The sequence below is a fragment of the Brevibacillus panacihumi W25 genome (genome assembly GCF_000503775.1).
Classification (GTDB): domain Bacteria; phylum Bacillota; class Bacilli; order Brevibacillales; family Brevibacillaceae; genus Brevibacillus; species Brevibacillus panacihumi_A.
Genome location: NZ_KI629782.1, coordinates 460775 through 574218, shown reverse-complemented (window position 1 = coordinate 574218; position 113444 = coordinate 460775). Strand labels below are relative to the sequence as shown.

Here is a 113444-nt window from a genome sequence, read left to right as displayed (position 1 = left end):
TGCGCAATGGCGAAGCTTCTCCATTGGATTTATACGGTCCCCCGGGTCTGGATCGCTACTATCGCGCCGTCATGGAGACGAGCCCTGTCCATCTGCACTATCCCTTGCAGATCCATATCGTCAGCGAGGGCGTCGTGTACGAGGATGAAGAGGTCGTTGTCATCTGCCGTCCCGCCAGACACCGGGTTCTGTCGTTTGCTTACAGCGTGGAAGAAAAGGAGAAGCCGGGTGCCTTTCAGGTAGAAAAAGCGCGGGAGCTGGGGGTGCCTTCTGGTCCGATCTATGGGGCGTTGAAGCGGGGAGAACAGGTCGTTTTGCCAGATGGGCGGGTCTTGGATGGACGGGATTTCGTCGGGGAGGCCCAACCAGGCCGTAAAATCGTATTCAGCGGCGACACCGAGCCGTGTCAGGCGGTTCGCCAGCTTGCACACGGTGCGGATTTGCTGGTGCATGAGGCCACCTATGCGCAGCAGGATAAGGATTTGGCGGTTCGCAGCGGCCATTCCACTGCCCAGGAAGCGGCGCAGCTGGCACGGGATGCAGGGGTAAAAAGCCTTTGTCTGACTCACTTCAGCCCGCGTTATGAGGATGAGGAGGGGGAGTTCACGATGGAGGACCTGCTGGCGGAGGCGCAGGCGATTTTCCCGAACACTACTTTGGCAGAGGATTTTTACAGTTTGCCAGTCAAACGTGTGCGAAAAACCGTGGGAGGAAATGAAGAAGCCTGCTATAATGAATGATCATTACATACAGGAAGGGTAAGGAGCATGAAACGGATTGTTTTTGCGACCCCGGAAGAGCTGGTGGAGCACTGTCTGCGCGAAGAGGTAAGCCTGGTTGTGGAATACAAGGATGAAGCCAACAAGCAACGGCAGGTAGTCCTGGCGAAGGAGCAGCTCTCCCAGGCACCGGTCTATTTGCGGTATGACAAAGCCGAGGCGTATTACCGCAAAGATGGCATTTTTTTTGAAGTGGCTGTACAAGGGCAACAGGTACAGGATAGATAGAGCGGAGTATGGGAGAGGAAAGGTGAAAGGCAGTGTCCGGTATACGGATTGGCAGGCCGATCGTGATTCGATACGCCATGTTTGTGCTGGGGCTGTTTGTCTGTGCGTTCGGTTGCGTGCTGACGATTCAGGCGAATATGGGGGTAGCTCCCTGGGATACGTTTCATATCGGTTTGCAAAAAACATTTGGATTGACGATCGGGATTTGGTCTCAGATTGCGGGTGTCGCAGTCATCATGGCCTCTTACCTGCTCGCCAAGATCAAGCCCACTTTTGCCATGTTCCTGAACATGGTCTGTTTTGGGGTTTTTTTGGATTTTTTTATATGGTGGGGGATTGTGCCTAAGCCGGAGATGATGGTGGAGCGTACCGCCATGTTTTTGGTCGGGGTTCTGATCATGGCAGTGGGGATTGGCATGTACCTCTCTCCGAAACTGGGGGCGGGACCGCGAGACAGCTTTATGCTGGCGATGAATGAGCGCCTCGGCTGGAGCATCCAGAGGGTTCGCTTGATCATTGAGATTACGGTCTTGATCGCGGGAGCGTCCCTGGGAGGTCCAGTATCGGTTGGGACCGTCTTGATCGCTTTGTTGACAGGTCCGTTGATTCAGCGGACGATTCCCTTTTGGCAAATGGTGATGAAAAAGCAATATGCGTTGCCGGAGCCAGTTGAGCGCCGGGCCAGTTGATTTTCCTCTACGGCAGCAGTCAGGTGTCCAAAAAAAGGGCACACAGATAGGCGATCGTCCAATCAGGTTAGACATTTCGCTCATACAGTATGACTAGTTGCCGATAAAAGGAGGGAAAGCAAATGAGTAGCATATTCAACGGTTCCGGATTTGACGACTTTGCTTTGATCTTGGTGCTGTTCGTCCTGCTGACGATTGTAGGGTGTGCCTGCGATTAATCAGTGAATAGGATCCGGTCCATAAAAAACAAGAAAAGGGAGGGCTTCGCGCCTCTCCCTTTTCTTATTTTATCCGAGTCGATCGTGCACTTGTTTTTTGACAGTAGAGATCTGCTTGTCGCTTAATTTGACCCCGACCGCCTTGCTTACTTTTTTAATCAGCTCGCTCAGCTTTTTGTCGTTTTTCAGATCCTTTTTGGAATACCCTTTGGCAAGCGATTTAATATCGCTCATTTTTACTTTTTTCTTGCTCTTCTTGTTGATTTTTTTCAGCAGATCACTGGCTTTTTCTTTTCCCATGCTGCTCGCTCCCCTCATTTCGAATAGCTGGTCTCCTATGCAGTTATATGGAAGTAACCCCCTCCTTGTCTGGACAATTGCCAGGGTCATGGGTGCCTATTTTGCCAGGCGTGTGTATCTGCCCAAGCCGACTGATGCGGCAGGTACATAGGATGAGGCAGAAAGAAGCATGACAGGAGGCCACAGAGTTGAAGATAATCAGCTTTCGTCGAGAGACGCCTTTTCATGAGATACTCCGGGATCTGCAAGGCAAAATTCGCGCCCACAAGGAGCGAAAGCCGTGGCGTTGTTACGAGGATATGTCCTGCATGTGTGTCAGCCAACAGGTGTACCGGCTGTTGCACAAGCATTTTGAACGCTACCAGCCGACTGTGGAAGAGAACTTGACGGTCAGTGTTCATGCGGAAGAAGAGATTCCCTGGGGCGTACGATACGTCGGCGCGCAAAAGCGCTGGAAGAAGGGGATGGGCGCAGGGGTCAAGATTGGAGTGATCGATACCGGGATTTCGGGCGAGCATTACGAATTGAAGAATCGCTTAAAAGGCGGTGTAGATTTTGTCGGGGGCAAACGCAACGGGCACGGGACTCATGTAGCCGGGATTATCGTAGCGGAGATGAATCAGCGGGGGATCGTCGGCGTTTCCCCTGAATCATACATCTATGACATCCGCGCCTTCGACGAGGAGGGGAGATCCTCGCTTGCGACGATACTGCAGGCCATTCACTGGTCGATTGACAATCAGATGGACATTATCAATATGAGCTTTGGCATGCCGCAGTACAGCGAGGCTTTGGCCCGCGTCATCAAAAAGGCAAATGACCGGGGGATCGTGATGGTAGCCTCCGCCGGAAACAACGGTGGGGAAGTAGAGTATCCCGCACGATACGATCAAGTAATAGGCGTAAGCGCGATTGATCAGAACGGCAAGCTCGCTTCCTTCAGTTCTCGCGGGAGAGGAGCAAATCGTAAGGCACCGGGAGTCGATATTTTGTCCACGTGGCCGGGGAATCAGTTCCGCAAGCTAAACGGCACCTCGATGGCGGCGCCGCATGTAACGGGACTGATGGCTCTGCAGATGGCCCGTCGACTCCCAGCCTCCAAGGCCGAAGCAACCGTATAGAAAAAAGGAAAGACCCCAGGAATTGGCTGCCCTGGGGTCTGGTTTTTTGGCACATCGTCATTGATGGACCTTGGTATCGTGATCTTGCTGAACGCGGAACCATATATTAAGATCATTAATGAGACTAGCGAGTTCATGAATTTCGCTGTTCAATTCGCAAGAGCGGACGAAGTTTTCCTCTTCTGACAATTGCCGGGTCTTCTCGATAATGATTGCTTCCAGCTGGAGGATGCGGTCAGGGATGGTGGCACGAATCTCCTCCCAGGCAAGCAATATGTCCGCGCGCTCTTCGCTTGTGTACTCCTCCCATTCCAATGGGACCCACGGCAGCGAAATGCCAAGTCTTTCATCGTGTTTAAATGCGTAACGCAAAAGTACGTTCACTCCTCTCCATAACCATCTTATCAAAAAAAGTGCCTGATTGGGGAGAGAAAAGAGCAGGAAAGGGTGGATGCCCATGCTTGAACGCCGCATCCTGATCGACGCAGACGCCTGTCCTCGCCAGGCCTTGGCGATCGCACAATTACTCAGTGAAGAAAAGAATTGGCGATGCCTGACCTTCGCCAGTCTGAATCACCAGCTGCAAGGGGATAACCACATCGTCGTGGACGCTGGTCCGCAAGCTGTTGATATGAAGCTGGCGAACGAAACGCGGGCGGGAGACATCGTCGTCACGCAGGATATCGGTTTAGCGGCGCTGGTGATGGGAAAAAAAGCCTTGCCGCTCACTCCGCACGGCTTGATTTTTGATCCTGAGCGGATTGCCTTTCACCTGGAAGAGCGTAACGAAAAAGCTCGTTTTCGGCGTGGCGGAGGCAGGACGCGTGGTCCCGCTGCCCGGACCCGTGAAGACGATCAGCGATTCGCCGCTTCATTGCGCGAGCTGATGGAAAAGGAGATCTACTTATGACGCGGCATGCGCAAAAAGGTGCCCTCCTTGGTGCATCTGGTTTTGCGATTTTGTCCGTGTTGTTGGTTGGCTTACATATCAGCGGTCTGCTCGCTTCATTTGATCAAGCTGCATTCGAATGGGTGTCTGCAATCCGAACAGATTGGTTGACAGCCTTTCTTGGAATGCTTACATTTTGGGGCGGAGGCATTGCTTTGGCTTTCGTAGGGCTGTTTGTCATGCTGATCTGCTACTATAAGGGACAACGTGCCGAAGCGCTGGTGATCTTTCTCACTTTGCTATCGGCTTTTCTGTTGAATGAAGGAATGAAGGCGTATTTTGCCCGGCCGCGCCCGACGTTGTTTCACCTGGTAGAGTTGCCGACCTCCTTTTCCTTCCCCAGCGGTCATGCGATGGTCGGAACCGCCTTTTACCTGTTGCTGGCCATCATTCTGCACAATGGGCTCAGGGACAAGAGCTGGTCTTGGCTGATTCAGCCAGCAGCGATCCTGCTGGTCATCTTGATCGCATCGAGCCGGGTGTACCTGGGGGTTCATTATTTCAGCGATGTGATTTGCGGCATTAGCCTGTCTATGATTTTTTACTTTTTGTCGCGGTACGCCCTCGCGCAGTGGAGCGACAGGCATCGTGAAGCACCTGCCGTCCTCGAATCTGCGCGATAGGAGAAACCTTAAGGTGTAAAAGAAGTCTACGTCCGATAACCAAACTCTCTCATCAAGCCCAGCCATTTTTCTACGCTGGGCTTGTTCTTCTTGTCGCGGGGCAGCACGATATAGGCGGAGCGCTTGGGAGGCTTGTTTCCGGTGATGGCCAATTCCTTCAGCGTGCCTGCCGCCAGCTCGGCTTGAACGGTGGAGCGGGTCAACAGACTGACTCCGAGTCCTTCTTTTACGAGATCGATTGCCAACTCTGCTTTGTCTACATTGAGCCGCGGCACGTAGTTTCGCGGCAAGGTTTGCCGGATCCATTCATTAAAGGGAGGACCCCAGCTCATATAGAGGAGAGGTAGATGGCGAAGCTCGCTCGCATCTACTTGATTGGTGGCCGCGTATGTACTGTCGGAGGCGCATACCAGCACCACTTCGTCCTCCCAAGTCGGGATCACGTCGAAATTCGGCAGGGAAGGCGGGACGTAGACGATGCCAATCTGGATGACATTGTCCAGCAGGTACTGAATGACGTCGGAGGAGCGTCCGGTTTTGGTGCTTAGGGCAATCGACGGGTAGCGGTAGTGATACGCTTTCAATATAGGTTCAAGCGTCGAAGTCCAGATGGCATTCAGACTCCCGACAGATAAATAGTCTTCATACGGCTGCAGCGAAGCGACCTCGTTCACGGCTTCGTGGGAGAGCTGCAGGATTCGTTCGGCATAAGGCAAAAGAGTCAAGCCGGCCTGGGTGATTTCGACGCTGCGCTTGTCACGGATAAAGAGCGGCTTCCCCACCTTTTCCTCCAATTGCTTGATCCGCATGGTGACGGTTGATTGGACCAGGTGAAGCATCTCGGCTGCCTTGGTGAAGTTTTTGGTCTGGGCTAATGTATAAAATGCGCGTAATTGTTCAAAGTCCATCCTGGATGATCCCTCTTATCTAAATAATTGATTACCATATACAAAATTGTTCGTTTCCCAAAGTATACCTTGTTCTTTAAGCTGGGAGTATCCCTAAAACTTTTTTCGGGTGAAGTGAGAGAGAGGCGTATTGGACATGAAACGGGAAGTATGGAGGGAGACTCCGCTGGCAGTCAAGCTGCTGCTATCGACCTCCTTTATGATGAACTTGGGTTTTTACGCGTTGATCCCTTATCTCACCCTGCATTTGACAGGAAGCATTGGCTGGACGCTGGCCATGGCCGCTCTCGTACTGAGCGTTAGGCAATTTTCCCAGCAGGGCTTTGCCTTCCTCGGTGGAGCCATGGCAGATTTATTCGGCTATAAAGGAACGATGGTAATCGGAATGCTTGTCCGTGCCGTCGGCTTTGCCATGTTTGCGTACTGCACGGAAACCTGGCATTTCTTTTTGGCGGCGATTTTGTCCGGTCTTGGCGGTTCACTGTTTGACCCGGCCGTATCAGCAGCATTCGCTGTGCATACGCCTGATTCGGTGCGCAAGGAAGTATTTGCATTTCGCAACGTATTGGGAAATATCGGTGTCGTAGGCTCGCAGCTCGTCGGTACAGCCTTGTCGGTCGTAGATTTTACCTACTTGTCGCTATTTGCAGGAGGTATTTTTGCGCTGTGCGGGCTCGTGTTGTTCCTGCTTCTTCCTCCGATTGCAGCCAAGAATACCCGGTACAGTGTCTGGGAGAGCATGTCCCATGTGTTGAAAGACAGACGATTCGTCAGGTTTACGATCATTCTAATGGGCTATTATTACTTAAATATGCAAATTTTCCTGACGATTCCCCGATTTGTAGAAGATGTGACAGGCGATACTTTTTATGTTGGGGTCGTGTTATCGACCGTTTCCATTTCCGTCATCCTTTTGCAAATGCAGGTGACACGCTGGCTGGAAGGCTTTCAGCAGCGTTTGACTCTGATCGGGATTGGCGCGCTGGTGATGGGAGTCGGGTTGTTCATGCTGGCTTTCGCCGATTCGCTTTGGCTGATGCTGATCAACGTATTTCTGTACGCATTGGGTACGATGATCTCCGTCCCCAATATGGTGGAGATGGTGCCGCGTTTTGCCCCCAAAGAAATGGTTGGCGCATACTACGGCTTCAATGGCTACTCGGTGGCGATTGGCGGTTCTGTAGGGCAAATCGTGGGAGGCTGGGTCTATGATATGGGCCATCAACTGGCGATGCCGTGGATGCCATGGATGATTTGTCTCGTTGTCGGACTCATCGTAGCCTGGAAGCTGTATCAGATGGAGCGGGATGAGGGACGATTTGAAAAGGGAGCAAAAATGGCAAATTTATGAAAAACGCAGGCGCTGTGAAACATTTTCCTTGGGCCAATCGTATATAACGGTATAGGTATGGGCTAAAAGGAAAGTGAGGGACGATTTCATGGAAGATATGAAAAAACTAAAGCGGATGCTGCTAGTTACGAGTTCCCTGGGATTTGCTGTTTTTGCGATGGTTGTCATAACAGAAATTGTGAGCATCTCCTCTGTATAGGAGTTTATAGGTTTCATCAAAAAAGCTTGTGCATGTTCCCTGACCGATGCGGCAGGGGAGGCACAAGCTTTTTTCTTTGCATCGAGGTTAAAATTGCATCGTCACGAGCGGCGCAGTCCTAATTTTTTCACGCGGTATTGCAAGCTCTGGCGGCTGATCTGGAGTTCATGGGCCGCATGGGAGAGGTTGCCGTCATGCTTGGCGACGATGTGGCGGATGTAGGAGGCTTCGTACTCCTCCATGACTTCCTTGAGCGATTTCTCCTTCTCCGGCATGGGATAGACCGGTTCGGCAGGAGGGACAATGCTGGCAGGAGTCCGCCGCAGCAAGGGGAGAGGCAAGTGCTCCAGTGTGATAAGCGATTCTTCTCCCATCAGGTTCATGGCTCCTTCGATCAAATGCTGCAGCTCGCGGATGTTCCCCGGCCAGTCGTGCTGGTAGAAAAACTGCATCACCTCTGGACTTACCCCCGTGACTTCCATTTGAAAGAGTGAGTTGTACTTCCTCGTAAAAGAATCCACTAAGGCAGGAAGATCTTCTTTTCGCTCCCGAAGTGGAGGAACCAAAAGGGTCACGACGCCAAGCCGATAGAAGAGGTCCTTGCGCAGACGCTGATGGGCAATCGCCTCTACCGGGTCTTCATTCATGGCAGCCACGATCCGCACGTCGATTGCTCGGTCATTGGTATCTCCGATGCGGCGGATCGTCTTCTCCTGCAACGCACGCAACAATTTAGCCTGCAGAGGCATACTAAGCGCATTGATTTCGTCGAGAAAAAGCGTCCCGCCCTCCGCTTGCTCAAAGAGTCCGGGGCGTTCTATGGCCCCGGTAAAGGCTCCACGGGCGGTACCAAACAGCAGCCCCTCGATTAGCGTATCGGGGAGGGCTGCACAGTTTTGCGAAATGAACGGGCGTGCGGCACGTTGACTGGCATTGTGAATACTCTGCACGAACAGTTCTTTTCCGACTCCAGTCTCTCCGACTACCAGAATAGAGGAGGAAGTGCGGGCTGCACGTCTGGCATTTGCCACGGCGTCTTGCAGTGCAGCGCTGTTTCCGATAATGTCGGCAAAGGAATACACTGCTCCGGTTTTCTCTTGAATGTTTTCGCGGATCAACCGTTCCATTTTCGTCACATCATTGGCGATTTCTACAGCGCCGATCAACTCCCCATTTTCCACGAGCGGGAGAGTATGGTTGATGGTTGTGATTTCCTTTCGTTTTCCGTTGTAGTAGGTCTGTCTGGTATTGCGGATGCCTTTTCCGGTCTGCAAGCAGGTCAAGAGGGTACTTTCCTGTCCATCGGGGAATCGAAAAACCTCTGTGAGCGGCTTGTACAAGACGTCCTGCCGCTTCATCGCTTCCAGCTCGGTCATTTTCCGGTTGTAGAGAATCGTCATTCCGCTGGCATCAATGACATGGACGCCTTCGTTGATCTCATTCAAGATTTGTTCGTAGATCCGCAACAGCGTGTCGGCAGCGGGTTGATTGGTAGGAGACGACACAGCCATTTCACCGCCTTTCCTTGTAACTTGATCATAGCATAAGAAAAATGAATGCAAACAGATTTTGCTGCAAAAATATTTTGCGTGTTGAACTGCCAAAAATTTTTGCTCCAACACCTTCAAAGGATTGGTATTGGCTGTTGGGTGAATTGGCATCATTCTTGCTATTCTTTAACAATCAAGAGAGGTTTCCATTATAGAAGGAGGCAGCATGACATGAACAAGACAAAAACCGTCATCGAGCAAACGGAGAAATACGGAGCCCATAACTACCATCCTCTGCCGATCGTGATCAATCGCGCGGAGGGGGTCTGGGTCTACGATCCGGAGGGAAATAAATATCTGGACATGTTGAGTGCCTATTCTGCACTGAACCAGGGGCATCGCCACCCGCGCATCATTCAGGCTTTGAAGGATCAAGCTGACAAAGTGACCCTTACTTCCCGAGCCTTTTACAACGACCAGCTGGGTGAATTCTACGCGAAGCTGTCGGCCCTGACCGGCAAGGAGATGATCCTGCCGATGAACACGGGTGCCGAAGCGGTGGAGACGGCGATCAAAGCGGTACGTCGCTGGGCGTATGATGTGAAGAAGGTAGAGGCGGACAGAGCTGAGATCATTGTTTGTGAAGGAAATTTCCACGGCCGGACCGTGACGGTGACATCCTTCTCCTCAGCGGAGGAGTATCGCCGCGGATTTGGACCGTTTACACCGGGATTCAAGATTATCCCGTATGGAGATATAGAGGCGCTGAAAAAAGCGATCACCCCCAACACGGCTGCCTTCATGCTGGAGCCAATCCAGGGAGAAGCAGGTATTATCATCCCGCCTGATGGTTTTCTAAAAGAGGCGTATGAGGTGTGCAAATCGCATAACGTCCTATTGGTCAGTGACGAGATCCAGACCGGATTTGGTCGTACCGGCAAGCTCTTCGCAAGCGACTGGGAGGATGTAAAGCCGGATATGTACATTATGGGCAAAGCTTTGGGTGGTGGGGTGTTCCCGATCTCGGCCGTGGCTGCAGACCAAGAGATCCTTGGCGTTTTCGAACCAGGCTCCCACGGTTCGACATTCGGCGGCAATCCGTTGGGATGTGCCGTGGCGATCGCGGCTATGGACGTCCTGGAGGATGAGGGACTGGTACAGCGATCACTCGAAATGGGGGAATACTTCCTGAAAAAGCTGCAGGAAATCGAAAACCCCATGATCCAGGAAATCCGCGGTCGAGGATTGTTCATTGGGCTTGAACTCAAAACAGCAGCTCGCCCGTATTGCGAGCGATTGAAAGAGCTGGGACTGCTGTGCAAAGAGACACATGAAACGACGATTCGATTCGCTCCGCCTTTGGTCATTTCCAAGGAAGACCTGGATTGGTCCATCGAACGGATCAAGCAAGTGCTGCACGCCCCACAGGCGGCAAAGGCGTAAAAAAATATATGGATAAGACTGCATGGAGTGGAAAATTCTGCCTCCGCGCAGTCTTTTTCATTTTTTCTTTCGACAAATATCGACTAATTGTGGATATCTTTGTCAACGATATGCACAGTGACGTTACCAGCTTTTCTGGCATTTGCTCACAGCTTGCCCACAAGATACCCACATGATGCCCACAAGGCCTGTGGATAGAGGAACGATTGTTCGATGTACAAGCATCTGATAAAATGGGCTCAACACAAGGATGGGGGTGAGCAAGGGTGAAATACATGAGCGATCAAATGTTGATAGAAGTATATCATCGTGCTATCGACCTTCAATTGGACGCAGCTTTTATTGAACTGCTGAGCCTTGAACTAAAACATCGCAACATATCCATTACAAAAGCTAGTGCCTGATCACTGATCGTTCATAGAGAGCCGTTACATAGACGGCAAAAAGCCATTCACTTTCAATGCAAGTGAATGGCTTTTTTCTCGTTCGATTCCGATCTTTAGTTTGCTGCAAAAAATTCAATGGCATAGATCCCTTGAATAGGCTCTTCCTTGGCGAGCAGTACCTCGGGCAGATAAAAATGGACAGGTCCGTGCTCGCGAATCGGTTTGCCGCCGCTTGCAAATTGCAGGATTGCCCTTCTGGCCGTCTCTATGGACAGGATGATCGGCTCATCGTCATGACGATGCAGGCGGACATGAGTGGCCTCTGGAAGCGGCTGGGCGTTCGTGATAAACGGATCGAGCCGCATCCCGTAATCTCCTTCCAGAGCTTTTCGGGCTTCTACCAGACTGGTTGGTTTCTCAGCTGGAGGTGTCGCACCTTCGCGCAATTCTTTATCCCACTGGGAGCCTGTCCCTTTCAGATACGTAGCCTTGCCGTCGTCCGATCCGTCTGCATCGCCGACGTACGTACTCAGATCGATTTTGCGGTCATCAAAAATCCAGACAGTAGGGTCTAGCGTAATGGGGTAGGAGACCGCCCCTTTAAACACAATCACTTCTGACATGAGGCATTCCTCCGACTCTTTGGTACTTGTTCGTACCCATTGTAACGCAGGGACAGAAGTACTGGCAAATGGGGAAGCTACTTGTAGAAGCAGCACAAAAAGGAGTATGCTTACTAGACAGAAAAATCAGAATGGAGTGGCGCAGATGAAGTTTGATTTTGATGCGGTAACCGATCGCACGGGAACCTGCAGCCTGAAATGGGAATCGAACATGCGGGGCTATAATGAGGAGGGAATGATCCCGCTTTGGGTCGCGGATATGGATTTTGCCTGCCCTCCGCAAATTACGGAAGCGCTGGCGAGACGCGTGGCCCATCCGATCTACGGCTATTCCATCGAGCCGCAGGAATTTTACACTTCGCTAAAGGATTGGATTCGCCGCCGCTTCCAAGTCGCTGTAGAGGAGAGCTGGATGACCAGCATCGCAGGCATTATTCCCGCGATGCACGTAGCGCTTGAAGCCTACACCTCCCCGGGAGACAAGGTAATCGTACAAACACCGGTCTATCACCCTTTTTTCTTGTCGGTAAAAAACCGGGGGCGTGAAGTCGTGGAGAATAGGCTATTGGAGGATGACGGGAATTACTTCATCGATTTTGCTGATTTGGAGCAAAAGGTACGAGATCCACAGGTGAAGCTGCTGTTTCTCTGCAGTCCGCACAATCCAGTAGGACGCATCTGGAGCCGTGATGAACTGCTGCGATTGGGAAGGTTGTGCGTAGATCACGACGTACTGGTGGTCGCGGACGAGATTCACGCAGATCTGGTCTATGAAAAAGGAAGCCATCTTCCTTACTACGCCTTGCCGGACGAGCTTTCCAAACAAAGCCTCTCGCTTGTATCTGCTAGCAAGACGTTTAATATAGCCGGATTGTTTACTTCCTTTGCGCTGTCGTCCAACCCTGAGATTCTGCGAGCATTCCAGTCGGCCGCCACACGCATGGGCCATGAGTTTGTCAATCTGTTCGGCGTGCAAGCCACCATCGCAGCCTATCAGCACGGCGAGGAATGGTTGGATCAATTGCTGGTATACTTGCGTGGAAATGCACAGTTTATCCATCAGTTTTTGGCGGAACGCGTGCCTCAAGTCTCCATGCGGGTGCCGGAAGCCAGCTATCTGGGCTGGATAGATTTCCGCAAACTGGGCCTTCCGCAAGAAACGCTGATGTGGCTGCTGCAAAAAGCAAAGCTCGGCCTGCACAACGGTGAGGTCTTCGGAAGCGGCGGCACAGGATTTATTCGCATCAATTTTGCTTGCCCGCGCTCCCTCCTGGTACAAGCGATGGAGCGGCTCGATAGGGCGATACAGTCTATGGGTTCAACCACTTTTAAACCAGCAAACAAAGAGTGAAAACTTGGTATCTTTTAGCTGGTTACATTTCGACTCTCTTCTCCCCTTTTCAAATGGCCCAGAATCGCGTACTATGTATGATAAGGATGGAGGCAAACGGAGGGATAGGTTTTGACAGAATTAAAGGTAATCGATCTGGAACAAAAAGCGCTAGCTTTGCTTCAAGCAGACGCAGACAAAATCTTTAAACTGATCGACGTACAGATGGAAAACCTGACCATGCCGCAGTGCCCGCTTTATGAGGAAGTACTGGATACGCAAATGTTCGGGCTCTCAAGAGAAGTAGAGTACGCGGTACGACTCGGTTTGATAGACGAAGAGATTGGCCGGGAGATCATGGGTTCTTTGGAGCGTAAACTGGCTGATCTTCATGAAATGTATAGGAACAAGTAAAAACGAGGGGAGCGTTATGCATCCTCGTTTTTCATGTTTGCACCGCGAGACCCGACCCGTTCCCTTGTGGAGCGGGTTTTTCTTTTCCTTCCACATCCGAGAATCGACAAGAGGAGTGTAGGTATTGATGAAACAAACAGAGCAGTGGACAGGCAGACTAGGCTTTATCTTGGCTGCGGCAGGGTCGGCGATTGGTCTCGGGGCAATCTGGAAGTTCCCTTATGTAGCAGGGACGAGCGGTGGGGGTGCTTTTTTTCTCCTGTTTCTGCTGTTTACGATTGTGATCGGACTTCCGCTTCTATTGGCGGAGTTCACGATTGGCCGCAGTACACAGAAGGAAGCGATCTCTGCGTACAAAACGATTGCACCCGGATCGCTTTGGCATTGGATTGGACGGTTGGGGGTGGGGACCTCTTTTATCCTGCTCTCGTTCTATAGCGTGGTTGGAGGGTGGATTCTGATCTACCTGTATCGGGCAGTAAGCGGGCAGTTAATGGGGCAACCCTATGATGCATTGTTCGGAGCAGTGATCAGCGACCCTGCCAGTGCGGTAAGCGCGCAATTTTTGTTTATGCTGATCACGGCATGGGTTGTCGCCCGAGGCGTCCAAAACGGTATTGAATCTGCCAACAAGTACATGATGCCGGCATTGTTCATTCTGTTTCTCGTCCTGATGGTGCGTTCCCTGACGCTGGATGGTGCGATGGAGGGAGTAAAGTTCTTCCTTTGGCCCGACTTTTCCAAACTCAATGCAGAAGCCATTCTCTATGCGATGGGACAATCCTTCTTTTCCTTGAGCGTCGGGGTGTCGGTGATGGTGACCTACAGCTCCTATCTGGCGAAAAATGAAAATCTGGTCCGTTCTGCTGGCTCCATCGTTGGCCTGAACCTGTTGGTCTCCTTGTTTGCCGGGCTGGCGATCTTTCCGGCCGTATTTTCACTTGGCGTGGAACCAAAAGCGGGACCGGGCTTGCTGTTTATCGTACTTCCTTCTGTCTTTGAGCAAATCCCCTTTGGCGGGGTATTTTTACTCGTGTTCCTGGCATTATTCTTGTTCGCTACCTTAACCTCAGCGTTTTCTCTCTTGGAGATCATTGTCGCCTCCCTGTCTAAAGGGAATGAGGAAAAGCGAAAACGTTTGTCTTGGGTGATCGGTTTGCTCATTTTCGCTGCAGGGATACCGTCGGCACTCTCTTATGGTCCCTTGGCAGATGTGCACATTTTTGGAAAGTCCATTTTCGATGCGGCAGATTATCTGGTGAGCAATATTCTCCTGCCCCTGGGCGCACTGCTGATCGCCGTTTTCGTTCCGATGAAGATGAAGCGGGAGGTGCTGCAAAGCGAATTGCAGGTCAGCTCTACCTGGGGCCGCAGTCTGTTTCTGCTTTGGCTTTTCCTGCTTCGCTTCGCAGCGCCAATCGCTATCGTGGTCGTGTTTGTGCATATGCTGGGGGTATTTTAGTCGGCTCTGGGCCCCGGACGTCAGACGAAGAAAAAGGCTGTGCCCAGGATGATATAGACGGTCAAGAGCAGAACTCCTTCAAACCAGTTTGTCGCTCCGTCACGTGTGATGGAGATTGTGATCAGAATGCTTGCTGCAATTGCGGCCAGCTCAAAAGGGGTAAAGACGAAGTCCATCGGTTTTCCGATCAACAAACTGACCAGCACCAGCGTAGGGGCCACAAACAGGGCGATCTGCAGGCTGGAGCCGATGGCAATTTCTACAGCGCCGCCAATCCTTCCCTTCACAGCCAGGAGGACCGCGGCGCTGTGTTCTGCGGCATTCCCGATAATCGCGATCACGAAGGCGCCGACGAAGAGATCAGACCAGCCAAAGGTGTGAGAGATATACTCCACGCCGTGCACTAGCCATTCGGAGACGATGGCCACGAAAAGCGTAGACAAGGCGAGCATCAGAATGGAAATGCCTTTGGACCAGAGCGGTTCGCTTTCTTGCGGATCGATATCGCTTAAAAAATCGCTGTGCGTGACCATGGAAAAAATCAGCCACAGCACATAGGCGATAATGAGCAGAATGGCGATAACGATGCTCAATGACTCGATCTTTACTACGGGCAGCTCGCGCAGGAAGACGGCGGGAATAAACAGGGCGGCGATTGCCAAAATCATCAACGAGGCGTTGTGCCCGGCAAGCTTCGCATTGAATTTCTGTTCCTTGTACTTGAGGCCGCCGAGCAAAACACTCAGACCAAGCACCAATAGCATATTACCGATTATGGCACCGGTGATGGAGGCCTTTACCATTTCGAACAAGCCATCACGCACGAGGAAAAACGAGATGATCAGCTCTGCGGCATTGCCGAATGTAGCGTTGAGAAAACCGCCAATGCGATCACCGGCATAATGGGCCACGCTCTCTGTCGATTTGCCCAGCCAAGCGGCGAGGACAACAACGGCCAGTGCTGCAGTCACGAATTGAAAGATAGCATGATCCGTAAAATAGTGGGCGAACGCGGCAAGCACCAGACTCGCTGCGATCAACGAGAAAAAGAGACGTTGATTCATGCAGGTTCCTCCAGCAATCTCCGAATTGTCTCCCCAAGATGGTAGGGGATGTGGGTATAGCTTTCCTCTTCTGGTAGGAAACTAATCGGTGAACATTATTGGGAGGTGGCAATCATGACCAGACCATTGCTCTGTCCTACCTGCAAGTCCAATCGCATGAGGTTCACCGTAATCGAACAAACCCCGCGCTATATGCGTCTCGATCCACAGACAGGAGAGGTAGTAGCGGAGTTGAGGACGGAAGAGCTGGACATGTTTCATCAGCCGTACAAGGGTGAAGCATTCATGGTGCAATGCGGCGTGTGCGGAACCACGGAACCGGAGGAACGCTTTGCGAAGATGGCGGAGCACATGCAAGGACAGCGCGGGTAAGCCGGCTGCGGGACTCACGTTAAGCATCCCTTAACTTCGGGATGCTTATCTTCGTTTCGATATAAAATGGCTGTCGAGATCGACTCGACAGCCTGACAGGCATCACGAATGCCACCTTTTTATCGGCAGAAGATATGCTTGCCGATTTTTTTAATTTGCGGACGCGACCAGATCCAGCCAGAGGTAGCCGTATCGGGGTTGAAATAGTACAGGGCTCCTCCCGTAGGATCCCAGCCTTTCAAGGCATCCTGGACAGCTCTGGATGCCGTCTCGTTGGGTGTCAGCCAGATTTGGCCGTCTGCTACAGCTGTGAAAGCACGAGGCTCGAAAATGACAGCTGCAGGCGTGTTGGGAAAGGAAGGACTTTTGGTCCGATTCAAGATGACTGCAGCGACTGCCACTTGACCGATATAGGGTTCCCCGCGCGATTCCCCGTACACGGCGTTTGCCATCAGCTTCAGGTCATTGCTGGAGATACCTTTTGCCGCATACTGGGTTTGGGTTTGTTGAGGGGCAGCGGGCTGGGCTGTTTGCGGAACCCCCAGCTCCTCGGCTGTCGGTTTATAGTGCTTGGTGGCATTGTAGAGCTTCAGCTTGGTCTTCGGACCGAGTACACCGTCTACGTTCATTCCGAATTCGTATTGGAAGTTGCGCAACGCCCAATACGAACGCCAGCCAAAGACACCGTCTACTTTTCCGGTGTAGAAACCGAGAAGCTTCAGTCGTCCCTGCATCTCCCGAACGTCCTGACCTTGCGCGCCTACTTTTACAATTTGCTTGCTAAAGGCATCCGAACGCGCGGGAGAGAGAACGGCTGCCGTCGTCAGCAAACCGGCGACGAGCAGGAAGGCGACGAGCCATTTTACAGGCCGATTCATGAACAATCCACTCCTTATCATGACTGACTATACTTGGGATAAGCCGTTTGCACATTGTTACAGGCATGTTTCTCAAGATCTTCAAGCTATAGGATTCCCAGTTTTCGCAGAGCTTGCATAGTAAAATATTGGAGGCAATCCTTCGACAAAATAGCAGAGAAATTTCTTTCAAGCCCAAGCTGTGATTGTTTATAATGAAAGAAAAATCTGAAAGCAGGCAGGATTCGGGCGAAAAGGAGGGCGTCCAGATGGCGGACAATATCGGGGAAATCAGAATCGCTGACAATGTTGTCGCAGTCGTGGCTGGAGTTGCAGTTGAAGAAGTGTCGGATGTTTCGGTACGTTCTGGAGGCTTGTATCAAGATTTGGCGAAAAAAATCCAGGGTGGAATGAAAGGAATCAATGTCTCCATTCTGGACGGCAGGGTTACGATCGATTTGCGTATTTCCGTTCGTTATGGCGTGCCTATACATCATGCGTGCAACACCTTGCAGAAAAAGGTGAAGGAGACGGTGGAGCATATAACCGGTCTGTTTGTGGAAGCGATCAATGTTCGTGTAGACACAATCGAACTGTAAGAGAATAGCATCGAAAAAAGAGAGCTATCCTGTTGTCATGCGTCTTCACATGACAAGCAGGGATAGCTCTTTTTACATCGAGAAGGAGTGTTGCTGTTGAAGCTGTTCTTCTATTTTCTGTCGGCTTACTTCACGCGACACGGACAGCAGGATTCCTGTGGCGATCAGACACACGAGGAGAGAGGATCCGCCATAGCTGATAAAGGGCAGCGGGACGCCAGTCAGGGGAATCAATCCGGTTCCCCCCCCGATGTTGATCATCGCCTGCAAGCCGATCATGGTAATGACACCGATTCCGACCAGGCTGGCGAACGTATCCTTGACGCGCAGACAGATATGTATTCCGCGAAGCAAATAAAGCAGATACACCAACAAAAAGAGTGAGGCACCAATAAAACCGAGCTCCTCCGAAATGATGGAGAAGATAAAATCGGTATGCGCTTCCGGGAGGTACAGATACTTCTGAATGCTCCTGCCAAAACCAGTTCCGGAGATACCGCCGTGTGCGATGGCAATCCAGGACTGAATGATGTTGTAGCCCGTATGCAGAGGATCGCTCCAAGGGTCCATATAGGAATTGATCCGATTGATCGCATATTCTTTTGTACTGATATAAGCAAAAAGCGCGACACTGACAGTAGGCAAGCCGATTCCGATCAGCTGTACCAGTCTGGCACCTCCGCAGATCAGAACGACCAAAGCCACCCCAAGCAGAATCGCCGCAGAGCCTAGGTCAGGCTGAAAGGCGATCAGCAGGAAAAACAAACCGGTAATGACCAGCGGGGGCATGAGGCCAGACTTTAGCTTGCGTATGCCGTCCCCTTTTTTGCTGATGATTGCGGCCAGGTACAAGATCAAGCCCAATTTGGCAAATTCGGCAGGCTGCAGGTTGGCGACGCCCAGGTTGAACCAGGAGCGTGCCCCGTTGATTTTTACCCCGATTCCCGGTATGAGTACCAGAAATAATGCAAGTAGGCTGATGAGGGCAATCCCCAAAAAATGACGTTTATAAAAGGAAAAGGGGATGTTCATGGCAACCAGCATACCGAAAATGCCTAGCAGCAAAAAGAGGATTTGTCTTTTTACAAAATACAACTCGTCGCCGTTGCAGTAACTGCAGCCATGCGCTGTAAAGCTGGTCAGGGCAAAAATCGAACTGGCGCTGAGAACCATCAGCAAACCAAATCCGACGAGCAGGGCAGTCAAAAACAGGAGCAAAAAATCGGGAACGCCCCGTGTCTTCATCATTGAAAACCCCCTTCTACGTGAAACAGAGAGGGGATACCTCTCTGCACCTGCTAACAGTCTGTGGAATTAATGGCGATTCTTAATGGGAAGACAGCTTTTCATTGAGCATTTGCAGTTTGCGCTTCGCCGTTTGCACGACCGAGTCCGGCATGTTGCAGTCGTAGTCGAAACCATGCGGGAACAGATGCTTGCCCAGGTATGGTTCCTCCAGCTTCAGTTCAGCGTGGGTATCTTCCAGCTTCCCTTTGGTAACGGTAGCTTCGATACGCAGATAGTAGGTGTTGCCTTTATCTTCGATTTTATAATCGTATGTAGCGTGTTTGTAATCCCATGCACCGCGGTCAAATCCCAGATCACTCATGTAATGCTCAAGATCGGCGAAGAAAACTTCCTTGGTGCCAATCCCGCTATCCTTGATAACCATTATTTTTCCTCCTACAAATGGTGAGATTTTCACTTATTAATATAGTATCTTTTGGCAAGAAGCGCAATGCATACTTCGCTCTTGTCAAGAGATGTCCATCCTTTCGCTCTCTGAATGATGAATCTGGGAGTTGGACACACTACAATCGTCTCATAGAAAAAGGAGGAGAAGGAATGGCAAAAGTAGAAAATCGTACCCTGCGTGAAATCATGACCAAAGATGTAGCGACAGTGACGCTTAAGGATAATGTATACGAAGTAGCCTGCAAAATGCGTGACTGGAATGTAGGTGTCATCCCGGTGGTAGATGAGAAGGAAGACGTCATCGGCGTGATAACGGACCGTGACATCGTCATCCGCGGACTGGCAGAAAAACGTCAGGGATCCGCTGCTATTGAGCAAGTCATGTCACGCGACATCATTCTCGGTCAGCCGGGCATGACGGTAGATGAAGCTGCCAAAATTATGGCCCAGCATCAAATTCGCCGTCTGCCAGTCGTCGAGAATGGCAAGCTTGTAGGAATTGTAGCGATTGCCGACATGGCTGTACGTGAGGTCCATCAGGATGAAACAAACGAAGCAATACGCGAAATCTCTCAGCCTACCCAATCGTAACCAAACGTTTTTCTATCAAACAAGCTGTCGGCATCGGTCGGCAGCTTTTTTTCTGTACCTTCACGCGACGGCAGGGTTTATGATACAGGTACAAGCATGAAGTTCTGGAGTAGAAGGGGACAGGGAGGAACCGGATGCTGATCAAGGATATGGCTGCTCGCCTGCAAATCACGCCGCGAGCCATACGCTATTATGAGGAAAAAGGGCTGATTAAGCCGCAGAAGGCGGATGAATCGGGGTATCGCCATTTTACCGAAGAGGACGTCTGGAAGCTGCAGACCGTCGTCACTTTGCGGGAAGTCGGGATGCAGATCGAGGATATACGCTTGGTAATGGAAAAAATGGAGGATCAGCAGGGGAGCCTCCTACATCACTTGGAATTGCAGCGATCCGTGCTCTACAGCCGATGGGTTGAGATGAGCAAATTGATTCAAACCACGGAGACCATGATCGAACGCGTCAAGCACGATGGTGTGATGGATGCCGCTGCCTTGTACGAGTTGGCAGAGGGAAACAAGCGATTGCGGCAAACACGGGATAATTGGGTAGATCGATGGAATTTCGATCAGATCGCGGATCATTACGATGAGCTTGTGCTGGGGGAGCGGGAGGGTTTCAATCCGCATGAAAATTATGAATATGTGCTCGATACGGTCGTAGCAGCCGCGAACCCGCAGGAGGGAGAACAAGGGCTGGACGCCGGGATCGGTACTGGGAATCTGGCGAGCCGTTTTGCCCTGCGGGGAATCCACATGAGCGGCTTTGACCAATCCCTGCAAATGCTGCAAAGATGTAGGCAAAAGCATCCGTTCATCCCCACGAAGCTAGGCACTTTTTTTGCGATTCCGTTTCTGGAGAATGGCTTTGACTTTGTCGTGACGAGCTATGCCATGAACCATCTTACGGATGAACAGAAGCTGCTCGCGCTGGCGGAATTCAATCGCGTACTCAAACCTGGCGGGAGATTGGTGATTGCCGATCTGATGTTCATAGATCAGGCGGAACGGGAAAGGCATCTGCGAGCTTTGCGCGATGCCGGGGAAGAAGAAGCCATTCGCATCATCGAAGACAAATGGTATGCCGACCGTTCCCGCCTGATCGAAGGCCTGCAGGATTTGGGCTTTGAGGTCCAAGCGAAGAGACTGACCCGCTACGTTCACCTTTTATTGGCGAATCCGCGGTGAGTCAACGTCTTTTTTTCTTTTGGGCTCTTCCATGCAATGACGCGCATCTAGGTTTTTGCATAGGCTGTAGCGAGAAGGGAAAGGAGGACTCGGCAATGGGTCTGTTCGACGGTTTTTTTGATCGTGATAATGATGAGCTGCTGTGGATCATCATCGTCGTCGCGGTGCTGTTCTTCTTGTTCAACGCCGACCGAGATTAATATCTGGAAGTATAGACAAAACGACCTTACTTTCGGGGTCGTTTTTACGTTTTCCTGTCTCTTGACCACTGTGTCTTCTTCTACTACCCTTGTACACAGTGCACACACCGTAAGAGAGGAGCAGGAATCATGAAACAATGGATGCTGGCAGGGATGATGGTGGTGGCGATGCTCGTAGGAACCGCATGCGCCGCTGATCAACAGCCCAAGCCAAATGGAGAAATGGAAGCGACAATTAAAAGGGTAGTCGACGGGGATACGTTTGAACTGTCTGGCGGAGAAAAAGTCCGCATGATCGGAGTAGATACGCCGGAAACCGTAAAACCAAACACGCCTGTGCAGCCATATGGAAAGGAAGCAAGTGATTATTCCAAAGAGCTATTGACCGGCAAGCAAGTGACCTTGAAGTTTGATGTCGAGATAAAAGACCGGTATGGCAGATTGCTCGCCTACGTCTATTTGCCTGATGGAAGTTTTGTCAACGAAAAGCTAGTTCGGGAAGGCTACGCCCGGATTATGACAATTCCGCCGAACGTTGCGCATGCGGACCTGTTTCTGGAGGCGGAGCGGGAGGCGCGTGAGCAAAACCGCGGGTTGTGGGCGTTGGAGGAGAGCCAACCGAAGGAATCGTCAGAGAAGAAGACCAGTACTTCCGGGGAATCGAAAAAATCAGCTCAGTCCTCAGAAGCACCGGAAGGCAAGCTGATCAAAGGCAATATCAATTCCAAGGGTGAGAAAATTTATCACGTTCCCGGCTCTGCCAACTATGATCGGACAAACCCTGAAGAGTGGTTCGCGACAGAAGAGGAAGCGCAGGCAGCTGGTTACCGTGCTCCCAAACGATAGGGAGCAGCAAGATCCGGCTTGCGATTAGGCAGATGCCCATCACCAACCCAGGGCAGGTTACATAAGGTAATGTGACTAGTCAGATACCTAGTTCCTGGGAGGGGGAGTAAGTATTGTATTCACAGATTCGCGTCTACTATCCGTACATTAGTCCGTTTGATCCTTGTCCGCCGATCCGCGTCAAGACCTACCAAGTTAACCCTCAGTTGTTCATAGGTTTTCAACCGGAGAATTTACCCCAGTTTTCCCCGATGGAAGCGTTGAGGCTTGGCACGCTATGGCCTGCCTTGTACAGTCCTTATTCCGGTCGCGGGGATCAAGAAGGATTGGAGGGGTAACATGAATTCCGCAAATCAACCTGGCGACAAACGCTACTATGAACTGCTGGAACAGCTGCAAGCGATCGATTTTGTATTGGTCGAACTGAATCTGTATCTGGATACGCATCCGACAGACCGCAACGCCATCGAACAGTTCAACCAGCAAACCGAACAGCGCTGGGCCATTGCACAGGAGTTTGAATCCCTGTATGGTCCGCTGCTCAATTTCGGCCACAGCTATTCCGGGTACCCTTGGCAGTGGAACAACGTTCCCTGGCCTTGGCAAGTATAGAAAGAGGGGATCAAAGAGGTTATGTGGATCTATGAAAAAAAACTGCAGTACCCTGTTCGCGTCAGCAAGTGCGATCCTCAGATGGCGAAGTTTTTAATTGAACAATACGGCGGTGCGGACGGCGAGTTGGCCGCTGCGCTGCGATATTTGAATCAACGCTACACGATACCTGACAAGGTGATCGGGCTCTTGACAGATATTGGGACAGAGGAATTTGCCCATTTGGAAATGATCGCGACGATGGTCTACAAGCTGACCAAGGATGCGACTCCGGACCAATTAAGGGAGGCAGGCCTTGGGGCACATTATGCGAATCATGACAAGGCGCTGTTCTACGAAAATGCATCAGGCGTACCGTGGACGGCGAGCTACATCCAAGCCAAGGGCGATCCGATCGCAGACCTTTATGAAGATATTGCTGCGGAGGAAAAAGCGCGTGCAACGTACCAATGGCTGATTGACATGACTGACGACGTCGATCTGCAGGATAGTCTGCGATTTTTGCGCGAGCGGGAAATCGTCCACTCGTTGCGCTTTAGGGAAGCGGTCGAAATTTTGAAGGAAGATCAGCAGCGCAAGAAGGTTTTTTAAGCGGTGATTTGGGCACACTGGGGATAACGGATTTTGGAAAGGAGTATCCCCATGAAAGCCAAACGTTTTCTCTTTCGCTTGTTGCTTTTGATCGCTTTCGCCGCTTGCGTCGAAACGCTGCTCTATGTAAATAAGGACTCCTCCGAGACGGCATCTCCCGTAGAAGCGGTCGAAGAAATAGGCACTCATCAGCAGCCTCCTACCCTCGACGTGAAGTATTCGCTGAAGGAAGATGACCTGCATTTGCAGCTTGCAGTCAATCATTTTTCTTTCTCGCTGGAGAATATGGGCAAGGAAAACCGCGCAGGTGAAGGACATGTCCATCTTTATCTCGACGGAAAGAAGGTAGCCAAGGTATTTGAACCGACATATGTGTTAAAAGACATCGCGGCAGGCAAGCACGAGGTCATGGTGGAATTGGCTCACAATAATCACGAATCATATGGGGTTACACAGCGGTTCCATATTGAGGTCAAACCGTAGCGGGGAATGTTTTTGAGGACTCCACTGAAGAAAAGCCGACATCCGAAGGGCCAGATGGCGCTGCGAGTGTCGGCTTTTTTGGTAAGCGTATAGGAATTTAACGCACCTGGACGTCTACGTTTGCTTGTTGATCAGGTACGGCAACTACCAGTGTCGGGTAGGAAATGACTTGTGTTTTCATCGTACCAGCAGCAGGAGCTTGCAAGCGAACGTGCAGCTTGTACTGATGCGGAGCTGTTTTCTTGACTGGCTCAGCGACCAGGCGATAGCCTCCTGTTGGTTTTGGCCCCGCGCCGATCACGACATACGTTTTTCCGTTTGCTCGAACCAAGGTGTAGCCGCCGCTTTTCCGAACCTTTTGCAAGGCTTGCTTGACAGCAGGCGGATAAGGAGCGACTGCACTCTCATGAATGCCGTCTTGCGCGAGCTCTTTATTCATCGTTGCACTTGGGGTAGGATGAGTAGAAGGCAACGCTGGTGTTCCTACAGTAGCGCCAAGAGTGGCGGCAAGCAACAAACCGGGCAGCATGGACAACATGAAAATCCCTCCATTTGTTGTGTAATCTATCGAAGACCGAACGAGAAAAAGTCGAGGTGGCAGAAGTGAGTTTACAGGATTCACTAGAATATTTGTCCGAGACGACGCAGCAGGCCATTGTGCAAGAGCATGCCCGCCGTTTTGGCATGGATACGCAGGAGCCTTTATTCGACCGCTTGGCGGACCCGGCTTTTGCGCAGCATGTATGGGAGCATTCCAGTGAATGGGAGCGCAGCGTCATCAGACAGTTTGTCCAATTTGCCCCGAGAGGCTTTTTTACGAGACGAGATTGGGAAAAGGCGTCAATCAAAGAGCATCGTCTCATGTCCGTCGGGCTCACAAGGCTTCGGAGATTGGGCCTTGTCATTACCGTGAGAAAAATGTGGAGTGAGATTGGTTATCTGATGCCGCAAGAAATCCGGGAGCATTTGACACGATGTCTGCTACCGGAACCAGATACGGCTTATGTGATGCTGTCGAAAACGCTCCCTTATTATATACCAGCAGGCAGAGGGATTCATCTGGATCTTATTGGATTGCTCCTGTTCATCCGCGATCATGAGATCCCCCTCACGCAAAAAGGGACGGTCCATCGCCGTTACCAGCAGAAAATGACTGACCTTCTGACGATCAAGGACGTGCATCTTCAAGGTTTGCAAGTTTCTGCTTGGGAAATGGAGCCGCCGGCAGGACGAGATTTGCTCATCGTACTGGATTTGGCCTGGAAGCTGGGGCTTGTCTTCGAATGCGACCGTCGCCTCGCGATCGACGATGAACGGGTGAAGCGCTGGTTGAGCCAATCCCCGGCAAGCCGTTTCGCAGACATGTATCACATCGTTTGTGAGCAGTACTTGCCGCAGGAGCCTTGGTGGGATGCGATGGCCTGTGTGATGGGTCAGGTGCCTGCCGATCAGTGGTGTTCGTTGGCAGCGCATTTGAGCATGCTAAAAGAGGCAGGGTTTGACGTACCTGTTGAGGCAGGCAAGCAAGTCGCCGAACAATGGTTGCATCTATTGGCGGGACTCGGCTGGGTACAGCTCGGGGTTGATGAGGAGGAGCAGATCTTTTGGCGTTGGAATGCGATGGCGTGTGCCGAAGAGCAGGAAGGCTGGTATGTTGATCCGGCGGGAGAGGTTACGATTCCCCCGCTCGTACCTTTACAGGCCATTTGGAAGCTCAGTGATTTTTGTACCATCCAGTCGGACGGCACTCTTCTGCGAGCCCAACTCCAGGACAAGTCTGTACAAGCCTATCTGACGGCGGGGGGAGATGAGACACAAATCATCGGCTTGCTTCAGGCTCATTGCATCCATCCGCTGCCGGACGCGGTCGGGGAATTGGTCAGCCACTGGGCGAAGACAGCCCGACAGATCCAGATCGAACCGGTGTATCGCGTACGGACAGCACACCCGGGCTTTTTGGCAGAGTGGAAGGAAATGGCTGATTTTCAACCATTTTTGAAACAGCTTCTCTCACCAACCGAATTCTTGATTACGGCAGAGGAACATGGGAAATGGGTCGATCTACTGCGCCGCTACGGCTATGACCCCCATCTGCTTGACATGGCCGATGGGGAGCAGAGGAACCGAGGTGACAGGCAGGAGGAGCAGACTCGCGTCGGTCTGATACAGGTATCGCAGCCTTGGGAGGGGTATGCAGTCGAGAACACGTTTCCGGATTTGGGAGAAGAAGTGGCTCGGATCACTGCTTTGCCCAAGGTTTGGACGCAGCATCTGCAATCCTACCATCCCCAATCCCTTCGTGACTTGCTCAAGCGCGCCCATGAATTGCAACTGGATGTAGAATTGCAGTCGGACGGGCAAACGACCTGGAGCGGAAAGCCAAGCGACCTGCGCGTCGAGATGGGGTATTGGATGGTCACGATCTCTGGACGAAATGGCAAAAAACGCATGCGGCTGGATGACATTGGCCGAGTGCGCATCCTGGTGCCTGATTATCTGTACGAAGAGAAATGATCGTGGTACAATAAAAAAGCATGACCTTGATGATAGAAAGGAGGCTTCGCCATAATGGAGTCATTGCAAACAGCGGACGTAACCGCGTTGATCATGGAGTCCTACGAACTGTCCACGATGATTAACCAGTCGCGCGAGGTCTCGGAGTACCTGCAGGCCAAGCAAGCGATGGAAGAAGACGCGGAAGTGCAGCGGCTGCTTTCCTTGTTTGAAAAGAAGAAAGAACAGTACGAGGATGTACAACGATTCGGGAAGTACCATCCCGATTTCAACCATATATCCAAGGAAGTGCGCGAGTTGAAGCGCACGATCGAGCTGATGGATTCGGTACAGGCTTTCAAACGGGCCGAGGAGCGGCTGGATGAATTATTGTACCAGGTCAGCCGCACAATTGCCGACGCTGTGTCAGAGACGATTAAGGTTCCGAGCAACAACCCGTTTCTGGAAGCGAAGAGCAGCGGTTGCGGTACAGGCGGCAGTTGCGGGTGCAGTGTGAAAAAACACTGATGCACCCGCCTCAGGCTTGCCATTATCATACCATCGTTTGGGAAGGAGACCGACGACCAAACATGAGAGATCGACGGCTGGGGGTCGCCGTGTGGGTGAAGAACACACGTGCTGCCAAAAATTTACGCAAATTTGGCACCATTCATTACATCTCCAAACGGCTGCACTACGTCTCGATGTACGTGGACGCCAATCAGATTGACGAGACGATCCGCATCATGGAAAAGCTTCATTTCGTGACCAAAGTGGAACGTTCCCATCGGCATGAGATCCCGGTGGAGTACAATAATGCAAGGCCGGATAAAGCGAAGGAATACGATTACAAACAAGAAAAGAGCCAAGTGATGGCTTTAGCGGAGACGTTGTTGAACGAGGAGAGCATTCACACGAAGGTTGCCTCGCCATAAGATGTTGGGAAGCTGCCATGTTTCGGCAGCTTTTCTGCTTTTGCCCAGGTCTCGTACATGGTATGCTAAAGAGAGACGGAAAGCGATCGTAACGCTCATGTATGCGTTTTCATCGAGGGGAATATAGATCATACCAGGAAGGGAGTGTACATAGATGATACAACTTGATATTAACTGCGATATGGCCGAGTGCTTCGGCAGAGGACGGCAAGCAGAAGATCTGGGCATTTTGAAGTGGGTGACCTCGGTCAATATTGCCTGCGGGTTGCACGCGGGTGATCCTCACATCATTCGCCGGACAATTGACGCTGCGCTGAGGCAACAGGTAAAAATAGGGGCGCATCCTGGATATGCAGACATCCACGGGTTCGGTCGCCGCCCCATGAACTTGTCGTCAACGGAAGTGTATGAACTGGTGTTGTATCAGGTGGCGGCTCTTTCGGGAATGACCAAAGCGCTCGGAGGGGAGCTGCATCACGTCAAACTGCACGGTGCGCTGTACAACGAAGCCGCTGAGCGTCCAGAACTGGCTGAGGCGGTTGTCCGCGCCGTAGCGGATATTGACGAGGAATTGATACTCTACGCCTTGTCTGGGAGCAAGCTGGTCGAAGCAGGCCTGGAGCATGGCTTGCAGGTTGCAGAAGAGGTGTTTGCAGACCGGGCGTACCTGCCGAACGGAAGACTTGCTCCACGAGAGCTGGAAGGCAGTGTGCTGATCAGCAAGGACGAGCGGATGGAGCAGACGAGACAATTGGTTCTGCAGCAACGGGTGATGACTGTAAACGGACAGCACATCGACCTGGCTGCGGACACGTTATGCGTCCATCACGAGAGTCACGACGTCATTCCCTTTCTGGCAGACCTGCATCGTTGGGCAAAACAGAACGATGTCACCATTGAACCGATTACAGCAAGATAGAGATGATCAACCAAAAAACCGTGAAGCGAGGATTCGCAACCGATGCGAACCCTGCTTCACGGCTTTTTCATTTTTGTGCTACCTCGTTGCGAGATCGGGGACAAGCCGCTTTTCTCCAGCCAGTTTCCCGTTTTCTATCGTTAAAATGACATCTGCCAAGCGCTCGGCCTCTTCCCGGTCATGCGTTACCATTAAAAAGGGGATTTTCCACGCTGCTTGCAAACGAAGCAACTCGTCTTGACATTCCTTGCGCGTATCCGCGTCGAGAGCGGACAGGGGTTCATCGAGAAGCAGCAAATCAGGCTTGGTCGCCAAAGCGCGGACAAGTGCCACGCGCTGTTTTTGCCCGCCGGAGATTTGATGCGGATACTTGTCGAGCAAATGGCCAATGCCTACCGTAGCGACCAACTCATCCAGCCCTACTTCTTTTCCTTCTTTGATCCCGTAACGAATGTTTTGGGCGACGGTCATATGGGGAAAAAGCGCGTAGTCCTGAAAGACGTAGCCGATATTTCGCTTTTGTACAGGGAGCGGTTTTTTTCCTTGCTCGTAAAACATGTTGTCTCCCAGCCGTATTGTACCTGCATCAGGTGTGACAAGCCCGGCGATGCTGTTGAGAATCGTCGTTTTCCCGGAGCCGGAGGGACCGAATAAGACGATGATCTCTTCCTGTATGGTAAAGCAGACGTCCAGAAGAAAATCAGGAAGCTCTTTTTGTATCGAGACCGTCAACATGTCGACCACCTGCCTTATTTTTGATTCGCATAGCGGCGCAGATTCCGCCTGCTCCACCAATTGAGCCACAGCGTTGTACTCATCCCGAGAGCGACGATGATGATGACCCAAAACATCGCTTTTTCCATCTGCCCTGATTCCACAGCAAAATAGATGGCGACAGGGATTGTATCCGTCCTGCCGGGCAAATAGCCGGCGAGCATCAGGGTCGCCCCAAACTCTCCCAAGCCACGTGCGAAGGAGAGGACGAAGCCAGCCAGTAGTCCGGGCCAGGCCAACGGAAAGACGACTGTCCAGAACAAGCGCCATTCAGAAGCCCCCATGGTCCGCGCTGCATCCTCGAGACGCCGATCTACACTGGTAAAGGCGGCGACCGCGCTTTGGTACATTAGGGGAAAGGAGACGACGATGGAGGCGGTCACGGCTCCGGTCAGGGTAAACACGACCGTGATTCCAAACCACTGATCCAACAGTTTTCCGAGAAAGCCGTTTTTCCCAAACAGGAGCAGAAGACCAAAGCCGACGACAGTTGGCGGGAGGACTAAAGGCAACAGAAAAAAAGACTCCAGGACATGCTTGCCGAAAAAGTGACGTCTTGTCATAAAACGGGCGAGCGTGATGCCGATCACAAATACGATGGAGGTGGAAAGCGCGGCAACCTGTAAGGACAAGAGCAATGGCGTCAAATTGGTTTCCATACGATGCGTTCCACCTTTCCGAATACATTTTCCTTTTTAGCGAAAACCATACTCCTGCAGGGCTTTCTTTCCCTCCTCGCTCGTCAGGTACGAGAGGAATTGCTTTGCAGCATCGGCGTGAGCAGAGTCGCGCACGACCGCACCTGGATAGACAATCGGTTTGTGCAAATCTTCTTTCGCTTCAGCTAGCACTTTTACCTTCTCGGAAGTCGCCGCATCACTGGAGTAGACGACACCGACCTCGGCATTGCCCGCTTCGACGTACGTCAGAACCTGTCGTACATCACTGCCAAACACGAGGCGATCAGACAGGCTGTCCCAAAGCTTGAGGTTGTCCAGAACCTCCTTGGTATAGCGTCCGGCCGGGACGGATTCAGGCGCTCCGACAGCAATATGCTGAAGGGATGAGTCGGTCAGCTCTTCAAAGGAAGTGATTGCTGCTCCGTTCTCTTTTGCGGTGACCAGGACCAGTGAATTGCCGGAAAAATCGACGCGCGTTTCCGGCAGAATCAACTGTTTTTCGTCAAGCTTGTTCATGTCAGCTTGGCTGGCCGAGAGAAACAGATCGGCCGGAGCGCCCTGCTCAATCTGCTGGGCCAGCTTGCCGGAACTGCCAAAGCTGTATGTAAGCTTTACCCCGGGGTGGCTCTCCTCATAGGAGCTTTTCAGCGAGTTGAGGGCATCTGTCAAGCTTGCGGCCGCCAGCACCATCAGCTCGACGGATTCGTTCGCAACTTGGGGCTTGTCTGCCGTCCCCTCTGGTGATGCTTGTGGACCTGAGCAGGCAGCCAAGATGAATAGGCAGGCCGCTGTCAGGATCAGACTGATTTTCTTCACGTCATTTTCCTCCGGATGTGATGTTTAATTATATTTAGATATAATTGGTTATAGTTAGTTTAAGGATTCCATATCCAAAAATCAATTGCGAATTTTTCCTCCTTGGACGAGAATAGAAGAAAGCAAGAACGGAGGCCGGATATGACGCAAGACAAATCATACACAACGGAAGAAATCGCAAATCTGCTGCGCATCTCGAAACTGACCGTCTACGACTTGATCAAAAAAGGCGAGCTGCCTGCCTATCGGGTAGGCAGACAGATGCGTGTCGATGCGGCCGATCTGGAAGCTTATAAGGCTCGGGCGAAGGGAGCGTACAGCAGGCAGCCATCGTACATGGTGCCGCCCGTCCCGCAGGAGCAGCCGCCCGCCATGACGAGAAATATCATCATCAGCGGTCAAGACGTGAGCTTGGACCTGCTGGCGAATGAGTTGGAAAAACAGGAGGATTCATTTCGTGCCCTGCGTTCCTATGTCGGCAGCATCAACAGCTTGATTGCGATGTACCGGGGAGAGGCGGATGTCGTCAGCACGCATCTGTACGACGGCGATACCGAAGAATACAATGTTCCGTACGTTCGCCGATTGCTTTCTGGTCATTCCTATTTGATGGTCAACCTGGTTTCTCGCTGGGCGGGGTTCTATGTACAAAAAGGAAACCCGCGCAAGCTTGGCAGCTGGGAGGATTTGAAAAAGCCCGGGATCATCATGGTCAACCGCGAAAAAGGATCAGGAGCCAGAACGTTGATCGAAGAGAAGCTTCGCCAGCATCGCATCACAGGCCGAGAAATTTTAGGCTATGATCGGGAAGAGAAGAATCATCTTGCCGTAGCCGGGGCCGTAGCGCGTCTGGAGGCGGATGTAGGGGTCGGAATCGAAAAGGCTTCCTTGATGGTCGGCGTCGATTTTATCCCGCTAATTCGAGAGCGGTACGACCTGGTTATCATGAAAAAAAAGGAAAATGAATTGCTGATCCATTCCATCAGGGAGATCCTGTCATCGACTTCCTTTCGCCAGGCACTGGAAGCCATCGGCGGCTATGATCTCACGCATACGGGAGAGGTCATGTACGAGACGCCATAAGAGAAGAATCTGTCAAATTTCTACTCAATTTGACAAAGATTTGCTACAATGAACAAAATGGTCGTGACCGTTTTGAAAGAATAATGAACGCTTGCAGCCGAGCGTCTGGAGGCTGTTATGAAATCGATACATAAAACCAGCTTGCTGGTGTGCTTGACTATTTTTACCATGTTTAGTTCGATAGGAGTCGTTCTCTACTGGCCGAGCCTGGTCGCTTTTTTTACAAGTGAGCAAACGGCAACACCGCAGGATGCGGGGGTCGATCCCTTTTCGTATGATCCGCCACTTCCCTCCTATGTAAAGAACCTGCATCCGCACTATACGATTGAGGCGGAATTGCACCCGAGCGATGCGAAAATCACCGGGAAGATGAGCATCGAATTCGACAACCCGCGCAGTGATAGCCTGATATTGTACGTGTACGATTACCTTTGGAACAAGATGAGTGTGAAGGCAGTCCGCTATCAGGACAAGTCCCTTCCCTTCGAACGCGGGCTCTCCCAGATCAAGCTGAGCAATCCGTTCGGGGAAGTGGAGCGGGGCAAAATCGAGGTGGAATTCGAGCATCCAGTACCGCGCAGAGGAACCCGATACGGCGTCAAGGACGATATTTGGACATTGACGACCTGGTATCCGATGCTTGGGGCGCAGAACCAGCAGGGGGAATGGTATGATCCTCCGCTGCGGATCAATTACGGGGACCCTTTCATCTACCATTACGCGGATTACGATGTCTCTTTCATCTCGCCGAAGGGGTATCAATGGGTCAGCTCATGGGGACGGGGAACAGCAGAAGATTTGGGAAATAACCGGCAGAAAGTCCGTTATCAAGGACAAAAATTGCTCAATTTTGCGCTGGTGGGAAGTCCTTTATACCAAATCGAAACGATTACGCTTGAATCGGGATTGCAGGTTGACATTGCTTCGGTGGACAAGGGCAATATTGAACGCATCAAAAGCATTGCTGAGTCCGTGTTTCCGACGTATACAGAATGGTTTGGCCCTTTGCCCTATCCACATGCCGCGATCGCCGAGACGAGTACGGGTACGACCTATGCGATGGAGTACGCCAATATGGCGATTTTCAAACGGGACATGCATCAACGCAATCTGATCGATCACTGGCTGCCGCACGAAGTGGCCCATATGTGGTGGTATAACAGTGTAGCGACACTGGAGTCCGTGCACGGATGGGTGGATGAGGGACTGGTGGAGATCAGCGTCTCTTATTACCTGCAGGGCCGATACGGCTCTCAGTCGTCCTCTTCCTTGCTGGAGGAGTACGAGCGAGACCTGCAGAAACTGCGGGTGAAGTACCCGCACGGAAGGTTGAGCAAGTCACTGCAGCAATTTGCGACGGAGGAAGAGTTTCATTGGACCTGGTATTCCAAAGGCGCGCTGCTGTTTGAGAATCTCCGCCGCCAGATTGGAGACGAAGCGTACAAGAATTTCTTGAAACGCGTGCAACAAAATTATCACGGCAGCGTCATCGGGGCCGAACATCTGGATCAGGCGCTGGGACAGGCATTGCAAGGCGAAGCCAGCTATTTTGTCCCTAACATCCAGCAAACCAATGACAAGCCGTTTCTTCCAGCTCGCCTGGAGCCTTACATCACGACTGTTCTCAATGGCATGAGCTACTATCCGCCGATTCCGGCAAGGCTCAAGGGTGACACAGTCTACATCCCGCTGCGCGACGTAGGGGAGCAGCTTGGAATGAAAATCGAGTGGAACGAAAAAGACAAGAGAATCCACCTACAGGCAAATGGACGGGTCGTACAGATTCCTGAGAAGCAACAGATTGCAGACGTCGACGGCAATCCCGTTGATCTTGGAGTGCCGCTTTTGGAAATCAAAAAGCGGGCGATGGTGCCGCTCTCCTTGTTTGAAGACGCACTGGGATTTGACGTCTATTATGATGCGGAGCAAAAATCGGTTAAAATCGCCAAACCTTCACCGATCGGCAAAGCCAAAACCTTGTAAAGACGATTCGCGCAGGATAGGAATTCTGTAAGGAGATTGAAAGCAGCCACATCGGGACAAAATAGGGGAGAGGGCCTTGCCTGTTGTGAATCGGGGCGAGACCCGAAAGGTAAAGGAGGGACGTGTCATGTCCTTTCAGGAGTACTTGAAGTACCTGACCCGATTGTTTGTCCAATACGTGGAGACGCCCAAGGAAGAGCGGAAGCAAAATAGGCGTCCGCGGGAATCCTGGTCGTCGCGCTGGTTTGGGGCAATCCCCATGTCCATCAAGCTTTTGCTGCGTAAATAACACTACAAGAACGGGCGGAGGGATCGTATGGCGAGAGTAGCTGTGGAGCAATCGCTGACCCCAATCAGTCAAATGCTGCGTGACAATGGGTATGAGGTAGTGCAGCTCGGGAATTGGCAGCAGGAAGTGGATGCTGTTGTGATCACCGGACAGGATGACAACATGATGGGGATGGCAAACATCGCCACTGGGGCTCCTGTCATCAACGCAGAAGGAATGACAGCCCAAGAGGTTTTTCATGCGGTCAACCAAAGACTGTCCCAAACCGAGCATCACTAAGTGCAAACAAGCTCTCCAAACCGATTATTCGGCTGGAGAGCTTGTTTCATTCAGATAAAATTGTCCGATTTGTTCCGCGTAGGAGAAGGGGACAAACCGCAATCCTTCATCCCAGACACCGACATAGGGGCTTTCGTCATTCCAGAGATGGAGGGATGCGACGACATAGGGAGCAAGTACTTGCTCGTGATACAGCGGGACGGTATAGGTGATTCGGGACTGGTCAGCGTTTTGTTGCCACAGCTGTCCCCAGGATATGCGTTTGTTGGCATAGAGCTGGTGCATCCAGCCAATCTGATCGAACGGGTTTTGCGAACCAGACTTCAAGATGCGGGTCTGGGTCAATCTCCCTCCCTCGTGAACGACGGAATCAGGTGACAGCTTGCTCATCACCGGCTCGTTGGCATGAAAGGCGGAAGGGTACACTTCCCCCGTTTTGGCATTGATCATTTGGGGGGGCGAAGAGGGATTCTGGGCAATCAGCCAGTGCGATGCAAACCCGTCGTATACCGGCTCAGCGGCAACCTCCCGGGGAGCGAACGCATCGTCAAACAGAATATAATCTCCGACTCCGTATTCCAACAGCACGAATTGGGGCTGCTGTGCCGGATCGGGGGTTTCGCCGACAACCATATAGCCGACCTGCTGCTCTGCCTGCTTGATGCTGACGAGCCATTGATGCTGATTGGCGCCTAACGTTTGCACCTCTGTACGCGCATTCCGCCACTGTGTAAACTGGGGGTCGCGTTCTGCTATCGCATTCATCCACTCTTGGATCCGCGCTTGGAACTGCGCATCCCAATTGGCTTCACCGTAAGCAGCGGGAGGATAGATCATCTGCAGAATAACCAACCAGGTAAGGAAAACCGCAGCGATTTGTCTGGCCATCAAGATTACACCACCTTTTGTAAAAGGCTTTTCTTTTCCTATTGTAACCAGATAGGGACAAAAGATTTGTTGCAACTTGTCTTTTGTCCCACACATTTTCTCGTTGATCTTTTACAGGATTCGCCTCGTTTGCGGCGTGGAGTGGAGGTAAAATAACCCGGCGTTGATCAGCTTGATCTCAATGCGCGGCTCGTATTGCCAGGACAGCTCGTCCATTCGTCGTTGGCGTTCCTCAGACGGTGTGCTCTTGCGCCACTCGGTCTGGTCGATTTGTTCGCGCGGGGTGACCGGTATGCCATTGGCACGTAAAAAGTCGAGGATTCGTCCCCCCGTGCTGCGGTATTCGTCAAGAGATGCCGTTTGCTTGGGTGCTTCGACAGTATGATCGATGTTCTCAGGTTCCACTGGAAGCGACTCTTGGGGTTCAGGCTGGTCAGGAGATGATTCTTCCGCTTGATTCTCTGGCTCTTTTTCACGCAACGCCAATTCTTCGTAATACGCTTGGAGAATCGCCCTTTCTTCCTCCAGTCGTGTCCGAGCCTCCTGTGCCCAACTCTGATCTTCCTTTTCCAGCATTTTCGCCACTTCCTGCTGAACGAGCGAAGTGGCTTGCGGGATCGTGATCCGCCGTTCCAGCGTAAAACAGTAGTCCGGGATAGCTGGCGATAGCGGAAGGCGATACAGGACAGAGGGGAAGTCATGTACGATCCGCGGCTCGTGCAGATTGACTCCCATGTAAAGAAGAATGTCCCTTTTTTTGTCACAGAGGAGCGAGACCTTCAAGTTGAGACCGAGCCAGGGGACGAGCGGCGTCGATCGTCTCTTGCCCGAAGAAGACAAAAGTCCCTCCCGTGGGACTTGCTCATACATGCAGACAAATTGGCCATGCTTTTTGGTGGAGTCGAAGATTTGTTGCATCCGCCCAGCTCCCAGATGCAGGTACTCCGCCCTTTGGCCCTCAGGACTCGCTTCCGGATGAAAGGCAAAGGTCAGGATGAGAGGCTGGTATGCCAGATTCATCTTCTCTACCCAGCTCCAGTAAAAAGGACGGTTGCCGATGTCTTTGTCGACCTCCACAGGCAGCTTGACTGTGAGGTAGTCGGGATGCGCTTCCACGATATGGCTGGAAAAGGAAGCGAGATAACGCTCCACATACTGCCTGACCTGATCTTGCTGCATAGCGCATCCTTCCTCCTTGTACAATTTCGTTCCTTATTGTTCTGCCGCCTCGGCCAGTGCGCGAGATGGCTTCGCAGAACGGATGGCGCGAATGGCTTCTCCCATATTATCCAGCTTCACGGCCATTTCACCAGCGCTGCGCGAATCCATAATGATTTGCACCAGATTCTCTTCCAGGGTTTGGGTGAGGCTGAGACGTTCCACGATGTCATCCAGCTCGCCGATCACCATCTCGAACAGATCGATTTTTTCATACAGCAAATTCAAGATATGCTCTTCGATTGTGCCTACAGTAGACAGATTGTAAATATGGACATCCCGCTTCTGCCCCAACCGATGGACGCGGCCGATCCGCTGTTCGACACGCATGGGATTCCAGGGCATATCATAATTGATCACCTGATTGCAAAACTGCAGGTTGATCCCTTCACCGCCAGCTTCCGTCGCAATCAGCACCTGGGCGCGATTCTGAAAGAGATCGGTCATCCAGTCTTTTTTGCTGCGTTTAAAGCCGCCGCGAAAAGGCACAGAGGTTATTCCGTGGTCATGCAGATATTTCTGCAGATAATTTTGGGTAGCTCGATATTCGGTAAAAATAATGACCTTGTCATTGATGTGTTGAATCAGCTCTACCGTCTTGGCCGCCTTGGAATGAGTCTCGATTCGCTTGATCAGCTCGACAAGCTCCATGATTTGTTCGCGCAGCTCCGAGCCTTCCGGCAGGCGCTGATGCATGTTGTACAGTGTCATAAACGCAGCTTCCTTGCTCGAGCATACCTCGCGCTGCAGGGTGATCAGGGCGAGCGAGTTAAATCCGCCTGAACCGGTGTGATACTGGTCGCGGACGAAGCGGGTGACGCCATGGTAGAGGTCCAGTTCTTCCCTGGAGAGCTCGATGGGGACGGATTGGACGCGTCGGCTGGTAAAATGAACGCCGCCGTCGCTGCGCTTGTTTCGAATCATCACTTTTTCAATTTCCCCGCGAAGCTGCTCATTGTTTTTCGCCTGACGTTTTCCCTCGACATAATTGGAGGAAAAGGAAGTGGCGTGGCCGAGATGACCCGGCTTTAGCAGGTTGATCAGGTTGTACAGCTCGTCCATTTCGTTTTGGATTGGCGTGGCTGTCAACAGCAGGCAGTATTTTTTGTGAATTTCTTTGACGAATTGATAGTTGCGCGTGCGTTTGTTCTTCAGCTTGTGGGCTTCATCGATAATCAGCATATCGTACTCAATATCCAGTACGTGGCGTCTGTGCGGGTCACGCTTGGCCGTATCGATGGAAGCGACGACGACGTCATGCTGGCGCCACATGTACTCTTTTTTTTGCGCGACAGCGGGAATCCCGAACTTTTGATTCAATTCTTTTGTCCATTGGATCACCAGAGAGGCGGGCACCAGGATCAGAATCTTTTTGGCCAAACCGCGCACCATGTACTCCTTCATGATCAAGCCGGCTTCAATCGTTTTGCCCAAACCGACTTCGTCAGCGAGAATGGCGCGTCCCCGCATCTCATTGAGGACGCGTTCAGCTGTTTCCAACTGATGGGGATAGGGTGTCAGACCAGGCAGGTACTTGAGGCACTGCAACTGGTCGAAATCCCGGACGGCCATTGCTTCCTCGGCTTCCAAAGCCAGCTTGAACAGCTCCCATTTGTCCCAGGGACCGTCGTCCTGCATGCGAGTAGTCAGCGGTTCGATCCAGGATGTATCGAATGAAACGGGAACATTCGGCATATCGGTTGCTCCTTACTATCGCTCTGCCATATCATTCTTTTCATCTGTATAAAAAGTGAACATTTATAGCGGAATGAAAAATTTTGTTCAGTTTTTTAGAGGCAGACGCTTATTTGATATTTTCAAGTGACGACTCTCATGGTAGGATAAAGATGAAGTTCATCCCTTAGTATGGAATGATATGAAAATCTTATGTATGACCAAGTATCCAACGCGAATGATAGTAGCAGGGAGAGACTGCTTCACAGCAGCGCCGAAGGAGCAAGCCGGTCACGGTGAATCTCTCAGGCAAAAGAACCTCTACTGGACGCATCTCTGGAGAGTGCCCGATCAAGGGCCACCAAAGGGGAAACTTGCTGGAAAGTAGCAAGGTAACTCTCAGGTACCAAGGACAGAGGAGGAGAAATGGGCCCAGACATTGTTTTGGCGATCCCATTTCTACTTTTCTGTCTTTTTTCATTCTGTCAAAGAAGTGAAAGAACGTATAACTTGCGGAGGTGCCATTGATGTCCGAATTGAAACGAACGCCGCTTTATGCCAGCTACGCCAAATACGGGGCCAAGACCATTGACTTCGGCGGCTGGGATTTGCCCGTGCAGTTCTCAAGCATTACCCAGGAGCACGAAGCCGTGCGGACAAAGGCAGGTTTGTTTGACGTATCCCATATGGGAGAAGTGGATGTAAAAGGAGAAAATGCACTTGCCTATCTCCAGTATGTGACGACCAATGATGTGTCCAAGCTTGCAGTCGGGCAAGCGCAGTACAGCGTGCTGTGCTACCCGGATGGGGGAGTGGTCGATGATCTGCTTGTGTATAAGCATGCAGATGACCACTACCTGCTGGTGATCAATGCCGGCAACATCGACAAGGACGTCGCCTGGCTTACCGAGCATCTGATCGACGGAGTAGTCATTGAAAACATCTCCGCTCAGACAGCGCAGATCGCCATTCAAGGGCCATTGGCTGAATCCATTTTGCAAAAGCTGACCGACACAGACCTGTCCCAGATCGGGTTCTTCCGCTTCCAGGACAATGTGCTCGTGGATGGCATCCCAACATTAGTCTCGCGTACAGGTTACACCGGGGAGGACGGCTTTGAAGTCTATCTGCCTGCCGAATCTGCAGAGCAGTTGTGGGACCGTCTGCTCGAAGCAGGAAAAGAGGACGGACTTGTTCCATGCGGCTTGGGCGCTCGCGACACCTTGCGCTTTGAAGCGAAGCTGCCGCTGTACGGCCAAGAGCTGAGCCAGACGATCTCGCCGCTCGAAGCAGGCATCGGCTTTGCGGTCAAGGTAGACAAGGAAACGCCGTTCATCGGCCAGGAAGCACTGAAGAAACAAAAAGAAAACGGGCCAGCCCGTAAACTGATCGGCATCGAGATGATCGACCGCGGCATCCCGCGCACGCACTATCCGGTCTATGTCGGAGAAGAGCTGATCGGGGAAGTGACCACTGGCACGCAGTCGCCGACGTTGAAAAAGAACGTGGGTCTAGCGCTGGTAAAAAGCGAGTACACAGCTTTGGGCACAGAGGTGGAAGTAGAGATTCGCGGAAAACGCCTCAAGGCACAAGTCGTGGCAACCCCATTTTACAAACGTCCAAAAAATTGATGGATACCCGAAAAGCACTTATATAAAGGAGGACATCACTCGTGAAATACCGCTACTTGCCCCAAACCGATCAGGATAAGCGCGACATGCTGGAGACGTTGGGCATCTCCAGTATCGAGGAGCTTTTTGCCGATATCCCGGAAGAAGTCCGTTCGAAAGGTCCGATCCAGATTCCAGCCGCACTCTCCGAGCCGGAGCTGGTGAAATACTTCACAGGTCTTTCCAACAAAAACGTCAATTTTAGCACTCATATCAATTTTCTCGGTGCAGGGGTCTACCAGCATTACATTCCGAGCACTGTGAATCATATGCTTTTGCGCGGTGAATTTTTTACCGCTTACACACCTTATCAGCCAGAAATCAGCCAAGGCGAGCTGCAGGCGATTTTTGAATACCAGACCATGGTGTGCGAGCTGACCGGGATGGAGGTAGCCAACTCCTCTATGTACGACGGCGCTACTTCACTGGCAGAGGCTGCGATGATGGCATCCGGCCATACCGGCAAGAAAAAAGTAATCGTCTCCCGTGCCGTCCATCCGGAATCGCGCGCGGTGCTGAAATCGTACGCGCATGGCCAGGGTGTAGAACTGGTGGAAGTAGGAGTCGACAGTCAGGGAGTGACCGATGTATCCGCATTGGAAGCCTTGATCGACGACAAAACGGCTGCTGTCATCGTTCAATACCCGAATTTCTTCGGCAACGTGGAGGATCTGGCTGCGTGTGAACCGATTGTGCATGGCAATGGTTCCCTCCTGATCGTTTCCTCCAATCCGCTGTCGTTGGGCGTTCTCGAGGCTCCCGGAAAACTGGGGGCGGACATCGTCGCGGGCGACATGCAGCCATTCGGGATTCCGGCATCCTTCGGGGGACCACATTGCGGTTATTTTGCAACGACTACCAAGCTGATGCGCAAAATGCCAGGCCGCATCGTCGGACAAACCAAGGATGAGAACGGAAAACGCGGTTTCGTACTGACCCTGCAGGCGCGTGAACAGCATATTCGCCGCGAAAAAGCGACGTCCAATATCTGTTCCAACCAGGCTCTCTTGGCATTGGCAGCTTCTATCACCTTGACCGCACTCGGCAAGCAAGGCGTACAGGAGATGGCGATGATCAACCTGCAAAAAGCGCATTATGCGAAGCAGGCATTGCAGGCAAAAGGATTTGACGTTGCCTATAACGGACCTTCGTTCAACGAATTTGTTGTCAAATTGTCCAAACCGGTAGCCGAAGTGAACCGGGAACTGCTGAAGGCGGGCATCATCGGCGGATACGATCTGGTACTGGACTATCCGGAACTGGCGAATCACATGTTGTTGGCCGTAACCGAGTTGAGAACGAAAGAAGAGATTGATACATTGGTGCAGGAATTGGAGGCGATCACTCGTGCGTAACGACCAGGAGAAAGCACTGATTTTTGAAATGAGCAAGCCAGGCCGCGTGGGATACAATCTGCCGGAGCTGGATGTGCCCGAGGTAGACGTAGCCAGCCTGCTGCCCAAGCACCTGATTCGCGAGACTCCGGCTGAGCTGCCAGAGGTTTCGGAACTGCAACTGGTGCGTCACTATACCGAACTGTCCCGACGCAATCACGGCGTAGACAATGGCTTCTATCCACTCGGCTCCTGCACGATGAAATACAATCCGAAGATCAACGAAGATGTGGCGCGTTATCCGGGCTTTGCCCAGACGCATCCGTACCAGCCGGAAGAGTCGGTGCAGGGCGCCTTGGAGCTTTTGTACAATCTCCAGGAAGAATTGGCTGAGATCACAGGGATGGACGCGGTCACTCTGCAGCCAGCGGCGGGCGCTGCAGGTGAATGGACAGGGCTGATGATGATCCGCGCCTACCATGAAAGCCGCGGCGAAGGTCACCGCACGAAGGTCATCGTGCCCAACTCCGCACACGGCACTAATCCGGCATCTGCAGCGGTAGCAGGTCTGGAGACTGTCACGATTGCTTCCGACGAGCGTGGTCTGGTTGATATTCAGGCGTTGCGTGATGCGGTTGGATCGGATACGGCTGCATTGATGCTGACCAACCCGAACACCCTGGGCTTGTTCGAAGAGGACATCGTGGAAATGGCCCAGATCGTCCATGATGCCGGCGGCCTGCTCTACTACGACGGAGCCAACGCCAATGCGATCCTCGGCATCGCACGCCCCGGAGATATGGGCTTTGATGTCGTTCACCTCAATCTGCACAAAACCTTTACCGGACCTCATGGGGGCGGTGGACCTGGTGCAGGCCCTGTCGGTGTGAAGAAAATTCTGGAGCCATTCCTGCCGAAGCCGATCGTCGCAAAAAATGAAGCAGGTATGTTTTACTGGGATAACGACCGCCCGCAATCCATCGGTCGGGTAAAAGGCTACAACGGCAATTTCGGCATCCTCGTTCGCGCGTACAGCTACATCCGTACGATGGGGCCGGAAGGATTGCTTCAAGTCTCGCAAAATGCGGTGCTCAATGCCAACTACATGATGCGCAGACTGGCTGCGACGTATCAATTGCCGTATGACCGCGTCTGCAAGCACGAATTCGTCTTGTCTGGCGTGATCCAGAAGAAGCTGGGTGTCAGAACACTCGACATCGCCAAGCGCCTGCTGGACTTTGGCTACCATCCGCCAACCATCTACTTCCCGTTGATTGTGGATGAGTGCATGATGATCGAGCCGACAGAGACGGAGACCAAAGAAACGCTGGATGAATTCATCGACGTGATGCTGCAAATTGCACGCGAATGTGAAGAAAATCCGGAAATCGTTCAGGAAGCTCCACATACGACAGTCGTAAAGCGGCTGGACGAGGCTACGGCAGCAAGAAAGCCGATCCTGCGCTATCAGGCTCAATAAGCCAGGCCGACAAAAGACCGCCTTCTCAACAGGCGGTTTTTTTGACCTCTTCATGGTAGGATGGAGGGTAGGAAAAAAGCAGGAAGGGAGAGGCGAAGGCCCAATGAAAAGACGCATTGCTTTTACGGGAGGCGGCTCGGCAGGACATGTCACAGTCAATCTCGCTTGCATCCCCTATTTTCTGGAGGCCGGGTGGGAAGTCGCCTACATCGGCTCGGAGAATGGCATCGAACGAGAATTGGCGCAAGACCTGCGAGGCGTGAGGTACGAAGCCATTTCGACAGGCAAACTGCGTCGCTACTTTGATTGGAAAAATGCAACGGACCCGTTTCGGGTGGCAAAAGGAGTCTGGCAGGCGACCCGTTTTCTTTCCCAGTGGAAGCCGGATGTCATTTTCTCCAAGGGAGGCTTCGTCTCTGTTCCCGTCGTCATGGGCGGATGGCTGAACCGGATTCCTGTCGTCATCCACGAATCAGATCTGACACCCGGGCTGGCGAATCGCCTGACGGTTCCCTTTGCCCGGAAGGTGTGTGTAACTTTTCCGGAAACGCTTGAGCACCTGCCTGCGAAAAAAGGGGAATGGGTCGGAGCGATCGTCCGAGACGAATTGATGCGAGGCAATAGAGAACGTGGGCTTTCTCTCTGCGGATTCACTGCGGAAAAGCCTGTTATACTGATCATGGGCGGGAGCTTGGGTGCGAAAAGGATAAATGAGGCCTTACGCGATCGATTGAGCGAGAGACTGCAGCGATTCCAGATCGCTCATATTTGCGGCAAGGGACAGGTGGATGATTCGCTGCAGTTGAAAGGCTACAAGCAGTTCGCTTACGTCAAAGAGGAATTGCCAGATCTTTTGGCAATGGCTGACTTGGTGGTTTCCCGAGCCGGCTCTAATGCGATCTTCGAGTTTTTGGCCTTAGCCAAGCCGATGCTGCTCATCCCTTTGTCCCAAAAGGCAAGCCGCGGAGACCAAATCCTGAACGCCAAGTCGTTTGAACGGCAGGGATTCTGCCAGGTACTGCTGGAAGAGGATATGACCCAAGAGCGCTTTGATCAGGAGTTGGAAAAGCTGTGGGAGCTGCGAACGGTCTATCGCGAGCGGTTGCGCCAGTCGCAAGAGGTGGATTCCTTGAAGCGACTGCTCGATGTCATCAGGCAAGCGGCAGGGGAAGCAGAGACGTAAAGGGTTGCCGCCATTTTGTGATCAGGCGTACAATGAACGGTAGAGGGAGGCTGGCAAGATGGAAAAATGGCGCTATCTGGTGACGGAAGCCATGTCACCGGAGATGAATATGGCAGTAGATGAGGCAATTTTGCAGCTGCACGCGGAAGGAAAGGTTCCGCCTACCGTGCGCTTCTATACATGGAGCCCGGCTACGCTTTCGATTGGTTATTTTCAAAAAGCTCTCAAGGAGATCAATCTGGAAGAAGTACATAAGCATGGACTCGGATTTGTTCGCCGTCCCACTGGAGGAAGGGCGGTACTGCACGACAAGGAGCTTACCTACAGTGTGATCGTGTCAGAGCAGCATCCCAAGATGCCTTCCAGTGTAACGGAAGCCTATAAAATCATCAGCATGGGCTTGTTGCACGGCTTTCAGAACCTAGGTTTGAGGGCGGAGATGGTATCGTTGGCAAGCGAGGAGGAAAAGGAGAAGTACTCTTCTCCCGGATCATCTGCATGCTTCGATTCCCCCTCCTGGTACGAGCTTGTCGTCGAAGGAAAAAAAGTAGCAGGGAGCGCCCAAACCAGACAAAAAGGGGTCATCCTGCAGCATGGTTCCATCTTGCTCGATATGGATGTGGAGCTGCTGTTTTCTTTGCTGAACTTCTCCTCGGATCGCCTCAAGCAACGCATGATGGAGAGCTTTAGGCAAAAAGCGGTGACGATCAACGAGGTGAGCTCCCGGCCGATAAGTTTGCAGGAAGCCATGGATGCGTTTGGACGCGGCTTTGCATCCGGTCTGGATGTGGAACTGGTCCCGGGGGAGTTGACGGAAGAAGAGCAAGCTTTGGCGAAGGAACTGGCACAAACAAGATACGGGACGGAGGAGTGGAACCTCCGCCGGTAAGGATCGGAAGTGCAAAAAAGCTCTCCTGGCGATCAGATGCGCCTGGAGAGCTTCTTCTATTTCATCAAAACCTAGACGAGGACAGCTTCCTCGATGTGCTGCTCAAACAATGTCTGGAGCTTTTGTGTCACAGAACCGACCTGTCCGTCGGCAATCGCCTGACCGTCAACAGAGATGACTGGCATTACTTCGGCAGTAGTGCTGGTCAGGAAAAGCTCATCAGCTTGCAGCAAGAATTTCGTGTCAAACGGTTTTTCATGAACGGTAAGGCCGTTTTTCGCCGCCAGCTCGATCACGACATCACGAGTGATTCCCTTCAGAATCAGATTGTTGGCTGGATGGGTATACAGCTCGCCATTTTTGATGGCGAACAGATTGGCGGCACTGCACTCCGTAACGATTCCGTCGCGGTGCAGGATCGCATCCTGTGCGCCAGTGTCCTTGGCATATTGCTTCACCATTACCGCGCCGAGAAGGCTGATCGATTTGATGTCACAGCGCAGCCAGCGGATGTCCTCGATCAGCGCTGCCTTCAGACCTTTTTTCTGATCGGCCAAAGGACGATCCTTTTTTCTGGCAAAGCCCATCAGAACAGGCTTGACGTCTCCTGGGATATCATGCACGCGAGGGGAGTTGCCGCGAGAGACCTGCATGTAGAGAGTAGCATCGTCTTGAGCAGTGATGCCATTTTTATCCATAAGCTGCTTGGCAATATCAAGAAGCTCTTGAGCGCTCCACGGCATCTTCATTTGAATTTCTTTTGCACTGCGCTCCATACGTTCGATATGAGCGTCCCACTGGAAAAGCTTCCCTTTATAAATGCGGATAACCTCGTAAACCCCGTCTCCGAAGTTATAGCCACGATCTTCTGGATCGACAGCCGCTACTCCTGCCTCCACCCATTTTCCATCTACATATAGCATGGTTGAATCCTCCTCTAATCGTTCCTGCATTTGATTGATTCAACCTTAACAAATCGCTATCGCAGAATCAATTTTAAAATTAAGAAACAAGTATCAATCATTTTTCAACTCATACCAGGTAGCTATAAAGATTTTTCATACCCGAAAAATTGGTCAGATCTGGATTCGACAGACACCCAGAATCGATTGAAGCCAAAATGGGAGAAAAGCTGTCGTTCACTGACGCTGAATGAAAGTATTTGACTAACTATTCTGACTAGACGCGATTTGACTCTTGCACCCATAATGAAACGTACAATCAAGATGAAGGGGAGATCGGGATGCAGAATGTACGCGGGTACGTGTGGAGAAACGCCATTGTCAGCGGATTGCTGTGTTTGCCTCTGCTGTTCGTAACCCAGACCGATGCCAATGCTATTCAGACAGCGGCAGGCGACGGGGAGCTTCTCGCGGGACATGTGGAAAAGCTCTCAGCCCTATCAGGACCACCTGCTACCGAGACGGAATTCGCAGCCGGGGTGTACATAGAAAACACACTGCGCTCTTACGGCTATGAGACGGAGTTGCTGCCGTTTACGTACTATACGTATCGCAAGCCTGAAGTGCAGTCCCTGAATATCGAGGGGTGGCCGGATCAGCAGTGGAGCTTGCAGGGCTTCACCTACGCGCCGAACGGGAAAGCAGAAGGCGCGATCGTAGCCTGCGGGCTGGGGACAGCCCAGGACTACCAGCGAGTGGATGTCAGGGGCAAGATAGCCTTGGTTGAGCGGGGCGGAATCACGTACGGGGAGAAGGTCAGGCAGGCAGCAGCTGCCGGAGCGGCCGCACTCCTCATCCAAAACGATCGGGATGTGTTCGTTCCGGCAACGCTGGGGGCGCCGCTCGATATGGCGATCCCGGTCGTGGGCATTTCAAAAAGCCAAGGCGAGCAGTTGCGAAAGCGCATGCGCAGCAACGGTGAACAAAAGGCCTCCCTACGCGTAGAAGGGGCTCTGACGCTCCGGCAGACCTCATACTCGTTCCTCGGCAAAAAGCCAGCTACCACCTCGAATCGGAATCAGGCTGTTCTGCTGGGCGCGCGACATGACATGGTAAAGGGAACGCCCGAAGCCTATGATGCAGGGTATGGAGCGGCTGTCATGCTGGAGGCTGCCAGATTGCTCGCAGAACATCCCCATGATACGGATATCTATGTCGTCAGCTTTGGCGCTTCGACCGCGCAGGATCAGGGAGCCCGAGCCTTCGTCGATTATTTGGAGCCAAAAGACAGGCAGAGAATTATCGCGGCCTTTGTCCTCGATGGACTCGGAAGCCGGAAGGGCAACGATCTGCTGGTCACGCCGGGAGAAGGCAGTGGCAGCAAACTGCTTCCCATCCGGGTAGCGCAGGAAAATGGAGCGCAGTACACTCCGTCTCTCGAGCAGAGAACCGGATTGTCTCAAACGGATAAAATCCTCGCACATTCAGGAATTCCGACGGCTCTATTGACGCGAACAGCCGCAAGCGGAGCCACGCCGCCCGCAGCACCTCGAACGATTGACACCGAACCGCTAGTCAAAGCCGCCAATCTCCTGGTGCAGGCGGTAGGGGAAATGATAGACCCGAAAACCCCCGCGTATCCCGTAGAAACGAGCGCCGCCCAACCGGCAGGGAAATCCACTGACGATGGAGAAGAGAGTCAATAAACCGGAAAGAAGCGTCCGAGATTGCAGGACGCTTTTTGGAATTCTCGATCCGATTCTAGGGGCGTTGTCGAACCCACAGCATGCGCAGGAGAAGTAGCAGACCGCAATAGGTAGCCCCCGACGCAAGAATCGATAGGCTCCAGGGGAATGCCTGCGCCAGTCCGCCAAATACCAGCATGCTTCCCATCATCACGAGAATGATCGGTTGCATCCGCAGATCATTCCGATGTGCGACTGGAGCAGCGAGGGAGTAGAAAAGGGCTGCGATCCAGATGCCGAGATGAAGGAAGGACAGCGTGATATGTCCCCACCCCGCGGAAGGAAGCAGTTGGCTGATGATCAGCATGGTGGGAGCGGCCGAGCTGTGCACATCATGCCAATAAGCCAGCAGGATCGCATGCCCGAGCAGGGCGACTGCGAAAAACAAGAGGCAGCCGGTTCTGACGCCAAGAAGAATGCTGCGTTCATTGGCTGCTCTGCTGGTAAATGGCAGGCATAGCACCAGACACAATAAAAAATGAAGTCCCAGAAAAGAAAGAGCATGCACCATCCAATAGAAGTTAAGCTGATAACCAAGCGAGGGGATCGGGACATGGAGATGATCCATGAAAATCAGGGCGTACAGCAGAAAGCCGGCGGATAAAGAGATAGCCATCCCGGAGGTAATCCGTTGCCATCCTCCCAAAACGAGAGCGGCGGCAATCAAAATAGGCAAAAGGATGAGAAACCAGGCAGTAAAACCGTTTGAAAGCGTGCTTGCATATTGACTTGTGATCGCTCCAGCGTAGGTGAGAAGAAAAAAATGAGTCAATGCCGAAAGACTGGGTGCGATGGCTTCTCCAAAAAAGTGGGAAAACAGATCATGCAGGGAACGCAAGCCATGGCGGTAACAGGTGAGGAGCACTTGATAGCCGAACCACCCCAGCCCGATACTGCTTCCTATCAGCCCGAATGTCCCCCAAGAACCAAAATAGGCAAAGAAACGAAGCCATTCGTAGCCGCCTAGGTACATCCCTCCGAGTGCCGCTCCTGCAAAAAATACAGCGATCTGCCAAGCGTTTTTGTCCATAGGCATCATCCTTATTTCCAACTTGGTACAAGTGTATGTAAGTGCAGGGCTTGTTCAGAACACGGATATGAAAGATAATAAGTAGACATATTTGTTTGGAAAATATACCAATTTAAGTAGCTGATAAAAATGCTGAGGTGATTGCAATGAAAATTGTCGGGATTTCGGGCAGCATGCGTCCAGAATCTACTACGAAAAAAGCCGTATCCATCGTCCTGGAAGCAGCCAGAGCGGCAGGAGCCGAAACACAATTGATCCACTTGGCGGATTGGAAGCTCCCGATCTACGATGACCGCAGCGATCTTTCTACCTATCCCGGCCCTGTTCTTCGTTTTATCGAGACCGTGACCTCTGCAGATGGACTTGTCATCGGCTCCCCAGAATACCATGGATCACTCACAGGCGCTCTGAAAAACAGTCTTGATTTTCTGGAGGGGCGCCACCTCAAAGATAAGCAGGTGGCTCTTTTGGGTGTTGCGGGAGGGAGCATGGGTGCGACGAATACGGTGAATACCTTGCAGCAGATCATGCGGAATTTGCACGCTTGGCCCTTGCCCGCAAGTCCGTCTATCCCGTCGGCATACAATGCCTTTACTCCAGAGGGGAAGTTGAAGGATGAGGGCATGCAGGCTCGATTGGAAATTCTCGGAAAACAGTTGGTAGAATACGTCCAAATCATGAACGGAAAGAAAGAAAAACAGCTTCTTTAAGGCAGGTTCTTCTTGCAAATCATTCTCATTCCAAGGTATGATATTTTTACGTGCCTTTTTTGAAATACGGTATGGAAATGAGGGGGTCACATGCCGACGCCGAGCATGGAAGACTATTTAGAACGCATTTACAGCTTAATCGAAGAAAAGGGCTATGCTCGAGTCTCAGATATTGCTGAAGCGTTGGAGGTACATCCCTCTTCGGTTACGAAGATGGTTCAAAAACTGGACAAAGACAAGTATCTCATTTATGAAAAATATCGTGGTCTTGTCCTCACGCCAAAAGGAAAAAAGATTGGCAAGAGGCTGGTAGACCGTCATAGCTTGCTTGAGGAATTTATGCGCATCATTGGTGTGGATGAAAGTCATATCTACCAGGATGTTGAAGGAATTGAGCATCATTTGAGCTGGGAATCGATCACGTGTATCGAATATTTGGTTCAATATTTCCAAGCGGATCCAGTACGAATGGCAGAATTGCAACGAATCAGACAAGAAGACGAACAAAAAGAAGAGTAAGCCGGAAATGAGGGCTGGTCCACGTGCAGATAATCCTGTGTGAGGGCCAGCCCTTTTCCCTCCATAAGCCGTATGAGATGAGCCTTCCCCCTATATGGATATAGAGAGTGGCGACAGGAGGTGGCCAAAATGAAGGCGGATGCAGTATTTGAAGGCGGCGGGGTTAAAGGAATCGCTTTTGTAGGGGCGCTGCAGGTCATGGAGCAGAACGGTTATACGTGGGAAAAATTGGCAGGTACCTCTGCCGGCTCCATCGTTGCGGCGCTGGTTAGTGCGGGTTATACCAGCCGAGAGTTGAAACCTATTTTTGAAGAACTCGACTATATGTATTTCTTAAAAAAATCAGGGATTGGCCGTTTGCCCTACGTCGGACCCATGATCGATCTGGTCCTGAATGAGGGAATGTACAGAGGAGACCGAATCGAGCTTTTTATCGAGGAACTGCTGCGCCGCAAAGGGGTTCGCACCTTCGGAGATCTGCCGGGTGGCAAGCTGCGGATCATCGCGTCTGATATCAGTCGGGGAAAGATGCTTGTGCTGCCAGATGATCTGGTGGAATACGACCTGATGCCCGAAAATTTTTCCGTGGCCCGAGCGGTTCGGATGTCCTCCTCGATCCCCTTCTTTTTTCAACCGGTTCGGCTAAAACGGGAGGGGAAGGTCCATTACATTGTGGATGGCGGCTTGCTTAGCAATTATCCGGTTTGGCTGTTCGATGTACCAGGCGTTCCTGAGTGGCCGACGATTGGCTTTCGCCTGCACGACAGGCAGACGAGGAGCGAGGAGACGAAGGTGACAGGCTTGTTCAGCTTTACGCGCAATCTGCTTACGACGATGCTGGATGCCCATGATCGTCTGTTTGTAGAAAAAGCGCATGCTGTACGCACCATTTTTATCAATACCTTGGGAGTGCGCGCAACGCAGTTTCAGCTTTCAGCGGAGATGCGCAAAGAATTGCTTCTGTCGGGCGAGGCGTCCGCGCGAAAATTCCTGAATCATTGGAATTTCCAGAATTATATCCAGGTCTTTCGCAACAGCACCCCTGCACAGGTGATCTAAAAAAACAGGCTGCCAATGTACTTGGCAACCTGTTTTTTATTGAAAGAAATTGTCTTTGGAATCTTGTTCCGATTGTTTTTCGCCAGACTTTCCCTTTTTCCCGTCAATGACGCGAAACGGATGGTTTTTCCGTTGTGGGGGAGCCGGCTTTTTTCCTGCTTGCCGCATCGTGTTGATCTTTGGCTTGTGAGGAGGCGCTTTCCTGGAAGCGTTCGGCCGGGATAAGAACTTTCCGGAAAAAAAGCGTCCAGTCTGAAGAAAATTGCGTACGAGCATAAACAGCAAGACAGATAAACCCAGCACGATCACTGTGTTAATCGGATCGGTAATCAAGGTCAGCAAGAAGCCGTAAACCGCAAGTATGACGATAACCAGAATCACGGGTGGAATTCGGCGTAACATAGGCCTCACCTCAAAGGATTATCAAAATTGCCCCACGTGAAGTCAATTTGTTAACCAATCGTTGCCAAACGTTCCTGCCCTTGCTTTTGATCCAGCTCACGCATTTTTTGGAAAGATGCGATGGCTACCTCCACCTGATGATCGTCGGGTTCGCGGGTTGTGATCTTTTGCAGCCACAGACCGGGATATCCCAAAAAGCGCAGAACAGGAGTGTCGCGCAGCTTGTTTGTCCACTGCAGAACCTCGTAGGAGACACCGATCACCAATGGAAGCAGAACAATCCGTTGGATGACCCGCTCCGTCAGACTGTCATAACTGAACAGCGAGTAGATGACGACGCCGACGAAAACGCTGAAAATCAAAAAGCTGCTGCCGCAACGATAGTGCAAGGTGGAAAATTTCTGCACATTCTCTACCGTTAATTCTACCCCAGACTCGAACGCGTTAATCACCTTGTGTTCCGCTCCATGGTACTGGAATAGGCGTTTGATAATGGGAGCCTGGGCGATAGCAGTAATATAGCCGAGCAGCAGGAGAATCTTGAATCCTCCTTCTGCGAGGGTTTGCGGGACGCCGTCCGGGACCCATTTTCCCAGCAGGAAATCCGCGAGAAACACGGGTACTAGCGTGAAGACGAATTTTCCGAAAAGAAAGGTTAACACGCCAACTACCGCAACACCCAGGATCATTGTCAACTTGGAAGGAGATTCGGTTACCTCTTCTCCAGAGTCGATGCTATAGCGTTCGGATGCGAAATTCAGATGTCTCGCTCCGTTTGCACTCGCTTCAATCAAGCCAACCAATCCGCGAAGGAAGGGTATCTTCTTTAAGGGCTTAATCCATGTATATTCGGTGCGGGGTGCTTCAAAATACTCGATCTCTTGATTTTTTGTACGCACGGCTGTTACGGTTACTGTTTTCCCGCCGAACATGACGCCTTCGATTACAGCCTGACCACCATAGTTAGGTACTTGTTGCTGCGCCAACTCCTATCACCATCCTTCCTTTTCATTCTACCGGAAAAAAGGCCTTGAATCCACAAGCAGTTGATGGCCGTGTCAGGAGATGGAAATCCGTAGTGAAAAAAGAGGGAACCGCGCATACTAACCCAGAGGTGATGACAGGTGGAACGTGTAAAAATAGGCATCAGACAGAAGGAGAACTTGCATGAGCAGGGACGTGAGCGTGCCAGAAATCGCATCACATTGCAAAAATTCCTGGAGATAGCCTTTTGGGGGACCGTTTTCTGGGGGATCATCCGTCTTGTGATCCATTTTCTTAACTTTACTCCCTACGGTCTGGCTTCTTATGGTCGCCCCTTCTTGGGTATAGCAGGAGAAAAGACGTTTGCAGGAACTGCTCTTGGCATTCTTGTACTGTTTACCGGTACACTGGTCGCTTCTTTCATCTATAGGCTGGTATTCTTCAAGACCCGGAACTGGTGGAGCGGTTTGGTGCTGGGAGCAGTTGTGGGAGCTGCCATCGGTTTTTTCTTTCGCTTCGAAAAATGGGAGCTGTCCACGTTAAGTACGGAAGCAGCATGGTTTCTGTCCTACGGGCTTTTTATTGGAATGACGTTGACCCTGGAGAGCTCCGATCAGTAATAACCTCAGATGGACGAAGGAAGTCCATCTCGAGTGCGCCTTTGTCAAAATCTTTGCAAAGAGAAAACAGGAGAAGTCATTCCTTTGTTGAAGTTTGTAATGCTTATGATAGAATGTTTCATTAATAAAAACTTTTTGATTGATCAGCGAATAGAGAGGGGAGGATTCTAGATTGGTATCCGTTCTGTTATTGAATGGCCCCAACCTGAATATGCTGGGAAAACGGGAGCCGGAGATATACGGCAGCGAGACACTCGAGGACATCGTTGGTCGATTGAAAAAAACGATGGAAGAGGAGCTGGGCGGCAGACTTGAGCATGTGCAGTCCAACCATGAAGGCGTTCTGATCGATGCGATTCACCAGGCCAAGGGCATTCATGACGGCCTCATCATCAATCCCGGAGCGTTTACTCACTACAGCTACGCGATTCGGGATGCACTGGCAAGCGTTGCGCTGCCGACCATTGAAATACATATGTCCAACGTGCATGCGCGCGAAGAATTTCGCCATCATTCTGTCATTGCCCCGATTGTTTCCGGTCAGATCGTGGGTCTTGGCTCCGATGGCTATGATTGGGCGCTGCAAGCGCTGGTGCGTAAAATCAAAAACAGTCGAGTTGGTTGAGAAGAGAAAGGGGAAGGATAAGCATGAGCAAGCGATTGGACAAACTGCGCGAGGAACTGGCGCGCCTTCAAGCAGACGCATTCATTACGGAAAAGGCTGAAAACCGCTTTTACCTCAGCGGCTTTACAGGATCGACAGCGTGGGTCATCGTTACGGCCAAGGATGCTTTTTTGGTTACCGATTTCCGTTATGTCGAGCAGGCTCAGGAGCAAGCCCAAGGATTTACTGTCATTGACAATGAGCGCAAGGCCATCGACGCGATCGCCCGCGTGTTGAAAGAAAATGGGGTCAAACGTCTGGCCTTTGAGGGAAGCAGCGTATCGTTCCAGACTTATTCGGATTGGAACAAGGCATTCGAGCCAGTCGAGCTCGTTGCGACCAGCGGCCTAATAGAAAAGATCCGCATGTATAAAGATGAATCCGAAATGGTGATCATCCGGGAAGCCGTGCGGATCGCTGAAGCGGCATTCGAACACATTCAAGGATACATCAGACCGGGTGTGCGTGAGTCTGATGTCGCTCTCGAGCTGGAGTATTTTATGCGCAAACAGGGTGCGACTGGCTCTGCCTTCGACATGATCGTAGCGTCCGGTCCACGCGGTGCCTTGCCGCACGGACGGGCTTCCGAAAAAGTGATTCAGGCAGGGGAAATGGTGACACTGGACTTCGGTGCCGCCTATCAAGGATACAATTCGGACATCACACGCACACTAGCGGTAGGGGAGCCAGATCCCAAAATGAAAGAAATTTACGAGATCGTCCTGCAAGCCCAATTAGCCGGACTGGCAGCGCTGCGACCAGGCGTGAGCGGCAAAGAGGCGGACGCTGCCACACGCGACATCATCACTGCTGCAGGCTACGGTGCTGCCTACGGACACAGTGCCGGACACGGTTTGGGACTGGAAGTGCATGAACTCCCCACTCTGTCCACAGTGAGTGCCTTTGTGCTTGAGCCAGGCATGCTGGTCACGATGGAACCTGGTATCTACATCAGCGGGCTGGGCGGCGTGCGGATCGAGGACGATGTCTGGATCACAGAGAATGGACATGAAAACCTAAACAAATCCACGAAAGAGTTGCTCATTTTGCCTGTCTAATTTATACTATTTTTGTTACTCTAGCGGACACCTCTACTCTGCAGTCGTTCCTTGATATAGGGGCACTGCTCCAGAGGTTTTCCCACTGATTGATTTGGGAGGACTACCATGATCTCTGTTAACGATTTTCGTACTGGTTTGACGATCGAAGTGGACGGCAATATCTTTCAAGTGCTGGAATTCCAACACGTGAAGCCAGGTAAAGGCGCGGCTTTTGTTCGCTCCAAACTGCGCAACATGCGCAACGGCAATACGACGGAAATGACTTTCCGCGGCGGTGAAAAAGTAAACCCTGCCCGCATCGAGTCCATGACTATGCAATATCTGTATGCAAGCGGGGACGATTACACTTTCATGAATACCGAAACATACGAGCAACTGACGTTCACTCGCAACCAAATCGAGCGTGAACTTCGTTTCCTCAAGGAAAACATGAACGTGCAAATCATGCAGTACAACGGCGAAACCATCGGAATCCAACTGCCGAACACCGTTGAACTGAAGGTAATCGAGTGTGAGCCAGGAGTGAAAGGCGATACCGCTTCCAACGTAACCAAAAAGGCAACGCTGGAAACAGGTTTTGTCGTAAACGTTCCTCTCTTTGTAGAGGAAGGCGAAACCCTGATCATCGATACACGTACGGAATCATACGTTTCCCGCGCATAAGCTTCAGATTGTGAAAGAAAAGCTGTACCCATTGAGTCATTCATGGGTGCAGCTTTTTTTGCGTTTTTTAGAAAAAGTTATAAAAATTTGGAAAGAAATTTCGACTTCATCCGTTAACCTATATGAGCCTGCCGATAGAACGCTGCGCAGCGAAGTACGTTTGGGATAGGAGGACTAATTGGTGCAGGACGATTGGTTGTTGATTCAACAGGTGCACGATGGAAATCAGGAAGCCTACGCGCATCTTGTAGAAAAATACAAGGACAAATTGTACAGCTTCCTCTATCGAATGACAGGCCAGTCACAGGATGCCCAGGACCTTACGCAGGAGGTTTTTCTCAAAGCGTACTGTAGTCTGGACAAATACAAGCCCACAGATGCTTTTTTGGCCTGGCTCTACCGGATTGCATCCAATCTGTGTGTAGATGCTTGGCGCAAAAACAAGCGTTATTCTAGTGCCCCGCTGGAAGAAACGCTGTTAATCGAGCCGCAGACACCGGAGCAGGTTTATCTGAAAAAGGAAAACCAGGATGTCTTGCAAGCGCACATCATGGCTTTGGGGGAGGACTACCGCGCCGCTTTTTTGCTGAAATATATGGAACAGCTCAGTTACAAGGAGATTGGCGACATTTTGCAATTGCCGATCACCACGGTTCAGATGCGGATCCACCATGCCAAGCGAAAGCTGCGAACTGGTCTTGCGCAAGAAATGTCAGGAGGTGCTGCGATCTATGAAATGCTCCAGAGCTGATGCATTGCGCGCCTATATGAATGGAGAGCTTTCGGAACAAGAGAGCAGACTCCTGGAACGGCATGTAGAAGGCTGCCTTTCTTGCCAACGCCAGATGGAGTCAGAAGAAGAGTGGGAACTGGGGGATTTGCAGGTTCCGAGTGAATTGCCGCTCGATTTTAGCCAAAAAGTGATGCATGCCTTGGAGCATCTGCCTGTACCGGTTCCGAGACCCGATTGGAAAAAAAGGAGTGTGACCATTTTGAAGAGAACGACAGTAGCTGTAGCGAGTGTTGCCGCATTGATCACATTTACCTCGATGGTATCCCCTACGTTTGCAAGCTATGTGAACAACGTCATTCAAACCATTCAAGGTGTTGACAAGGGGATGAAACAAGCAGCGGAGAATGGCTATGCCCAAGAGATCAACAAGCAAATGACAGATCAGGGGATTACTCTGGTGGTAAAAGAGGTCGTAGCGGATCCGATGAGGATTGCCATCTTTTGTGACGTCCTGGACCAGGATGGCAATCGCATCTCCACTTCGATTCAAGGGGACGACATCCGTCTTGTCTTCAAAAACAAGGATGGCGTAGAACTGCATGGGGGAGGCAGTTCTACGATCGGCCAGAGAGGCGAATATCTGGTGCTCAATCAAGAAATCTTCAGCTTTCTGCCTGATCCAACAGACATCCCTGACGAGCTTTTCGTAGGCGTACATGCTACGAGCTTGAAAGGAAAAGAAGGAAACTGGCTCATCGAGTTTCCTGTAGATATGAAAAAGGCGAAGGCAGTCGTAAGCTATACGGACATCAATCAGCAGTACACGACGCCGCAAGGCATTTCTCTCAAGCTGAACCGCATGATGACGGTCCCAAGCGCCAGTTTGCTGGAGCTTGAAACGGACTGGACGAAAGAGCGAACCGAACAGGTCGAGAAAATTATGAAGGAAAATGGCTGGGAAGTGGGAGAGCCGGAAAGAGGAAAAATTTCAAAAGCTGAGCTGATGCAGAGCTACTTTAAAAGAATCGGTTTGGCGTATCAGATCATGGATGAAAACGGGAAAGTCATCGCCGGATGGGATGATGCCATGTATGATGAAGTGAATCAGATCAAGGCAAACACCGTGGACCTGACGAGAAGAGGTGCAGAGGCTCCAAACGAAAACCGGATTACGGCTTGGAATGGTTTTGCTCCATTTGCCGACAGCCAGAAGTTGAAAGTAAAGCTCCACTCCTTATACTTGTTTGAACCCGCAGCATTCAAGGCACAAGTGCCTGTTGATACGCTGATCAACGAAAAGGTGACCATTGACAGCCATGACAATATCCTTGCGTTGACAGGCTTCTCCCTGAAAACAACCGAGCAGGAAGAAAAGATTGGCGACTTTACCTATCGGGGTATGGGGGCTATCATTCCTTTCATGGCGAAGCTTCCTGATGGCATCGTCTACACAAGCGAATGGAAGGCAAAGGATGAAAAGGGGAAAGAGTACCCTGTATCGCGCAATGAGGCATACGGAAGAGGAGAAGACGGTCGTGTGGAAGTGACGGGAACCTTGTATATTCGGGGACTGAATCACCAACCGAAGACTTTGACCTTGTCCTATGAGGTCCAGCAGAGACAGTACCGCGATCTAGACTGGGAAGTACCGATCAATACAGGCAGCTGACAAGCGCAATAAAGGAACATCCCCCTCTTCCTCAAAGAGGGGGATGTTTTATCTGCCTCCTAACCACTCCCACAGCTTCAGCACGAAAGCCGTAATGCCAGCCGCCATCAGCGGTCCCACAGGAATTCCGCGCAAGAATACGATTCCGATAATCGATCCGATGACCAAGCCCACGATCATGTGAGGCTCGGTCCGCAGCAGATCAAGCCCTTTTCCATTCATCCAGGTAGCCAAAGCGCCGCCTGCAAGTGCCGTCAGACCGATGACAGTCGTGAAGAGAGGCGTTACGTCCTTCCAGGATATTTTCTCACTCGCGAATGGTACGAGGACTGATATGGTTAAAAAGAGCAGGCCCAACTCAAGCCCGCGGCGTTCTACAGTCGGAAAAAAACGTTCCAATGCCGTCAGCTTGAGCACCAACAGAATACTGGCGGCAGTTGCAATGATGGGTGAACGGCCAATTAACCCGATCACGATCAGGATGACGAGCATCACTTCTCCAGACATCATCGGCATCAAAACCCCTGTCCCTTTTCTCGTTTCACTCTATGAGACAAGGTGGGGAAGTATGCGCCTCTCCTTTACGTAGGGAACCAGCCGGCAGCGGTCGACCTGCGAGCAATAAGTCAGATCGTCTACAAAACGATGCTGGACAAGCCGCTTTCCTGTAGTGGTTTGCGGCAGTACCTCAGCCAGTCTGTCCGCTACATGCAGATAGCTCGCTTTCAAAGCTTGCCCCAGATCACAAAGTTCGATCTGGGACAGCTTCTTTTCTGCCACCGTAATCATCATGCCGGCAGCCAATCCGTCCTCCAGGGCGAACTCCGAACGAGTGCCAGCACAGTATAGCGTGATGTCGTGATGCTGCTCCAGGGCATGGCTGATGCAGGCCGTCGCATTCAGAAAGCAGCCGATCAAAACAGAGACGGCTTTTTCCGCCTTTTGGATGGCTCGCGTGCCATTTGTCGTTGTCAGAATCAGGGGGTGTCCGGATGATGGATGAGCCGCAATTTGTGTCGGGGAATTATTGTAATCAAACTCCGCGATTTTGCGGCAGTGCCGCTCCCCTGCGAGCAGACATCCGGGTGTGTGCAGCGCTTGTGCCTGACCGATCGTCTCGACCGGAAGAACCGTGGAGAAGCCGCGTTCAAGAGCCGTCACGATGGTGCTGGCTGCACGCAGGACATCGATGACGATCACGACACGTTTGCGGATCTGGTCCGAACGGATTTCCTCCACTGTCGGCACGACTTCTATTCGCACGGAGCAGCACTCCCCGGGGCAAAGCGGGCTGCCGTATCCCCTCGCAGGCCGCGACGCAGCGTTTCCACGGATAAGACATCGGAATAAGCGATATTGCCCAGATGGACATTGCTGCCAAGTGCCTGGATCAGGTGGACCTGCTGCTCTTTTTTGGGAGCCTCCCAAATGAGCTTGCTACCCATTTCTTGAGCTGCTTCGGTGACATCCAGTACGAACTGTTGATCGATGTTGCCATTTCGATCGAAAACTCCGACTGTACCGCTTTCTCTCGCCTCCACGATGACGTGGCTGGCGCCTGCATCGAGATCAGCCGCAAGCGTCTGCAGCAGCTCCTCTTTTTCCGCGCGGTAGTGGGCATCCTTTTTCCCGAATTCGGTATAGACGGTCAAGCCGCATGCCAACCCGCTCACAATGGCTTCCCTGCGCTCCCTTTGCGAGAGGGGGAAAGTACCGTCGGAGATTTCGACAGCGGTGAAACCAAGCTGGCTGATGGTTTCCATGTACTGGGATGCAGGGGTGCTGCGTAGAGCAATTTCAAAAAACGTCCCGCCTGGCATAATCTGCAAGCCGTATTCCCTGGCCAGCTCTAGCTTTTGTTGCAACTGTGAAGTCGGATACAGAGCGGCTGTCCCAAATCCAAGCTTGCATATATCCATATAAGGAGATGCGAGATCAAGCAGGTCACGGAATGCGCTGATTCCCGTCCCTTTGTCGATGACCATCGTGAGTCCCTCGGTGCGCGGCTTGGCACTTCTGCTTCTGGATGGGTCGCTCCAGGATGGGGGGAACATGCTTCCGGGATTGTCAAAACGTTCTGGCATAGGTGGTTTCCTCATTTCTCAAGACGTTTCGTACAGTCTATGCCCACCCAAAAGAAGGAGTGAAGCGCGATCCCGTAGGCGGTTGCCCAAGAAAAGTGCTGAAATGAGCGCGAACAAGCATAGAGTGAGAACAAGGGGGGACGAGATTCGATGTGGGAAAAGGCGATCATGGGAATGGCAGCCTTGCGGGTATTCTCAGGGAGCTTGGAGATCCTTGCTGCCTTATTGATTCTAAAAGTAAATCAGGTAGAAAAGGCATTATTGATCAACTCTGGTTTGGCCATTGTGGGACCATTGGTGCTTCTTACCAGTACGGCGGTTGGTTTGCTGGGTATGACAGATCGGATCAGCTTCGCGAAAATAGGCTGGATATTGCTTGGCATTTCCTGCATTTTGATCGGTGTGCGCAAATAAACCACCCTTGCAAAGTTGTTGGTAATCTCCTTCTTGTTTGGGAAAGATACGTGGTGAGTTGCACACGACAAGGAGGGGAATGCAAGTGATGGATGCATTGGAGAATCGCATAGCCTATTTGCGGGGATTGGCAGATGGATTGGATGTCGGCACCCAGACTTCGGAAGGAAAAATGCTGGCGGAGATGATCGAAATCCTCGATGAGATGCACGCCGAGATCCATGTGCTGCATAGGCGAATCGAGGAGACAGAGGACTACGTCGAGGCAATCGATGAAGACCTGGAAGACATCGAGCTTTTGCTGTATGAAGATGAAGATGAGCTGTATGAGACAGTGGGCGATTGCGCGGAGGATGATATCGATCTGGATTTGGATGCATCTGATGCGTTGTACACCTATGATCCACAAGATGAAGACGAATTCGAGACCTCTTATGAGTTTACCTGCCCGAGCTGTCAAGAAGGTATCATGCTTCACGAGGGCAAGGATGCGGAAGGGTATCTTCACTATGTGATCGAGCCCTACCCGCAAGCAAAAGGATACGAGCCGATCAACCCAACGTAAACATCCATTCGCTCGATTATTTCGGAGCGATTCTGATTTAAAAGTCTGTCTGCATGCGTGACCAAGCGCTGTGGCAGGCTTTTTTCCTTTTCAGGCTGGTCCAATAGAGTCGCTTTTTTTAGCATAAACCTCGTCCACGCACGCATAGGATGGAGGTAAGTCAATGATGGACAAAGGCGATAAGGAGGGTTCATCCATGCAAGAGATCATGGCTATTCTGCCGGCATCCGTGCGAAACATCATGACTGTGCTCCCCTCCACGGTCCTCGAGGTATTGGAAGAAATCCGACTTCGGCAAAATCAGCCATTGGAAATTCGATACGGTCAGCAAACCAGCTATGTGACCCCGGCAGGTCAAATCACGTCCATCGCCAGACAAGGATGGGTTTTCACACAAGAACACGTGGTCAAGCTGTTGAACCAGGTGAGCCAGCACTCGTTGTACGCATTGGAAGAGGAATTGAAGCGGGGGTACATCACCGTGGTAGGGGGCCATCGCATCGGAATTGCTGGCAAAGTCGTGCTGGAGCGCGGCGAGGTAAAAGGCATACGCGATGTGACGAGCTTCAACATACGGATTGCTCGCGAGAAAAAAGGAGTCGCGCAAAAAGTAATGCCCTATCTGTTTGAAAAAGGAACTCTGCGAAACACGCTCGTCATTTCTCCCCCGATGTGCGGCAAAACGACATTGCTGCGTGACATTGCCCGACAGATCAGCTACGGCAACGAGTGGTCCTCCAGTCGCAAGGTAGGGATTGTGGACGAACGCTCCGAACTGGCTGGCTGCCTGCAAGGGGTGCCCCAGCGCGATGTCGGACCGCGTACGGATGTGCTCGACGCTTGTCCCAAAGCAATCGGGATGATGATGCTGATCCGTTCCATGTCGCCGGATGTCCTGATCGTGGACGAGATCGGCAGACCCGAGGATGGAGATGCTGTCTGGGAAGCGATCCATGCCGGTGTCGCAGTCGTCTGTTCTGCACATGGGTCCGATGTAGAGGAGGTAGCAAGAAGACCGATGCTGGGCAAGCTGATCCGTCACGGGGCCTTTTCCCGTTACATTGTTTTGAGTCGAAGCCGAGGAGTCGGGACCATCCAGGCGATTTACGACAGCAGCCTGAATCCGGTGAAAAAGGAACAACCCGCATGATCAAGCTGATTGGAGCATTGATGGTTCTCGTCTCCGCTTCGATGGTCGGCTGGCAAATCAGCCGTACCTACGCCAAGCGTCCCGTACAGCTTCGTGCCCTGCTCGTAGCCCTGCAGATGCTGGAGACAGAAATCGTCTACGGTCTCACCCCGTTGCAGCGTGCCTTTGTAAAGGTGGGACAGCGAGTCAACAAGGAAGTCGGGAATCTCTTTTTGTTGGCCGCAGAACTGCTGGAGCAGGAGAGGGCACTGTCGGCGGAGGAATCCCTGCAAAAGGCGATGAAGCGTCACTGGCCCCAGACGGCTTTGCGAAAACAGGAGCAGGAAGTGCTGGCAAGCCTTTCGCAGGTGCTCGGATCATCCGATCGGGAAGACCAGCAAAAGCATTTGCGCCTAGCCGTCACACATCTGCGGGGACTGGAAGAAGAAGCGCGTGCTGAACAAGATAAATACGAAAAAATGTATAAAAGTCTCGGATTCTTGGGTGGGCTGCTGGTAGTCATCCTGATGTTTTAAAGGCGAGGTGTTCACAAGTGGATTTTGATTTGACACCTGTTTTCCAAATCGGCGCGGTAGGCTTCATCACAGCCATCCTGCATACCGTCTTAAAGCAGGCGGGCAAGGAAGATATCGCACACTGGGCGACGCTGGTCGGGTTCATTATCGTGCTCTACATGGTTGCCCATTATGTCGGCGACCTGTTTACCGAGGTAAAACGCGTCTTCCTGTTCAAATAGGAGGGAGACAGATGGAGATCGTACAAATTGTCGGCCTTGGGCTGGTCGCTACCATTCTCGCGTTGGTCATCAAGGATCAAAAGCCCATGTTTGCATTCCTGATCGCCATCGCGAGCGGCGTCATTATCTTTTTCTTTCTCATCGGCAAGATCGCTGAGGTCATTCAAATCCTGGAAAAGCTAGCCGTCCAGGCAGACCTGAACCTCGTATTTCTAGAGACGATCCTAAAAATTATCGGAATTGCGTATATCGCTGAATTCGGCGCACAAATCACAAGGGATGCGGGACAAGGCGCCATCGCATCAAAAATCGAGATGGCTGGCAAAGTCCTCATTCTCGTCATGGCGGTCCCGATCATCCAAATCATTATCGAGACTGTGATCGACCTGTTGCCAGCGTGAGGGGAGGGGAATGTCGATGACGCGATACGGTTGGATCAGCGCATGCATGCTCTTCCTGTTTCTTTTGCACACGCCTGTACAAGCTGTCTTCGCTACCCCTGCCGCTCCTGCCAATCCCATCAATGAACTGGTCCAGCAGCAGGTCAGCCATCTCAATACCGAAAGCGTCGAGCAGTATTGGAAAAAGCTCCAGAAAGAATACCAGGGCTACCTTCCTGACCTCAAGGCGAAGGGCTTTATCCAGATGCTCATGCAGGAGGGAGAATTCAGCCTTTCAGGCTTCTTGAAGGGACTCATGAAATTCGCCTTTCACGAAATTCTGATGAACGGCAAATTGCTCAGCTCCATTATCATCATCACCGTTTTTGCCATGATCCTGGAGACGATGCAAAACGCATTTGAACGCAACACGGTCTCCACAGTTGCCTACTCCATCGCCTACCTGGTCTTGATGGTGCTGGCGATCAACAGCTTTCACCTGGCCATTACCTACGCCAAGGACGCGATCGGCAACATGTCCGACTTCATGCTGGCGATGATCCCGCTGGTGATAGCGCTGCTGGCATCGGTGGGAAATCTGGCTACGGCGACGATGTTCCATCCGCTGATCATCTTCATGATCAACATCAGCGGCATGATGATTACGTATGTAGTGTTTCCTCTGCTGTTTCTTTCGGCCATGCTCTCCATCGTCAGCATGTTTTCCGAGCGCTACAAGGTGACGCAACTGGCGACCCTTCTGCGCAATATCGCGATGGGGGTGCTGGGATCGTTTTTAACCATTTTCCTGGCGGTGATCTCGATTCAGGGTGCCACCTCGGCTGTCACAGACGGCGTCACGCTGCGGACGGCCAAGTATATCACCGGGAACTTTGTGCCGATCGTCGGCCGCATGTTCTCGGATGCAGCCGATACCGTCCTGAATGCATCGCTGCTGGTGAAAAATGCGATCGGCCTGGCTGGCGTCATCATTCTAGTAATCCTCTGCGCCTTTCCGGCAATGAAGATACTCGTTCTTGCCCTGATCTACAACCTTTCGTCAGCAGTGCTGCAACCTCTCGGAAACAGTCCGATCATCAGTGCTTTGGGCACGATCGGCAAAAGCCTGCTGTTCGTTTTCGCCGCGCTGGCGACAGTTGGCCTGATGTTTTTTCTGGCGATTACCATCATCATCGCAGCGGGCAACATCTCTATGATGGTTCGGTAGGTGAGGTAGATGACCTGGTTAACGTTATGGCTGAAAAAAATCATCCTGCTCGTCCTGCTTGCCGCCTTTCTTGATTTGATTTTGCCCAACACGACTTTGCAGCGCTACGTAAAAATGGTGATGGGGCTGATCCTGCTGCTCACGATCATCTCCCCCTTGTTCGCTTTGTTCAATCTGACGCAGGATGACCTGGCCTTGCGACTGGACCGCTATCAGGAGGAGTTGAACAAGCCGGCAGACAGCGACTGGAAGCGGGTCACCAGCAAATTGCTGAGCCACCAAAGCGAGCAAACCACCGCTTATGTACAAGCCCAGATCAGCGCAGCAGTGAAAACAAGAGTAAAAGAAGTATACGGAATGGATGTCCAGCATATAGAAATTCAGATGGACAAATCCAATCCCGACCAGCCCATCCTGAAGCGAATCGCGCTCATCGTCCAAGACAGCGAAAATCAGGAAAAGACTTCCGACCAGACACCCGTGCAGCCGATTCAGCCCATTCAACCCGTAGACATCCAGATCAGTACACCGGCAGTCAAAACAGACCGCGCACCGCCCGATCGGGAAGTGAGCGCGCGCCAGGACAATCCGGTTCATACGCGCATCGCTTCCGATATCGCCCTTCAGTGGGGACTTGCCGCAGACCAGGTGTCTGTGACGGACGAGTCTCCAACAAATGGTAAGCAGTAGACGGACATGTCCAAAAAAGTGAGGTGAGAAGGATGCTGGAGAAGTTGAAAAAATGGTGGGAAGGCGACGGGGGCGGGGCGAAAAAGCTGAAGCCGATCCACTACTTCATCGTCGTTTTGGGCATCGGGTTGGCGATCATGATTCTGACTGACTTCTTGCGAGTAGAAAAAGATCAGCCTCTCGGGTTTGGGTCTCTTGACAATGATTCGACCGGTCCGCCTGCTAGCGAGTTGGCGAGCCCGGCGATGGGTCAGGCTCCCGTACCGGATGTGATTGCAGAGTACGAGAACATTTACGAAACGCAGTTGCGTGAAATACTTTCGACCGTCGTCGGGGTCGGTGCTGTGGAGGTCATGGTCAATCTGGATTCAACGCCGGAGTTGATTGTGGAAAAAAACACCAACAGCCGGTCCTCGACCAATCAGGAGACGGATAAGGATAAAGCGACCCGCAATCAGAACGATCAGTCCCGGGATGAGGAGGTGGTCATTGTCCAGGGTGGCAAGCAAGACCAGCCTGTCATTGTCAAAACGATGAAGCCTCGCGTCCGCGGCGTACTGGTTGTCGCGAAAGGTGCCGACAACATCCAGGTGAAAGCGTGGATTACCGAAGCCGTGCAAAAGGTTTTGGACGTTCCCGTTTACAAGATATCCATTTTGCCAAAAAAAGGGTAGGAGGTATGGTCTATGATTTTAAGAAAGCAAACAGTGTGGTTGTTGACAATGCTGGCTGTCATGGTGGTCCTGTCCGGTTATTATCTGGCCAAAGGTCCGCAGGAGCAGGTCCCGACATCCGGACAACAGCAGGCAGTAGAAAAGCAGGAACAAATCTCAGGAGTTGTCGTGGAATCCCGCGAAGCCGATCCTGCGCCTGATGCGAAACCCGTAGACGGCAAGAGCGGCCAGCCAGTGGCCCAAGCCGGCAAAGAAGAGGCGACGCCAAAGGAGCAGAATTCGCCCGCCGCGGTCGTTCCGGTCTCGGAGACGGCAAGCGAGATCTTCCAGGGCTACAAAATGAAACGCGAAGCACAGTTCCAGCAGCAAAAGGATGAGCAGCTCGCGATCATGAGCAGCCCGGATTCTTCCCCGCAAGCCGTAGCCGAAGCGAAGGCCAAGTTTGAAGAGCTGTCCACGCAGGATTCTGCGACGACGAATGTAGAAGAGATGCTGAAGGCTAGCGGCTACCAGGATGCGGTCGTCTTCATGCAAAATGACAAGGTAACGGTCATTGTGCAAAAAAATGAGCTGAGCCAAAGTGAAGCGGTCGAAATCATCGCCCACGTCAAGGAGCATTTGAATGTTCCAGCCACGAACGTAAAGGTTCAATTCAACGCTTCCTAATCACGCCGCCGACTTATAGGAAGGGGCCATAACGGGCATGATGGTAAGGATTTCCTCGCCTTTCTTACGGGAAAAGCAGGGAAATCCTTTCTTGACGTGTATCTGGCGACAAGCTACCATGGGTTTATGGTCTGGCCATCTGCTACATATGGAACTCCCTGAGACATTTATTGAAGTGAAGGAGTGCTTTTCGTTGAATATCCATGAAATTCGAGAACTTATTAAGTTAATTGATCAATCATCCATTCAAGAATTCAAGCTGGAATTAGAAGGCGCCAAAGTAAAACTGACCAAATCCTCCGGCAAGGAGACAGTGGTAGTGACTCAGCCGGCGGTATCAGCACCTGTCTTGCAGGCAGCTCCGGCAGCCGCAGCAGCACCGGTCGCAGCGCCAGTGGCAGCACCAGTTGCTTCGGAAGCGCCGAAGGCTGCACCTGCAGCACCTGCAGCTGATGATGCCAACCTGCACAAAATCGTCTCTCCGATGGTAGGGACCTTCTACAGTGCGCCAGAACCTGGCAAGCCAGCCTACGTGAAAGCCGGTGACAAGGTGAGCGCAAACAAGGTTGTCTGCATCGTGGAAGCGATGAAGCTGTTCAATGAGATTGAAGCTGAAGTAAACGGCGAGATCGTCAAGGTCCTGGTTGAGGACGGCCAATTGGTCGAATACGGCCAGCCATTGTTTCTAGTGAAGCCAGAATAAGGTGGGGGAGAGCGAAATGTTCCAAAAAGTATTGATTGCCAATCGCGGAGAGATCGCTGTGCGGGTCATTCGCGCATGCCGCGAGCTAGGCATTCGTACGGTCGCTGTCTACTCCGAAGCGGATAGTGAAGCGCTTCATGTCAAATTGGCCGACGAAGCTTACTGTATTGGTCCAAAAACATCCAAGGAAAGCTATCTGAATGTAACAAGCATCATGAGCGTCGCGACGAAGGTAGGAGCAGATGCCATCCATCCCGGTTACGGCTTTTTGGCTGAAAACGCGGATTTTGCAGAGATTTGCGCTGCCTGCAACATCACTTTTATCGGTCCTGATCCGGAAGCGATCGTGAAAATGGGCGACAAGTCCACAGCGAAGGATACGATGAAAGCGGCTGGCGTCCCAACGGTTCCCGGTACAGAAGGTCTGATCGAGGATATTGCCGACGCCATTCAAACAGCCAATGAGATTGGCTATCCTGTCATGGTTAAAGCGACAGCGGGCGGCGGCGGACGCGGGATGCGGGTTGCCGTCGACGACGAAGATCTGGAAAAAGCCATTCGCCAGGCGCAGAATGAAGCCAAGACAGCGTTTGGCAATCCAGGCGTCTATCTGGAGAAATTCGTGGAAGGGCCGCGCCATGTCGAGATTCAGATCATGGCTGACAAACACGGCAACGCTGTCTATCTGGGAGAGCGCGACTGCTCGATTCAGCGGCGCCATCAGAAGCTGATCGAAGAAGCTCCATCACCTGCACTCAGCGAGGAATTGCGTCAGCAGATGGGGGAAGCAGCGGTAGCTGCCGCCAAGGCCGTCTCCTATCACGGTGCAGGTACGGTTGAGTTCCTACTGGATAAACACGGCAAATTCTACTTTATGGAAATGAATACGCGGATTCAGGTAGAGCATCCGGTCACGGAACTGGTCACGGGCTATGACCTGATCAAGGAACAGTTGACGGTAGCGGCAGGGGAGCCCCTCTCGTTCCGCCAAGAAGACATCCGGTTGAATGGTTGGGCTATCGAATGCCGGATCAATGCGGAGAATCCAGCGAAAAACTTCATGCCATCGCCTGGCCGGATTACAGAGTACCTGCCACCTGGAGGCTTTGGCGTGCGCGTCGACAGCGCGGCTTATGCCGGCTATGCCATTCCGCCTTACTACGATTCGATGATTGCCAAGCTGATCGTCTGGGGCAAGGACCGCCAGGAAGCGATTGAGAGAATGAAGCGTGCCTTGGATGAGTTCGTCGTGGAAGGCATTACGACAACCATTCCGTTTCATTTGAAAGTCTTGGATCATGAGGTGTTTGCCAGCGGAAATTTTGATACCAAATTCCTCGAAACCTATGATCTCAAGTTGGATGAAGAGTAAAGAGCAAGTTTGTAAAACAACAGCCTACTTGCTATAATGGAATACAAATCCAAAGGGAGGTGCGAAGCGTGGAAGAATTTACACCGGATCTAGATAGAACAGAATTAGGAAAGGTCCAGATCGCCCCTGAAGTCTTGGAAGTGATTGCTGGCATGGCTGCCGCAGAAGTGGAAGGCGTGGCCTCGATGAGCGGCGGCTTCGTTGGGGATATAGCGGAACGTTTGGGCCGTAAAAATATAGCTCGCGGAGTGCGTGTCGAGGTCGGTTCCCGTGAAGCGGCAGTTGATGTTTCCATTATTGTGAAATACGGACACCGAATTCCAGAGGTCGCTCGTAATATTCAAGATAGTGTGCGCAACGGCATCGAGAGCATGACCGGACTGTCAGTTGTCGAAGTCAATGTACATATCGTGGACGTAGAGTTGAAGGCTGAAGAAAAAGCGCCGGTAACAACTGTAGTGGAAGACTATCAGCGGGTTCGCTGACAAGCTGCGGATGGATGCCCCCTACTTACAGGGGGCATTTTCCACTAGCTGCCCCTGCACGTCGGCACTAACGATAGCACCCGAACCGCGCCCTGGATAGAATAGAAAAGCGGGGCTGAAGGAGAGATGCAAGTGAACTTGTTTGATCGGTTTATCTTAACGATTTACAGTTTTGCGCTAATCGTATTATCCTGCGTGATGATCGCAGTTACCAGCGGCTGGTTTTCTCAAGACTTGTTTCGTCCCTACATGGAACAGATTTTGTCAGGCACCAATATCGCCTACCTGATCGTCGCGATCATCTTCCTCATCGTCAGTCTCCGATTCTTTTTCAGTTCCTTCCGTTTCAAAAAGTCCAAAGAAGATCGCAGTATCCGTCAGCGCAGCGATCTGGGGGAAATCAACATCACCATTCAGACGATCCAGACCATCGCGGAACGCGCAGCCAGACGCGTCAAAGGTGTGCGTGATCTGCGCAGCGGAATCAAACTGCTGGAGAGCGGAACGATGATCACGATGCATGTTTCGGTAGATGGAGAAACCCCGTTTCCCGAACTCACCCACAATCTGCAGCATGACGTCAAAGATCAGGTGGAGACCATCACCGGTCTGCTGATTTCCGAAGTGAAAATCGTGGTGACTGAGGTGGCTCAACAAGAAAACTACGCGGCACGCAAGCGTGTGGAATAGAAGGTGAACACCATGATCTGGGAGTTGTTGTGGGAGCATAAGGGGAAGCTATTGGGGATCTTGGCCGGTATTTTTTTCGGTATCATCTACCTAATCGTCGGTTTTTGGGATACACTGGTGTTTGTCGTGTTTATCGGAACCGGATATTACATAGGCCGCAAACTGGATCACAAGGAAGATCTGCGGGAAATCCTCGATCGGATTCTTCCTGGAAAATTTCGGTGACATCGGCGCGGGAGTCATGATCAGGGCTGGTCTGCTCCCACACTCACTTTAATGAGCAGGTGAAAGAAATGAAGCGTAGAACAGCACGAGAAAAAGCAGTCCAATGCCTGTTTCAGATCGATATGGCAGAAGTCCCGCTGAATGAAGCAGTTGCACTGGTCATGGAGGACTCACAGGAGGATACCACGTTTTTGCGGTATTTGCTGGACGGCGTGATCCGGAACCAGAATGAAATTGACGACGAAATTAAAAAGTATCTGCGCGGCTGGAAGCTGGAGCGGATTGCCAACGTAGACCGCGCGATTCTGCGTCTTGCTTTTTTTGAGATCATGTTTGAAGAGCAAACGCCGGACAAGGTCGTCATGAATGAAGCGATTGAGATTGCTAAGCTCTTCAGTGACGAGCAATCCCATCGTTATATCAACGGCGTTTTGTCCAGCTTCCTGCATGCTCGTGAAACAGCGCAGGCATAAAGGCAGGGGATACTAGGATGACGAAGGTATTGTTGGGCATAGATACAAGCAATTACCGGACATCACTCTGCCTGGCTCGGGAAGACGGCCGGATTGTCGCAGAAGCAAAACGCCTCCTGAAGGTAAAGGAGGGAAAACGCGGTCTGCAACAATCCGAAGCCGTCTTTCAGCATGTGATGAACCTGCCAGAGCTAAGCGAGCAGTTGAGATGGGAAGAGCATGAGATCGTCGCGGTTTGCGTAAGTGAAAAGCCCCGTCCAGTGGACCAGTCATACATGCCTGTCTTCAAGGTTGGAGAAGGGTTGGCCAAATCGCTTTCCATCTACTTAAAGGTGCCGCTTTACTTGACGACTCACCAGGAAGGACATATTGCGGCAGGAGAGTACACGGCTCAAGAGCGTCCCGCCCAGGATCGTTTTTTGGCCGTGCACCTCTCAGGGGGGACGAGCGAAATCCTGTTATGTGAACGGCAAGCATCCGGTTATGCGATCGAGAAGGTGGGAGGAACCATTGACCTGCATGCAGGCCAACTGGTGGACCGGATCGGCGTAGCGATGGGCATGTCCTTTCCAGCTGGTCCGCAGATCGAGGAGTTAGCGAAGCAGGCAGAAGGAGAATTCCGCGTCTCCTCATCAGTAGAAGGGCTTACCTTCAGCTTCTCGGGACCAGAAGCCTCCCTTCTACGGGCTATAGAAGCAGGAAATGCGAGTCAGGCGCAAATTGCGAGGGCGACGGAACAGTGCATCGCCAACACCTTGGAAAAGGCTTTGCGCAATGCGATCGAAAAAGGCTTGCCCAGCGACATTCTGATCGTCGGAGGCGTGGCAGCCAACCAGTACATGCGAGAGCGATTGATCAAACGTCTCGAGCATCCCGCAGTGAAAGCCAAGCTGTACTTCTGCGATCCGGTATACTCCGGAGACAATGCGTACGGTGTGGCCATGCTCGGCTGGATGAAGCAAAAGGCGAACAATAATTAATCTTAAACATTTATATTTCGCCTTTACAGTAGTTTGTCAAATCGCTACACTTAAGGTATCGACGTTTATAGAAGGAGGCTATTTCTCCATGCCTGCAACCATTCTTCAAGGAAAAGAAGTAGCGAAAAGTATTCGAGCCGAACTGGCAGAGGAAGTCGCCGGACTGAAACAACAGGGAATTACACCGGGCCTGACCGTCATTCTTGTGGGTGAAGATCCCGCTTCCCACTCGTATGTGCGCGGGAAATCAAAAGGCTGCGAGGAAGTGGGCATTCATTCCGAGGTCATTTTGAAGGATGCCGCTACAACACAGGAGGAGCTTCTGGAAATCATCCAGCAATTGAATCAAAATCCGAACGTTAATGGGATTTTGGTCCAATTGCCATTGCCGTCCCACATCTCGGAGGAGGCAGTTTTGGATGCCATCGATCCGAGCAAGGACGTGGATGGTTTCCACCCGATCAATGTCGGGAATATGGTGATCGGCAAGGAAACCTTGCTTCCGTGTACTCCCCATGGCGTGATTGAATTGATCAAACGCACAGGAACAGAGATCGCTGGCAAGCATGCCGTCGTGATCGGACGCAGCAACATTGTCGGAAAACCCGTCTCGCTCCTGCTGCAGCGTGAAAATGCTACGGTCACGATGTGCCACTCGCGTACAAAGGATCTGCCATCCTTCACCAAAATGGCGGATATTCTCGTCGTAGCAGCCGGGAAGGCTCACATGATCGGCAAAGAACATGTGAAGCCCGGTGCGGTAGTCATCGACGTTGGGGTTAATCGCAATGAAGCCGGAAAGCTGGTCGGGGACGTCAAGTTTGACGAGGTCCAGGAGACAGCCAGCTATCTGACGCCGGTGCCGGGCGGAGTCGGTCCGATGACCATCACCATGCTTCTGAAGAACACGGTAGAAGCCGCGAAGCAGCAGGCCAAACGCAGATAAGTCGGGAACCAATCATCCGGGAAATGGGAGTCGAAAACCCATTTCCCGTTTTCAGTCGAGGGGGAAGGGGCTTATGGCCATTCAAGATATCCTATCCGTCAGTCAGCTAAATCGCAGTATCAAGCTTCTGCTGGAGAGAGATCCGCACTTGCAGGACGTTTGGGTGAGAGGAGAAATTTCCAATTTTACCCACCACTCCAGCGGACATATGTATTTTACGCTCAAGGATGATCAGTCACGGCTGAAGGTCGTCATGTTCGCCAGCTACAACCGCTTTCTGCGCTTCCTCCCCAAGAACGGGACCAAGGCGATTGTGCGCGGTTCCATCTCGGCATTTGAACGGGACGGGGCGTATCAGTTGTATGCTAAAGAGATGCAGCCGGACGGACTCGGCTCGCTGTATCTGGCTTTTGAGCAGCTGAAGGAAAAGCTGGCCCAGGAAGGCTTGTTCGCAGTGGAAAGAAAGCGCCCTTTGCCGCGTTTCCCCAAACGGGTCGGGGTCGTCACCTCTCCTACAGGAGCGGCGATCCGTGACATCTGCATCACCATCAGACGCCGTTACCCGCAAGCAGACATCGTCTTGGCCCCTGCGATTGTCCAGGGTGTAGAGGCGCCGCACTCTATTGTCGATGGCATTCGCAATCTCAACCGACTTGCTGGCATCGATGTCATGATCGTAGGGCGCGGCGGAGGCTCGATTGAGGAACTGTGGGCATTCAATGACGAGCGGGTGGCACGCGCGATTGCCAGCTCGTCCATTCCCGTGATTTCCGCGGTGGGACACGAGACTGATGTGACGATTGCCGATTTCGTAGCAGATGTTCGTGCAGCAACACCGACGGCTGCGGCGGAGCTGGCAGTACCCCATTACCTGGAATGGCAGCAGCGCGTCCAGCAGCTCGAGATGAGAACCCATCGGGCGATGCGCCAGCACGTATTGCAGGAGCGGAAACGCCTGCAGGGACTTGTTCAATCGTATGCGATGCGTCAGCCTCAGCGCAGGCTGGAGGAAGCGGCACAGCGACTTGACCAGGCCAAGTTGCGAATGAGACAGGCCATGAGTCAGCTCATGCGGCTGCGGAGGGAGCGCTACATTCGGCTGGCAGAGCAGATCAGGCGCTACCGTCTGGCTGACCACGTGAAGGAACGAAGAGAGAAAGTGCTTACCCTGCGTTTGCGCCTCGATGAGCGAATGAACGCAGCATTGAAGCAAAAAAAGCTGGAATTCGCCTCCCGTCTTGCCCACCTGGATGCAGTAAGTCCATTGAAGGTGATGCAGCGCGGTTTTTCCCTGGTTTATTCCGGAGATCAGCTGGTGAAATCCGTGGAGCAGTTTGCCACTGGAGACGAGCTCATGGTACGATTAAGCGATGGCAGCGCTACGGCGCGCGTGGAACGAATAGAGCGGGAGGAGAAAGAAAATGGCTCGCAAAAAAGCTGACGTGTCCCCCGAAGAGATGGACATGCCGTTTGAAGAAGCAATGAAGCGATTGGAAGAGGTCGTACAGCGCCTGGAAGAGGGCGATATCCCCTTGGAGGAATCCATTCATCTCTACCAGGAGGGAGTAACGCTGTCCCGCATCTGTGGCCAGAAGCTGGAGGCGATCGAAGCCAAGATCACCCAACTGGTCGAAGAAGACGGACAAGTAAAGCAAAAGGCGTTTCGTCTGGAAGGGGAAGCATGATGGTCGATTCTCTCCATACCTACCTCGAAGAAAAGACTGCCTATATTGAAACGCATCTGGTTCCAGCTTTGGAGAAAGAAGGGGTACCTGCTTCCTTGTACGAATCGATGAAATACTCGCTCATGGCAGGAGGCAAACGTCTGCGCCCGATGCTTGTCCTGGCGGTGCTGGAGGCGTTGGAAAAGCCGCTGGAGCGCGGCGTTCCTTTTGCCTGCGCCCTCGAAATGATTCATACGTATTCGCTCATTCACGATGACTTGCCCGCGATGGATGACGACGACCTGCGCCGCGGCAAGCCGACAAACCACAAGATGTTCGGCGAGGCGACGGCGATCTTGGCAGGGGATGCGCTTTTGACGCGGGCCTTTTCCTTAATAGCGGAGTCCTACTTGGCAAACGCGGATGTACAGCCCACGACTACAGTAAAGCTGATCGCCGAGTTGGGCAAGCGGGCTGGTGCAACCGGGATGGTGGGAGGCCAAATGGCCGACATCGAAGGCGAGGGAAAAAAGCTTGATTTAACGCAGCTCGAGTATATTCATCAGCATAAAACGGGAGATCTCCTGGTTGCTGCACTGCGCGGCGGCGGGTATTTGGCGGAAGCAAACGAGAGCCAAATGAGGGCGTTGACACATTACGGATTTTGTATCGGCCATGCTTTTCAGATTCAGGACGATATTTTAAATGTCGAGGGTGACGAGAAGCAGCTGGGCAAGGCAGTAGGAAGCGACGCCGACCGGGAAAAAGCCACCTACCCGTCTTTATTGGGCCTGGAAGAATCCAAGCAACGGCTTGATGCCTTGATTACGGAAGCCAAAACAGCTCTCGCCGAAGTTGGACTACAGCATTCGGCACTGATGCCCCTGGCGGACTATGTCAAGAACCGAACGAAATAACAGACGAAAGAAAAGCTGGATTCCTTCATGGGAGAGCCAGCTTTTTTCAGGATAGACAAGCGTGACAGCCCAGATGATTTGTAACAAGGAGATTCGGCAAACCGTAATACAACATAAAGCCACATCTCTATAAAGATATTTACATATATTAGAAATTGATATCCCTCAAACGAGGAAAAGTGGTGTTTTTGATAAGAAACCGTTATAATGAATCAAGCTGATTCAAGAAAAAAATCCAGTGGCATTGCCCTAAAGGCGGAGCCCTTTTTGCATGAGCAGGATAAATTGGATCGCAGCATGCCGAATCACCGGAGAAGCAACCAGTTGAAAGTGAGGAATACCCAATGCTGCTTACGAAAATAAATGATCCCCAGGATTTGAAAAAATGCACCTTGCCAGAATTGTATACGCTCGCAGGTGAAATCCGTCAGTTTCTCGTAGAAAACCTCTCCAAGACAGGCGGACATCTTGCACCTAACCTTGGCGTGGTCGAACTGACGCTGATTCTTCACTATGCCTTCAACAGCCCAAAGGATAAGCTGATTTGGGATGTAGGCCACCAGGCGTACGTACATAAGATGTTGACTGGCCGCCGCGAGATGTTTCCGACCTTGCGCCAGTACAAAGGCTTGTGCGGTTTCCCAAAAATGAACGAAAGCCCTCATGACGTATGGGAGACGGGACACAGCAGTACGTCTTTGTCTGCTGCGATGGGGATGGCTACGGCCCGTGATCTGAAAAAAGAGAAAAACCACGTCGTCGCCGTAATCGGGGACGGTGCCTTGACAGGCGGAATGGCCCTCGAGGCCTTGAACCACATCGGGCATGAGCAAAAAAATGTCATCGTGGTATTAAACGACAATGAAATGTCCATCGCTCCCAACGTAGGGGCTTTGCATAATTATTTGGGGAAATTGCGTTCGGCTCAGAATTATCAGTGGGCAAAAGGCGAACTGGGCCATTGGATCAAATCGGTCCCTGCTGTAGGCGGAAAACTGATGAATCTGGCAGAACGCTTCAAAGACAGCATGAAGTATCTGCTCGTCTCCGGTGTCCTTTTTGAAGAGCTGGGCTTCACCTATATCGGGCCCATCGACGGACACAACATGGAGCTGCTCCTGGAGACGATGAAAATCGCCAAACAAAACAAAGGGCCGGTATTGATTCACGCCATCACCAAAAAAGGCAAAGGCTATGCGCCTGCAGAAGCGGATTCCGTCAAGTTTCACGGGGTCGGCACCTACAAGATTGAATCTGGTGATACGGCCAAATCCGCTCCGACCTACACCTCAGTCTTTTCAGAGACCATGATTCGCCTGGCACAAGAGGATGATCGGCTCGTGGCGGTAACACCTGCCATGCCTGCGGGTTCCGGACTGATCCCATTCGGGGAAAAATATCCCGACCGCCTCTTTGACGTCGGAATTGCCGAACAACACGCTTGTACATTTGCGGCGGCGCTTGCTACGCAGGGCTTAAAGCCCGTCCTGGCGATCTATTCGACCTTCTTGCAGCGCGCGTATGATCAGTTGATTCACGACGTGGCGCGGCAGAAGCTGAATGTCGTGTTTGCAGTCGATCGGGCGGGTCTGGTAGGAGCTGACGGCGAGACGCATCAGGGGATGTACGACATCGCTTTCATGCGCACCGTCCCCAACATGGTCATTATGGCGCCAAAAGATGAAAATGAATTGCGCTTGATGATGAAGACGGCATCGTTATATGAAGACGGACCGATCTCATACCGCTATCCACGTCTGCCGGTACGCGGTGTCGAATTGGATGAGGAACTGCATCCATTGCCGATTGGGAAGGCAGAGATCGTGACAGAGGGCAAGCATGTCGCCATTTTGGCTTTTGGACATATATACGAAATCGCCGAGCAGGCGGTCGAGCAGCTGCATCGAGAAGGCATCCACCCGATGCTGGTCAACGCGCGCTTCTGCAAGCCGTTGGATGAAGAACTGCTGTCCCGTCTGGCACAGGAAGGGTACAAGATCATCACCGTAGAGGAAGGCGCCGAGATGGGCGGCTTCGGAAGTGCTGTCGTCGAGTACCTCGCACAAGCGGGCTACCATGATGTCCCTGTTCAAATCGTAGGTGTTCCGGATTATTTCGTGGAGCACGGCAGTGTGAAGGAACAGCGCAATGAAGTAGGACTGACAGCTGAGAATATCGCGGCCCGTACTCGCGCCTGGATGCCTGTGACGAAAGGCGTTGTGGAAGCATGAGTGTAAGGAAGGAACGACTGGATGTCCTTCTCGTCGAACGCGGACATTACGAAACCCGTGAAAAAGCAAAAGCAGCAGTCATGGCTGGACTCGTGCAGGTTGCAGGCGAGCGATGCGACAAACCGGGGACGAAGATTGCGGAGGATGCCGCTATTACGGTAAAAGGCGAAGTGCATCCTTACGTCAGCCGGGGAGGCCTCAAGCTGGAAAAGGCATTGCGGGTATTTGGCATCGATATGAGCAATCGCGTGATGATGGACATCGGGGCTTCGACGGGAGGATTTACCGATTGTGCCCTGCAGCATGGCGCACGTCGCGTGTATGCCATCGATGTCGGGTACGGACAGCTTGCCTGGAGTCTTCGGCAGGACGAGCGGGTCGTAGTAATGGAGAGAACCAATTTTCGTCACCTGGACCCCGAGTCTTTTGAGCACGAGAGACCGGATTCCGCATCCATTGACGTTTCATTTATCTCGCTAAAAATTATTCTGCCTGTGCTGTACCGTTTTTTGCAGGAGAATGGCGATGTCGTCGCATTGGTCAAACCGCAGTTTGAAGCGGGGAAAGAAAATGTAGGGAAAAACGGCATCGTCCGCGACCCTGCGATTCACCAGGCCGTCCTGGCAGACATCGGCCAGTTCGCCTTGGGACTTGGTTTTTCCTTGCGCGGCTTGGACTTCTCGCCCATCACGGGAGGAGAAGGGAACATCGAGTTCGTGATGCATCTGCAAAAAAATACAGGTGGTATGGATGAGCCAGCCTGGCTGGATTGCGTAGCCCAAGTGGTGCGCACCGCGCATGAAACATTGAAATAAAAGAAAAAACATGGAAGCCTCGAGTTTTTTGTCTCGATCGAGGCTTTTTATTTATGCATAAGAAGTTGTATACTTGTATAAGGATTTCCAACCAGTTTGGGGTGGGCCATGTGAAGAATATCGGAATCATCGTAAATAAAGGAAAGCCTGAGGCCCGGATCGTGGCCAGAGAGCTTCTTTACCTCCTCGAAATCCGCGGAGCACAGGTGTTACTGGATGAAAGCGTAGCCTCTGACGTAGGAAGACCGGAGCTGGGCATGACTGTAGAGGAGATTGGCAAGCGCGCTGCTTTGATATGTGTGCTTGGCGGGGATGGGACCTTGCTCGGAATCGCCCGCAAGCTTGCCGGTCTTTCGGTACCGATTCTTGGTATCAATTTGGGGACGTTGGGCTTTTTATCAGAGGCTGAGCCGGACAACCTGCCTCATGCAGTAGATAATCTGTTGTCGGGCCAATACGCGATTGAAGAACGCATGATGCTGGAAGCGACGTTGATACGCAAGGGACATGCGCTCGGGAAGTACACAGCCATGAACGATATCGGTATCGCGAAAGGCTCCTTTTGCCGGATTATTCAGTGTGCCGTCTACCTCAATGATTCATATGTAGCGACATTTAGCGGCGACGGTGTCATTGTTTCGACGCCGACGGGCTCCACAGCGTATTCCTTGTCGGCAGGCGGTCCAATCGTTGCGCCCAATGTAGACATGCTCCTGCTGACGCCTGTAGCGCCGCATTCTCTGACGGCAAGGCCGATGATTTTTAACGGGGATGAGACCATTCGGGTCGAGGTTGATGCCATCCACCAGAAAATGGGACTATCCATCGATGGGCAATTGGGCTACCGCTTGGAGGGAGGGGACCAGATCTACATCCGCAAATCCCCGTACAGCACGCCGTTGATCAAGCTGAATAAAAGTGGCTTTTTTGAGGCGATTCGCACGAAATTTCAAGGAGAATGGGAGTAATTCACAATGAACAAAGGGCAACGTCATATCCGAATTCGTGACATCATCAACAGCGAAGAAGTAGAGACACAGGATGAACTCGTGGAGCGTTTGCGGGCAGCAGGATACTCCGTCACCCAGGCGACGGTTTCTCGCGACATTAAGGAGCTGCATCTCGTAAAGGTGCCGCTGCCCGATGGACGGTACAAGTACTCGATGCCGACAGAACAAAAGTTTAACCCATTGCAAAAATTAAAACGGATGCTGGTGGATTCTTTCATCAGCATCGATAATGCAGACCATTTTATCGTGTTGAAAACCTTGTCTGGCCACGCCAATGCAGTAGCCGAGCTGATCGACAACCTGCCTTGGGAGGAAATCATGGGGACGATCAGCGGTGACAATACGATTATGATCATCTGCCGCTCGAAGGAACAGACAGATGAAGTGACACAGCGCTTGTTGAAGATGCTGTAAAGGGTGGTCCGGGTATGTTAGTGGAACTTTCGATCCGAAACTTTGCGATTATCAAGGAAGTCACGATTTCGTTTCAAAAAGGCTTGAACATCCTGACGGGGGAAACGGGAGCGGGTAAATCCATTATCATCGACGCTTTGGGTCTGCTGCTTGGCGGAAGGGCTTCCGCAGATTTTGTCCGCTACGGTCAGGCCCGTGCTGAGGTGGAGGGCTTGTTTGAGCTGCCGGCAGGTCATCCTGCACTGGCAGTATGTGAAAGCATCGGGGTGCAGATCGAACAGGATGGCATGCTGGTCGTACGCAGAGACATCTCCAGCCAGGGAAAAAGCATTATCCGCTTGAACGGTCAGCTGATTACGCTCGCGATGCTGCGGGAATTGGGTCCTTGGCTCGTGACGGTGCATGGACAGCATGACACCCATATGCTGATGCAGGCGGACAAGCACATCAACTGGCTCGATGCCTACGGGGAACAAGCGCTTGGGACAGCCAAGCAGGAGTACAGCAAGCTGTACGCTTCGTATCGTCGGACCAAGCAGGATCTGGAGCATATGACGCGCAATGATCGGGAGCTGGCCCAACGAATCGATCTATTGCAATATCAGCTCAATGAGATCGAAGCGGCTTCCCTGACGCCTGGCGAGGATGAAAAGCTTGCCCAGCAGCGCAAGAAGTGGATGAATATTGAAAAGGTATACGCCTCCATTCAGGATGCGTATCGTTCGCTCTACGGCGATCAGAAGGGCATGGACTGGCTCGGGCATGCCATGAGCGAACTGGAGCGCGTAGCCTCATTCGACGAGCAGCTGACCCCGATCGTGGAGTCAGTGCAAAATGCGTATTATCAAGTAGAGGATGCCGTCCATCAATTGCGCAACCTCTCGTATCAGATGGATTTTAATCCTGAGCAGCTGGCGGAAGTGGAACGGCGTCTCGATCAGATCCAATCCTTGAAGCGCAAGTACGGAAAAAATGTGGACGACATCCTGGAATATGCCGCCTCCATCCAGGATGAGCTGGATGACATGCATCATTATGAGGACCGCCTGCTTCAGGTGCAGTCTCGTCTCCAAGAGCTGGCTGCAGACCTGGCTGTCGAGGCGCTCGAGCTGTCTGTAATCCGCAGAGACTGTGCGGACAAGCTGGCAAAAGAAATCGAGCAGCAGCTAAAAGAGCTGCATATGGAGCGTGCCCGTTTCGCCATCGACGTTCGTCAGACGACGGATGAGGATGGTGTGGAGATCGAGGGAGTACGCCGTCAAATCGACGCCAACGGAATGGACCAGGTAGAGTTTCTCATCTCCCCCAACCCAGGAGAACCCTTGCGCTCACTGGCCAAGATTGCTTCCGGCGGGGAGCTTTCACGGGTAATGCTTGCGATCAAAACAATCCTGGCAGGCACCGACCAGGTGGAAACCCTGATTTTCGACGAGGTGGACACGGGGGTAAGCGGGAGAGCCGCGCAGGCCATCGCGGAAAAGCTGGTACGCGTCGCAAGCAAACGGCAGGTGCTCTGCATTACCCATCTTCCGCAGGTCGCTTCCATGGCAGACGCTCATTTTCTGATCAAAAAAGAAATGAGCGAAATGGAAACGATGACCCGCGTCGAGCGTTTGACAGACGACGAACGGGTTATCGAACTGGCGAGAATGCTCGGAGGAGCAGAGGTAACCACCAAAACAGAAGAACACGCGCGCGAAATGATCATGCTCGGGCGTGAACGAAAGACTGCTCAATAGGGCAGTCTTTTTTTGTGGTGTGCCCGGCATGGGCGTTGTCTCTAGGGTGAAAGTCCCGAATGGCGAAGGCAACAGTAGCCACTAGCTTACGACAAGGGTGTCCACCGCGAGGTGGAATCTGAAGGAAGTCTGCGGCAAACCTCCGGCCTGAGGAACACGAACTTCATATGAGGCTAACGATAGCTGGATGAGTCTGCCATACAAGACGAAGTCCATGTTGCCAAAGGCTATCGGGAGTAAATGAAGCAGGTGGATGGAGGGAAAGACAACGTTCTTACCCGGGGAGACCTGACTGGGACGCCATGCCCTCATGGTAACCTTCTCCGCTAGGAGAAACTGAACGGTCAGGAGTCAGCAGAGGCCATAGTACCGGAGTAGAGGACGCTTGAAACGGGAAGGGCCGAACATTTAGGAAGAACGGGACGCTAGGCGTTCACTCTTTATGATGATGCAGACAATTCGGATGGACTTACTTGAAGGAGGAAATGGTGAATCCATGGGGGACTTCAAGAGGGCGGAATAGAGAGTGGCACAAGTAGAAAGAACGTTCACGCGAAAGGATATCTGGTTTTATGATGGGACAACTGCTGTCACGGGAAAACCTCCTGTTGGCACTAAAGCGAGTAGAAAAGAACAAAGGAAGCCACGGTGTGGATGGTATGTCCGTAAAATCCCTACGTCAACATATCTTATCCAACTGGGACTCCCTACGAGCGTCATTGGAGAATGGAACCTATGTACCTTCGCCAGTCCGACGAGTCGAAATCCCGAAACTGAACGGTGGTGTTCGGCTATTAGGCATTCCTACCGTGACCGACCGTCTCATCCAACAAGCAATTGCACAGGTTCTTTCTCCGATATTTGATCCTATGTTCTCCGAACATAGTCATGGATTCCGTCCAAGAAGACGGGGACATGACGCAGTCAAGAAGGCACAGACATACATCGAGGAAGGATACCGTTGGGTCGTAGACATGGATCTTGAGAAGTTCTTCGATAAGGTAAACCACGATAAACTTATGGGGCTTATCGCAAAACATGTCAAAGACAGAACTATCCTAACCCTCATCCGACGCTATCTCGAATCAGGGATTATGGTTAATGGTATGGAAATTGAAAGCGATCAAGGGGTGCCGCAAGGTGGCCCGTTGAGTCCGCTCTTATCCAATATCATGTTGCACGAACTCGACAAGGAACTGGAAAAGCGGGGGCTTCGATTCCTTCGCTACGCAGATGACTGCAACATCTATGTGAAGTCAAAGAAGGCAGGAATCCGCGTGATGGATTCCGTGACCACGTTCATTGAGAGAAAGCTCAAGCTAAAAGTCAACATGGAGAAAAGCGCCGTTGATCGCCCATGGAATCGTAAATTTCTTGGTTTCAGTTTCACGGTGAACAAATCGCCCAAGATTCGAATAGCGAACGATAGTCTGAAGCGAGCAAAACAGAGGATTCGGGAGATCACCTCCCGCACTAAACCACTCCCAATGGAATACAGAATTGACGATCTCAATGAGTACCTTACAGGTTGGTGTGGCTATTTTGCCTTGGCTGATACCCCTTCGGTGTTCAGCCATCTTGACGAATGGATTCGAAGAAGACTCCGAATGTGTCTCTGGAAAGAGTGGAAGCGCCCGAAAACAAAAGTAAAAAGGCTTATCTCCTTAGGAGTTCCCAAGGAAAAAGCCTATGAATGGGGCAATTCACGAAAGAAACAATGGCGAATTGCATGTAGTCCAATTCTTCACCGAGCATTGAATAATGCTTACTGGCGTAATCAAGGTTTGAAGAGTTTGTCAGACAGATACACCTATTTGCGTCATACCTAAATGAACCGCCGTATACCGAACGGTACGTACGGTGGTGTGAGAGGACGGGGGTTAGTCACCCCCTCCTACTCGATTTTGTTTACAAAATGGATTGTGCAGGAGGCTTATTTTCCTGACATAATCCGCATGGCTCAAGGCAACATTATAATTACACAAGGTGGAGGTGTTTCATGTAGGTGTAGGTAGGGAACGGTAGGAGTGATTGCTGGTGATCCGACAGAAGAATAAAAAATGGATGGGAAGTTTGCTGCTTCTCTTCACGGCGCTTGTCGTCTGTTCCACCCCGTTCCGCGATCTGTCCTCCTTCCCTCGCGAGCTGCGTATCATGGAAGGGTCTCTCGAACAATTGCGTGTTTCTATGCCAGTAATGGGAACTTTGGTCAACAGCAACCCAGACATTTTGCACGTGAATGGGACAGAGGCGCGCGAAGTGTCCGTTGATTTAAGCAAGCCCATGTCTGTTGAGCCAAGACGTGCAGGTGAAGCCAACCTGCAGGTGAAATGGCGAAACATTCCGCTGAAGTCAGTGAAAGTAAATGTGCTTCCTGATTTGCGTCTTTACCCGGGGGGCCAGTCCATCGGGGTAAAATTGCAAACGGCGGGAGTACTCGTAGTGGGACATCATCTCGTCAGTAACGGAACAGTAAAGGTTTCACCGGGAGAGCAGGCTGGCATTCATGTTGGCGACATGATCGTCAAAATCAACGACATGTACATCAACGACATGAACGAAGTAAAAAAGCTGATCAACGAAGCAGGTAAAAAGAATGCACCTGTGCAGCTGCTGGTGGTTCGTGGCAAGGAGAAATTAACGCTCGTCCTGCATCCAGTCAAGGATCAGAAGGACGATGAATACCGGATGGGACTCTACATTCGGGATTCTGCTGCAGGAGTGGGGACCCTCACGTTTTACGACCCCAATTCCAAGGCGTATGGAGCATTGGGGCATGTCATCTCCGACGTAGATACGGGACAGGCTATCGTCGTGGGAGATGGCCAAATCGTGCAAGCCAGCGTGACATCGATTGAAAAAGGGCAAAGCGGAAATCCTGGCGAGAAGTTCGCCCGCTTTTACAATGAAAGTGAAGTGCTCGGGAATATCACCAAGAATACGCAATTTGGCATCTTCGGGAAAATGAAGGACGAGCCAAAACGGAGCTACTACAATGAGCCCTTGCCGATTGCATTGGCAGAACAGGTGGAGGAAGGCCCCGCCAAAATCTTGACGGTTGTAAACGGGCAGAAGGTAGAAGAATTTGATATTGAAATCGCCAACGTAGTCAAACAGCATTTCCCCGCAACAAAAGGAATGATCATCAAGGTGACAGATAAGCGCCTTTTGGAAAAGACAGGCGGGATTGTCCAAGGCATGAGCGGCAGCCCCATCATCCAAAAAGGAAAAATTGTAGGCGCTGTAACCCATGTATTCGTCAATGATCCTACGTCCGGCTACGGTTGCTACATCGAATGGATGCTGCAAGACGCAGGAATCAATGTACGGCCTACCCCGAATTCTCAAGCCCCTGCCGATTCGGCAGCATGAAACCATTACGAAGCCGTCACGCATCTTCCGCGAGGCGGCTTTGCCTTTCATCTGAAGTGTAACCGAACAGGAGAAGAAAACGTCTAAATTTGAAGAACGGTTAAGCGAGATCTGGCAAGAATCAGGATTCTTTGTCGAAATATCAGGTAAATCATTCAAACTTTCGTCATTGGCAGGAAAGGAATAGGGTTTGTCGAATCCTTTTCAGAGTGAAAAGATGGTATCGACTCATTCGGATGTATAACTTCTTAGAATGTCATCTTCTTTCCAAAAGACCGTTCATTTGTTAGGGGGAACGACCTTGAGCAAGATTGAAGTGTTGTTGGCAGATGATAATCGTGAATTTGTAAGCCTGTTGGAGGAGTACATGAGCAGCCAGCATGACATGGATGTCATCGGTGTAGCTTACAATGGCAATGAGGTAGTCAAATTACTTCAAGAACGAGTCCCAGATGTACTGATCCTGGATATTATTATGCCTCACCTGGATGGACTGGCTGTCCTTGAGCAGATTCAAGCCATGAGACTGAGTCCGCAACCCAAAATCATTATGCTTACGGCGTTTGGCCAAGAAGAGATTACGAAAAAAGCGGTTGAACTGGGTGCGGCCTACTATATTCTCAAGCCATTCGATATGGAGGTCTTGGCGCAGCGAATCCGCCAGATCACCAATTCCAAGCCAGCATCTTCCTTTGTCTCCGCAAGCAAACCGTCATCTTCTCTTGCAGTCAGAGGAAGAAATCTGGATGCGAGCATTACCAGCATTATCCATGAAATCGGCGTTCCGGCGCACATCAAAGGTTATTTGTATTTGCGCGAAGCGATCACCATGGTCTACAACGATGTGGAGCTGCTCGGTTCCATCACCAAAGTGCTGTACCCGGACATCGCGAAAAAGTTCAACACCACCGCAAGCCGTGTAGAGCGCGCCATCCGTCACGCCATTGAGGTGGCATGGTCCCGTGGAAATCTGGACTCCATCTCTAGCCTGTTCGGATACACCATCTCCAATACCAAGGCAAAACCGACCAACAGCGAGTTCATCGCGATGGTGGCGGACAAGCTGCGGATTGAGGCGAAGATAAGCTGAAGTGTGTTATTCCTGCGTTTTTGAACGGTGATCATTAATATTTATGTTCATGCGAAATCAAACGTTGCCCGAATCGGGTGACGTTTTTTTTTTTCGTTGCGTGACCTCATCGAACGGATTAGATGTTCTATCCACAGGGGAGTCTCCGGCGATGTTGCCCCAAAATCTCAGGGGTGACTGTTTATAAAAGGTATGTAACCATCGCTATGGTATAATACGGAACATGGAGGGAAGTGCCTTGAAACGAGTCGTGCTATTATTTTTCATACTGTCGCTAATTGCCGCATTAGCCGGATGCTCCCCGAAAGGCGATCCGCAAGAGACGCTAAAGACATTCTATAACAACGTAATGGACGCGAACTATGACGCAGCTTATGAGATACTCGCGGAAGCAGATCGGAAGGCAACGAGTAAAGAGGATTTCGTGCTGTTTATGCGGCTGAATGCAGATCTGTACAAGTTGAACGGTGTTGAGATAATACAAACGGATAATAACAGTGATTCGGTCGTTTTTGACGTAGTCGAAAAGCTGCTCGATATTGACAAGGATAAAGAAGAGAGTGTCTCTTATAAATGCTCAGTGGTTGCTGAAAACGGGGAATGGAAGGTGTTTTCCGACAAGAAGTACGGGGAAGGGATTCCTGCCCTACAAAATAGTATTGGCTGGTTGTACATAAATGGAACTAAAATAGAGGGAAGGAATGAAAACGAGGCGGCCAAGTGGTTTCATGAAGCCTTAAAACGCGATGCTTCCTATTATCAAGCGCATTATGGCCTGTCCATAGCATATGCCTCGTTGGGCAGGTATGAGGAAGCAATAGCTGCAGCAAAACAATTCGTATCATCTACCGAAGGAAAAAAGGAGCAGGCGGGCGGCTATAACGTAATCGGCATCTGTTACGAAGTTATGAAGGATTTTGTGAAAGCGAAGGAGGCGTATCAAAAAGCTGTAGAGCTCGATCCCACAAATGAAAATGCAATGGCCAGTTTAGCTCGAGTCAAATAAAGCATGCCCGCTTTTTTTCGCGAGAGGGGTCTTGCTAATGAAAAACTGTTTAAAATTCGGAGAAGATCAGATGAGAATATTTACTCCTTTCATTACAAGGTTATTGGTCTCGATAGCTTCCATTGCTAATTATTATGCGTTACTATTATCTGCTTATCTAATTACCCCTTTTGGATCTGTTTTATTGATAAATACGTGGATTATCCCACTTATTGCACTCATACTGGCTGGAATAACTTTCTTTCTTTTACATCGTGCTAAACTCAAAGGGCAGGCTACTTTACTCTTAGGGATCAGTATCACTCATCTGTTATTGTTTCTATTCATTGTATATTTCATTGTCGATACGTTCATCAATCCTCATGGGATATGGATTTATAAGACAGCTAATGAAACAACAATGTTATGTGGCGAACAGGTTGAAACGGGCTGCACTGAAACAAGATCTGGTATTGCTCGAAAAAGATCATGTACAATAGACGTATAGGCTGCGGATCAACTCAAGATTAACAATCCCACCTGTTTTACACGAATTCAAAAAACGAGGTACCGAACCATGGAAAAACAATCTGAACAATGCCCCAAATGTGGCTGCAAAGAAATTGGCCAAGGAAAACAAGCAGGACACGCAGTTGTCTTGCCCAACAACAAATTTTTTGCAATGGGATCCCAGATCATCCACCACATCTGCACTCAATGCGGCTACGTGCTGGAAAGCTACGTGGATAAACCGTCTAGGTTCAAAGAGTAGCAGCCCGTACATTTTTCTTAAAAGTGCCTAATCTTGTTGATCCTCGGCAGAAAATATGTAAAATAAATGAAAAACCTACGAGACGAGAGGACGTGGTGCACCATGCGTAATTTGGATGAGATTCTTGCATTCAACCGAGAATTCGTTGCGAACAAAGAATATGAAAAATACCATACAACCAAGTTTCCGGATAAACGAATGGTGGTCTTGTCTTGTATGGACACGCGCCTGGAGGAGCTTCTTCCCAAAGCGATGAACATGCGAAACGGCGACATCAAGCACGTAAAAAGCGCAGGAGCAGTCGTATCCCACCCGTTTGGCGCTATTATGCGGAGTATCATGGTGGCGATCTACGAATTGAACGCCGCAGAGGTCATGGTTATCGGTCATTATGATTGCGGGATGAGTGTCATCGATGGCAAGCGTGTGATGAAAAACATGACACAGAAAGGGATTTCACCAGAGACTTTGTCTGTCATCGAAAATTCGGGTATTGATCTGAACGGCTGGCTGCAAGGCTTCGACTGTGTAGACGACAGTGTGAAGGAAAGCGTGCGGACGATCAAGAATCACCCCCTCCTACCATCCGACATTCCGGTACACGGATTATTAATTGATCCGGCTACAGGAAGGTTGGACGTGGTAGTCAATGGATACGATGAAGTGAAATAGTACGACCATACCATCTACAAACCCTAATAATGAGCTTTTAACCAGTGGATGAACTGCACAACCAGGTCGTCCTCTTTTTTTGGCTGCAAATAAGCCAGAAGAGTCGGGCGGGTCAAAGAGCCGTCAGCGATATCATGAACGCACAGGCGCCTCGATTCAACTTCCTCCTGGACGATGCGAGAAGGGAGCAAGGCAATGCCTAATTGCTGCTCCACCATTTTTTTCACGGCGCTGAAGCTGTCCAATTCCATGATGATGTTCGGGAATACGCCTTGCTGTGCCAAAAAACGGTCTACGCGTTGCCGAAAGGGTGCAGTGTGATTGCCAAAAACGATCATCGGTTCGTTTCCCCAATTCTGGAAGCCGGGAAAATGCATCGCCCAAGGATGTGTCGGTGCGGTAACCAGAAGGATGCGATCGCTTGGCAGAAATTCCTGGTGGATGTGCGGGTGGTAGATTTCGCTTCCCAAGAAAGCGATGTCTGCCGTTCCGCTCAGGAGAGCCGAAAGTGACTCCTCATAAAGCGTCGAGCGTACATAACAGGTGAACTGTGGATGAGCTTTATGGTATTTTCCTAGCAGCCGCGGCAGCTCCGTGGCGATAAATGACTTGCCGGCGACGATGGTAAGGGATTGGCGCTGCTCAGATGGTGTTGTCAATAGCCGCATCTGCTCGACGATGCCCGCGACGATTGGTAGATATCTTCTTCCCTCACCAGAGAGCTCCACGCCAGAGGAACTGCGGATAAACAAAGCCGTCCCCAGCTGTTTTTCCAATTGCTGAATGCGGTGGGTGACGGTGGACTGAGCCAAAAAGAGGGCTTGGGCTGCGCGATTGATCGAACCATGGCGGGCGACTGCGAGAAAAACCTCCAAGCTTTGTTGATCCATCTGCTGCTCTCCTTTTTGATTATCGAGTTTTTCGATAACAGGTTATCGATATTCTATAACAAAATGGTACCTATTGGGAATACAATGAGGACAGGAGGTGGTAGTCATGCCACAGAAAGGAACGAATGAGCAGAAACAGGCCGTGCAGGAACAGTTTGGGAAAAATGCGGAGCACTACGTGCAAAGCCCGAGCCATGCCCAGGGGGACGATCTTGCATTGCTGAAGGATTGGATTGAACCGCAGCCGCAGTGGATCGTGCTCGATATCGCAACCGGTGGCGGGCATGTGGCCCGTACATTGGCTCCCCATGTCCAACAGGTCGTTGCCACCGATCTGACGCGACCCATGCTTGAAGCGGCATCCCGTGCCAATCAGCGAGCGGGGACGAAGAATATCCTCTACGTACAGGCAGACGCAGAGCAATTGCCTTTTCTGGACGAATCCTTTGAAGCGGTGACTTGCCGCATTGCCGCACATCATTTCCCGCAGCCGGAGCAGTTTATTCGCGAGGTTTCACGGGTATTAAGGCCAGGAGGACGGTTCCTTTTTATCGATAATGTGGTCCCCGCAGACCCGGAGCTGGCAGACTTTATCAACCGCATCGAAAAAATGCGCGACCGCAGCCATGGCCGTTGTCTTTCCGTAGAACAATGGCAGCAGCTGTTTGCAGCCAATCGCTTGCAGGTCTTGCGTCAGCGTGATCGGAAAAAGCGTTTTGACTTCCCCGCGTGGGTGCGGCGGACTTCCGAAGGACCGCAGCAAGAAGCTGCAGTGGAGCAATTCATTCTTGAAGCAAAAGAACAATGGCAGGCCTACCTGGAGGTAAAAGTGGAAAATCAGCGTGTGCTGACCCATCAGCTGGACGAGTGGATGGCGATCTGTCAAAAGAAAGGAAATGATTAACATGGCGATGACGTTTGAATGGATGGGACTGGATCACGTGCAATTGGCGGCTCCAGCAGGTTGTGAGGAGGAGGCGCGCCGCTTTTTCTCCGGATTGCTGGGCATGGAGGAAGTAGAAAAGCCAGAAAAACTGCGGGTCAGAGGCGGAGCTTGGTTTCGCTGCGGCATGCAAATGATCCATGTCGGAGTAGAGGCTTCGTTTGTACCGGCCAAAAAAGCGCATCCGGCCTTCCTCGTCCGCAATATCGAAACCCTGATGCGGCATCTGGAGGAGCATGGAGTTGCTTATCGGCTGGACGATGAGATCCCGGGACTCATTCGCTTTTTTACCGAGGACCCGTTTGGCAACCGGCTTGAGTTCATGGAAGCAAAATAGCCATGAACATCAATTTTCATGATGAAAAGAACAAAGCCGCCTACAGCGGACGATCAGCTGACGCGACCTGGCTTGAGGCGATGAGGGCCATCGTCGATCCCGCTGGCAAGCGCGTGGTCGACATCGGATGTGGAGGCGGCATTTACAGCCAGGCTTGGCTCGCACTCGGAGCCGAATCCGTCGTCGGTGTCGATTTTTCCCACGCTATGCTTGAGACAGCACGCAGTCAGGCGGCGGGGCAGGACGCACTTGCTTTTGTATATGGCGATGCCCTTCATACAGGTTTGCCTGACGCCAGCGCAGATATTGTCTTTGCCCGTGCCTTGATTCATCATTTGACGGACCTGGATGGTTTTTTTGCCGAGGTGCGCAGGCTGTTGGTGCCGGGAGGATTGGCTATCGTGCAGGATCGGACGATGGAGGACGTCATGATCCCGGGTTCACCCCAGCATATACGGGGTTTTTTCTTCGAGGTCTTTCCTCATCTCCTGGACAAGGAAAAAGACCGTCGCCCCGAAATCAGTCAGGTACAAGATGGGATGGAAAAGAATGGTTTTACGGCATTAGAGTGCCGACGTTTGCTGGAGACGAGACGCAGGTACCGAGATTGGTTCGAGCTTGAAGCTGATTTGCGGGCACGCACGGGGCGCTCTATTCTGCATGTACTGACAGATTCGGAGCTGGACGAGCTGATCTCCGTCATGAAACAGCAGCTTGACGGGCATACCGAAATACTTGAGCAGGATCGCTGGAGTATTTGGATAGGGAAAAGAGATAGAGGAATACTAGCGTCAATAACCTAGTAATTGTGAATTCCGCTGTCACAAATAGGATTCGACTTGTAACAGAATGGGCGAAGCTATATAATGAAAATTGGCATTGTATTCCGGTTAGCTTCATCTCTTTAAAGGAGTTGTTACAACTATGAAGATTATTTTCTTCGATTTTCTGATGTTGGTCTTCACAATCTTGATTGCATGGGGTTTCTTGCGCTCTGTAAAAGCGAAGAACAAATTCGCCAGCGCATTTGCTTTCATCTCTCTGGTGGTTTTTCTGTTCTGTGATGGACTGATCATTTACTACGCTACACAAGGATAGAGCAAGTAACGCTCTAGGTAAAAAGGGGCTGACCCAAGGTAGATTTTCTCTACCTTGGAGTCAGCCCCTTTTTCGCATTTTCACGCATGGCAGCCGGAAATATTTAGCATACTAGGAAGGGAGGTGGAGCAGGTGGCGAAGCGTAAACATCCGAGTATTCAATCGTATACCGCCGTCGCAGCAGCCGACCGCAGGACGAAGCAATTATGTAAGCGAATCCTCCCGCAGCAGATCGCCTTGATTGATCACGCCGATGTGGACGAAATGGCTGCCCGCTCCTTGTTGGAAGCGGGTGTGAAGGCTGTCATCAACTTGTCTCCTTTCATGACAGGGCATTATCCGGCGGAAGGAGCTCTTTTGCTGTTGCGAGCCGGTGTGCCGCTTTTTGAGTGGGAACAAGATCCACTGCAAAGTCCGACCGACTGGATCGAAGCGTTGGACGGCCGATATATCAGCATTCGCGATCACGTGTTATTTACATATTCAACGTCGGAATGGAATCCGCTCACAGCATTGCGCCCCGTAACGGACGAGAAAATTTACGCAAAAAGGAAGGAAGCCCATTCGCGTCTGGACCATACCTTGTCCTTGTTTATTGACAACACCCTGCAGTACGCAGGACGTGAAAAGGACCTGTTTTTAAAACCGCTTTGTCCGTTGAGGCTGAAAGTACAGATGACAGGAAAGCATGTGGTCGTCGTCGTGCGAGGCAAACATTACAAGGAAGACTTGACCACACTCGCCCCGTATATCCGAGAATGCCGTCCTGTCCTGATCGGTGTCGATGGGGGAGCCGATGCGTTATTCGAATCAGGTTATCAGCCGGATCTGATCGTGGGGGATATGGACAGTATTTCAGACCGAGCCCTGCTATGTGGTGCAGAAGTCGTAGTCCATGCATTTCCGGACGGAAGTTCTCCAGGAAAAGAGCGGGTCGAGCAATTGGGCATTCCTTATCAGATACTGCCTGCACCCGGTACGAGCGAGGACGTTGCGATGCTGTTGGCCTTTGAGCAGGAGGCAGAGCTGATCGTCACGATCGGTACGCATACCAACATGATTGATTTTCTGGAAAAAGGACGAAAAGGCATGGCGAGCACCTTGTTGGTACGCACCAAGATCGGGCCCAAGCTGGTCGATGCCAAGGGAGTAAGTCAATTGTATCAGCCGCGTTGGTCCTGGAAGCTGTGGGGCTGGTGTCTGGTCGCGATGCTCGTGCCGATCGGAGCTGCCCTCGCCATCAATCCCGTCGCCCGTCACGCGGCTCAAATGCTGTGGATGCAGTGGCGATTATGGGCGTTTTAGGAGGTAGGGCATGATTCATTTTCGCTATCATCTCCTTTCCCTGATTGCGGTTTTTTTTGCACTGGGAGTAGGGATTCTGCTGGGAGGGACAGCGGGTCAGAACTGGTTCGCCCTGGGAGAAAAAGAAGTGCTGACGAGAATGGAAGAGAAGTATGATCGGGCCTTGAAAAGCAACAATGAACTGAAGCAACAGATGAGGCAGCTGTTGAAGGAAATGGAACAAAGCAACCAGGATGTCATCCATCTGATGGCGATGCGCTATGCCAACGACTTGCAGGGAAAAAGGGTGTACTTGTGGCATCAACCAGACCTGCAATTGGGGCGAATAGCACAAGTGATGGAATCCGTCGGTATCGAGCTGGTGAAAGTCGAGGGTGGAATCGCCCAGATCGATGGACCTCTTTTGCTGTTTGGGCAGGCGAAGCCGGACTGGCTGTCGCAGTTGCCCAGTCATAGCCGCTGGCTGCAGGTGGAGCAGGTCCCAATCACGCCTGCTGGCCAATGGGAATTACTGGAGAATGTACAAAAACTCCTTGCTGAAATGAGGATCGAACATGAAAAGAGTTAGCATCGTGATCCCGGCCTACAATGAAGCGGAGACGATCAGTACAACGCTGCGGGCAATCCGTGAGAGATTCATCAGTGAAGAAGTCATCGTCGTGGATGACGGCAGTACAGACAACACGCGGGAGCTGGCGAAACAATGGGCCGATCTGGTTATCCCCATGCCCACCAATCAGGGGAAAGGTGCTGCGCTGCAGGTTGGTTGGCAGCAAGCGACGGGAGATATCATCCTGCTGCTCGATGCGGATTTGCGGGAAAGCGCCGGGGAGGCAGTCCATCTGCTGACACCGGTTTTGGAGAATCGTTGTGATTTGGCTGTCGCGGTACTGCCAAGACCAAAGGCACGGGCAGGCCTTGGACTGGCCAAGGGCTTGGCTTATCACGGCATTCGCTATCTGACCGGATTTGAGCCGAATGCTCCGCTGTCTGGACAACGGGCGGTGCGACGCGAACTGCTGCATCACTTGCGAAAACTGGATGGCGGGTTTGGGGTCGAGGTAGGAATGACGGTGGACGCCCTTCGCGCAGGGTATCGGGTCATGGAGATTCCCGTGTCGTTTTCTCATCGGGAAACAGGCAATGACTGGTCTGGCTATCGACACCGGGGAAAAGAGTTTTTGGCAATCGGTCGAACCCTTTGCCGCAAGTGGTGGGAGGGACAAATATGGGCGCGGAATGGATAACGGCCTTGGTGCTTGGATTGGGGATTCCCATTCTGTTGCAGGGGCCGCTTTTACCTGTTGTCCAGCAGAAGTTGACGGACAGGGGAATGACTCGAACGAACTATAAAGGCTTGCAAGTGGTGACTGCTGGAGGGCTGCTACTGGTCGCGTCAAGTGCGGCTGCCTGGACAGCGATACTCGCTTACTGGGGATGGAAGCAGGTAGAGAAAGAGGTTTTGATAGAGGGCTGGCTGCTTTTGGCGGGACTCTTGTCGATGGCTTTTTGGGGCTGGCTGGACGATGTCTCGCCGGATAAGGAGGCCAAAGGTTTTCGCGGTCATTTTGGCGTTCTGTGGCGCGAGCGAAAGGTGACGAGCGGCCTGTGGAAAGTGTGGGGAGGAGGCTGCACGGCCATGGCGGTCGCGTACGGGTTGACCGATTCTTTTGCCATGTGGCTGCTCGCGGCTTGTCTGCTGGCTTGCTCCGCGAATCTGCTCAATCTGTTTGATTTGCGGCCAGCCCGGGCGATCAAGGTTTTTTGGCTGATTCTTATCGTCGGTGTGGTCGGTTCGCTTTTCTCCTTGCGCGGCTACAGCCAACCGTCTGTCTGGATCTGGCTGTTCCCGCTGCTCGTCTCTTCGCTTTTGCTGTTTCGCCACGATGCCAGGGGGGAAATCATGCTTGGTGACACCGGAGCCAATGCCCTGGGCTTCGCTGCTGGCTTTGCGCTCATTCGGGGAATCTCCTGGGAGGGACAAGCATTGCTTCTGCTGTTTTTCGTCCTGCTCCATGTGCTCGCGGAATTCGTCTCGTTTTCCCAGATCATCGCCCGCGTCAAGTGGCTGGAGCGGATGGACCGCTGGGGCAGATCGGCCGAGATGGCCAATCATAGAAAAGAACCAAGCACCTAAATGCTTGGTTCTCCCAGTTGCCTTACTCTTACTCATCATCTTCCGGTTCAGGAATCATGAAACGCGGCTGAACCCGATTTTTTTTGCGCTCATGATGCAGGATAAAGCCAGCTATAAACGCCATCGGGATCGCAAAGCACAGCACCCCGAGGGTCAGTTTTCCCCATAAGAAGCCGACATCCGGGTCCATGGAAAAGAAAAAGGCATCCCGAATCAGCTTGATCCCAAACATGGCGATGGCAGCAGGGATCACCATGATCAGAAGCGCGATTAATTTTTGACCCAGCAAGGGTGGTTCACACCTTTCTTCATGGCCGGACTCTCACCCGGCGATGCAACGACGATCACTGTCTATTCCTTTTCTCATCATAGCGGAAGCCCTGTGGCTTGTCCAGAAGCGTAAAAGCATTGAGCGAGCGCACGTTAGGGAAGATCGCCTGTCCATCCATGCTTCATTGGAGTACAATGGATAGCGAGTAAGGGTAAAGTGAGGGGCGTGCCATGCACAAGCTGCTGATCGTAGGTGCGGGACGGGGCGGAACAGCCCTGCTGCGGATGCTCAATCAGATGGAACGGATGAAGATCGTCGCGGTGGTGGATCGGAGTGACGATGCACCAGGGCTTGCTTTGGCCCGATCCTTCGGAATACAGGTAGACACGGACTATCGGGATTACCTGGACGATGATCTGGATGTCATTTTGGAAGCGACCGGTGATGTTCGGGAGTACGAGTGTCTGAGGCGTCTGAAGCCGGAAAAGACAGTACTGATCCCCGGCACCTTTACACGGATCGTGATGCGATTGATTCGTGAGCGAGACAAGCTGATTGCAGCCATGATGCAAAATCAGCGGGAACGTGAAACCATGCTCAACTCAACACATGATGCCATTATTGGCGTCAACCGCCATGGAATCATTACGCTTTTTAACAAGGCAGCAGAACGATTGATGGGGATGGATGCCGCTTCTGTGCTGGATACTAGGGTAGAAGAGCGAATCCCCAACACCCGGTTACATATCGTATTAGAGACTGGTCAGCCCGAATTGAACCAGAAGCAGATTCTTCCCAACAAGACGCGCATTATCACCAATCGGGTGCCTGTGAGAAATGAGCGGGGAGCGGTCGTCGGGGCAGTCGCCATTTTCCGGGACAGTACGGAAGTGATGGCGCTGGCGGAGGAAATTACGGATCTGAAAGAATTGCAAAGCATGCTGGAAGCGATCATCCAATGCTCCGACGAGGCGATCTCGGTCGTGGACCAGAATGGCAACGGGCTGATGATCAATCCGGCGTACACGAGGTTGACGGGACTAACGCCTGAGGACGTCATCGGAAAACCGGCGACTGTCGATATTTCGGAAGGCGAAAGCATGCATATGCAAGTGCTCCAAACGCGAAAAGCCGTCCGAGGAGTGCCCATGAAGGTAGGGTCCAAGCGCAAGGATGTTATTGTCAACGTCGCGCCCGTCCTCGTCGACGGCCAATTGAAGGGGAGTGTCGGGGTTGTACACGACATTTCCGAGTTCAAGCGTCTGACGGAAGAGCTGGAAAAGGCGCATCGCATAATTCGTACGTTGGAAGCAAAGTACACGTTTGCGGACATTATCGGACGCAGCGAATCGATGCATGCTGCGATCGAACAAGCCAAACGGGCAGCCATGACGCCGGCCACGGTTTTGCTTAGGGGAGAATCGGGGACGGGAAAAGAGCTTTTCGCCCATGCGATTCACAATGAGAGTGCGCGAAAATACAAGCCCTTCATCCGTGTCAATTGCGCCGCCATCTCCGAGAGTCTGCTGGAAAGCGAGCTGTTCGGCTATGAAGAAGGAGCGTTTACCGGTGCACGTCGAGGCGGCAAGCGGGGTCTGTTTGAAGAGGCAAGCGATGGGACGATTTTTTTGGACGAGATCGGCGAATTGTCGATGGGCATGCAGGTCAAGCTGTTGCGCGTCCTGCAGGAACGTGAAATTGTCCGCGTCGGAGGAACCAAACCGATTGCCATCAATGTCCGCGTGATCGCAGCGACGCACGTGAATCTGGAATCCGCCATTCAAGCAGGCCGCTTCCGCGAAGCCCTCTACTATCGGCTGCATGTCATCCCCATCTACATACCGCCGCTGCGTCAGCGTCAGGATGACATCGAGCCTTTGGCGATGCACCTGTTGCGTAAAGAAAACCAGGAGTACGGCCGCAATGTCGAACAGATTGCCCCGGATACCTTGCGGATGCTGCACAGCTATTCTTGGCCAGGAAACGTGCGCGAGCTGGAAAATGTCCTCGGGAGGGCGATGATCCACATGCGGTTGCACGAACGGGTCATTTTGCCGGAGCATCTCCCTCCGCTGGAGCGCAAGATTGCCAGCGCAGAGGCGGATAAAGCAATGGACGTCCAGTCATCCGGCAAAACCTTGAAGGAAGCTGTTGAAGAAGCTGAGCGCCGCCATATCCTGCAAGAACTGGAGGCGGCCAAAGGAAATCGCACCTTGGCGGCAAAACGATTGGGGATTGCAGTACGGAGCCTGTACTACAAAATGGAAAAACTTGGGATAACAGAAGGGGAGCAGTAATCAGAAAGATGAACCGCGCAAATTTTTGCATGCAATTTCTTGCGTGATAATGCAAAAAATTGCAGGGTAGCTCGATCCTATTTTGTATCAAAAGCCAGTAAAATAAAGCGCTTTCACAACTGCTCGTCTGTTGGCACGGCACTTGCAATGTAGTAGATAGTGAGTCATACACGCTCTCCTGCATCTTGGCAGAGGGCTGATCGACATACGAAGCAGAGACTGAATGATACTAGGGAGGTTTCTTCATTGAGCATTTTTGATTACATGCAAAAATACGATTACGAGCAGTTGGTTTTTTGCCAGGATCAGAATTCCGGTCTCAAAGCCATCATTTGTATTCACGATACAACACTTGGCCCGGCACTGGGCGGTACTCGCATGTGGCCGTACAAAAACGAGGAAGAAGCGATTGTCGATGTTTTGCGCCTTGCACGCGGAATGACATACAAAAATGCCGCTGCAGGACTCAATATTGGAGGCGGAAAGGCCGTCATTATCGGGGATCCGCGCCAGCATAAGAGCGAGGAGCTGTTCCGCGCTTTCGGACGCTACATCCAGGGGTTGAATGGGCGCTACATCACTGCCGAGGACGTGGGAACCTCTGTAGCCGACATGGACCTGATCCATCTCGAAACGGATTACGTCACGGGCGTATCTCCTGCATTCGGCTCCAGCGGGAATCCTTCTCCGGTGACAGCGTACGGTGTATACCGGGGGATGAAAGCCGCAGCCAAGCGTGCTTACGGCAGCGATGAATTATCCGGTCGCGTCGTGGCTGTGCAAGGTGTCGGAAATGTCGCATACAATCTCTGCCGCCACCTGCATGAGGAAGGCGCCCATCTGATCGTTACGGACATCAATGAAGAGAATGTCAATCGCGCTGTGAATGATTTTGGTGCGAAAGCGGTCGGCGTCAATGAAATCTTCAGTGTTGAGTGCGACATTTTCTCTCCTTGCGCGCTGGGCGCTGTGATCAACGACGACACGATTCCTTTGCTCAAGGCAAAAGTGATCGCGGGGGCAGCCAACAATCAGCTGAAAGAAGAAAGACACGGCGATCAAATTCACGAGATGGGCCTCATCTATGCGCCTGACTACGTGATCAATGCGGGCGGTGTCATCAACGTGGCCGATGAGCTCCAGGGCTACAATCGCGAACGCGCGCTGAAAAAAGTGGAGACCATCTATGACAATATCTTGCGGGTATTCGAGATTGCCGAGCGGGACGGGGTTCCCTCCTACAAGGCGGCAGACCGCATGGCCGAAGAAAGAATCGCAAGTGTCGCAAAATCACGTAATACTTTCTTGCAAAATGGCAAGACTGTTTACCATCGTTAACAAAAAGTGAAGCATAATCGATTCCCTGGCCTGCTCTCCCTCTGGTAGAGGGGTCAGGGTCTACATACGCAACGTTCTTTCGAATATTCATACTAGCGATTCCATACAGCGTGGAAGAGACCCGGCGCTGCTTGCTTCCGGGATGAAAGGGGATGTCACACATGTCTCAGGAGTTTGATCTGGTTGTCCTGGGTGGGGGAACAGGAGGCTATGTTGCAGCGATACGCGCTTCCCAACTCGGGATGAAGGTCGCGATCGTAGAAAAGGAAAAGCTGGGCGGAACCTGTCTGCATAAAGGATGCATTCCCTCGAAAGCCTTGTTGCGCAGTGCGGAAGTGTTCGCAACCTTGAAGGAGAGCGACAAGTACGGCGTGCTGGCAGGAGAGGTAGGCTACGACTTCGGCAAGGTCCAGGAACGCAAGAAAAACATCATTGAGCAGCTGCACAAAGGCGTCCAGTTTCTGATGAAAAAAGGCAGCATCACCATCTTTGAAGGCTTCGGCCGGGTCATGGGGCCCTCTATCTTTTCCCCTCAGGCAGGCGCAGTGCGAATCGAGAAGGAGAACGGAGATCAGGAAATGATCGTTCCTCGTTTTCTTTTGCTGGCGACAGGCTCGCGGCCTCGGACATTGCCTGGCCTGACGATCGACGGGACACAGGTCGTAACGAGCGATGAGGCCTTGGAGTGGGAAGAGCTGCCCAAGTCCGTCGTCATCGTGGGTGGTGGCGTGATCGGCATCGAATGGGCATCCATGCTGAATGATTTCGGAGTAGAGGTGACGGTAGTCGAATACGCAGACCGCATCCTCCCGACGGAAGATGAGGAAGTCAGCAAGGAAATGGCCCGATTGCTGAAAAAACGCAAGGTGCAGATTGTGACCGGAGCCAAGGTGCTGGCTGAGTCCGTAGAAAAGGGAGACGGTCAGGTCAAAATTCAGGCGGAGACGGCAAACGGTGTTCAAACCTTTGAAGCTGTCAAAATTCTCGTTTCCGTCGGGCGACAGGCCAACGTGGAGAACCTGGGGCTGGAAGCGACAGAAATCAAGGTGGAAAAAGGGGCTGTCGTGGTCAACGAGCATTTCCAAACGGCTGAATCTCACATCTATGCCATTGGTGATGTAATCGGCGGTTTGCAGCTGGCGCACGTCGCTTCCCACGAAGGGATTTTGGCAGTCGAGCACATGGCAGGTTTGCAGCCGCATCCGCTGGATTATACACAGGTGCCCAAATGCACCTACAGCCGTCCGCAAGTGGCGAATGTCGGCTGGACGGAAAAAGAGGCACGCGAGCAAGGCTTTGAGGTGAAGGTCGGCAAATTCAGCTTCAAATCTCTGGGCAAGGCATTGATCGAAGGGGAAAATGACGGCTTCGTCAAGCTGGTAGTCGACGTCAAGACCAATGACCTCCTCGGGGTGCACATGATCGGTCCGCATGTGACGGATATGATTTCGGAAGCGGGACTGGCGCGCGTGCTGGATGCGACGGCGTGGGAGATCGGACAGACGATCCATCCCCATCCGACATTGTCCGAAGCGATCATGGAAGCAGCATTGGCCGTAGACGGCAAAGCGATTCACAATTAGTGAAGGAGGGTATCCGACGATGACTAGCAAACGCCATGAAGAAGTGGGACTTACCGATGCGCAAGTGGTCGATATGTATTATTACATGCTGTTGGCGCGCAAAATCGATGAACGCCAGTGGCTGTTGAATAGAGCAGGCAAGGTGCCGTTCGTCATTTCTTGCCAGGGGCAGGAAGCCGCACAGGTAGGTGCCGCTTTTGCCTTGCAACCAAACAAGGACTTCTTGTGTCCGTACTACCGCGACTTGGGGCTTGTGCTGGTATTTGGACAGACGGCGCGTGACTGCATGCTGTCTGCCTTCGCCAAAGCGGAAGACCCCAATAGCGGCGGCCGCCAAATGCCCGGTCACTTCGGCGGCAAAAAATTCAACATCCTCACAGGCTCCAGTCCGGTGACTACGCAGGTCCCGCATGCCGTAGGAGTCGCTTTGGCGGGGAGAATGAGACAGGAAGACCTGGTCGTCTATACATCCTTTGGAGAAGGCTCCAGCAATCAGGGAGATTTCCATGAGGGAGCCAACTTTGCGGGTGTTCACAAGCTGCCAGTCATTTTCTTTTGCCAAAACAACAAGTACGCGATTTCTGTTCCACTGAAAAAGCAATTGGCTTGCGAAAGTGTAGCAGATCGCGCGATTGGATACGGATTTCCTGGCTACAGTGTCGACGGCAACGACCCGATCGAAGTATACCGCGTGATGAAGGAAGCGGTGGAGCGGGCCCGCAATGGAGAAGGACCTACCCTGATTGAAGCGGTCATGTATCGACTCGTTCCGCATTCCAGCGACGATGACGACCGTGTATACCGTACTCGCGAGGAAGTGGAGGAAGCGAAGAAAAAAGATCCATTGATCGTGTTCGCCGCTTATCTGCGGGACATCGGCTTGCTCGACGAGGAGAAGGAAAAAGAGCTGTTGGCGCGAGTGCAGCAGGAAGTGGATGAAGCGACGGAGTACGCGGAACAAGCGCCGTATCCGACGCCGGAATCGACACTGACTCACGTATACGGGGAATAGGGGGGATTCGGATGGCAGTCATCTCATATATTGATGCGATTACGATGGCGATGCGGGAAGAGATGCGTCGCGATTCCAATGTATTTGTACTCGGGGAAGACGTCGGGGTGCGCGGCGGCGTGTTCCGTGCTACGGTTGGTCTGATCGAAGAATTTGGGGAAGCGCGGGTGATCGACACACCCCTGGCGGAATCAGCAATCGTGGGTGTCGGGATTGGCGCTGCGGCGTACGGCATGCGTCCGATCGCTGAGATTCAATTTGCGGATTTCATCATGCCCGCGGTCAACCAGATCGTCAGCGAGGCGGCGAAGATGCGCTATCGCTCGAACAACGACTGGACTTGTCCGATTACCATCCGCGCTCCTTATGGCGGTGGCGTGCATGGCGCCTTGTATCACTCGCAATCGGTAGAAGCGATGTTTACCAATGTGCCTGGTCTGAAAGTAGTGGCTCCGTCCACGCCTTATGACGCCAAAGGCTTGCTGAAAGCCGCGATTCGTGACGAGGATCCGGTGCTCTTCTTCGAGCACAAGCGCTGCTACCGCCTGATCAAGGGCGAGGTTCCCGAGACGGATTACACGGTGCCGATTGGTAAGGCTGACGTCAAGCGCGAGGGCAGCGACATTACCGTGATTTCGTACGGTCTGGCCCTTCACTTCTGTCTGCAAGCGGCTGAAAAGCTCGAGCAGGAAGGGATCAGCGTCCATGTGCTTGATTTGCGCACGCTTTATCCTCTCGATAAGGAAGCGATCGCAGAAGCTGCGTCCAAGACTGGCAAGGTCCTGATCGTGCACGAGGACAACAAGGAAGGCGGCGTTGGCGGAGAAGTAGCGGCGATTATCGCAGAGAAGTGTTTGTTCGATCTGGATGCTCCGATCAAACGCCTGTGCGGACCCGATGTACCAGCCATGCCATACAGCCCCCCTATGGAAAAATTCTTTATGCTCAATCCGGACAAAGTATATGAAGCGATGAAGGAATTGGCCCATTTTTAAAGGCGAGGAGGAGCGTACAGCATGGCGACAAAAGTTCTCATGCCCCAGCTCGGTGAAAGCGTGACCGAGGGCACCATCAGCAAGTGGCTGGTGAAGGTGGGCGATACGGTTAACAAATACGATCCGTTGGCAGAAGTCAGTACGGATAAGGTAAACGCTGAAGTCCCCTCTACCGTGGCGGGCCGGGTCACAGAAATCGTCGTAGCAGAGGGCGAGACAGTAGCGATTGGAACGTTGATCTTATATATAGAAGAAACAGGTGCGGCGGGAGGCGGCGAGCCAGCCCCATCCGCTCCAGAACAACCTGCTGCTGTGACGCAACAGGAGACTTCTCCTGCACCTGCACCGACTGCTTCCGTGCAGGCAGACGTGAAGGCTGTGCCTTCCCAGCCAGCTCAAGGCGGCGGCAAACCGCGCTATTCGCCAGCGGTCATGCATTTGGCCCAGCAGCATGGCATCGACTTGTCCCGGGTTACAGGTACAGGAATGGGCGGACGTGTGACCAGAAAAGATGTGCAGGCCATCATCGATGCTGGAGGTCAAGCACCTGCGATCGCGACGGCTCCGGTACAGACTTCAGACACCGCGGCTCCACAAGTCACCCGCGAAACAGCGGTGCCGGCCTCTGCTGCAGCATCGTCTGTCGAAGCCGCACCAGGGGATCAAATCATTCCGGTCAGTGCGGTTCGCCGTACGATTGCCAACCGCATGGTGCAAAGCAAGCACGAAGCGCCGCATGCCTGGACCATGGTCGAGGTCGATGTGACCAATCTGGTCAACTTCCGCAATCAGGCCAAGGATGAGTTCAAGCGCAAGGAAGGACTCAATCTGACCTTCCTGCCGTTTTTTATCAAAGCTGTCGTAGAGTCGCTCAAGGAATACCCGATGATGAACTCGACCTGGGCTGGAGACAAAATCATCGTCAAGAAAAATATCAATATCTCGATAGCCGTTGCCACAGAGGACGCGCTTTATGTTCCTGTGATCAAAGACGCCGACCAAAAATCGATTCTTGGCATCGCCAAGTCGGTAGATGATCTGGCAGCACGCACTCGTGCCGGCAAACTGACGATGGATGATATGTCGGGCGGCACCTTCACGGTGAACAATACGGGCTCTTTCGGCTCGGTACAATCCATGCCGATTATCAATTCCCCTCAGGCAGCGATTCTCAGCGTAGAAGCGATTGTCAAGCGTCCCGTCGTCATCGACGATATGATTGCGATCCGCTCCATGGTCAATCTGTGCCTCTCCCTGGATCATCGCGTACTGGATGGTCTGATCTGCGGGCGTTTCTTGCAAAGCGTCAAGCAGCGTTTGGAGAGCATCGGACCGGATACCAAATTGTATTGACAGATGGCGAAAGAGCCGTCCAGGCCATTTCCATGGCAGGGGCGGCTTTTTTAGCAATTTTTTCTTCCAAATGTGTAACAAATGTTGGGGGTCTATCGTCTTACCAATTAGGGGGAAGATCTGCCTATCATTTTTCTAGTATAGATTTCCTCTCTGTGATGAATATGGTAAACTGGGATGGATCATTGAAAGATTTGGATTATTTTTGGCAATTATGGGAGGAAAAACATGAAAAAAAGTAAAAAACCCCTTTCTCTTGTCGTAGCGACCGCGCTCGCTGCTACGCCGCTGGTGGCAGCGCCACAAGCTTTCGCGATTACAGATTTGAGTGTAGAAGCGGATAACACATCAGCAGACAAGAAGTCGGATTACGAAATTACCTTTGAACTCGAAGAAGATCTCGATGCCGGTGAAGAGATTTACATTACCTTCGATGACGAGTTTTCCATTAGCAAAAGCATTTCCAAGAGCGATATCAAGGTTGACGGAAAATCGCCAAAAAGCGTGTCATTCAAAAATAACGAGATTACCATCACGCTCAGCAAAGATTACGAAGAAGGCGATGAAATCGAGATCGTCATCAGCGGTGTCATCACCAACCCTGATTCCAAAGGGGATTACAGAGTAGAAGTAGAAACGGAAAAAGAAAGCTCCGACTACGAAAAAGTGAAAATCGGTTCCAGCAGCAGTGGCAGCAAGAGCAGCAGCAAAAACTTCAAAGTAGACCTGGACTCTACAAAACCAGATGAAAAAACCGCTATCGAATTGGGCGATTTTGATCTGAGCGGCAGCGACGAGCTGAAAACAGGTAAGGTCATTTCCGTAACTTTCCCTGAGAAAGGCATGCTGCCTAAGAAAATCTCTACAAGCGATGTCAAAGTAAATGGTAAAAACGCGAGAGATGTCAGTATCAATGGCAATACAGTAGAAATCGAAGTGCCAAGCGGTGCGAACGGCCACGATTACATCAATCTTGAATTCCTGAAAAACGCAGGGATCGTGACGCCGTCCAATGGTGATTACACCTTTAAAATCAAGTATGATGGCACTACATACACGTCCGAGAAGTTTTCCATCAAGGGAACGGGTTCCAGCTCCTCTACAGCTAGTTCCTTCACGGTGAGTCTGTCCGACCCAACAGCAGGTGCCCGCACCAGTTATTCCTTTGAAGTGGACTTTGGCAACAAGCAGTTGTTGCCGGATGAGCAGCTTCTCTTGGAATTCCCATCTGCAGACATGATCCCAGGCATGCTGTCCGCGTCGGAATTCACGCTCAATGGCAAAACAGCCAAGCGAGTAGCTGCTTCCGGCAACAAGGTGTACGTTACAGCACCGAGCAATTTCTCCAAGGACAGCAACATAAAGGTGGAAGTCGCTTTTGGTGCATGGATTACCAACCCGAAAACAGCAGGCACCTACAATATCAAAGCGACTGTGGACAATCGCACGGCTACGTCGAAGGACTTCACGGTATCGGGTTCGTCCCTCTATCCGAATCCGACCACACCGACAGCGCCAACGACGCCAACAACAACGAATCCAACAGCGCCTGCGAATGTGAACAACAACAATACAGCCACGATCGTGCTGGGCTCTACAGCGATGGGTCAAGCGACAGGACTGACAATTTCGATCAAGAGCCTCGGAGCCCCGCTGGCGAAACAACGGGACTTCATTGAGCTTGTTTTCCCTGCCGGCTATACTGTCCCTGCTTATATCGCTCCTGGACTTGTCTCTGTAAACGGTACTGCCGCCAACTTCGTATCCGTTCGCGGACAAAACGTGCTGATCTATCCTTCGCAAGATCTGCCTGCAGGTTCTGCAGCCAATGTGGTAATCAGCCCGAGCGCCAACATCATCAATCCGAATGTTAAGAACGCCTATAGCATCAGCGTATTTACTTCGGAGGAAAAAGGCTTGCTGTTCGCGCGCTCTGTTGGCGTAGGAATGCCTGCACCTGCGCAGCCTGCTGTAACTCCTACACCAGCACCAGCACAGACGCCAGCACCTGCAGCACAACAACCAGCAAACATCCCCGCCAACGCAGTGTTGTTTAAACTGGGCACGAACAGCTACACATTGGCGGGCAAGAGCTACCCACTGAAAGTAGCTCCTTACTTGGCGAATGGAAATACCACGATGGTGCCTGCACAGTTCTTCAAAGAAGGATTGTCATTGACCACTCAATGGAACAACTACACAGTAGCCATTATCAGCGGTACTACAGTTGTGAAATTCAACGTTGGTTCTGACAAGGCGACTGTCGGCAACAAATCCTATACCTTGACTTCACCAGTCGTGCTCAAAGACGGCATGCCGATGGTTCCGGTGCGCTTCGTCACCGACAACCTTGGCTATAAAGTAGGCTGGGATGCCAGCACCTCCAGCGTTTACGTCTATAAATAAAATTTGGCAGTACTAAAAAAGAGGCCACCTCATGTCGCTAGACAGGGTGGCCTCAGCTTTTTACCAGGGAAAAGTGAAAAACATCGGAACAACCAAAGAAATGACCAGGACTACGATCAGCGCTTTGGCTACGGCAGACTGCTTCAATGGAATATCCCTCCTCTCGCGCATATAATTAGTTCATGCTAGTGGATTCGCCATTTTATCGTTCAGAAGCTGTGCTAGAATAAATAGGGATAGACTACCACAAATTGTACCCAACTGTTCAAGCGGAGGCAACAATTACGAGAAGAGGTGGAAGAACATTGACAGCACCCAATAAGATCGCCCATATTGGAATTGCCGTGAAAAGCCTGGAAGATTCCCTTCCCTTTTATACGGAGCATCTGGGGTTGAAGCTGCTCGGTACAGAAGTCGTGCCAAGTGAACAGGTGAAAGTCGCATTTCTGGAAATTGGGGAAAGCAGGATCGAATTGCTGGAGCCGCTGACTTCTGAAAGCGCTATCGCCAAGTTCATCGAGAAACGCGGGGAGGGGATCCACCATATTGCGCTGGATGTGGAGGATGTGCAAGCCCGACTGGACCGATTGAAGGAAAACGGAGTTCCGCTGATTCATGAACAGCCCAAAGAAGGGGCGCACAACGCCTTGATCGCATTCCTGCATCCGAAGGCAGCTCATGGCGTTTTGTATGAGCTTTGTCAATATCCCCAGAAGGAAGAGCCTCACCTCGATTGAGAGAACGTGGTCGAGAAAATTTTTTTGCTGTATACTGGAAGAGTAGCGTACATACCCAAATTGGAGCATGATCTGGAGGTTATGCCTGTGATTAATCAAGAGCGTTTGTTAAACGAGTTTTTAGAGCTTGTCCAGATTGACAGCGAGACGAAAAACGAAGCGCAGATCAACAAAGTGCTGAAAGAAAAGTTGACTGCGATGGGATTCACGGTTGAAGAGGATGACGCAGCAGCCAAGACCGGACATGGGGGCAACAATCTGATTGCCACCCTGGAAGGGACGGGAAGCGGGCCAACAATCTTGTTCAGCAGCCATATGGACACGGTTGTTCCAGGAAATGGAATTAAGCCGCAAATCCGCGATGGCTATGTCTACTCGGATGGAACCACGATCCTCGGAGCAGACGATAAAGCGGGCATCGCAGCCATTTTTGAGGGAATTCGCACGCTGAAAGAACAGAACCTCCCGCATCCGACCATCCAGGTTGTCCTGACGGTTGGCGAAGAATCCGGATTGGTCGGTTCCCGTGCGATGGATGCAAGCCTGCTGAAAGCCGAGATGGGCTTTATCCTGGATTCGGAGGGGCCAGTCGGTAAAATTACGGTAGCTGGTGCGGGTCAATACCGCATCGTGACGAAAATCCACGGCAAAGCGGCGCATGCAGGTGTCAATCCCGAGGACGGAATCAGCGCGATCACGGTGGCTAGCAAGGCGATTTCGAGGATGCCGTTGGGTCGTATCGATGAAGATACAACAGCCAATATTGGCCGCTTCGAGGGCGGAAAGGCCTACAATATCGTCACCGATTACGTGGAAGTCTGGTCCGAAGCCCGCAGCCTGGTGATGGACAAACTGGAAGCCCAAGTGAAAAAAATGACGACTGCTTTTGAAGAGGCGGCAGCAGAAATGGGCGCTACCTGCGAGAATGACGTCATTTTCATGTACCATGGCTACAAATTCAGCGAAGAGACACCTGTTGTCCAAAAAGCGATCGCAGCTGTGAAAAGCATTGGACGCAATCCTGAACTGGTGGCGAGCGGCGGCGGCAGCGACGGGAATGTGTTCAACGGCTACAATGTGCCAAGCGTCAACTTCGCGATCGGCTATGAAGAGATTCATACCAAGAACGAGCGCATGCCGATTGCAGAATTGAACAAGGCTGCCGAGCTGGTGCTTGCGGTTATTCAGGCAGTGCAAAAATAACAATAAGGGTAGCAACAAGTCGGATCTCCTTCGGGAGTTCCGACTTTTTTTCGTTCCAGTGAGTGGGACGGGCCTGCATGGACATAGAATGGTAAGAAGGGTGGTCTGCGGATATCAAGGCAAAGAGCAGAATACATGGTAACGGGAAGGGGGAACGGGAATGCTTCGAATGGCTGTAGGAATGGTCTCAAGAGTCATGGAGAAACGCCAGGGAATGCAAATCATCGAAGTACAGCTTGGTGAGGGAGAACAAAAAGAAACTGCGCAGGCCATCTCGTTCGCTGATGAATCATACGAGCCAGGAGAAATGCTGATTCTCAATACAACGGCTATCCGTTTGAAGCTGGGTACTGGCGGCTTTCACCTGGTCGTGGCGAAAGCAGGGGATCACACGGAGCGAGATCTCGCGCAGGGGAACTGGGGCCACGTGATGAAAATGCGCTATGCTCCGTGGCAGCTTGCCGTCGATACGGTCGAAGAACAGGCAAGCCCATTTCACCAGCTTTTTTTGCGTGAGGATCTTTCTTTGGAGGCTACACCCGTCATTATCGGCGAACTGCATAGCTTGCTTCCTGTCGTTGCTGCGGCTTTGAAATGTCACGGGAAAATGGGCAGAATAGCCTATGTGATGCCAGATGCGGCGTCGTTGCCCGCCTCCATGAGCCGGCATGTCCAGCAGCTAAAAGCAAAGGGGATGCTGGACGCGGTTATCACCACGGGTCATGCCTGGGGGGGAGATCGGGAAGCTGTCACGATCCACAGCGGCTTGCTGGCAGCCCGTCATATTGAGAAGGCAGATGTCATTCTTTGCATGCTGGGGCCAGGTGTGGCCGGTACAGGTACCCCATATGGGTTCTCCGGCGTGCAACTGTCGGAAGTGGTCCATGCAGTGTCTGTGTTGGGCGGAATCCCGTACTTTTTGCCGCGGCTCAGCTTTGCCGATCCCAGACCCCGCCATCGAGGAGTCAGCCATCATACTCTGGCGATTCTTGGGCGCTATGTCCTGCGGCCTGTTCTCTTGCTTATGCCGAAAACAGGCGGTGATCGAGAGCAGCTGATGAGATCACAAATCGCTTCGTTTCAAGAGTCGAATAAGCATGTGGTGGTCTGGGGAGAGTGCGGATCCGAAACACGCCTTGCAGATCTGGAACAGGAGTATGGCCTACCATTTGCGTCGATGGGGCGCGGTTGGCGTGAGGACCCTATTCCGTTTCTGACTGCTGTCCTGGCAGCAGACCAGGCAGTCTTGAGTCTAGGCTATATAAAGGAACGCATTAACGCCGGTTCGGATTGCTCCGCTTCGCCAGATATGCTTGCAGCGTTAGGTCTTTATTTGACCAGGAACGAAGGGCTGCTCTGATTTCCCATGCTTTGCCGACCATGCGCAGTTCCTTTTCGCCAACATAGGTTTTCATCATTGATCTCCTCCGATACAATAGTGTGGACAGGCTTCATGCTTCCAGCCTATGGAGGTTTTTATGCGAATAGAACCAGATTTGTAATCGAGGAGGATAAACGTGAGTCAACGACAACAGAATCATCTTTTTGAGAAAACCATTTCTACGCAGCCTATCTATGACGGCCGCATCATCAAGGTGCAGGTCGATGAAGTGTTGCTGCCGAACGGAAATACAGCCAAAAGGGAGATCGTCAAACATCAGGGAGCAGTGGCAGTCATTCCTTTGACAGAGGATGGCAAGCTGGTCGTGGTCCGCCAGTTTCGCAAGCCTTTGGAGAAAGCGATCGTGGAGATACCCGCTGGCAAATTGGAGCGGGGGGAAGATCCGCTTGACTGCGCCAAGCGCGAACTGGAGGAAGAGACCGGGTATACCGCGCGCCATTATGAAAAGCTTAGTTCCTTCTATACATCTCCCGGCTTTGCGGATGAGCTGCTGCATGTCTACGTGGCGACAGGCTTGACCAAAGGGGAGAGCCGCCCAGACGAGGATGAATTCGTCGACATGATCGAGCTGACTTTGGATGAAGCTCATGAGCTTCATCGTACGGGAGAAATTTGTGATGCCAAGACAATCGTTGCCCTGTTCGCCTGGGAGAACCGATTGCTCCGTGCCAATGGATAAGAAAAGTCATCCATGGAAGCCGTTTTTTTGTGATATGCATATCCACATCGGCGGGACCCGTTCCGGTAGACCGGTAAAAATTACGGCTTCCCGCTCCATGACGATCACGCGGATCTTGGAGGAAGCCTCGAATCGAAAAGGGATGGAAATGATCGGTGTCATTGACGCTCACTCCCCGGAGGTTCAGGAAGAGCTTCTCGACTTGATTTCCCAAGGCGAGGCGCGAGAGCTTGATGCGGGGGGCATTGCGTTTCAGCAGACGGTATTGATCCTCGGCTGCGAGGTAGAGATCAAAGAGGAGGGAAGAGGGGAAGCCCATTTCCTCGTGTATTTGCCTACCCTGGCTGCGATGCAGGCTTTTACCCGATGGTTGAGTGCCCGTTGTAAAAATGTTCATCTCAGCTCCCAACGAATCCATGCCAGCATTCAGGATCTGCAGGAGATCGCCAGCGAGCTGGGAGGAACGGTCGTTCCGGCGCATATTTTCACCCCGCATAAAGGGCTGTACGGCAGCTGCACGGATTCCATGCGGGAAGTCATGAATCCGGGGCTGGTCGAAGCAGTCGAGCTTGGGTTAAGCGCCAATACCCAGATGGCGGACCAGATTTCGGAGCTGTGGGACAAAACATTTCTGACGAATTCAGATGCCCATTCGCTGGGCAAAATCGGCAGGGAGTATCAATCGATTCTGATGGCAGAGCGCTCCTACACGGAATGGAGAAAAGCGCTCAAGCGGGAAGATGGCAGAGGCGTCCTAGTCAACTACGGTCTCTCGCCTCAGCTTGGCAAGTATCATTTGACTGCCTGTCAGGGCTGTCAAACGCTTTTGCCCCCGGATTCCTCGCTTCGCTGTCCGGTTTGTGGCTTCAAGCGGGTGGTGCGGGGTGTGGCGGCCCGCATTGAGCAGTTGGCGGATCGGGAGCTGGGACAACATCCGTCCTTTCGCCCGCCATACGTCGAGCAAGTACCACTGGAGTTCATTCCGGGAGTGGGTCCCAAGCTTTTGCAAAAGCTATACGCCACCTTCGGAACCCAGATGGACGTCCTGCATCGCGCGTCCGAGCAGGATCTGGCAGATGTCACAGGAGAAAAAATAGCCGCGCTGATCGTCCGGGCTCGGGAAGGCGGGTTGGCAGTGCAGGCGGGGGCGGCAGGAACATATGGCAGGATCGTGGACCGTTAATGGCATAGGGGAGGACTCGTCCGCATAAGTTGTACAGTAATCAGCGAAGCGGGAGGGGACCCAACTTGCGTACACGTATCGGACAAACCATCCAAAGCTATGCCAAAGAGCATCAGTCGCTCTATTGGTTCACGATAGTCCTGTTTGCCATGGGGATTATTTTCGGGGCTGTGCTCGTGCAATCATTGCCTCTTTCGCAGAAGCAGGAGCTGCTTGGTTTTTTGCAGTACTTTTTTCATCATCTGGGCCAGCAGGGCATACCCGCATCTCGGCCTCATTTTCAGGAGTCATTCGGCCATTACGCCAAGACGGTCGGAATCATGTGGGTGCTGGGACTCTCCATCATCGGACTGCCGATGATCCTTCTGATATTGTTTTTAAAAGGGGTTGTCGTAGGGTTTACCGTCGGCTTCCTCGTCAGCCAGATGCAGTGGGAAGGACTCAGATTTGCGATGATGGGGGTATTGCCGCAAAATCTGCTGGTCGTCCCGGCGCTGTTTATTGTAGGCGTCAGCGGAATCTCCTTCTCACTGCGTCTGATCAAAACAAGGCTGGTGAGCAAGCGGGACGGTATCATGCCGCATTTTGTGGGCTACACGGTACTGGTGATCGCCATGCTTGCTGTGCTGATGATCGCTTCCCTGTTTGAGACGTTTGTTTCGCCCCGGCTGATGCAGCTTGTGCTTAATTAAGAATGATTATCAGATAAGAACTTATGTATTTGACTTACTCTATACCCCTCTACTATAATAGGAGCAGGTTTCAAGCGAGCGGGGAGGGGCACTAATGTTGGAAGAAAAGTTAGAAAAAATAAAGCAACAACTTCATGCACAAAACTACAAGTTGACGCCACAACGTGAAGCCACTGTTCGCGTTTTATTAGAAAATGAAGAAGATCATCTCAGCGCAGAGGATGTTTATCTGCTGGTCAAGGATAAAGCGCCTGAAATCGGGCTGGCCACGGTGTATCGGACCTTGGAGCTGTTGAGTGAATTGAAAATCCTTCACAAAATGAATTTCGGCGACGGTGTATCTCGCTATGATCTGCGCGATGACAATGCCGCCTATCATCACCATCACTTGATCTGTCTTCACTGCGGAACCGTGGACGAAATTTTTGAAGACCTGCTCGTCTCTGCAGAAGAAAAAGTCAAGAATGTTTACAACTTTTACATTACCGATCACCGCTTGACTTTTTATGGGATCTGCAGCCGTTGCATTGATAAAGTAAATGTGGAAGATTTCAAATAAGCAAACTTCTCTTTGTCGGAGAAGTTTTTTCTTTTTCGGTTATGGGCAGCGTTAGCCTGTGGCAACCTAAAGCAGGATGTGGAATTTCTGGATGGCGGATACAACGAGATCAGCCCTGTCATGGACGATGGGACAAAAGCATATAGTGGAAGGAAACGCGAGGAGAGGAGATGCCCGGATGCGAGTGTCGTACCGTCGCCTCATGGAGGTACTTCGTTTCCTGCTTCTGTTTGTCACTTGCACGCTTTTGTCGTATGGTATTATTAGCTTTTTATCCCATGCCTTTCTTCCGTCCAATCCGTATCACGTTCCAGACGGGGAAGCCGTCAAAGTGGTCAAACTGATTCATTCGTCCGAGCCGCAGGATTGGGAGGGCTATCTGACCAGGCTTCAGCTTTTTTATGTTACGGGTGAATAAGTGTAGATTTTTCGCTGGAAAAGGAGGATTTTTTTTATCCACGTGGAATGCAATACGAGATACTTAACATCCGAAGGGGACGGCTTCATGGACAGTCTGATCGATCAATTTATCCATTTCCTGGCTGTAGAGAAGGGGCTTTCTCCCAACACCTTGGAATCCTATCAGCGGGATATGGTGGCCTATACCTCCTATTTGCAGGAACAAGGCGTGGTGCGAATCGAGGATTCAGCGCGAACGCATATCCTCGGATATCTGCTGCTCCTGCGGGAAAAGGGGCGGGCTACTGCCACCTTGTCACGGAATATGGCTTCGATTCGCGCTTTTTATCAGTTCCTGGTACGGGACAAGTACCTGGACATGGATCCTTCCATCCATCTGGAGACTCCCAAAATCGAGAAACGCCTTCCGAAAGTTCTTTCGATCGAAGAAGTGGAGCGTTTGCTGGAGAGTCCACCGGTCAATCATCCGGCAGGACTTCGCGACAAGGCCATGCTGGAGCTGTTGTACGCGACCGGGATTCGCGTCTCGGAACTGGTGAGTCTAGATGTCGCAGATGTCAATCTGGAGATGGGCTTTGTCAAATGCATGGGGAAAGGCTCCAAAGAGAGAATTATACCGCTCGGATCAGTAGCGATTCAGATGGTCCGCAACTACATGATGACTGGACGGCCGAAGCTGATCAAAGGCAAGGATGAGACCGGACTGTTTCTGAACCATCTGGGCAAGCAGATTACCCGGCAGGGCTTTTGGAAAATCATCAAGCGGTACGCATTGAAGGCAAATATTCGCACGGAGATCACGCCGCATACCCTGCGGCACTCCTTTGCTACCCATTTGCTGGAGAACGGTGCGGATTTGCGGTCGGTTCAAGAAATGCTCGGTCACGCGGATATTTCAACAACCCAGATCTATACCCATGTTACCCGCACCCGGATCAAGGATATCTATGCCAAAACGCATCCACGAGCGTAAAAACATCATCTGAATTCCTTTACTCCGTCGCATTCCGGACGGAGCCAACTTTTACACAGCAGGTCAGACGTCTGACGACCTAAGCGGGCAGACAATCCTTTTTTGACTAGGAGGCGTTACAATTGCGTTTTTCTCGCGTGTTTTTAATCGTGATGGACAGTGTGGGTATCGGCGAACTGCCGGATGCTCCACGGTTTCGGGATGAAGGCGCCCACACGCTCGGACATATTGCGCAGCGCGTGGAGGGCTTTCGGATGCCCAATCTGGAAAAATTGGGCCTGGCGAATATCGCGCCGCTGCACAACATGCCTGCCGTAGCCAATCCGCAGGCGCATTACGGCAAGATGCAGGAAATCTCCATGGGCAAGGACACGACTACAGGACATTGGGAAATCATGGGGCTGCATGTAGCGGTTCCATTCAATACGTATCCGGACGGATTTCCAGCGGAGCTGATCGCAGAGTTCGAGGAGCGGATCGGACGCAAGGTTCTTGGCAACAAAGTTGCCTCCGGGACCGACATTCTGGACGAAC

The 113444-nt window shown here is 51.8% G+C and carries 128 protein-coding genes and 2 riboswitches (2 of these 130 running past the window's edge); of the genes, 103 read left to right on the top strand and 25 right to left on the bottom strand.

The window, feature by feature from the left end; translation table 11 throughout:
• From rnz to T458_RS56290, 4 genes are all read left to right on the top strand, one after another.
• Positions 1-740: the 3' portion of a ribonuclease Z gene (gene rnz, locus T458_RS32320; protein ID WP_023554642.1), read on the top strand. Its footprint begins 238 nt before the window's first position; 740 of the gene's 978 nt are visible here — the last part of the coding sequence; its start codon lies beyond the left edge, outside the window; the stop codon is at positions 738-740.
• 27 nt (positions 741-767) lie between these two features.
• Positions 768-1007, top strand: coding sequence for a hypothetical protein (locus T458_RS32315; protein ID WP_023554641.1), 240 nt, complete (start codon positions 768-770; stop codon positions 1005-1007).
• 77 nt (positions 1008-1084) lie between these two features.
• A complete protein-coding gene (locus T458_RS32310; protein WP_171819369.1) occupies positions 1085-1696 on the top strand; it encodes a YczE/YyaS/YitT family protein in 612 nt (203 codons plus the stop codon).
• A 122-nt stretch (positions 1697-1818) separates the two neighbouring features.
• Positions 1819-1914, top strand: coding sequence for a YjcZ family sporulation protein (locus tag T458_RS56290; protein WP_023554639.1), 96 nt, complete (start codon positions 1819-1821; stop codon positions 1912-1914).
• Positions 1915-1983: 69 nt separating this feature from the next.
• Here T458_RS56290 and T458_RS32300 read toward each other — a convergent pair whose 3' ends face one another.
• Positions 1984-2214, bottom strand: coding sequence for a stage VI sporulation protein F (locus T458_RS32300; RefSeq protein ID WP_023554638.1), 231 nt, complete (start codon positions 2212-2214; stop codon positions 1984-1986).
• 188 nt (positions 2215-2402) lie between these two features.
• On the opposite strand from T458_RS32300, the gene T458_RS32295 reads away from it, so the two are divergent.
• The gene (locus T458_RS32295) at positions 2403-3335 is read left to right on the top strand and encodes a S8 family peptidase (protein ID WP_023554637.1); all 933 of its coding nucleotides are present in this window, start codon (positions 2403-2405) and stop codon (positions 3333-3335) included.
• A gap of 57 nt (positions 3336-3392) precedes the next feature.
• Here T458_RS32295 and T458_RS32290 read toward each other — a convergent pair whose 3' ends face one another.
• On the bottom strand, positions 3393-3719 hold the full coding sequence (locus tag T458_RS32290; protein ID WP_031305355.1) for a hypothetical protein: 327 nt from the start codon (positions 3717-3719) through the stop codon (positions 3393-3395).
• A 73-nt stretch (positions 3720-3792) separates the two neighbouring features.
• Between T458_RS32290 and T458_RS32285 the strand changes: the two genes are divergently transcribed.
• Both T458_RS32285 and T458_RS32280 read left to right on the top strand, forming a co-directional pair.
• The gene (locus T458_RS32285) at positions 3793-4245 is read left to right on the top strand and encodes a DUF188 domain-containing protein (protein ID WP_023554635.1); all 453 of its coding nucleotides are present in this window, start codon (positions 3793-3795) and stop codon (positions 4243-4245) included.
• Positions 4242-4907: a phosphatase PAP2 family protein gene (locus tag T458_RS32280; protein WP_023554634.1), complete on the top strand. Its 666-nt coding sequence runs from the start codon at positions 4242-4244 to the stop codon at positions 4905-4907. The genes T458_RS32285 and T458_RS32280 overlap by 4 nt, the downstream gene beginning before the upstream one ends.
• A 26-nt stretch (positions 4908-4933) precedes the next feature.
• On the opposite strand, the gene T458_RS32275 is transcribed toward T458_RS32280, so the two are convergent.
• On the bottom strand, positions 4934-5815 hold the full coding sequence (locus tag T458_RS32275; RefSeq protein ID WP_023554633.1) for a LysR family transcriptional regulator: 882 nt from the start codon (positions 5813-5815) through the stop codon (positions 4934-4936).
• Positions 5816-5951: 136 nt separating this feature from the next.
• On the opposite strand from T458_RS32275, the gene T458_RS32270 reads away from it, so the two are divergent.
• A complete protein-coding gene (locus T458_RS32270; RefSeq protein ID WP_023554632.1) occupies positions 5952-7166 on the top strand; it encodes an MFS transporter in 1215 nt (404 codons plus the stop codon).
• A gap of 300 nt (positions 7167-7466) precedes the next feature.
• Here T458_RS32270 and T458_RS32265 read toward each other — a convergent pair whose 3' ends face one another.
• Positions 7467-8876 (bottom strand): sigma-54 interaction domain-containing protein, encoded by a 1410-nt coding sequence (locus T458_RS32265; protein ID WP_031305353.1) that lies wholly within the window; start codon positions 8874-8876, stop codon positions 7467-7469.
• 210 nt (positions 8877-9086) lie between these two features.
• On the opposite strand from T458_RS32265, the gene T458_RS32260 reads away from it, so the two are divergent.
• Positions 9087-10298, top strand: coding sequence for an ornithine--oxo-acid transaminase (locus T458_RS32260; protein ID WP_023554629.1), 1212 nt, complete (start codon positions 9087-9089; stop codon positions 10296-10298).
• 266 nt (positions 10299-10564) lie between these two features.
• Entirely contained in the window at positions 10565-10702 is a 138-nt protein-coding gene (gene sda, locus T458_RS32255; protein WP_023554628.1) for a sporulation histidine kinase inhibitor Sda, read from the top strand.
• Positions 10703-10797: 95 nt separating this feature from the next.
• Here sda and T458_RS32250 read toward each other — a convergent pair whose 3' ends face one another.
• Complete coding sequence (locus tag T458_RS32250) at positions 10798-11307, bottom strand: molybdopterin-binding protein (RefSeq protein WP_023554627.1); 510 nt, start codon at positions 11305-11307, stop codon at positions 10798-10800.
• Positions 11308-11452: 145 nt separating this feature from the next.
• Between T458_RS32250 and T458_RS32245 the strand changes: the two genes are divergently transcribed.
• From T458_RS32245 to T458_RS32235, 3 genes are all read left to right on the top strand, one after another.
• Positions 11453-12658 carry a MalY/PatB family protein gene (locus tag T458_RS32245; RefSeq protein ID WP_023554626.1) on the top strand — a complete coding sequence of 402 codons (1206 nt, stop codon included), beginning with the start codon at positions 11453-11455 and terminating at the stop codon, positions 12656-12658.
• Positions 12659-12769: 111 nt separating this feature from the next.
• Positions 12770-13051 carry an Fpa/YlaN family protein gene (locus tag T458_RS32240; protein ID WP_023554625.1) on the top strand — a complete coding sequence of 94 codons (282 nt, stop codon included), beginning with the start codon at positions 12770-12772 and terminating at the stop codon, positions 13049-13051.
• Between the two features lie 127 nt (positions 13052-13178).
• On the top strand, positions 13179-14513 hold the full coding sequence (locus T458_RS32235) for a sodium-dependent transporter (protein ID WP_023554624.1): 1335 nt from the start codon (positions 13179-13181) through the stop codon (positions 14511-14513).
• A 20-nt stretch (positions 14514-14533) separates the two neighbouring features.
• On the opposite strand, the gene cax is transcribed toward T458_RS32235, so the two are convergent.
• Positions 14534-15577 (bottom strand): calcium/proton exchanger, encoded by a 1044-nt coding sequence (gene cax / locus T458_RS32230; RefSeq protein WP_023554623.1) that lies wholly within the window; start codon positions 15575-15577, stop codon positions 14534-14536.
• A 114-nt stretch (positions 15578-15691) separates the two neighbouring features.
• Here cax and T458_RS32225 point away from each other — a divergent pair, with 114 nt between their 5' ends.
• Entirely contained in the window at positions 15692-15949 is a 258-nt protein-coding gene (locus tag T458_RS32225) for a hypothetical protein (RefSeq protein ID WP_023554622.1), read from the top strand.
• A 119-nt stretch (positions 15950-16068) separates the two neighbouring features.
• Here the strand turns inward: T458_RS32225 and sleB are convergent, their stop codons facing one another.
• Positions 16069-16827 (bottom strand): spore cortex-lytic enzyme, encoded by a 759-nt coding sequence (gene sleB, locus T458_RS32220; RefSeq protein WP_023554621.1) that lies wholly within the window; start codon positions 16825-16827, stop codon positions 16069-16071.
• A 248-nt stretch (positions 16828-17075) separates the two neighbouring features.
• Here sleB and T458_RS32215 point away from each other — a divergent pair, with 248 nt between their 5' ends.
• Positions 17076-17405 (top strand): Asp23/Gls24 family envelope stress response protein, encoded by a 330-nt coding sequence (locus T458_RS32215; protein WP_023554620.1) that lies wholly within the window; start codon positions 17076-17078, stop codon positions 17403-17405.
• 72 nt (positions 17406-17477) lie between these two features.
• On the opposite strand, the gene ftsW is transcribed toward T458_RS32215, so the two are convergent.
• Both ftsW and T458_RS32205 read right to left on the bottom strand, forming a co-directional pair.
• Complete coding sequence (gene ftsW, locus T458_RS32210; RefSeq protein ID WP_031305352.1) at positions 17478-18650, bottom strand: putative lipid II flippase FtsW; 1173 nt, start codon at positions 18648-18650, stop codon at positions 17478-17480.
• A gap of 82 nt (positions 18651-18732) precedes the next feature.
• Positions 18733-19077: a YugN family protein gene (locus T458_RS32205; protein ID WP_023554618.1), complete on the bottom strand. Its 345-nt coding sequence runs from the start codon at positions 19075-19077 to the stop codon at positions 18733-18735.
• Positions 19078-19250: 173 nt separating this feature from the next.
• On the opposite strand from T458_RS32205, the gene T458_RS32200 reads away from it, so the two are divergent.
• From T458_RS32200 to T458_RS32170, 7 genes are all read left to right on the top strand, one after another.
• A complete protein-coding gene (locus tag T458_RS32200) occupies positions 19251-19691 on the top strand; it encodes a CBS domain-containing protein (protein ID WP_023554617.1) in 441 nt (146 codons plus the stop codon).
• Between the two features lie 134 nt (positions 19692-19825).
• Entirely contained in the window at positions 19826-20875 is a 1050-nt protein-coding gene (locus T458_RS32195) for a MerR family transcriptional regulator (RefSeq protein ID WP_023554616.1), read from the top strand.
• Between the two features lie 329 nt (positions 20876-21204).
• Entirely contained in the window at positions 21205-21921 is a 717-nt protein-coding gene (locus T458_RS32190; RefSeq protein WP_023554614.1) for a thermonuclease family protein, read from the top strand.
• 113 nt (positions 21922-22034) lie between these two features.
• Positions 22035-22259, top strand: a complete 225-nt coding sequence (locus tag T458_RS32185) for a spore coat associated protein CotJA (RefSeq protein WP_023554613.1) — start codon at positions 22035-22037, stop codon at positions 22257-22259.
• Between the two features lies 1 nt (position 22260).
• Positions 22261-22533 (top strand): spore coat protein CotJB, encoded by a 273-nt coding sequence (locus tag T458_RS32180; RefSeq protein ID WP_023554612.1) that lies wholly within the window; start codon positions 22261-22263, stop codon positions 22531-22533.
• Positions 22534-22554: 21 nt separating this feature from the next.
• Entirely contained in the window at positions 22555-23124 is a 570-nt protein-coding gene (locus T458_RS32175; RefSeq protein WP_023554611.1) for a manganese catalase family protein, read from the top strand.
• Positions 23125-23175: 51 nt separating this feature from the next.
• Positions 23176-23607 (top strand): hypothetical protein, encoded by a 432-nt coding sequence (locus tag T458_RS32170; protein ID WP_023554610.1) that lies wholly within the window; start codon positions 23176-23178, stop codon positions 23605-23607.
• A gap of 97 nt (positions 23608-23704) precedes the next feature.
• On the opposite strand, the gene T458_RS32165 is transcribed toward T458_RS32170, so the two are convergent.
• Positions 23705-24145: a protease complex subunit PrcB family protein gene (locus tag T458_RS32165; protein ID WP_023554609.1), complete on the bottom strand. Its 441-nt coding sequence runs from the start codon at positions 24143-24145 to the stop codon at positions 23705-23707.
• Positions 24146-24210: 65 nt separating this feature from the next.
• Here T458_RS32165 and T458_RS32160 point away from each other — a divergent pair, with 65 nt between their 5' ends.
• The 4 genes from T458_RS32160 (at position 24211) to T458_RS32145 (ending at position 27954) form a co-directional block, all read left to right on the top strand.
• Positions 24211-26121, top strand: coding sequence for a hypothetical protein (locus T458_RS32160; protein ID WP_023554608.1), 1911 nt, complete (start codon positions 24211-24213; stop codon positions 26119-26121).
• 54 nt (positions 26122-26175) lie between these two features.
• Entirely contained in the window at positions 26176-26628 is a 453-nt protein-coding gene (locus T458_RS32155; protein ID WP_023554607.1) for a YlbF/YmcA family competence regulator, read from the top strand.
• Positions 26629-26690: 62 nt separating this feature from the next.
• Entirely contained in the window at positions 26691-27035 is a 345-nt protein-coding gene (locus T458_RS32150; RefSeq protein ID WP_023554606.1) for a YlbG family protein, read from the top strand.
• 154 nt (positions 27036-27189) lie between these two features.
• On the top strand, positions 27190-27954 hold the full coding sequence (locus T458_RS32145) for a LamB/YcsF family protein (RefSeq protein WP_023554605.1): 765 nt from the start codon (positions 27190-27192) through the stop codon (positions 27952-27954).
• Between the two features lie 78 nt (positions 27955-28032).
• Here the strand turns inward: T458_RS32145 and T458_RS32140 are convergent, their stop codons facing one another.
• The 3 genes from T458_RS32140 to modA are packed head-to-tail and all read right to left on the bottom strand — an operon-like array spanning position 28033 to position 30224.
• A complete protein-coding gene (locus T458_RS32140; RefSeq protein WP_023554604.1) occupies positions 28033-28689 on the bottom strand; it encodes an ATP-binding cassette domain-containing protein in 657 nt (218 codons plus the stop codon).
• 14 nt (positions 28690-28703) lie between these two features.
• Positions 28704-29387 carry a molybdate ABC transporter permease subunit gene (gene modB / locus T458_RS32135; protein ID WP_023554603.1) on the bottom strand — a complete coding sequence of 228 codons (684 nt, stop codon included), beginning with the start codon at positions 29385-29387 and terminating at the stop codon, positions 28704-28706.
• 36 nt (positions 29388-29423) lie between these two features.
• Positions 29424-30224 carry a molybdate ABC transporter substrate-binding protein gene (gene modA, locus T458_RS32130; protein ID WP_023554602.1) on the bottom strand — a complete coding sequence of 267 codons (801 nt, stop codon included), beginning with the start codon at positions 30222-30224 and terminating at the stop codon, positions 29424-29426.
• Between the two features lie 141 nt (positions 30225-30365).
• Here modA and T458_RS32125 point away from each other — a divergent pair, with 141 nt between their 5' ends.
• The 4 genes from T458_RS32125 (at position 30366) to T458_RS32115 (ending at position 33858) form a co-directional block, all read left to right on the top strand.
• A complete protein-coding gene (locus T458_RS32125; protein ID WP_023554601.1) occupies positions 30366-31307 on the top strand; it encodes a helix-turn-helix transcriptional regulator in 942 nt (313 codons plus the stop codon).
• 117 nt (positions 31308-31424) lie between these two features.
• Positions 31425-33290, top strand: a complete 1866-nt coding sequence (locus T458_RS32120) for a stalk domain-containing protein (RefSeq protein WP_023554600.1) — start codon at positions 31425-31427, stop codon at positions 33288-33290.
• A gap of 127 nt (positions 33291-33417) precedes the next feature.
• Positions 33418-33579: a YqzE family protein gene (locus T458_RS56285; protein ID WP_023554599.1), complete on the top strand. Its 162-nt coding sequence runs from the start codon at positions 33418-33420 to the stop codon at positions 33577-33579.
• 27 nt (positions 33580-33606) lie between these two features.
• Entirely contained in the window at positions 33607-33858 is a 252-nt protein-coding gene (locus tag T458_RS32115; protein WP_023554598.1) for a YkuS family protein, read from the top strand.
• Positions 33859-33882: 24 nt separating this feature from the next.
• Here the strand turns inward: T458_RS32115 and T458_RS32110 are convergent, their stop codons facing one another.
• From T458_RS32110 to T458_RS32100, 3 genes are all read right to left on the bottom strand, one after another.
• On the bottom strand, positions 33883-34746 hold the full coding sequence (locus tag T458_RS32110) for a hypothetical protein (protein ID WP_051410045.1): 864 nt from the start codon (positions 34744-34746) through the stop codon (positions 33883-33885).
• A 111-nt stretch (positions 34747-34857) separates the two neighbouring features.
• Positions 34858-35925 carry a YqhG family protein gene (locus tag T458_RS32105; protein ID WP_023554596.1) on the bottom strand — a complete coding sequence of 356 codons (1068 nt, stop codon included), beginning with the start codon at positions 35923-35925 and terminating at the stop codon, positions 34858-34860.
• Between the two features lie 33 nt (positions 35926-35958).
• Positions 35959-37659 carry a DEAD/DEAH box helicase gene (locus T458_RS32100; RefSeq protein WP_023554595.1) on the bottom strand — a complete coding sequence of 567 codons (1701 nt, stop codon included), beginning with the start codon at positions 37657-37659 and terminating at the stop codon, positions 35959-35961.
• Positions 37660-37876: 217 nt separating this feature from the next.
• Positions 37877-37969: riboswitch (glycine riboswitch) on the top strand.
• Positions 37970-38064: riboswitch (glycine riboswitch) on the top strand.
• Between the two features lie 101 nt (positions 38065-38165).
• On the opposite strand from T458_RS32100, the gene gcvT reads away from it, so the two are divergent.
• From gcvT to T458_RS32075, 5 genes are all read left to right on the top strand, one after another.
• Positions 38166-39269: a glycine cleavage system aminomethyltransferase GcvT gene (gene gcvT / locus T458_RS32095; RefSeq protein WP_023554594.1), complete on the top strand. Its 1104-nt coding sequence runs from the start codon at positions 38166-38168 to the stop codon at positions 39267-39269.
• 41 nt (positions 39270-39310) lie between these two features.
• On the top strand, positions 39311-40663 hold the full coding sequence (gene gcvPA / locus T458_RS32090) for an aminomethyl-transferring glycine dehydrogenase subunit GcvPA (protein ID WP_023554593.1): 1353 nt from the start codon (positions 39311-39313) through the stop codon (positions 40661-40663).
• Complete coding sequence (gene gcvPB / locus T458_RS32085) at positions 40656-42122, top strand: aminomethyl-transferring glycine dehydrogenase subunit GcvPB (RefSeq protein WP_023554592.1); 1467 nt, start codon at positions 40656-40658, stop codon at positions 42120-42122. Before gcvPA ends, gcvPB begins: the two co-directional genes overlap by 8 nt.
• 103 nt (positions 42123-42225) lie before the next feature.
• Positions 42226-43305, top strand: coding sequence for an undecaprenyldiphospho-muramoylpentapeptide beta-N-acetylglucosaminyltransferase (locus T458_RS32080; protein WP_023554591.1), 1080 nt, complete (start codon positions 42226-42228; stop codon positions 43303-43305).
• A 58-nt stretch (positions 43306-43363) separates the two neighbouring features.
• Positions 43364-44194: a lipoate--protein ligase family protein gene (locus T458_RS32075; protein WP_023554590.1), complete on the top strand. Its 831-nt coding sequence runs from the start codon at positions 43364-43366 to the stop codon at positions 44192-44194.
• 71 nt (positions 44195-44265) lie between these two features.
• Here the strand turns inward: T458_RS32075 and dat are convergent, their stop codons facing one another.
• Positions 44266-45117, bottom strand: a complete 852-nt coding sequence (gene dat / locus T458_RS32070; protein ID WP_023554589.1) for a D-amino-acid transaminase — start codon at positions 45115-45117, stop codon at positions 44266-44268.
• A 320-nt stretch (positions 45118-45437) separates the two neighbouring features.
• Here dat and T458_RS32065 point away from each other — a divergent pair, with 320 nt between their 5' ends.
• Positions 45438-46802 (top strand): PA domain-containing protein, encoded by a 1365-nt coding sequence (locus tag T458_RS32065; protein ID WP_023554588.1) that lies wholly within the window; start codon positions 45438-45440, stop codon positions 46800-46802.
• 55 nt (positions 46803-46857) lie between these two features.
• On the opposite strand, the gene T458_RS32060 is transcribed toward T458_RS32065, so the two are convergent.
• On the bottom strand, positions 46858-47871 hold the full coding sequence (locus T458_RS32060; RefSeq protein WP_023554587.1) for a membrane protein: 1014 nt from the start codon (positions 47869-47871) through the stop codon (positions 46858-46860).
• 146 nt (positions 47872-48017) lie between these two features.
• Between T458_RS32060 and T458_RS32055 the strand changes: the two genes are divergently transcribed.
• The 3 genes from T458_RS32055 (at position 48018) to T458_RS32045 (ending at position 50159) form a co-directional block, all read left to right on the top strand.
• Positions 48018-48581, top strand: coding sequence for an NADPH-dependent FMN reductase (locus T458_RS32055; protein WP_023554586.1), 564 nt, complete (start codon positions 48018-48020; stop codon positions 48579-48581).
• 90 nt (positions 48582-48671) lie between these two features.
• A complete protein-coding gene (mntR, locus tag T458_RS32050; protein WP_023554585.1) occupies positions 48672-49100 on the top strand; it encodes a transcriptional regulator MntR in 429 nt (142 codons plus the stop codon).
• 129 nt (positions 49101-49229) lie between these two features.
• Positions 49230-50159, top strand: a complete 930-nt coding sequence (locus tag T458_RS32045) for a patatin-like phospholipase family protein (RefSeq protein WP_023554584.1) — start codon at positions 49230-49232, stop codon at positions 50157-50159.
• 36 nt (positions 50160-50195) lie between these two features.
• On the opposite strand, the gene T458_RS32040 is transcribed toward T458_RS32045, so the two are convergent.
• Positions 50196-50561, bottom strand: coding sequence for a hypothetical protein (locus T458_RS32040; RefSeq protein ID WP_023554583.1), 366 nt, complete (start codon positions 50559-50561; stop codon positions 50196-50198).
• A gap of 50 nt (positions 50562-50611) precedes the next feature.
• Positions 50612-51547, bottom strand: coding sequence for a DUF1385 domain-containing protein (locus T458_RS32035; RefSeq protein ID WP_023554582.1), 936 nt, complete (start codon positions 51545-51547; stop codon positions 50612-50614).
• Positions 51548-51685: 138 nt separating this feature from the next.
• Between T458_RS32035 and T458_RS32030 the strand changes: the two genes are divergently transcribed.
• The 6 genes from T458_RS32030 to T458_RS32005 all read left to right on the top strand — a co-directional run bounded on the left by T458_RS32030 (position 51686) and on the right by T458_RS32005 (position 56955).
• Complete coding sequence (locus T458_RS32030) at positions 51686-52165, top strand: YqhR family membrane protein (protein WP_023554581.1); 480 nt, start codon at positions 51686-51688, stop codon at positions 52163-52165.
• 172 nt (positions 52166-52337) lie between these two features.
• Complete coding sequence (aroQ, locus tag T458_RS32025) at positions 52338-52790, top strand: type II 3-dehydroquinate dehydratase (protein WP_023554579.1); 453 nt, start codon at positions 52338-52340, stop codon at positions 52788-52790.
• Between the two features lie 23 nt (positions 52791-52813).
• Positions 52814-53887, top strand: coding sequence for a M24 family metallopeptidase (locus T458_RS32020; RefSeq protein ID WP_023554578.1), 1074 nt, complete (start codon positions 52814-52816; stop codon positions 53885-53887).
• 108 nt (positions 53888-53995) lie between these two features.
• Positions 53996-54553 (top strand): elongation factor P, encoded by a 558-nt coding sequence (gene efp, locus T458_RS32015; RefSeq protein WP_023554577.1) that lies wholly within the window; start codon positions 53996-53998, stop codon positions 54551-54553.
• A gap of 181 nt (positions 54554-54734) precedes the next feature.
• A complete protein-coding gene (locus T458_RS32010) occupies positions 54735-55304 on the top strand; it encodes an RNA polymerase sigma factor (RefSeq protein ID WP_023554576.1) in 570 nt (189 codons plus the stop codon).
• Positions 55285-56955 (top strand): DUF4179 domain-containing protein, encoded by a 1671-nt coding sequence (locus T458_RS32005; protein WP_023554575.1) that lies wholly within the window; start codon positions 55285-55287, stop codon positions 56953-56955. The genes T458_RS32010 and T458_RS32005 overlap by 20 nt, the downstream gene beginning before the upstream one ends.
• Positions 56956-57003: 48 nt before the next feature.
• Here the strand turns inward: T458_RS32005 and T458_RS32000 are convergent, their stop codons facing one another.
• Genes T458_RS32000 through T458_RS31990 form a run of 3 tightly spaced genes read right to left on the bottom strand, consistent with a single transcriptional unit; the run spans position 57004 to position 59039 of the window.
• A complete protein-coding gene (locus tag T458_RS32000; protein ID WP_031305350.1) occupies positions 57004-57465 on the bottom strand; it encodes a DUF441 domain-containing protein in 462 nt (153 codons plus the stop codon).
• 36 nt (positions 57466-57501) lie between these two features.
• A complete protein-coding gene (locus T458_RS31995; protein WP_023554573.1) occupies positions 57502-58218 on the bottom strand; it encodes a 2-phosphosulfolactate phosphatase in 717 nt (238 codons plus the stop codon).
• On the bottom strand, positions 58209-59039 hold the full coding sequence (locus tag T458_RS31990; RefSeq protein ID WP_023554572.1) for a phosphosulfolactate synthase: 831 nt from the start codon (positions 59037-59039) through the stop codon (positions 58209-58211). Before T458_RS31990 ends, T458_RS31995 begins: the two co-directional genes overlap by 10 nt.
• 150 nt (positions 59040-59189) lie before the next feature.
• On the opposite strand from T458_RS31990, the gene T458_RS31985 reads away from it, so the two are divergent.
• From T458_RS31985 to T458_RS31825, 33 genes are all read left to right on the top strand, one after another.
• The gene (locus T458_RS31985) at positions 59190-59453 is read left to right on the top strand and encodes a YqhV family protein (RefSeq protein WP_023554571.1); all 264 of its coding nucleotides are present in this window, start codon (positions 59190-59192) and stop codon (positions 59451-59453) included.
• Between the two features lie 88 nt (positions 59454-59541).
• The gene (locus T458_RS31980) at positions 59542-60018 is read left to right on the top strand and encodes a CD1247 N-terminal domain-containing protein (RefSeq protein ID WP_354702685.1); all 477 of its coding nucleotides are present in this window, start codon (positions 59542-59544) and stop codon (positions 60016-60018) included.
• 196 nt (positions 60019-60214) lie between these two features.
• Positions 60215-61168, top strand: a complete 954-nt coding sequence (gene spoIIIAA / locus T458_RS31975; protein WP_031305348.1) for a stage III sporulation protein AA — start codon at positions 60215-60217, stop codon at positions 61166-61168.
• The gene (gene spoIIIAB / locus T458_RS31970) at positions 61165-61683 is read left to right on the top strand and encodes a stage III sporulation protein SpoIIIAB (protein ID WP_023554568.1); all 519 of its coding nucleotides are present in this window, start codon (positions 61165-61167) and stop codon (positions 61681-61683) included. Before spoIIIAA ends, spoIIIAB begins: the two co-directional genes overlap by 4 nt.
• Positions 61684-61700: 17 nt before the next feature.
• Positions 61701-61904, top strand: a complete 204-nt coding sequence (spoIIIAC, locus tag T458_RS31965; RefSeq protein ID WP_023554567.1) for a stage III sporulation protein AC — start codon at positions 61701-61703, stop codon at positions 61902-61904.
• Positions 61905-61915: 11 nt separating this feature from the next.
• Entirely contained in the window at positions 61916-62305 is a 390-nt protein-coding gene (gene spoIIIAD / locus T458_RS31960; protein ID WP_023554566.1) for a stage III sporulation protein AD, read from the top strand.
• Between the two features lie 16 nt (positions 62306-62321).
• Entirely contained in the window at positions 62322-63512 is a 1191-nt protein-coding gene (gene spoIIIAE / locus T458_RS31955) for a stage III sporulation protein AE (protein ID WP_023554565.1), read from the top strand.
• A gap of 9 nt (positions 63513-63521) precedes the next feature.
• The gene (gene spoIIIAF / locus T458_RS31950; RefSeq protein ID WP_023554564.1) at positions 63522-64202 is read left to right on the top strand and encodes a stage III sporulation protein AF; all 681 of its coding nucleotides are present in this window, start codon (positions 63522-63524) and stop codon (positions 64200-64202) included.
• A gap of 32 nt (positions 64203-64234) precedes the next feature.
• Complete coding sequence (gene spoIIIAG / locus T458_RS31945; RefSeq protein WP_023554563.1) at positions 64235-64876, top strand: stage III sporulation protein AG; 642 nt, start codon at positions 64235-64237, stop codon at positions 64874-64876.
• A gap of 12 nt (positions 64877-64888) precedes the next feature.
• Positions 64889-65542, top strand: a complete 654-nt coding sequence (locus T458_RS31940; protein ID WP_023554562.1) for a SpoIIIAH-like family protein — start codon at positions 64889-64891, stop codon at positions 65540-65542.
• A gap of 193 nt (positions 65543-65735) precedes the next feature.
• Positions 65736-66245, top strand: coding sequence for an acetyl-CoA carboxylase biotin carboxyl carrier protein (gene accB / locus T458_RS0128285; RefSeq protein ID WP_031305347.1), 510 nt, complete (start codon positions 65736-65738; stop codon positions 66243-66245).
• 16 nt (positions 66246-66261) lie between these two features.
• Positions 66262-67617, top strand: coding sequence for an acetyl-CoA carboxylase biotin carboxylase subunit (accC, locus tag T458_RS31935; RefSeq protein WP_023554560.1), 1356 nt, complete (start codon positions 66262-66264; stop codon positions 67615-67617).
• Between the two features lie 68 nt (positions 67618-67685).
• Positions 67686-68102, top strand: coding sequence for an Asp23/Gls24 family envelope stress response protein (locus T458_RS31930; protein WP_023554559.1), 417 nt, complete (start codon positions 67686-67688; stop codon positions 68100-68102).
• A gap of 126 nt (positions 68103-68228) precedes the next feature.
• On the top strand, positions 68229-68792 hold the full coding sequence (gene amaP / locus T458_RS31925) for an alkaline shock response membrane anchor protein AmaP (protein WP_171819347.1): 564 nt from the start codon (positions 68229-68231) through the stop codon (positions 68790-68792).
• Between the two features lie 12 nt (positions 68793-68804).
• Positions 68805-69017, top strand: a complete 213-nt coding sequence (locus T458_RS31920) for a DUF2273 domain-containing protein (RefSeq protein WP_023554557.1) — start codon at positions 68805-68807, stop codon at positions 69015-69017.
• 68 nt (positions 69018-69085) lie between these two features.
• On the top strand, positions 69086-69490 hold the full coding sequence (nusB, locus tag T458_RS31915) for a transcription antitermination factor NusB (protein WP_023554556.1): 405 nt from the start codon (positions 69086-69088) through the stop codon (positions 69488-69490).
• Positions 69491-69507: 17 nt separating this feature from the next.
• Positions 69508-70470, top strand: a complete 963-nt coding sequence (locus T458_RS31910) for a tRNA (adenosine(37)-N6)-threonylcarbamoyltransferase complex transferase subunit TsaD (RefSeq protein WP_023554555.1) — start codon at positions 69508-69510, stop codon at positions 70468-70470.
• Positions 70471-70558: 88 nt separating this feature from the next.
• Positions 70559-71416: a bifunctional methylenetetrahydrofolate dehydrogenase/methenyltetrahydrofolate cyclohydrolase FolD gene (gene folD, locus T458_RS31905; protein WP_023554554.1), complete on the top strand. Its 858-nt coding sequence runs from the start codon at positions 70559-70561 to the stop codon at positions 71414-71416.
• A gap of 73 nt (positions 71417-71489) precedes the next feature.
• Positions 71490-72857 (top strand): exodeoxyribonuclease VII large subunit, encoded by a 1368-nt coding sequence (xseA, locus tag T458_RS31900; protein WP_023554553.1) that lies wholly within the window; start codon positions 71490-71492, stop codon positions 72855-72857.
• Positions 72838-73101 carry an exodeoxyribonuclease VII small subunit gene (gene xseB, locus T458_RS31895; RefSeq protein WP_023554552.1) on the top strand — a complete coding sequence of 88 codons (264 nt, stop codon included), beginning with the start codon at positions 72838-72840 and terminating at the stop codon, positions 73099-73101. The genes xseA and xseB overlap by 20 nt, the downstream gene beginning before the upstream one ends.
• Positions 73101-73997: a polyprenyl synthetase family protein gene (locus T458_RS31890; protein WP_023554551.1), complete on the top strand. Its 897-nt coding sequence runs from the start codon at positions 73101-73103 to the stop codon at positions 73995-73997. The genes xseB and T458_RS31890 overlap by 1 nt, the downstream gene beginning before the upstream one ends.
• A 344-nt stretch (positions 73998-74341) precedes the next feature.
• Entirely contained in the window at positions 74342-76228 is a 1887-nt protein-coding gene (dxs, locus tag T458_RS31885; protein WP_023554550.1) for a 1-deoxy-D-xylulose-5-phosphate synthase, read from the top strand.
• Positions 76225-77043 carry a TlyA family RNA methyltransferase gene (locus T458_RS31880; RefSeq protein WP_023554549.1) on the top strand — a complete coding sequence of 273 codons (819 nt, stop codon included), beginning with the start codon at positions 76225-76227 and terminating at the stop codon, positions 77041-77043. Before dxs ends, T458_RS31880 begins: the two co-directional genes overlap by 4 nt.
• Positions 77044-77153: 110 nt before the next feature.
• Positions 77154-78011 carry an NAD(+)/NADH kinase gene (locus T458_RS31875; protein WP_023554548.1) on the top strand — a complete coding sequence of 286 codons (858 nt, stop codon included), beginning with the start codon at positions 77154-77156 and terminating at the stop codon, positions 78009-78011.
• A gap of 6 nt (positions 78012-78017) precedes the next feature.
• Complete coding sequence (ahrC, locus tag T458_RS31870) at positions 78018-78467, top strand: transcriptional regulator AhrC/ArgR (RefSeq protein ID WP_023554547.1); 450 nt, start codon at positions 78018-78020, stop codon at positions 78465-78467.
• Positions 78468-78481: 14 nt separating this feature from the next.
• Entirely contained in the window at positions 78482-80206 is a 1725-nt protein-coding gene (gene recN, locus T458_RS31865) for a DNA repair protein RecN (protein WP_023554546.1), read from the top strand.
• 572 nt (positions 80207-80778) lie between these two features.
• Complete coding sequence (gene ltrA, locus T458_RS31855; RefSeq protein WP_023554544.1) at positions 80779-82035, top strand: group II intron reverse transcriptase/maturase; 1257 nt, start codon at positions 80779-80781, stop codon at positions 82033-82035.
• Between the two features lie 208 nt (positions 82036-82243).
• Entirely contained in the window at positions 82244-83578 is a 1335-nt protein-coding gene (spoIVB, locus tag T458_RS31850) for a SpoIVB peptidase (protein ID WP_023554543.1), read from the top strand.
• A 301-nt stretch (positions 83579-83879) separates the two neighbouring features.
• A complete protein-coding gene (gene spo0A, locus T458_RS31845; RefSeq protein ID WP_023554542.1) occupies positions 83880-84668 on the top strand; it encodes a sporulation transcription factor Spo0A in 789 nt (262 codons plus the stop codon).
• A gap of 238 nt (positions 84669-84906) precedes the next feature.
• A complete protein-coding gene (locus T458_RS31840) occupies positions 84907-85674 on the top strand; it encodes a tetratricopeptide repeat protein (RefSeq protein ID WP_023554541.1) in 768 nt (255 codons plus the stop codon).
• A gap of 37 nt (positions 85675-85711) precedes the next feature.
• Positions 85712-86161, top strand: coding sequence for a hypothetical protein (locus tag T458_RS31835; protein ID WP_023554540.1), 450 nt, complete (start codon positions 85712-85714; stop codon positions 86159-86161).
• A 69-nt stretch (positions 86162-86230) separates the two neighbouring features.
• Positions 86231-86425: a transcription initiation factor TFIIIB gene (locus T458_RS31830; protein WP_023554539.1), complete on the top strand. Its 195-nt coding sequence runs from the start codon at positions 86231-86233 to the stop codon at positions 86423-86425.
• 102 nt (positions 86426-86527) lie between these two features.
• A complete protein-coding gene (locus T458_RS31825; protein ID WP_023554538.1) occupies positions 86528-87097 on the top strand; it encodes a beta-class carbonic anhydrase in 570 nt (189 codons plus the stop codon).
• Between the two features lie 23 nt (positions 87098-87120).
• Here T458_RS31825 and T458_RS31820 read toward each other — a convergent pair whose 3' ends face one another.
• A complete protein-coding gene (locus T458_RS31820; protein WP_023554537.1) occupies positions 87121-87987 on the bottom strand; it encodes a LysR family transcriptional regulator in 867 nt (288 codons plus the stop codon).
• Between the two features lie 106 nt (positions 87988-88093).
• On the opposite strand from T458_RS31820, the gene T458_RS31815 reads away from it, so the two are divergent.
• The 8 genes from T458_RS31815 (at position 88094) to T458_RS31785 (ending at position 93807) form a co-directional block, all read left to right on the top strand.
• Complete coding sequence (locus T458_RS31815; protein WP_023554536.1) at positions 88094-88891, top strand: class I SAM-dependent methyltransferase; 798 nt, start codon at positions 88094-88096, stop codon at positions 88889-88891.
• Between the two features lies 1 nt (position 88892).
• Complete coding sequence (locus T458_RS31810; RefSeq protein WP_023554535.1) at positions 88893-89267, top strand: VOC family protein; 375 nt, start codon at positions 88893-88895, stop codon at positions 89265-89267.
• A gap of 2 nt (positions 89268-89269) precedes the next feature.
• Entirely contained in the window at positions 89270-90070 is an 801-nt protein-coding gene (locus tag T458_RS31805; RefSeq protein WP_023554534.1) for a class I SAM-dependent methyltransferase, read from the top strand.
• A gap of 121 nt (positions 90071-90191) precedes the next feature.
• On the top strand, positions 90192-90365 hold the full coding sequence (locus tag T458_RS56280) for a DUF2759 family protein (protein WP_023554533.1): 174 nt from the start codon (positions 90192-90194) through the stop codon (positions 90363-90365).
• A gap of 132 nt (positions 90366-90497) precedes the next feature.
• On the top strand, positions 90498-91670 hold the full coding sequence (gene steA / locus T458_RS31800; protein ID WP_023554532.1) for a putative cytokinetic ring protein SteA: 1173 nt from the start codon (positions 90498-90500) through the stop codon (positions 91668-91670).
• Positions 91671-91680: 10 nt separating this feature from the next.
• The gene (locus T458_RS31795; RefSeq protein WP_023554531.1) at positions 91681-92238 is read left to right on the top strand and encodes a copper transporter; all 558 of its coding nucleotides are present in this window, start codon (positions 91681-91683) and stop codon (positions 92236-92238) included.
• Positions 92225-92917, top strand: a complete 693-nt coding sequence (locus tag T458_RS31790; RefSeq protein WP_023554530.1) for a glycosyltransferase family 2 protein — start codon at positions 92225-92227, stop codon at positions 92915-92917. The genes T458_RS31795 and T458_RS31790 overlap by 14 nt, the downstream gene beginning before the upstream one ends.
• Positions 92899-93807, top strand: coding sequence for a UDP-N-acetylmuramyl pentapeptide phosphotransferase (locus tag T458_RS31785; protein ID WP_023554529.1), 909 nt, complete (start codon positions 92899-92901; stop codon positions 93805-93807). The genes T458_RS31790 and T458_RS31785 overlap by 19 nt, the downstream gene beginning before the upstream one ends.
• A gap of 28 nt (positions 93808-93835) precedes the next feature.
• Here the strand turns inward: T458_RS31785 and T458_RS31780 are convergent, their stop codons facing one another.
• A complete protein-coding gene (locus T458_RS31780; protein ID WP_023554528.1) occupies positions 93836-94096 on the bottom strand; it encodes a DUF2627 domain-containing protein in 261 nt (86 codons plus the stop codon).
• Positions 94097-94308: 212 nt separating this feature from the next.
• Here T458_RS31780 and T458_RS31775 point away from each other — a divergent pair, with 212 nt between their 5' ends.
• The 17 genes from T458_RS31775 to deoB all read left to right on the top strand — a co-directional run.
• Positions 94309-96375 (top strand): sigma-54 interaction domain-containing protein, encoded by a 2067-nt coding sequence (locus tag T458_RS31775; RefSeq protein ID WP_023554527.1) that lies wholly within the window; start codon positions 94309-94311, stop codon positions 96373-96375.
• A 246-nt stretch (positions 96376-96621) separates the two neighbouring features.
• Complete coding sequence (locus T458_RS31770) at positions 96622-97713, top strand: Glu/Leu/Phe/Val dehydrogenase dimerization domain-containing protein (protein ID WP_023554526.1); 1092 nt, start codon at positions 96622-96624, stop codon at positions 97711-97713.
• A gap of 161 nt (positions 97714-97874) precedes the next feature.
• On the top strand, positions 97875-99296 hold the full coding sequence (gene lpdA, locus T458_RS31765; RefSeq protein WP_023554525.1) for a dihydrolipoyl dehydrogenase: 1422 nt from the start codon (positions 97875-97877) through the stop codon (positions 99294-99296).
• Positions 99297-99315: 19 nt separating this feature from the next.
• Positions 99316-100308 (top strand): thiamine pyrophosphate-dependent dehydrogenase E1 component subunit alpha, encoded by a 993-nt coding sequence (locus T458_RS31760; RefSeq protein WP_023554524.1) that lies wholly within the window; start codon positions 99316-99318, stop codon positions 100306-100308.
• A gap of 11 nt (positions 100309-100319) precedes the next feature.
• Entirely contained in the window at positions 100320-101303 is a 984-nt protein-coding gene (locus tag T458_RS31755; RefSeq protein WP_023554523.1) for an alpha-ketoacid dehydrogenase subunit beta, read from the top strand.
• Between the two features lie 21 nt (positions 101304-101324).
• A complete protein-coding gene (locus T458_RS31750; protein WP_023554522.1) occupies positions 101325-102656 on the top strand; it encodes a dihydrolipoamide acetyltransferase family protein in 1332 nt (443 codons plus the stop codon).
• A gap of 228 nt (positions 102657-102884) precedes the next feature.
• On the top strand, positions 102885-105062 hold the full coding sequence (locus T458_RS31745) for a copper amine oxidase N-terminal domain-containing protein (RefSeq protein ID WP_023554521.1): 2178 nt from the start codon (positions 102885-102887) through the stop codon (positions 105060-105062).
• Between the two features lie 305 nt (positions 105063-105367).
• Positions 105368-105799, top strand: coding sequence for a methylmalonyl-CoA epimerase (mce, locus tag T458_RS31740; protein WP_023554520.1), 432 nt, complete (start codon positions 105368-105370; stop codon positions 105797-105799).
• 81 nt (positions 105800-105880) lie between these two features.
• Complete coding sequence (locus tag T458_RS31735) at positions 105881-107002, top strand: M20/M25/M40 family metallo-hydrolase (protein WP_031305342.1); 1122 nt, start codon at positions 105881-105883, stop codon at positions 107000-107002.
• Positions 107003-107162: 160 nt separating this feature from the next.
• Positions 107163-108362, top strand: coding sequence for a DUF3866 family protein (locus T458_RS31730; RefSeq protein ID WP_023554518.1), 1200 nt, complete (start codon positions 107163-107165; stop codon positions 108360-108362).
• A 157-nt stretch (positions 108363-108519) separates the two neighbouring features.
• On the top strand, positions 108520-109083 hold the full coding sequence (locus tag T458_RS31725) for an NUDIX domain-containing protein (RefSeq protein ID WP_023554517.1): 564 nt from the start codon (positions 108520-108522) through the stop codon (positions 109081-109083).
• A complete protein-coding gene (locus T458_RS31720; RefSeq protein ID WP_023554516.1) occupies positions 109076-110266 on the top strand; it encodes an endonuclease Q family protein in 1191 nt (396 codons plus the stop codon). Before T458_RS31725 ends, T458_RS31720 begins: the two co-directional genes overlap by 8 nt.
• A gap of 65 nt (positions 110267-110331) precedes the next feature.
• Positions 110332-110958 (top strand): stage II sporulation protein M, encoded by a 627-nt coding sequence (gene spoIIM / locus T458_RS31715; RefSeq protein ID WP_023554515.1) that lies wholly within the window; start codon positions 110332-110334, stop codon positions 110956-110958.
• A 94-nt stretch (positions 110959-111052) separates the two neighbouring features.
• Positions 111053-111517, top strand: coding sequence for a ferric iron uptake transcriptional regulator (locus T458_RS31710; RefSeq protein ID WP_023554514.1), 465 nt, complete (start codon positions 111053-111055; stop codon positions 111515-111517).
• A 178-nt stretch (positions 111518-111695) separates the two neighbouring features.
• The gene (locus tag T458_RS31705) at positions 111696-111935 is read left to right on the top strand and encodes a DUF4227 family protein (protein WP_023554513.1); all 240 of its coding nucleotides are present in this window, start codon (positions 111696-111698) and stop codon (positions 111933-111935) included.
• Positions 111936-112022: 87 nt separating this feature from the next.
• Positions 112023-112910, top strand: a complete 888-nt coding sequence (gene xerD / locus T458_RS31700) for a site-specific tyrosine recombinase XerD (RefSeq protein WP_023554512.1) — start codon at positions 112023-112025, stop codon at positions 112908-112910.
• Positions 112911-113032: 122 nt separating this feature from the next.
• A protein-coding gene (deoB, locus tag T458_RS31695; protein ID WP_023554511.1) for a phosphopentomutase crosses the window boundary here: on the top strand, positions 113033-113444 show its 5' end (the start). 761 nt of this gene lie beyond the right edge of the window; only the first 412 of its 1173 coding nucleotides appear in the window; it begins with the start codon at positions 113033-113035; its stop codon lies off the right edge, out of view.

Bases quoted from the DNA above. Each gene is read 5' to 3' on its own strand.
- T458_RS31980 (WP_354702685.1), top strand. From the start codon at position 59,542: ATGGATGCATTGGAGAATCGCATAGCCTATTTGCGGGGATTGGCAGAT.
- T458_RS32265 (WP_031305353.1), bottom strand. From the start codon at position 8,876: ATGGCTGTGTCGTCTCCTACCAATCAACCCGCTGCCGACACGCTGTTG.
- T458_RS32175 (WP_023554611.1), top strand. From the start codon at position 22,555: ATGTGGATCTATGAAAAAAAACTGCAGTACCCTGTTCGCGTCAGCAAG.
- ltrA (WP_023554544.1), top strand. From the start codon at position 80,779: ATGATGGGACAACTGCTGTCACGGGAAAACCTCCTGTTGGCACTAAAG.
- T458_RS32315 (WP_023554641.1), top strand. From the start codon at position 768: ATGAAACGGATTGTTTTTGCGACCCCGGAAGAGCTGGTGGAGCACTGT.
- T458_RS31990 (WP_023554572.1), bottom strand. From the start codon at position 59,039: ATGCCAGAACGTTTTGACAATCCCGGAAGCATGTTCCCCCCATCCTGG.
- T458_RS32065 (WP_023554588.1), top strand. From the start codon at position 45,438: ATGCAGAATGTACGCGGGTACGTGTGGAGAAACGCCATTGTCAGCGGA.
- T458_RS31705 (WP_023554513.1), top strand. From the start codon at position 111,696: ATGCGAGTGTCGTACCGTCGCCTCATGGAGGTACTTCGTTTCCTGCTT.
- T458_RS32055 (WP_023554586.1), top strand. From the start codon at position 48,018: ATGAAAATTGTCGGGATTTCGGGCAGCATGCGTCCAGAATCTACTACG.
- sleB (WP_023554621.1), bottom strand. From the start codon at position 16,827: ATGAATCGGCCTGTAAAATGGCTCGTCGCCTTCCTGCTCGTCGCCGGT.
- T458_RS31760 (WP_023554524.1), top strand. From the start codon at position 99,316: ATGACTAGCAAACGCCATGAAGAAGTGGGACTTACCGATGCGCAAGTG.
- T458_RS31820 (WP_023554537.1), bottom strand. From the start codon at position 87,987: ATGGATCAACAAAGCTTGGAGGTTTTTCTCGCAGTCGCCCGCCATGGT.
- T458_RS32045 (WP_023554584.1), top strand. From the start codon at position 49,230: ATGAAGGCGGATGCAGTATTTGAAGGCGGCGGGGTTAAAGGAATCGCT.
- T458_RS32280 (WP_023554634.1), top strand. From the start codon at position 4,242: ATGACGCGGCATGCGCAAAAAGGTGCCCTCCTTGGTGCATCTGGTTTT.
- gcvT (WP_023554594.1), top strand. From the start codon at position 38,166: ATGTCCGAATTGAAACGAACGCCGCTTTATGCCAGCTACGCCAAATAC.
- folD (WP_023554554.1), top strand. From the start codon at position 70,559: ATGCCTGCAACCATTCTTCAAGGAAAAGAAGTAGCGAAAAGTATTCGA.
- T458_RS31795 (WP_023554531.1), top strand. From the start codon at position 91,681: ATGATTCATTTTCGCTATCATCTCCTTTCCCTGATTGCGGTTTTTTTT.
- T458_RS31710 (WP_023554514.1), top strand. From the start codon at position 111,053: ATGTTGGAAGAAAAGTTAGAAAAAATAAAGCAACAACTTCATGCACAA.
- spoIIIAG (WP_023554563.1), top strand. From the start codon at position 64,235: ATGCTGGAGAAGTTGAAAAAATGGTGGGAAGGCGACGGGGGCGGGGCG.
- T458_RS31920 (WP_023554557.1), top strand. From the start codon at position 68,805: ATGATCTGGGAGTTGTTGTGGGAGCATAAGGGGAAGCTATTGGGGATC.
- T458_RS32125 (WP_023554601.1), top strand. From the start codon at position 30,366: ATGACGCAAGACAAATCATACACAACGGAAGAAATCGCAAATCTGCTG.
- cax (WP_023554623.1), bottom strand. From the start codon at position 15,577: ATGAATCAACGTCTCTTTTTCTCGTTGATCGCAGCGAGTCTGGTGCTT.
- T458_RS32155 (WP_023554607.1), top strand. From the start codon at position 26,176: ATGGAGTCATTGCAAACAGCGGACGTAACCGCGTTGATCATGGAGTCC.
- T458_RS32215 (WP_023554620.1), top strand. From the start codon at position 17,076: ATGGCGGACAATATCGGGGAAATCAGAATCGCTGACAATGTTGTCGCA.
- nusB (WP_023554556.1), top strand. From the start codon at position 69,086: ATGAAGCGTAGAACAGCACGAGAAAAAGCAGTCCAATGCCTGTTTCAG.
- T458_RS32250 (WP_023554627.1), bottom strand. From the start codon at position 11,307: ATGTCAGAAGTGATTGTGTTTAAAGGGGCGGTCTCCTACCCCATTACG.
- T458_RS32180 (WP_023554612.1), top strand. From the start codon at position 22,261: ATGAATTCCGCAAATCAACCTGGCGACAAACGCTACTATGAACTGCTG.
- efp (WP_023554577.1), top strand. From the start codon at position 53,996: ATGATCTCTGTTAACGATTTTCGTACTGGTTTGACGATCGAAGTGGAC.
- T458_RS31735 (WP_031305342.1), top strand. From the start codon at position 105,881: ATGCCTGTGATTAATCAAGAGCGTTTGTTAAACGAGTTTTTAGAGCTT.
- T458_RS32225 (WP_023554622.1), top strand. From the start codon at position 15,692: ATGACCAGACCATTGCTCTGTCCTACCTGCAAGTCCAATCGCATGAGG.
- T458_RS32310 (WP_171819369.1), top strand. From the start codon at position 1,085: ATGTTTGTGCTGGGGCTGTTTGTCTGTGCGTTCGGTTGCGTGCTGACG.
- T458_RS32145 (WP_023554605.1), top strand. From the start codon at position 27,190: ATGATACAACTTGATATTAACTGCGATATGGCCGAGTGCTTCGGCAGA.
- T458_RS32165 (WP_023554609.1), bottom strand. From the start codon at position 24,145: ATGTTGTCCATGCTGCCCGGTTTGTTGCTTGCCGCCACTCTTGGCGCT.
- T458_RS32300 (WP_023554638.1), bottom strand. From the start codon at position 2,214: ATGGGAAAAGAAAAAGCCAGTGATCTGCTGAAAAAAATCAACAAGAAG.
- T458_RS31785 (WP_023554529.1), top strand. From the start codon at position 92,899: ATGGGCGCGGAATGGATAACGGCCTTGGTGCTTGGATTGGGGATTCCC.
- T458_RS32060 (WP_023554587.1), bottom strand. From the start codon at position 47,871: ATGGACAAAAACGCTTGGCAGATCGCTGTATTTTTTGCAGGAGCGGCA.
- T458_RS32005 (WP_023554575.1), top strand. From the start codon at position 55,285: ATGAAATGCTCCAGAGCTGATGCATTGCGCGCCTATATGAATGGAGAG.
- T458_RS31940 (WP_023554562.1), top strand. From the start codon at position 64,889: ATGATTTTAAGAAAGCAAACAGTGTGGTTGTTGACAATGCTGGCTGTC.
- T458_RS31835 (WP_023554540.1), top strand. From the start codon at position 85,712: ATGAAAAACTGTTTAAAATTCGGAGAAGATCAGATGAGAATATTTACT.
- T458_RS32115 (WP_023554598.1), top strand. From the start codon at position 33,607: ATGGCGAGAGTAGCTGTGGAGCAATCGCTGACCCCAATCAGTCAAATG.
- T458_RS32235 (WP_023554624.1), top strand. From the start codon at position 13,179: ATGAAACAAACAGAGCAGTGGACAGGCAGACTAGGCTTTATCTTGGCT.
- T458_RS32020 (WP_023554578.1), top strand. From the start codon at position 52,814: ATGAGCAAGCGATTGGACAAACTGCGCGAGGAACTGGCGCGCCTTCAA.
- T458_RS31910 (WP_023554555.1), top strand. From the start codon at position 69,508: ATGACGAAGGTATTGTTGGGCATAGATACAAGCAATTACCGGACATCA.
- T458_RS32080 (WP_023554591.1), top strand. From the start codon at position 42,226: ATGAAAAGACGCATTGCTTTTACGGGAGGCGGCTCGGCAGGACATGTC.
- dxs (WP_023554550.1), top strand. From the start codon at position 74,342: ATGCTGCTTACGAAAATAAATGATCCCCAGGATTTGAAAAAATGCACC.
- T458_RS31720 (WP_023554516.1), top strand. From the start codon at position 109,076: ATGGATAAGAAAAGTCATCCATGGAAGCCGTTTTTTTGTGATATGCAT.
- spoIIIAD (WP_023554566.1), top strand. From the start codon at position 61,916: ATGGAGATCGTACAAATTGTCGGCCTTGGGCTGGTCGCTACCATTCTC.
- T458_RS32075 (WP_023554590.1), top strand. From the start codon at position 43,364: ATGGAAAAATGGCGCTATCTGGTGACGGAAGCCATGTCACCGGAGATG.
- xerD (WP_023554512.1), top strand. From the start codon at position 112,023: ATGGACAGTCTGATCGATCAATTTATCCATTTCCTGGCTGTAGAGAAG.
- spoIIIAB (WP_023554568.1), top strand. From the start codon at position 61,165: ATGATCAAGCTGATTGGAGCATTGATGGTTCTCGTCTCCGCTTCGATG.
- T458_RS31810 (WP_023554535.1), top strand. From the start codon at position 88,893: ATGGCGATGACGTTTGAATGGATGGGACTGGATCACGTGCAATTGGCG.
- T458_RS32100 (WP_023554595.1), bottom strand. From the start codon at position 37,659: ATGCCGAATGTTCCCGTTTCATTCGATACATCCTGGATCGAACCGCTG.
- spoIIIAF (WP_023554564.1), top strand. From the start codon at position 63,522: ATGACCTGGTTAACGTTATGGCTGAAAAAAATCATCCTGCTCGTCCTG.
- T458_RS31775 (WP_023554527.1), top strand. From the start codon at position 94,309: ATGCACAAGCTGCTGATCGTAGGTGCGGGACGGGGCGGAACAGCCCTG.
- dat (WP_023554589.1), bottom strand. From the start codon at position 45,117: ATGCTATATGTAGATGGAAAATGGGTGGAGGCAGGAGTAGCGGCTGTC.
- T458_RS32000 (WP_031305350.1), bottom strand. From the start codon at position 57,465: ATGATGTCTGGAGAAGTGATGCTCGTCATCCTGATCGTGATCGGGTTA.
- T458_RS32150 (WP_023554606.1), top strand. From the start codon at position 26,691: ATGAGAGATCGACGGCTGGGGGTCGCCGTGTGGGTGAAGAACACACGT.
- amaP (WP_171819347.1), top strand. From the start codon at position 68,229: ATGCAAGTGAACTTGTTTGATCGGTTTATCTTAACGATTTACAGTTTT.
- T458_RS31805 (WP_023554534.1), top strand. From the start codon at position 89,270: ATGAACATCAATTTTCATGATGAAAAGAACAAAGCCGCCTACAGCGGA.
- T458_RS31985 (WP_023554571.1), top strand. From the start codon at position 59,190: ATGTGGGAAAAGGCGATCATGGGAATGGCAGCCTTGCGGGTATTCTCA.
- T458_RS32120 (WP_023554600.1), top strand. From the start codon at position 31,425: ATGAAATCGATACATAAAACCAGCTTGCTGGTGTGCTTGACTATTTTT.
- T458_RS32205 (WP_023554618.1), bottom strand. From the start codon at position 19,077: ATGGTTATCAAGGATAGCGGGATTGGCACCAAGGAAGTTTTCTTCGCC.
- spoIIIAA (WP_031305348.1), top strand. From the start codon at position 60,215: ATGCAAGAGATCATGGCTATTCTGCCGGCATCCGTGCGAAACATCATG.
- T458_RS31790 (WP_023554530.1), top strand. From the start codon at position 92,225: ATGAAAAGAGTTAGCATCGTGATCCCGGCCTACAATGAAGCGGAGACG.
- T458_RS31755 (WP_023554523.1), top strand. From the start codon at position 100,320: ATGGCAGTCATCTCATATATTGATGCGATTACGATGGCGATGCGGGAA.
- T458_RS32260 (WP_023554629.1), top strand. From the start codon at position 9,087: ATGAACAAGACAAAAACCGTCATCGAGCAAACGGAGAAATACGGAGCC.
- modB (WP_023554603.1), bottom strand. From the start codon at position 29,387: ATGGAAACCAATTTGACGCCATTGCTCTTGTCCTTACAGGTTGCCGCG.
- xseA (WP_023554553.1), top strand. From the start codon at position 71,490: ATGGCCATTCAAGATATCCTATCCGTCAGTCAGCTAAATCGCAGTATC.
- ahrC (WP_023554547.1), top strand. From the start codon at position 78,018: ATGAACAAAGGGCAACGTCATATCCGAATTCGTGACATCATCAACAGC.
- T458_RS32040 (WP_023554583.1), bottom strand. From the start codon at position 50,561: ATGTTACGCCGAATTCCACCCGTGATTCTGGTTATCGTCATACTTGCG.
- T458_RS32105 (WP_023554596.1), bottom strand. From the start codon at position 35,925: ATGCAGCAAGATCAGGTCAGGCAGTATGTGGAGCGTTATCTCGCTTCC.
- T458_RS32200 (WP_023554617.1), top strand. From the start codon at position 19,251: ATGGCAAAAGTAGAAAATCGTACCCTGCGTGAAATCATGACCAAAGAT.
- spoIIIAE (WP_023554565.1), top strand. From the start codon at position 62,322: ATGACGCGATACGGTTGGATCAGCGCATGCATGCTCTTCCTGTTTCTT.
- T458_RS32245 (WP_023554626.1), top strand. From the start codon at position 11,453: ATGAAGTTTGATTTTGATGCGGTAACCGATCGCACGGGAACCTGCAGC.
- T458_RS56285 (WP_023554599.1), top strand. From the start codon at position 33,418: ATGTCCTTTCAGGAGTACTTGAAGTACCTGACCCGATTGTTTGTCCAA.
- T458_RS32170 (WP_023554610.1), top strand. From the start codon at position 23,176: ATGAAAGCCAAACGTTTTCTCTTTCGCTTGTTGCTTTTGATCGCTTTC.
- T458_RS31880 (WP_023554549.1), top strand. From the start codon at position 76,225: ATGAGTGTAAGGAAGGAACGACTGGATGTCCTTCTCGTCGAACGCGGA.
- recN (WP_023554546.1), top strand. From the start codon at position 78,482: ATGTTAGTGGAACTTTCGATCCGAAACTTTGCGATTATCAAGGAAGTC.
- T458_RS56290 (WP_023554639.1), top strand. From the start codon at position 1,819: ATGAGTAGCATATTCAACGGTTCCGGATTTGACGACTTTGCTTTGATC.
- T458_RS32195 (WP_023554616.1), top strand. From the start codon at position 19,826: ATGCTGATCAAGGATATGGCTGCTCGCCTGCAAATCACGCCGCGAGCC.
- T458_RS32275 (WP_023554633.1), bottom strand. From the start codon at position 5,815: ATGGACTTTGAACAATTACGCGCATTTTATACATTAGCCCAGACCAAA.
- T458_RS32270 (WP_023554632.1), top strand. From the start codon at position 5,952: ATGAAACGGGAAGTATGGAGGGAGACTCCGCTGGCAGTCAAGCTGCTG.
- mntR (WP_023554585.1), top strand. From the start codon at position 48,672: ATGCCGACGCCGAGCATGGAAGACTATTTAGAACGCATTTACAGCTTA.
- T458_RS32285 (WP_023554635.1), top strand. From the start codon at position 3,793: ATGCTTGAACGCCGCATCCTGATCGACGCAGACGCCTGTCCTCGCCAG.
- T458_RS31825 (WP_023554538.1), top strand. From the start codon at position 86,528: ATGCGTAATTTGGATGAGATTCTTGCATTCAACCGAGAATTCGTTGCG.
- T458_RS31730 (WP_023554518.1), top strand. From the start codon at position 107,163: ATGCTTCGAATGGCTGTAGGAATGGTCTCAAGAGTCATGGAGAAACGC.
- T458_RS32110 (WP_051410045.1), bottom strand. From the start codon at position 34,746: ATGGCCAGACAAATCGCTGCGGTTTTCCTTACCTGGTTGGTTATTCTG.
- T458_RS56280 (WP_023554533.1), top strand. From the start codon at position 90,192: ATGAAGATTATTTTCTTCGATTTTCTGATGTTGGTCTTCACAATCTTG.
- T458_RS31815 (WP_023554536.1), top strand. From the start codon at position 88,094: ATGCCACAGAAAGGAACGAATGAGCAGAAACAGGCCGTGCAGGAACAG.
- T458_RS31745 (WP_023554521.1), top strand. From the start codon at position 102,885: ATGAAAAAAAGTAAAAAACCCCTTTCTCTTGTCGTAGCGACCGCGCTC.
- lpdA (WP_023554525.1), top strand. From the start codon at position 97,875: ATGTCTCAGGAGTTTGATCTGGTTGTCCTGGGTGGGGGAACAGGAGGC.
- T458_RS32190 (WP_023554614.1), top strand. From the start codon at position 21,205: ATGAAACAATGGATGCTGGCAGGGATGATGGTGGTGGCGATGCTCGTA.
- xseB (WP_023554552.1), top strand. From the start codon at position 72,838: ATGGCTCGCAAAAAAGCTGACGTGTCCCCCGAAGAGATGGACATGCCG.
- T458_RS31890 (WP_023554551.1), top strand. From the start codon at position 73,101: ATGGTCGATTCTCTCCATACCTACCTCGAAGAAAAGACTGCCTATATT.
- ftsW (WP_031305352.1), bottom strand. From the start codon at position 18,650: ATGAAGACACGGGGCGTTCCCGATTTTTTGCTCCTGTTTTTGACTGCC.
- T458_RS31830 (WP_023554539.1), top strand. From the start codon at position 86,231: ATGGAAAAACAATCTGAACAATGCCCCAAATGTGGCTGCAAAGAAATT.
- T458_RS31750 (WP_023554522.1), top strand. From the start codon at position 101,325: ATGGCGACAAAAGTTCTCATGCCCCAGCTCGGTGAAAGCGTGACCGAG.
- accC (WP_023554560.1), top strand. From the start codon at position 66,262: ATGTTCCAAAAAGTATTGATTGCCAATCGCGGAGAGATCGCTGTGCGG.
- T458_RS32140 (WP_023554604.1), bottom strand. From the start codon at position 28,689: ATGTTGACGGTCTCGATACAAAAAGAGCTTCCTGATTTTCTTCTGGAC.